Below are 84,423 nucleotides of genomic sequence, written 5' to 3'. Positions count from 1 at the left end.
CGGTTACATTCCGAACCCGGAAGCTAAGCCTTACAGCGCCGATGGTACTGCAGGGGGGACCCTGTGGGAGAGTAGGACGCCGCCGAACAATTCTTGTGAAGAACCCCCGGCCGGGGAGACCTGGCCGGGGGTTCTTCGCGTTTCCGGGACTCCGGGAGAGACCTATTCGTCCGCCTCGGAACCGGCACCGGACCCGGAGTCGGACTCGGATTCCGTCCCCGGCTGAGGCTTCTCGGTGGGAGCCTGCCCCTGGGCCTGGGCCGGCTGCTGGGCGTCGGGCTGCGGCACCTGAGACGCCTGGGGTGTCTGGGGCGCTTGGGGAGCCTGCGAGGCCTGGCCCGACGCCTGGTCCGAGGGCCGGTCCGTCGCCTGGACCTGGTCGGCGGGCGCCGCCGCGGCCTCCGCCGTTCCCCAGGCCGGCCGGCTGAGCGACTTGTCCGCGCTGTTGGTGAGGCGGGCGACGCCCGTACCGTCCGGCCGCATGCTGTAGAGGTCGGCGCCCGCGCCCGCGGGCGCCCGGGTGAAGACGATGGACTGCCCGTCGGGGGAGAAGGCCGCCGGGCCGTAGAAGACGTCCGAGGGTGCGGGGGTGAGGGCGCCGATGGCGCTGCCGTCGGGGTGGACGGTGTAGATGCCGCCGCCGGGGGCGTTCTCGGGGCCGGCCGGGTAGGTGGTGAAGACGATCTGGGTGCCGTCGGGGGACCAGTCCGCGCGGTCGCCGGCGCGCAGTTCCCAGGGCGTGAGCTGGCGCAGCCCGGTGCCGTCCGCGCTGACGACGTAGATGGCGCGGCTGTTGGCCGGCTGCCCGGTGGCGCTGGTGCGGTAGTCGAAGGTGAGCTGCTTGCCGTCGGGGGACCAGCTGGGGTTGCTGACCGCCCCGGAGTAGGGCTTGTCGTTGGTGAGGAAGGTGAGTCGCTGGACGTCGGTGCCCTCGGGGCTCATCAGGTAGAGGTCGGAGTACTGGATCTGACGGCTGCCGGACGGGTCCAGGGCACCCCAGGAGCGGCTGAAGGCCACCTGTTTGCCGTCCGGGGAGTAGGCGGGGGCGCGTTCGTCCTCGTTGGCGCAGTCGGCGGTGCCGCTCTCGCAGAGCTGGTTGATCTGGTGCTCGGGGCCGCCGGCGGTGGGGACGGTCCAGAGCCGGGCGCTGCCGCTCTGGGGGTCGGTGCGGTCGAAGGCGATGGTGGTGCCGTCGGGGGACCAGTCCGGGCGGTCGTCGAGGGCGCCGGCCGGCGGTCGGGTGACCTGGTGCTGGCCGGTGCCGTCGGGGACGAGGGTGACGATCGCGGTGCTGGAGTGGGAGGCGTCGATGTAGGCGCGGCTGACGATCAGCCCGTTGTGCACGGTGGCCGCGGGGGTACCGACGGCCGCGCCGACCACGCCGGGAGTCGAGGCGGGTGTCTCGGGCGCGGCGCTCGGGGCCTCGGGCCGGATCTCCGAGAGCGGGATCTCGCCGGGTTCGGCCCCGCAGCCGGTGAGCAGGGTGCCCAGGAGCAGCAGGCCCGCACCGGCCCTCGCGCGGGTGCGGGCCCTGCCCGTGGGTGACTGCCCTGTACCGGTGGTGATCCGTGCCATCTCCGCCTCCGAGCCTCTCGACCGCTCCGACGTGACCCCCGCCGCGGATTCAGGACGAAGGCCCCTGGAAGGAGCTGTCACTGTGTCAGACCGGGGGCACCGGCGGTCCGGCGACACGCGACGGACCGTGCGCGCTCGGCCGCACGGAGTAGGCGGAGCAGAGAGGACGGGGAAGAGGGGGGAGCAGGAGGGGGCCGGGGTCAGCCCCGGGCGGCGCGGCGCTCGGCCTTGGCCAGGGCCTCCGCCTCGTCCTCGGCCTCGGCGACCTCCAGGGTGGGCGCGGTGCCGCCGAGCTGGGCGGGCAGCCACCAGGTGTCGTCCGGGCCGGAGGGCTTGCCGGGGTACTCGCGCTGGGCCTGGTCGAGCATCTCGCTCATGGCCGCGCGCAGCCGCCGGGTCACCATCACGGGCTTGTCGTTCGGTCCGAGGTGAATCGGTTCGCCGATCATGATGGTCACCGGGACGTGCCGCTTGGTGAGGGTCTTCGGCCGGCCCTTGGTCCACAGCTGCTGGGTGCCCCAGAGCACGACGGGCAGCAGCGGGGTACCGGAGTCGGCGGCCATCCGGGCGGCGCCGGTCTTGAACTTCTTGAGCATGAAGGAGCGGCTGATGGTCGCTTCGGGGAACACCCCGACGACCTCGCCGGCCTTGAGGGCGCGCACGGCGGCCTCGTACGCGGGCTGTCCGTCGGTGCGGTCCACCGGGATGTGCTTCATGCCGCGCATCAGCGGGCCGGAGATCCGGTGCTTGAAGACGTCGTCCTTGGCCATGAAGCGGGTCTTGCGCTTCCCGCCGCGGTACGCGCCGAGGCCCGCGAACAGGAAGTCCAGGTAGCTGATGTGGTTGCTGACCAGTACCGCTCCCCCCCTGGCGGGGATGTGTTCGGCGCCCACGATCTTGATCCGCACGTCGAGCGCGCGGAAGGCGGTGAGTGCGGCGCCGATCACCGGCGGGTACACGAACTCTGCCACGGTCAGTCCTGACTTCCACGGGCCGGAGCCCGGTTCGGCGGGTACCCGCTCCGTTGCGCGGGCGGTGCCGACCGGAGTACGACACTCCGCGGCGGTCACGGGTGATTCAGGGAGATGATCCCCCGAACGAGTGCCTGCTGTCACCTGAGGCGTGCGGTCAAGTGAATATTGGCGATGTGATCTCCGTGATGAATTCAGGCGGGAACTTTTCGCCCGCCCGCCTCAGACGCCCGCGGTGAGTCGGCCCTGGGCGCGCCGGACCAGGGGGTAGAGCTCGCAGCCCACGCAGTAGCCGAACGCCGCGTTGACGAACGCGGCGGTGAGGGCGGTCGAGGCGCCCAGGATGCCGAGCCACGTGACGTCGGTGCCGTAGCCGAGCGTGCCGACCGCGGCGAACACCAGCACGACGCCCTGGTCGAAGCGGAGCCTCCGCTCGTCGGCGGTCGCGTCGGGCGGGGCGAGCCGGGGGAGCAGGAGCTCTTGGAACAGCCGGACGTACGGGGCCAGGCGCAGGCCGCCGAACGCGCCGAGGGCGCAGACGAGGGTCTGGCCGGCCAGCAGGGGGAGGCTTCCGGTGCGCAGGACGACGGCCAGGACGGCCGCGGTGAGTGCTGCGGCGAAGCGGGGGCCGCGGGGATCGGTCTGCAACGGGGCTCCGGGGGGTCGCGGCGGGCGGCGGCTGTGGGCTGCGGCGGGGCGGCGGTGCCCCCGTCAGGGCCGTCGGCGGACGGCGGTCCTGGCCGGGTCGGTGACGCGGCAGCGGACCGGCGGCGTCGGGCGTCGGGCGGAGTCCATCGGCCGATCGTACGTGGCCGAGCGTTGGCGGTCGACCGGGTTTCCGGCGCCGCGGACGCTGCCGCAGACTGGAGGGACGGCCCGGGTGGCGGAGTGCGTCGTGGCGCCCCGACGGTGGCCGGTTCCGGCCCGTCGGGGGCCGGGGTCGACGGGAGGACGAGGGTGGGCACCGAGGACCGGGCGGAGGCCGTACGGCTGTCGGAGGCGGAGCTGGGCGGGCCGCTGGGGGCGCGGGCGACGCTGGTGCAGTTCTCGACGGCGTTCTGCCAGCCCTGCCGGGCCACCCGGCGGGTGCTGTCCGAGGTGGCCGGGATGGTCGAGGGCGTCGGGCACGTCGAGGTGGACGCCGAGGAGCGGTTGGAGCTGGTCCGCCGGCTGGACGTCCGGCGGACGCCGACCGTCCTGGTGCTGGACGGCGAGGGCCGGGTGGTGCGCCGGGCGGCGGGGCAGCCGCGCAGGGTGGACGTGATCGCCGCGCTCGGGCACGTGGTGTGAGCAATCCGGCGGCGGGTGTTCCGCCCCGTCGGGTGGAGGAGACCCCGCGCTGGGGCAGGATGGGCACGGGCGGCGGGAGCGGCCGCACGGCATAAGCTACTGGCCAGTAGTGACCACTGCACTACCGGCGAGTATGCTGCCAGGAAGTTCCGGACCGGCACGGGAATCCGCTGCCCGGAGCGGGTGCGTGCCGTGTTCGCGCCCGCTTGCACCGCCGCAGCCGCCGGACGAGACCAGTACAGGAGACAAGGCCGTGAGCTTGAGGATCGTTGTCTGTGTGAAGTACGTGCCGGACGCGACGGGGGACCGTCGTTTCTCGGACGACCACACCACCGACCGGGAGGGTGTGGACGGCCTCCTGTCGGAGCTGGACGAGTACGGCGTGGAGCAGGCGCTGCGGATCGCGGAGGCGAACGAGGGTGCCGAGGTGACGGTGCTGACGGTGGGGCCGGACGACGCGAAGGACGCGTTGCGCAAGGCGCTGTCGATGGGTGCGGACAAGGCCGTGCACGTGAACGACGAGGACATCCACGGTTCGGATGTGATCGGGACGTCGGCGGTGCTGGCGAAGGCGCTGGAGCGGACCGGGTTCGACCTGGTGATCGGTGGTATGGCGTCGACGGACGGGACGATGGGGGTGCTGCCGGCGCTGCTGGCGGAGCGTCTGGGGGTGCCGCAGGTGACGCTGCTGTCGGAGGTGTCGGTCGAGGGCGGTGTGGTGCGGGGCCGTCGGGACGGTGACGCGGCGACGGAGCTGGTCGAGGCGGAGCTGCCGGCGGTGGTGTCGGTGACGGACCAGTCGGGTGAGGCCCGGTACCCGTCGTTCAAGGGGATCATGGCGGCGAAGAAGAAGCCGGTGCAGTCGCTGGACCTGGACGACCTGGGGATCGGGGCGGACGAGGTCGGTCTGGCGGGTTCGTGGACGGCGGTGGAGTCGGTGGCGGCGCGTCCGGCGCGGACCGCGGGCACGGTCGTCAAGGACGAGGGCGAGGGCGGCAAGGCGCTCGCGGGCTTCCTCGCCGACCAGAAGTTCATCTAGTCCCACCCCGTTCGCGCACCCAACGATCGATCAGGAGCAACGAATCATGGCTGAGATCCTGGTTCTGGTGGACCACGCCGACGGTGCGGTCCGCAAGCCGGCCCTGGAGCTGCTGACCCTGGCCCGCCGCATCGGCGAGCCGTCCGCCGTCGTCCTCGGCGCCGGTGAGGCGGCGGCCGGCATCGCGGCGAAGGCCGGCGAGTACGGCGCGGCGAAGGTGTACGTCGCGGACGGCGCCGAGTTCGCCGACCGGCTGGTCGTCCCGAAGGTGGACGCGCTGGCGCAGATCGCCAAGGCCAACGACGTGGCCGCGGTGCTGGTGACGTCCTCGGGCGAGGGCAAGGAGGTCGCCGCCCGGGTCGCGCTGCGGATCGGCTCCGGCATCATCACCGACGCCGTCGACCTGGAGGCCGGCGACGGCGGCCCGGTCGCCACCCAGTCGGTGTTCGCCGCGTCCTTCCAGGTGAAGTCCAAGGTCACCAAGGGCGCGCCGGTCATCACCGTCAAGCCGAACGCCGTCGCCCCGGAGGCCGCCCCGGCCGCCGGCGCGGTGGAGAACGTGGCCGTGGAGTTCACCGGCAACGCCGCGAGGGTGACCTCGCGCACCCCGCGCGTCTCCTCGGGCCGTCCCGAGCTGACCGAGGCCGCGATCGTGGTCTCCGGCGGCCGCGGGGTCGGTGCCGCCGAGGGCTTCGGCGTGGTCGAGGAGCTCGCGGACGCGCTCGGCGCGGCCGTCGGCGCCTCGCGCGCCGCCGTGGACGCCGGCTGGTACCCGCACAGCAGCCAGGTCGGCCAGACCGGCAAGCAGGTGTCCCCGCAGCTCTACATCGCGGCGGGCATCTCGGGCGCCATCCAGCACCGGGCCGGCATGCAGACCTCGAAGACCATCGTGGCCGTCAACAAGGATGCGGAGGCCCCGATCTTCGAGCTGGTCGACTACGGCGTGGTGGGCGACCTCTTCCAGGTGCTGCCGCAGCTCACCGCCGAGGTGAAGGCCCGCAAGGCCTGAGCCAAGCCTGAGCCAACCCGAGCCGGCCTGAGCCAAGCCTGGTCCGGGCCGGGACGACAGTGGAGGGCGTGGCGCCGAGTGGTACTCGGTGCCACGCCTTCCGGCGTTCCCGCGCGCCCTCCCCGGGGCGCGGCGGGCGGGACGGCGGCCCGTAGAGTCGGCGCCGAGGCGTGCCGCGGAGGCGGACGCGCGGGGCGAGCGCGCGGCGCACGGGCGCGGCGCGGTGGCACGGAACGAGGCGAGGACGGTGGCATGGCACTGCTGACGGCACTTCAGGGCGGTTTCGGCGACGGGGCGGACGCGCTGCGGATCGACGGGCGCACGCTCTCCCGGGAGGAGCTGCTGGGCGCGGCGACCGCCGTCGCCGACCGGGTGGCCGGCGCCCCGGCGCTCGCCGTGCTCGCCCGGCCCACCGTCGAGACCGTCACCGCCGTGGTGGGCGGCCTGCTGGCGGGCGTCCCGGTGGTGCCGCTGCCGCCCGACTCGGGGCCCAAGGAGCGCGAGCACATCCTGCGCGACTCGGGCGCGGCGCTGCTCGCGCACGCCGTCGGGGAGGTCCTTCCGCCGGACACCTCGGTGCCGGGGCTGCCGGTCGACCCGGCGCGGCGCTCCGCCACCACCCACGCCGAACCGGCCGCCGGGGCGACCGGCTTCGTGCTCTACACCTCGGGCACCACCGGCGCGCCCAAGGGCGTGGTGATCCGGCGCGAGGCGGTCGCCGCCGACCTGGACGCCCTCGCCGCCGCCTGGCAGTGGACCGCCGGGGACACCCTGGTGCACGGCCTGCCGCTGTTCCACGTGCACGGGCTGCTGCTCGGGGTGCTCGGCGCCCTGCGCACCGGCAGCCGGCTGGTGCACACCGGGCGGCCCACCCCGGAGGGGTACGCGACCGCGGGCGGCACCCTGTACTTCGGGGTGCCCACGGTCTGGTCCCGCCTGGCGGCGGACCCGCAGGCGGCGGCCCGGCTCGCCCCGGCCCGGCTGCTGGTCTCCGGCAGCGCGCCGCTGCCCGTCCCGGTGTTCGGGAAGCTGGCGGCGCTCACCGGGCACGCCCCGATCGAGCGGTACGGGATGACCGAGTCGCTGATCACCGTCAGCACCCGGGCGGACGGCGAGCGGCGCCCCGGCAGCGTCGGGCTGCCGGTGGACGGGGTCAGCACCCGGCTGGTCGGCGAGGACGGCGCGCCGGTGCCCGCCGACGGGGAGAGCGTCGGCGAGCTCCAGGTCTGCGGCCCGACGCTGTTCAGCGGCTACCTCAACCGGCCGGACGCGGACGCCGAGGCGTGGACGGCGGACGGCTGGTTCCGCACCGGCGACGTGGCGGTGATCGGGGCGGACGGCTTCCACCGGATCGTCGGCCGCGCCTCGGTGGACCTGATCAAGAGCGGCGGCTACCGGATCGGCGCCGGCGAGGTGGAGGCGGCGCTGCGCGACCACCCGTCCGTCGCCGACGCGGCCGTGGTCGGGGTGCCGGACGAGGACCTCGGACAGGCGATCGTCGCGTACGTCATCGCGGACGGCGCCGTGACGGGGGACCAGCTGACGGCCTTCGTGGCGGAGCGGCTCTCGGTGCACAAGCGGCCGCGCCGGGTCGTCCTGGTGCCCGAACTGCCCAGGAACGCCCTGGGGAAGGTGCTGAAGAAGCAGCTGCTGGCGGAGGCCGGCGGCCGCTGAGGAACGGGCTCCGGACGCCCCCTCGGGTGACGGGCGTTCACCCTGATGCGCCGTCGGCGCTCACCGCCCGTGACCCTTCCATTGGCGCACTCCACTGCGCGCGGTGAGCGGACGCGTGCATAACGTGACACGCAGGCAGAACCGAATACCCGCACGACACGCCGCGGCTTCCGGTCGCAGGACCGGAAGCCGCGGCGTGCCGGACGGGGGCTCCGCCGCCAAGCACGGCCAGTCCTGGCCGGCCACAGCATCCGTTGCAGTCCGCAGCGGTCCGCAGCAGTGAAGGAAGTCAGCACGATGACCACCGTCAACACCGGCGCGCCGGAGGCCGCCGCCGAACCGACCGGGCAGCAGGACGCTGCCGCCGTCCGACCCGCCCGCCCGTCCCGCACCGCGCGGCTCCGTCGGGGGATAGGCATGGTGGCCGTGATCGCGACCGGCGCCGGCGTGATCGGCCTGGGCACCGGCGTCAGCCCCGCGGCCGCCGAGCCCGCCCCGGCGCACGCCGGGTGGGACGGCTCCCGGTACTGGTTCAAGAACAGCCAGGGGCAGTGGCGCTGGACCTCGCACTACGGCGTGTACGCGGCCCGGACCGGCGGGGGCTCGCCCTCCGCGGCCAAGGCCACCAGGTCCTCAGGGGGGATCACCGAGGGCTGGGACGGCTCGCGCTACTGGTTCCGCAACAGCAAGGGCGAATGGCGCTGGACCTCCCACTACGACGTCTACCTCGACCGCACCGGGCGCGGCTCCTCCTCGGACCAGGCGGGCCCGGGTTACTCCGACGACTCCGTCGCCGAGGACCGGGACGTCGAGACCGCCGTGCAGTTCGCGCTCGCCCAGCTGGGCGTGCCCTTCCGCCACGGCGGCAACGGGCCGGACGGCTACGACTGCTCGGGCCTGGTGCAGCAGTCCTTCCGACGCGGCGGGATCCAGCTGCCGCGGGTGGCGAACGACCAGTTCGCCGCGACGACGCCGATCAGGGCGAGCCAGCTGCGCCGCGGCGACCTGCTGTTCTGGGCGCCGGACGGGACGGCCCGGGGCATCCAGCACGTGGCGATCTACCTGGGTGACAACCGGTACGTCGAGGCCGCGCGCCCCGGCACCAACGTCCGGGTCTCGGGGATCAGCAGCGGCTACTACCCGACGTTCATGGGCCGCCCGTAGCAGGCCGTCCTGCGCCCGTCGGGGTGCCGGGCCGGCCCGGCACCCCGACGGGTGTTCCGCGTGCCGGGGGGCGTTCGGCCTGCCGGGCGGGCCGGGTGCTCCGACGCCGGGTCAGAGGTCGGCCGGGCGGGGCAGCGCGCCGCGGGCGCCGAGGCCGGTGACGGCGAACGCCCCGGCGGCGACGGCGGTGGCGGCCGCGTCCGGCAGCCCGGCGCCGCCGGCCAGTGCGGCGGCGAGGGCGCCGCAGAAGACGTCGCCGGCGCCGGTGGTGTCGACCACCCGGACGGCCGGGGCGGGCAGCCGGACCGGTGGTCCGTCCACGACGACCAGCGCGCCCGCGCCGCCGAGGGTGACCACGGCGCCCTCGCCGCGCGCGGCCAGCGCCAGGGCGGCCTCGTGGACGTCGGCGGCGCCGGTGAGCTGGCGGGCCTCGACGGCGTTCGCGACGACCAGCGGGCGGCGTCCGGTCGCTCCCGGCTCCGGGAGGGGGCCCGCGGGGGCGGTGTTGTGGAGCCAGCGGGTGCCGCCCGAGGGGCCGGCGGCGGGCAGCGCGGCGGCGGTCGCCCGGATGCACTCCGCCGGGACCTCGTTGCTGGTCAGGACCACGTCGACGGGGAGCAGCCGGAGCCGGGCGAGTGCGGCCGTGACCTCCTGCGGGGTGAGCCGGGCATTGGCGCCGGGCAGGACGACGATGCTGTTCTCACCGGCCGGGTCGACCATGACGACCGCCTGGCCGGTGGGTGCGTCCGGGTGGGTGAGCACGGCGCCCGTCTCGACCTGAGCGCCCCTCAGGTCGGCACAGGCCGCCTCGCCCTCCGCGTCCCGCCCGACCTTGGCGACCAGGTGCGTCGCTGCCCCCATCCGGGCTGCCGCCACCGCCTGGTTGGCGCCCTTGCCGCCGAAGCCCCGGGTGGCGGCGGTGGCGAGGACGGTCTCGCCGGGGGAGGGGAGCACGGGGCAGCGGAGGATGCGGTCGGTGTTGACCGAGCCGATGACGACGACCCGGCCGGCGGGGAGCAGCTTCATCGTTCCTCTGTACGCGGCGGGGCGTGGACGGCGCAAGGAGGCGGGCGGAGGCGGTCGGGCGCAGGGTGGGTTCGATCCGGACCGGGGGCGCGCGGAGGGGGCGCAGGGGCGTACAAGAGGGGGCGCGCAAAGCGTGCGAGCGGGGCGTGCACGGCAGGTCGACCCACCGGGCGCCCGGTGTCCCCGCGGTGGTGCGGAGGTGCCGTCGCGAAGTAGACCGATCTGCATATTTCCGTAGGCGGGTGGCTGACCTGGGCACATGCCGCTGTCACGGGGCAGGGCCGGGGCGCGCGGGCGGGCGCGTCGGGGAGGCATGGGGAGCGGTGCGGCGCGGGTACCACCACGGGTGGCGCTGGTTCGACCAACGGGGGCGCTGCCCGGTGCGAACGGTACCGGGGGAAGTCGAGGGCAGGGGACGTTGTGATCGTCTGGGTCAATGGCACATTCGGGGCGGGCAAGACGAGCGCCTGCCGCGAGCTGGTGGAACTGCTGCCCGGGAGCGTGCTCTTCGATCCCGAGCTGGTGGGCTTCGGCCTGCGCCGGATGCTCCCGGCCGACCGGCTGGCGACGGTGTCCGACTTCCAGGACCTGGCGGCCTGGCGCCGGCTAGTCCCCGAGACGGCGGCGGCGCTGCTCGGCGAGGTCGGGGGCCCGCTGGTGGTCCCGATGACGCTGCTGCGGGAGGACTACCGGGACGAGATCTTCGGCGGCCTGGCCTCGCACGGGATCACGGTGCACCACGTCGTCCTGGACCCTGAAGAAACGATCCTGCGCGACCGGATTGCCCGCCGCGAGGAGTGCCCGGGCGATCCGGAGGGCAGCGAGCGGGTCCGCACCTGGTGCCTCGAACACCTGCCCCGCTACCGCGCCGCCCGCCGCTGGCTGGTCGGGGACGCCCGGATGATCGACACCGGCGAGCTCACCCCCCGGGAGACCGCGCACCGGATCGCCGAACTCGTCCGGGTCGGCGCCGCCCGCTGCCCGATCGTGCAGAGCCCGGACCCGACCGGGGACACCGTGGCCTCCGCCGTCCTCTTCTTCGACGAGGAGGACCGGGTCCTGCTGGTCGACCCGGTCTACAAGCCCGACTGGGACTTCCCCGGCGGCGTCGTCGAACGCGGCGAGGCCCCCACCGACGCCGCCCTGCGCGAGACCGCCGAGGAGCTGGGCCTGCGCCTGGACCCGTCCGTGCTGCGCCTGCTCGCCGTCGACTGGGAGCCGCGCACCGGCCCGCGCCGCGGCGGACTGCGGCTGGTGTACGACGGCGGCCTGCTGGACGCGGAGGGCCGGCAGAACCTGCTGCTCCAGCAGGAGGAACTGCGCGGCTGTCGCTTCGTCACCCTGGACGAGGCCGGGGAGCTGCTGCCCCCGGGGCGCTACCGGCGGCTGGCGGCGGCGCTGGACGCGCGGCGCAGCGGCGAGCTGCGGTACCTGGAGGCGGGGAGCCGGGTGGCCGTCGGGCTGGCGAGTACGGCGGACGCGGCGTAGCGCCCGTCGGCGGGGCCCGGGCCGGGGCGCGGTGCGCCGCGCCGCTGTCCGCGGAGGAGGATGGGGGCATGCCGTTCACCCTGAGCCACCCCGCCGCCGTCCTGCCCCTGCTGCGTGCCGCCGGGGCGCGCGGGCCGCTGGTGGCGTCGGCGCTGGTCGCCGGCTCGATGGCGCCGGACGTGCCGTTCTTCGCCGAGTCCCTGCTGCCCGGGGTGTACGGCCACGGCGGGCTGACGCACCGCTGGTGGGCGGTGCCGACGCTGGACGTGGCGATCGCCGGTGCGCTGGTGGGCGGCTGGCACGGGCTGCTGCGCGCCCCGGTGGTGGCGCTGCTGCCCGAGCGCTGGGCGGGCGGCGCCGAGGCCCTGACCGCCCGGCGGTCCGGCGGCGCGCGCGGGGCCGCGGGCGCCGGTACGGGCGCCGCGGCGCCCGGTCGGGCGGCCGGTGGGACGCTCGCCGGGGCCGCCTGGTTCGCGGCCTCGGCGGCGCTCGGCGCGGCCACCCACGTCGGCTGGGACGCCTTCACCCACGGTGGCCGGCTGGGGACGCGGCTGCTGCCCGTACTGGACCGGCCGGTGGTCGGGGTCCCGCTGTACGAGGTGGTGCAGTACGGCAGCTCGGCGCTCGCCCTGGCGCTCCTGGGCGGCTGGGCGGCGCGCGCGGTGCGGGCGGCGCAGCCGGTGCGGCCGGCCGTGCGGCTGGCGCCCCGGGCCCGGCGGGCGGCCGTCGCGGTGCTGGGCGCGGCGACGGCCGCCGGGGTGCTGCACCGGCTGAGCCCGTTGCGGCGGAACCCGGTGCCGGAGGTCTGCTTCGGCGCCGGGGCCGGGCTCGCGGCGGGTGCGGTCGGGTACGCGGTGGTGCTGGCGGCCGCCCGCCGGTTGCGCGGCGGGCGGCCGGACGCCCGCCGGGAGACCCGTCGGGACGCCGTGGCGACGGTCCGTCAGGCGGAGCGCAGCTCCGCGTAGCGGCGCAGGAACAGCGCCTCGGTGAGGGCCATCTTCTCCAGCTCCCGCGGGTCGACGCTCTCGTTGACGGCGTGGATCTGGGTGGTCGGGTCCTCGACGCCGATCAGCACGATCTCGGCGTGCGGGTAGAGCGTGCGCAGCGTGTTGCAGAGGGGGATCGAGCCGCCCTCGCCGGAGGAGACCATCGCGGTGCCGAAGGCCTCGGCCATCGCCTCGCCCATCGCCTCGTACGCCGGGCCGCTGGTGTCGGCGCGGAACGGCGAGCCGTTGCCCTGGCGCTCGACGGTGAGCCGGGCGCCGAGCGGGACCCGGGCCTCCAGGTGGGCGACCAGGGCGTCCTGGGCGGCGGCCGCGTCGGTGCCCGGCGCGACGCGCAGGCTGATCAGGGCCCGGGCGGTGGCCTGGACGGAGGAGGTGGCGCCGACCACCGGCGGGGCGTCGATGCCGAGGACGGTGACGGCCGGGCGGGCCCAGAGGCGGTCCGCGATGGTGCCGGTGCCGGTCAGGGCGACGCCGTCGAGCACCTTGGCGTCGGCGCGGAACTGCTCCTCCGGGTACTGCACGCCGCTCCAGGTCTGGTCGGCGGCCAGACCGGCCACCGCGACGTCGCCGTTCTCGTCGTGCAGCGAGGCCAGCATCCGGACCAGCGACTGGAGCGCGTCCGGGGCGGCGCCGCCGAAGGCCCCGGAGTGCAGGTTGCCGGCCAGCGTGGTGACGGTGGCCTCGACGATCGTCATGCCGCGCAGCGAGGTGGTCACGGTGGGCAGGCCGGGGGCGAAGTTGCCGGTGTCGCCGATGACGATGGCGTCGGCGGCGAGCAGCTCGGGGTGGGCCTCGGCGTAGCGCTCCAGGCCGCCGGTGCCCTGCTCCTCGGAGCCCTCGACGATGATCTTCAGGCTGACCGGGTAGGCGTCGCCGTGGACCTGGCGCAGCGCCCGCAGCGCCGTCAGGTGCATCAGGATGTTGCCCTTGCAGTCGGCCGCGCCGCGCCCGTACCAGCGGCCGTCGCGCTCGGTCAGCTCGAAGGCGGGGCTCAGCCAGGCGGCCTCGTCCAGCGGGGGCTGGACGTCGTAGTGCGAGTAGAGCAGGACGGTCGGCGCGCCCTCGGGTCCGGGCAGCTCGCCGTAGACGGACCGGGTGCCGTCCGGGGTGTCCAGCAGCCGGATGCCGGTCAGCCCCTCGGCGGCGAAGGCGTCGGCGACCCAGCGGGCGGCCTTCTCGCACTCCTCGACCGGGAACTGGCGCGGGTCGGCGACCGACGGGAAGGCGACCAGCTCGGCGAGGTCGGTGCGGGCACGGTCCATCAGGGACCGGACGGCGTCGGCCAGGGGCTGTGACATCGGGGCTCCGGGGTGACGGTCCGCCCTCGGGTGGCGGGCGGAGGAGGCGGGCTGCGGTACCGCCGATCATAGGCTGAACGGAACGGAGGGTTCCGGGGGTGTGCCGCGGACCGGGGGCGGCGCGCTCGTCCGGCCGGGCCGGACGCATAGGATTGCTCGTCGTGACTGACTCCGGAAGCTCCGATTCCCGTAGCCCGCTCGACAGCACGGTCGAGGGCGGTCCGATCGACGACGCGGCCGCGCCGCCGGACGGCGTCTGGGACGTCGTGGTGGTCGGCGCCGGACCGGCCGGCTCCTCGGCCGCGCACGCCGCGGCGGCCCAGGGCCGCCGGGTGCTGCTGCTCGACAAGGCCGAGCACCCCCGCTACAAGACCTGCGGCGGCGGCATCATCGGCCCCTCCCGGGACAGCCTGCCGCCGGGTTTCCGGCTGCCGCTGCAGGACCGGGTGCACGCCGTCACCTTCGCCTACGACGGCCGGTTCACCCGCACCCGGCGCTCCAAGCGGATGCTGTTCGGCCTGGTCAACCGGGACGAGTTCGACCTGCGCCTGGTGCAGGCGGCCAAGCAGGCCGGGGCGGTGCTGGTCACCGGAGTGGCCGTCACCGGCGTCGAGCAGCGCGGCGGCGAGCACCGCACGGCCCTGGTGACGGCCGCCGACGGGCGGACCTTCGAGGCCCGGGCCGTGGTCGGCGCGGACGGCAGCGCGAGCCGGATCGGCCGGCACGTCGGCGTCACCTTCGACCAGATCGACCTCGGCCTGGAGGCGGAGATCCCGGTGCCGGCGCAGGTCGCCGCCGACTGGGCGGGCCGGATCCACCTCGACTGGGGCCCGCTGCCCGGCAGTTACGGCTGGGTGTTCCCGAAGACCGAGACCAGCAGCCTGACCGTCGGCGTCATCTCGGCGCGCGGCGACGGCGAGCGGACCAAGCAGTACCTCGCCGACTACATCCGCCGGCTGGGCCTGTCCGGGTTCGCCCCCCGGGTCGAGTCGGGGCACCTGACCCGCTGCCGGGCCGAGGACTCGCCGCTCTCCCGCGGCCGGGTGCTGGTCGCCGGGGACGCGGCCGGGCTGCTGGAGCCGTGGACCCGCGAGGGCATCTCGTACGCGCTGCGCTCCGGACGGCTGGCCGGCGAGTGGGCGGTGAAGGTCGCCGAGGCGGGCGACGCGACGGCGGTGCGGCGCGAGGCGCTGAACTACGCGTTCGCGGTCAAGGCCGGGCTCGGCGTGGAGATGCGCGCGGGCAAGCAGCTGCTGGGCGCCTTCGAGCGGCGGCCGTACCTGTTCCACGCGGCGGTCAGCCTGGTGCCGGCGGCCTGGCGGGCCTTCGCCGGGACCACCCAGGGGCGGACCTCCTTCGCCCAGGTGCTGCGGCAGAACCGGGCCGCGCGGCGGCTGACGGCGATGGTGTCGCGGTAGCTGCTCCGGCGCGTGGCGCGTTCGGCGCGGTGCGGGGCCGGCGCCCCTCCCGGTGCGGGAGGGGCGCCGGCCCCGGTGTCGTCCGGGGGCCGGCCGGGTGCCCGGGTGTCGCCCGGTGCTACTTGAGCCCGGTGTCCAGTGCGGTCATCAGGGTGCCGGACGGGGTGTCGCCGGACATCTCCCAGATCATGCCGCCGAGCAGGTTCTTCGACTTGAGGTAGGCGGTCTTCTGCGAGATCGACCAGGCGTCGTCGAAGGACCACCACTGCCCGCCGGCGCCCGTGTAGCCCCACGTCGCAACGGACTTGGGGTCGTGGTAGACCGTGAGCCCGGAGAGGCTGGTGATCAGGTTGTGGTACCCGCGGGTGCCGGCCTCGTCGCTGAACTGGCCCGGTGCGGCGCCGTTCGCAGACTGCCAGGCGCCGTTCGCGCCGCCGTCCGCGACGCTCTGCCAGCCGCGTCCGTAGAACGGGAAGCCGATGGTCAGCTTGCGCGGGTTGACCCCGGCGCCCAGGTACGTCTGGACGGCCGTGTCGATGCTGAAGTGGGTGGGGTAGGGGTCGTTCGCGTCCTGGTAGAGGTTGGAGGCGTGGCCGGTGCGGTTCGGCTCCCAGGAGTTGTCGCTGCCCGAGCCGTGGAAGTCGTAGCCCTGGACGTTGGCGATGTCCAGAGAGGTGAAGATCTTCGAGAGGTCCCAGCCGGCGGCGACCTTCGCCGGGTCGGCCGGGGTGAAGGCGGTGAGCAGCTTGTGGGAGCCGCCCAGGGCGTCCAACTGCTTGCGGAACTCGGCCAGCAGCAGGGTCAGGTTGCCCTTGTCGGCGGCGCTCCAGTGGTTGCCGGGGTGGCCGTCGCCGGAGCCGGGCCACTCCCAGTCGATGTCGAAGCCGTCGAAGATCCCGGCCGCCACGCCGTCGCCGCCGGCGCCGTTGTAGGCGGGCAGGTTGCCCTTGATCCAGGTGTCGACGCAGGACTTGACGAACTTCTGGCGGGACGCGTCGGTGGCGGCGACGTCCGAGAAGTACTTGGAGTAGGTCCAGCCGCCGAGCGACACGACCACCTTCAGCTTCGGGTACTTGGCCTTGAGCTTCTTCAACTGGTTGAGGTTGCCGCGGAGTTTGCCCCAGCCGTCGTCGGCCACCCCGTCCACCGACTGGTCGGCGCTCATCGCCCGGCCGTAGTCCGCGTCGGCGTCACCGGCACCGGTGCCCTGGTCCGGGTCCTCCGGGTTGCCGGTGGTGCCCTTGGTGACGCCCGCCTGGCAGGTCAGGTTGACCGGATCGATGTTCTCGAAGGCGTAGTTGATGACGTCCAGCTTGGCGGCGGCGCCCGAGGTGTCCAGGTTCTTGACGAAGTACTGGCGGCCGTAGATGCCCCACTGGACGAAGTAGCCGACCCGCGCGTACTTCCCGGCGCCGACCAGGTCCGCGGTGGTCACCGGGAGCGGGGCGGAGGCGGGCGAGGCGTTGTCGGCGGCGTCCCGGGCCTTCACGGTGAAGGTGTAGGCGGTGGACGGCGAGAGGCTGCCGACGGTCGTGCCGAGCGTGCTGCCGGTGACCGTGGCTACCAGGGCGCCGCCCTGGTAGACGTCGTACGCGGCGACCCGGACGTTGTCGGTGGCGGCGTTCCAGGCGAGCGTCACGTCGGTCGAACCGACCGCCGTGGCCCGCAGGCCGCTCGGCGCGGTGGGCGGCGAGGTGTCGGTGGACGGGTCGAAGGTGGACGCGGTGACGCCCGCGCTGAGCGGGCCGGTGTTGCCGCGGCTGTCCTTGGCGCGGACGGTCAGGGTGTACGAGGTGGCCGGGGTGAGGCCGGTGACCAGCGCGCTGGTGGACGGGCTGGAGGCGAGTACGGTGGCGCCGCTCAGCACGTCGTAGCCGACGACCGGGAAGTCCCCGCCGGTGGCGGCCGGCCAGCTCAGCGCCAGCGTGTGCGCGGTGGACTCGGTGACGGTCGGGGTGCCCGGCGCGGACGGCGGGACGTCCGCGGTGCCGTCGCACTTGTCGCCGTTGATGCGGCAGTTGAGCGGCGTGGAGACCGGGCCGTTGCCGACGAACCAGAAGCTGTACGGCTCGGTGGTGGCGTGGGCGTTGACGGTGGAGTTGTAGAACGCCGCGGTGGCGGTGACGTGCCGGCCGTTGACGGTCGCGGTCCCGTTGTAGCTGTTGCCGATGGTGACGCCGGTCGGGAGGTCGAACTCCAGGGTCCAGCCGCTCACCGCGGTCGCGTTGTCGTTGTGGACGATGTAGGTGCCCTGCCACCAGGAGCCGTTGTCGGCCGTGGTGAAGGTGGCGGTGAGCTTCCCGGCGGCGTTCGCCGGGGCGGCCAGCGCGGTGAGCGCGGCGAGGGGGAGGAGCAGGGCGGAGAGCAGCGCCAGCAGTCTGCTGCGCACGCGCGGGCGCCCGGCCCGGGATCGAGCGGACATGGTTCTCCCTGTGGCTGTGGGGGTTGAACAGGGGGACGTAGAACCTTGGTTGATCCGTGTGCGATCGATGCCTGTGCCGTGGGGAGGCAAGGCATGGGAACTGTAGGAGGACTGGACCAATGCGTCAACAGGTCTGTACCACTGGGGAGTTGTTCCCGGTGTTCCCCGCTGCTCCCCGCTGCTCCCCGCTGCTCTGCGCTGCTTCCCGCTGCTGCTCCCCGCCGCTCCCGCGTGTGCGTGCTACTCCCGGACGACCGCCAGCGCCTCGATCTCGATCAGCACGTCGGGCCGGAACAGCGCGGCCACCTGCACGGCGGAGGAGGCGGGCGGCGGAACATCGCCCAGGTACTCGTCGCGGATCTCGCGGATGACGGGGAGGTCGGCGATGTCGGTCACGAAGTAGGTGAACTTCACGACGTCCCCGAAGCCGGCCCCGGCGGCGGCCAGGCAGCGACGCAGGTTCTCGAAGACCTGCCGGGCCTGGGCCTTCGGGTCCCCCGCGCCGACCAGGTCCCGGTTCTCGTCGAGGGCGACCTGGCCGGACACCTGGACCAGTCGGCCGCTTGCGGTGACGACCTGGGTGTAGCCGGTGCCGGGCGCGACTCCGGGCGGCTCGGTGATGTGGGTGAGGTGAGAGGTGGTCATGGGACGGATCCTGATCCATGATCCGTCGGGTCTGCAAGCCCGGCTCGGCCTCGGCCTCGGGGGCGGCCCCGGGTTCGGCCTTGGGTGCGGCCCTGGTCGGCCTTGGTGTGGCTTCGGTTTCGGTTTCGGGTTCGGCCACGACCCGGTCCGGGGCCCGCTCCGGTTCGCTCTGGCCGAGGGGCGGGTGGGCGTGCCAGAGTCGTCCGGGCGTCGTCCGGGGACCTCCCGGGCCGCACCCGCAGTCCGACCCACCCTCAGCCGGAAAGCAGGACCGCCGATGACCAGCGCAGAGCCCCTCGTCCGCGTCAGCACCGCCGACGCCGTCACCACGCTCACCCTCGACTCGCCGCACAACCGCAACGCGCTCTCCACCCGGCTGATGGCCGAGCTGCACGCCGGACTGGCGTCGGCCGCGGCCGACCCGGAGGTCCGCGCGGTCGTGCTCGGGCACACCGGCAAGGTGTTCTGCGCGGGCGCGGACCTCTCCGAGGCGACCGGCGCGGACCCGACGGTGGGCCCGCGCGGGCTGGTCGAGCTCCAGCGGGCGATCGTGGACTGCGCCAAGCCGGTGATCGCCGTCGTCGACGGGCACGCCCGGGCCGGCGGCCTCGGACTCATCGGTGCGGCGGACCTCGCCGTCGCCGGACCGGCCTCGACCTTCGCCTTCACCGAGGTGCGGCTCGGTCTCGCGCCCGCCGTCATCTCGCTGCCGCTGCGCCCGAAGCTGGACCCGCGGGCGGCCTCCCGCTACTACCTCACCGGCGAGGTCTTCGACGCCGCCGAGGCCGCTCGGATCGGGCTGGTCACCAGCGCCGCCGACTCCGCCGAGTCCACCGGCGTGGTGCTGAAGGGCCTGCTGGACGCGCTGCGCCTGGGCTCCCCGCAGGGCCTGGCGGAATCGAAGCGACTGGCCAACGCCGAGGTCGTGCGCTCCTTCGAGCGGGACGCGGACGAGCTGGTGGAGCTGTCGGCGCGGCTCTTCGGGTCGGCGGAGGCGCAGGAGGGGATGCGCTCCTTCCTGGAGAAGCGGCCCGCGCGCTGGGTGCGCTGACGGCTGGCCCCGGGCCGGCCTGCGCTGCGCCGCGCCCGGGGTACAAGCAGTCGCGATCGCCTGGGGAACGGCCGTCGCGAGATCAGATCGCGGCGGCCCGCCAGAGGTCGAGCAGGCCCTCGTCGCCGACCGCCCGGACCTTCCCGGCCGGCCCGGCGGGTAGCCGGTTCCACAGCAGCAGGTAGAGCTCCTCGGCGGGGCCGGAGAGGGTCAGGTCGGCCGGCTCGGGGCCCTCGCCGGCGGTGACGGCCGGCGGCTCCCGGGTGATGGTCAGGTGCCAGGAGCCGGCGCCGTCGGTGGCCCGGACCCGGAGGGTGCGCGGCCGGTCGCTGCGCAGCTTGGACCGGCTGCCGGCCATGAGGCCGCGCAGCAGCTCGTCGATGCCGTCGAGGGCGAGCGCGGTGTCCACGACCGGGCCGGGCGCGCCGGCCGCCGCGTCCGCGTCGTGGCGGTGGACGGCGGTCTCGTGGGCCTGGCGCCGGGCCCAGAACGCCAGCGGGCTGGGCGCGGGCAGGAAGGTCCAGCACTGCACGTCGGCGGGTGCCGAGCTGAGCACGTCCACCAGGGCGCCGTGGCCCTCGCGGTACCAGTCGAGCAGGCCGGCGTCGGAGGGCTTCGGCCCGATGGCGGCCTCCGCGTCGGCGCCGTCCAGCGGTGCCCGCAGGCCCCGGGAGGGGAAGGCGGCGGCCCAGCGGTGGACGGACCCGACGTGCCGCAGCAGGTCCGCCAGCCGCCACCCCGGGCAGGTCGGTACGGGGGCGGACAGGCCGGTGCGGGCCGCGGCCTCGGCGAGTCGGGTGCCCTCGCGGCGCAGGGCGTCGATGTGCTCGGTGGTCTCCATGGGACGGAGTCTTCCACCGTGGCCCGCCGCCGACCGCGGGTTTCGGACGTTCCTTCGAGCGGCTCCCGGTGGACGGGCGGATGCTACGGGTCGGTAACGTGAGCGCATGCCGATAAACCGTTCCCTCGTCTCAGCCGTCCGGACCGGTGGTCGCCGTGCCGCCGGACGCCTCGTCCACCGGGGGTGGCGCTGGGTGCAGCGGACCGGCGCGGTCACCAACCGCAACCCCGGTCCGTACCGGTTCGGCGAGCTGGGGGACGGCACGACGCTCAGCTTCCCGCTCGGTGCGGTGTTCAACGAGCGGTGGATCACCATCGGGCCGTTCTCGATCATCGGCGAGCGGGTCACCGTCAGCGCCGGGTTCCTGCCCGGGCTCGACCTCGGGCCGGAGCCGATCGTGCGGATCGGGGGCGGCTGCGTGATCGGCCGGGACAGCCACATCGTCGGCCACCAGTCGATCGTCATCGGCGACGACGTGTGGACCGGGCCGGGCGTGTACATCAGCGACCAGGCGCACGAGTACCGGGACACCGAGCTGCCGATCGGCAAGCAGTGGCCGCGCAACGAACCGGTGGAGATCGGCGCGGGCAGCTGGATCGGTACCGGGGCGGTGATCCTGCCGGGGGCGCGGATCGGCCGCAACGTGGTGGTCGCGGCGGGCGCCGTGGTGCGCGGCGAGGTGCCCGACCACAGCGTGGTCGCCGGGGCCCCGGCGAAGGTGGTGCGCCGCTGGACCGAGGAGCAGGGCTGGCAGCCGCCGCTGCGCCACGACGCTCCGCAGCCGGTGCCGGACGGCGTGACCGCGGAGCAGCTGCGTGCCCTGGTCGGCTGGGACCTGCGGCTGCCGGGGGAGCGGGACTGACTTCGCGCCCCGGGGGCGGGGTGCCTTCCGCCGGCCGGGGCCCTCGGGGTGAACTACCCGGTGAGGGAGGCCTGTTCGGCCGTCCGGGCGGCGATGGCGGCGGTGATCCGCGGGACGTCGGCGGGGCGAGCCGGATCCAGGCCGGTCAGCGCGGCGATCCGGCGCAGCCGGTAGTCGACGGTGTTCGGGTGCAGGTGCAGGGCGCTCGCGGTGTGCCGACGGTTCAGACCTCCGGCCAGGTGGGTCTGGAGGGTGATGAGCAACTCCCCGGCGTCGTCGAGCGGTTCGAGCAGCGCGGCGAGCCGGGCGCGGGCCCGGCTGGGCCGGGTGAGCTGGTACTCCAGCAGGATGTCGTCCAGCCGGTGGAGCCCCGGTGCCCGGCCGAAGGCCCGTGCCACGTCCAGGACTTCGCAGGCGAGCGCGGCCGCACCGGGCACCTCGGCAGGGGCGGCCGAGGCGGCGCCGGCCAGGGCAGGCGCACCGGCCGCCCGGGCGGCCGCGGCGAGGGTGGCGGCGAGCAGCGGCCAGGGCGCCTCCTCGGCGTCGGCCTCGCCCGGGGCGGGTGACGCCCCGAACGGGACGAGCACCAGGCCGCCGGTGGGAGTGAGCGCGGAGAGCGCCGACTGCCTGGTGCGGTGGTCGAGTTCGGCCTCGAAGCGGCGGAGCTTGCGGAGGGCGGCGATGCCCCGGTCGACACCGGGCGAGTGCTCGTCGGGGTGGTCGGCGAGGGACAGGCAGAGCACGGCGTACCCGGTGGGCAATCGGAGCCCGGCGCGGTCGGCGGCCTCCTCGGCCGGGGCGCCCGCGAGCAGGGCGCCGAGCAGGGAGTGCCGGGCCGGGCCCCGTCGGCCGACGGCGGGGTGCCGGCCGTCCAGGTAGCCCGCCCCGGCGGCGGTGGCGGCCTGGCGGAGCTGTTCGAGCAGCAGGCGGTTGAGGGTGAGCAGGGCGGCGGCGTCGCCGCCCCGGGCGTGCCGGGTGGCGAACTCCCAGCAGACCTCCAGGCCGAGGTGGTGGGCGAGCAGGACCGCGTCCAGCGGCAGGCCCTCCTCGGCGCGTCGGGCGGCGGACTCCCGGACGGCGGTGAACTCCTCGGCAGGGGTGGGGAGTCCGGTCCGCACGGTGTGGGCGAGTGCACGGATGCGGCACTCGATGTCCCGGGTCAGTTCGCCGGTGAGCTGCTCGCGCGGCAGCCGGCGGTAGACCGGGACCCGTTCCAGCAGGGCGGCGACCACGGCCTCGGCCAGCTCCCGTGCGCCGCCGAGGAGTCGTTGGTCGGCCGGGATCCCGCCGATCACCGGGACGCGCCAGCCGGGCGCCCGGTCGGCGGTGTGCGGGGGTGTGCAGTGGGGTGCGTTGTGACCGGTCACAGAGAACACCGTCCAGGTCTGGGGAACGCCCAAGGGCCGGGCCGGAGGGGCGACCGCATGATGGATCCCTCGGGTTACCTGTTGGTAACAAACTTCCGCTGTGGAGGCAACGGTTGAGAACCCCACTTCTCCGCTTCCCCCCGACTCCGGCTCGCGGCAGGGCCGGTGGCGCGCTGGGCGCACTGCTGCTGGCGGGGGCGCTGCTGGTCGGCGCGACGGCCGCGCCGGCGCGTGCCGCCGGGCCGGCGTCGGCCGCGTCGGTCGCGTCGGCCGTCTCGGCTGACTCGGTTGGTACGGCTGCTTCGGCTGCTTCGGCTGCCGAACTGCCGCCGGACGGTGACACGGTGGCCTCGCCGCCCGGCGCCAACGACTGGGCCTGCCGCCCGAGTGCGGCGCGCCCCGACCCGGTGGTCCTGGTGCACGGGACCTTCGCCAACCGGTACGAGAACTGGTTGGCGCTCTCCCCGCTGCTGAAGAGCCTCGGCTACTGCGTCTTCGCCCTCGACTACGGGACCGTCCCCGGGGTCACCTCCAGCGGCAGCGGCCTGCTGCTGCCGATCGGCGGCCTCAAGCCCGTACCGGAGTCGGCGGCCCAACTCGACCGGTTCGTGGACCTGGTGCGGACCGCGACCGGCGCCGCCAAGGTCGACATCGTCGGGCACTCGCAGGGCGGCATGCTGCCCAACTACTACCTCAAGTTCCTCGGCGGAGGGCCCAAGGTCGGCGCACTGGTCGGGCTGGCGCCCTCCAACCACGGGACGACGCTGGACGGGATCGTGAACTTGGCGCCGTACTTCCCGGGGGTCGCGGACCTGATCTACACGGTCTGCCAGGCCTGCCGGGACCAGGCGGTGGGCTCCGACTTCAACAGGCTGATGGCCTCGCGGCCGGACACCGTGCCGGGCGTGCGGTACACCGTGGTCTCGACGGTCCTCGACGAGGTCGTCACCCCGTGGCGGACCCAGTTCCTGAGCGGCCCGGACGTGGACAACCAGGTCGTGCAGGAGCACTGCCCGGTCTCGCTGGTGGAGCACGTCGGGATCGCGTTCTCACCGACGGCGCTGCACCTGGTGACCAACGCGCTGGACCCGGCGCACGCCACGCCCGTGCTCTGCGGGTGAGGCGGGAGCGCCGGCCGGTGGCCCGCGTGCGGGCCGTCAGCGCGTGGTGCGGAAGGTGCGGAAGGTGACGACGGCGGTGGTGCCGTTCGGGTGCAGCGCGTACGTGCCCGGGGCGTCGAGCAACGCGGCGTCGTAGCGGGCGAGTTCGGCGTCGTGGGCGCTGTCGCTGTCGCCGTCGGCGGTGGCGGTGGCGGCGGTGCCGGAGAGGCAGACCAGGAGGACGGTGTGCCCGTCCGGCACGCCGACGGTGGTGTCCGTGGTGGCCAGGTCGACCGCGGCCTCGACCCGCCCGCGACGCGTCATCACGTTGAAGTCCACCACCGGGCCGGCCAGCAGGCGGCAGTCGGTGGTGGCGTCGCCGGAGAAGGCGAACGGCCGGAAGGGCGCGTCGACCAGCTGCTCGGCGCCGTCGACGGTGAGTGCCATGCCGGCGCCCTCGACCAGGGTGATCACCCGGTCGATCCCGGGGAAGGGGGAGAACGGCCCGGCCGAGGCGACGTCCGCGAGGCTGACCCGCCAGTCGAAGGCGTCCAGTCCGGCCCCGGCCGGGAATCCGGCGACCTCCCTGGTCACCCCGCCCCCGTTGAGCCACGCCGTCGCCGGACGCTCGCTCGCCCGCAGTACCCGGAAGCGTTCGCTGGTCGTCATGGCCCTGCATCCTGTCACATGCGAGATGACGGCTGACGGGGCACAGCCGACAGATCACAGCTGACAGATTTCAGAATCTGTTATCTGTCATCCGTCAGCTGTGATCTGTTCGCCGAAAGCTGTCGCCCGTCAGCCGTCAGCCGTCAGCCGTCACCGTTCCTCCGTCGTCTGCCGCCCCACCGACAACGGCAGGAGCGCCGCCACGGTGGCCGCGAGCGCGACCGTGGTGAGGGCCAGCGGCAGCCCGGCCGCGTCGGCGAGGAAGCCGATCACCACCGGGCCGATCAGCATCCCCCCGTAGCCGAGCGAGGAGGCGAGCGCGACGCCCTGTGGCCCGCCCGCCGCGCCGGCCCGGGCGATGGCGAGCGGGAAGAGGTTGGCCAGGCCCAGCCCGACCAGCACGAACCCGCAGATTGCCACCGGCACCACCGGCGCCAGGGCGGCGACCAGCATCCCGCCCGCCGCCGTCAGCCCGCCGAGCAGCATCAGCCGGGTCTGTCCGAGCCTGATGGACAGCCAGGTGCCGCCGACCCGCCCGCCCGCCATTGCGAACGCGTACGCGCCGTACCCCGTGGAGGCCACTACGGAGCTCGCCCGGACGTCGTCGGTGAGGTGGAGCGTGGCCCAGTCGGCGACGGCGCCCTCGCCGTACGCGGTGCAGAGCGCCGTGAGGCCGAGCAGCAGGACGAGCAGTCGGGTGCGGTTGCGGGCCACCGTGCCTGCGTCCGCCCTCGCGCTGCCGGACGCCCCCGCGCCGCCGGATGCCCCCGCCGCGTGCCCGGTGCTCCCGGGCACGACCGCTGTCGCCGCCGGGCTGCGCAGCAGGACGACGCCCGCGCCGACGGTGACGGCCATGCCCAGCGCCGCGCTGAGCGTGAGCGCCCACCCGGTGCTCAGCGGGCCGGCGAGCAGTCCGCTGACGCCGGTGCCGGCCAGCCCGCCGAAGCTGTACCCGGCGTGGAAGCTCGGCATCACGGGCCGCCGCAGCTGTGCGACCAGGTCGACGGCCGCGCTGTTCATCGCGACGTTGGCCCCGCCGTACCCCGCCCCGAACAGCAGCAGCACCCCGCCGAGCGCGGTGACCGAGTGGGCGTGCGCGGGCAGCAGTACGGCGAGGCTGAGCAGGACGAGCGAGCCGACGGTCACCGGGCGCGAGCCGTACCGCAGGCAGAGGCGCGCGACCAGCGGCATGGTGAGGACGGCCCCGAAGGACAGGCAGAGCAGGGCGAGCCCGAGGGCGCTGTGCGAGGCGCTGACCTGGCTGCGGACGTCCGGGATGCGGACGACCCAGGCGGCGAAGAGGAAGCCGTCGACGGCGAAGAACGCGGTGAGGGCGACACGTGCGGGGCCCCAGGGGCTGTCGGTCACCGGGGGTGTGCTGCGAGACTGGGAGGAGGGGTGGACCGGCCGGGTGCGGGAACCGATTTTGTTTCGAAGCGACACAAAGTCACAATAGGGGCGTGCAGCTCTCACCATCAAGCCCGAGGCCCGGTACCGGGAACGACTCCGACGCGCAGCGCGACAACCACCGCCGCGCGGCTCCCGACCGCGGGCGGACGCTGCTCGGCCCCGCGCTCGCCCTGATCCACACCGGCCAGACGCCGACCCGCTCGGCGCTCACCCGCGCCCTGGACGTCACCCGGGCCACGGCCGGCGCGGTCACCGCCGAGCTGGAGGCGCTCGGCCTGATCACCGTCGACTCGCGCCCGGCCGGCGGCGGCCGCGGCCGCCCGTCGCACCGGCTCGCGATCGACCCGCACGGCCCGGTCGTGGTCGCCGGGCAGATCCACGCCGACGGACTGAGCGTCACCCTGGCCGGCCTCGGCGGACTGCTCGACCCGCCCGTCCACCTGCCGCTGCCGGCCGCCACCGACCCGGTCCGGATGCTGCGCGCCGTCGCCGTGGCCGGAGCCGAGCTCGCCCGCGCGACCGACCGCCGCTGCCTGGGCGCCGCGCTCGCGCTGCCCAACCCGGTCACCGAGCCGGACGGCACCGCGCTCGCCGCACTGCACTTCGCCTGGCCCAGCGGCACTCCCGTCGCCGACCTGTACGACGTCGAGGTCGGACGCGCCGACCACGGACCGAGGGCGCTGCGCCCGCTGCCCACCGCGATCGCCAACGACGCCAACCTGGCCGCGCTCGCCGAGTACCGCCACGGTGCCGGCCGCGGCGCCCGCCACCTGCTCTTCGTCACCTCCGGCCACCGCGGGGTCGGTGGCGCGCTGGTCATCGACGGGCACCTGCACACCGGCAGCGCCGGCCTCGCCCTGGAGGTCGGCCACCTCACCGTGGACCCGCAGGGCCGCCCCTGCGTCTGCGGCAACCGGGGCTGCCTGAACTCCGAGACCGACCCCGACGCGCTGTTCGCCGCCGCCGGGCTCACTCCGGAGCCGGGCCGCCCGCTGCTCGACCAGGCGCGCGAGCTGTGCCAGGCGGCCGCCACGGACGGCCGGGCGCGGGCGGCGGTGGAGCACGTCATCGACCGGCTCGGCCTCGGACTGGCGGGCGTCGCCAACATCCTCAACCCGGACCGGGTGGTCCTCAGCGGGTTGCACCTCGACCTGCTGGAGGCCGCGCCGGACCGGCTGCGGTCGGTGGTCGCCGAGCGCAGCCTGTGGGGGCGCAGCGGCCGGGTGCCGATCGTCGGCGCGGAGCTGGCGCACGGCGCGCTCGCGGGTGCGGCCGAGCTGGGCTGGGGGCCGTACCTGGCGGACCCGCAGTCGGTGCCGGTGCTGCCCTGAGGGGCGAGCGCGCCGGTGCTGCCCCGACCGCCGATAAGCGGAAGCTGGCCCTCTGAAAATCGTGACTTATCGTGCCCCCCATACACTCGTAGTGATCAGCGGGGGCCAGCCACGAGGAGACAGCGACCATGAGCACCCAGCCCGGCATCGAGCCGACCGCGGATGTCGACCGCTCCGACCGGGAGTACCGCGCCTGGCTCAAGGAGGCGGTGCGCAAGGTCCAGGCCGACGCCAACCGCTCCGCCGACACCCACCTGCTGCGCTTCCCGCTGCCCGCGCGGTGGGGGATCGACCTCTACCTCAAGGACGAGTCCACCCACCCGACCGGCTCGCTCAAGCACCGCCTGGCCCGCTCGCTCTTCCTCTACGGGCTCTGCAACGGCTGGATCCGGCCCGGCAAGCCGGTGATCGAGGCCTCCAGCGGCTCCACCGCCGTCTCCGAGGCGTACTTCGCCCAGCTCGTCGGGGTGCCGTTCATCGCCGTGATGGCCAAGAGCACCAGCCAGGCCAAGATCGACCTGATCCGCTTCCACGGCGGCGAGTGCCACCTCGTCGAGCGCCCGGACGAGGTGTACGAGGCCTCCGCCCGGCTCGCCGAGGAGACCGGCGGGCACTACATGGACCAGTTCACCTACGCTGAGCGGGCCACCGACTGGCGGGGCAACAACAACATCGCCGAATCGGTCTTCGCCCAGCTGCGCCTGGAGCCGCACCCCGAGCCCGCCTGGATCGTGGCCACCGCCGGGACCGGCGGCACCTCGGCCACCATCGCCCGGTACGTGCACTACATGCAGTTCGACACCAGGATCTGCGTCGCGGACCCGGAGAACTCGTGCTTCTTCGACGGCTGGGTGCGCCACGACCCGGGGGCCCTCTGCGAGAGCGGTTCGCGGATCGAGGGCATCGGGCGGCCGCGGATGGAGCCGAGCTTCGTCCCCGGGGCGATCGACCGGATGATGAAGGTGCCGGACGCCGCGTCGATCGCCGCCGTACGGGTGCTGGAGCAGGTGCTCGGCAAGAAGGCGGGGGCCTCCACCGGGACGGGCCTGTGGAGCGCGCTGCGGATCGTCGCCGAGATGCGGGAGGCCGGGCGGACGGGCAGCGTGGTCGGCCTGATCTGCGATCCCGGGGACCGCTACCTGGACAAGTACTACTCGGACGACTGGCTGGCGGGCGAGCGGATCGACATCGCGCCCTACCGGGCGGCGTTGGAGTCCTTCCTGGCCGGCGGCGCCTGGACGGGCTGAGCGGCCCGGCCGGGGCCGGTCACGCAGACCGGACCGGCCCGGCCGAGTCCGGAAGCGGCAGGCGGGTCCCCGCCGGGATGCTACGGGAGCGGCGGCAGGTCGGCCGGGACGAGCAGCTGGAGCTCCTCGGTGGACGGGTCCGTGAGGTGGGCGATCCGTACCGCGTGCCGCTCGACCATCGTCTCGAAGACCTGCCGCGCGGTGCGCCCGTTGCCGAAGCCGGGGCCGCGCTCCAGCCCGCCGAAGTGCTCCAGCAGCGCCTCCTCCGTCTCCTCGGCGAGCGCGTACTCGTGCTCGGCGCACTGGGCGCGGGCGATCTCCAGCAGCTCGTCCGCCGTGTAGTCGGGGAACCCGATGGTGCGTGAGAAGCGCGAGGAGACACCGGGGTTGGCGGAGAGGAAGCGCTCCATCTCGGCGGTGTAGCCCGCCACGATGACGACCACCTCGTCCCGGTGGTCCTCCATCAGCTTGACCAGGGTGTCGATCGCCTCGCGCCCGAAGTCCCGCGCCCCGTCCTCGGGCGCGAGCGCGTACGCCTCGTCGATGAAGAGCACCCCGCCGCGCGCCCGGTCGAAGGCGGCCGCGGTGCGGATCGCGGTGGAGCCGATGTGCTCGCCGACCAGGTCCACCCGGGCCACCTCGACCAGGTGTCCGCGCTGGAGCACCCCGAGCGAGGCGAGGATCTCGCCGTAGAGCCGGGCGACGGTGGTCTTGCCGGTGCCCGGTGCGCCGGTGAAGACCAGGTGCCGGCGCAGTGAGGGCGCCTTGAGCCCGGCCTGACGGCGGCGCCGGCCGACCGAGATCAGGTCGATCAGCGTGCGCACCTCCTGCTTCACGGTGGCCAGCCCGACCAGTGCGTCCAGCTCGGCGAGCGCCTCCTCGGCCGGCCGGCAGTCCGGGATCGGCGCGATCGCCCCCGAGCCGGACGCGGCCGGCGCCGGTACCGGGACCGCGGCCAGTCGGGCCGTCCGCGGTGCCGGTACGTCGGCGCCCCCGAAGCCCCCCGACCCGCCCCCGAAGCCCCCCGACCCGGCCCCGAAGCCTCCCGACCCGGCCCCGCCGCCCGGCGTGCCGGGAGCGGCCGGCACCGGGGCGGCCCCGACGTCGTCCGAGGTGCACCCCTCGGCGACCGGCCCCGGTTCGGAGAACTCGAACCCGGCCCGCTGGTTGTGCTCGGCCCGGCACCGGGTGAGCTGGGTCCGGCAGCCGTCGATGATGTGGAAGCCGAAGCCCTTGCCCTGGGAGACCCGGCAGTCCTCGAAGGTGCCCCGCCCCTGCGCCGAGACGTACACCCCGGCGTCCGTGCTGGCCCGTACGGTGCAGTCGCGCAGCACCGGGTCGGCGCCCTTGGTGACGATCACGCCGGTGGCCACGTCGGAGATCTCGCAGTCGGTGAGCAGGCCGCCGCTGCCGTGGTCGCGGAACCAGAGCCCGGTGCCCGCCTCCTGCACCCGGCAGGAGGCCAGCGAGACGGTGGCCCCGCCGCTGACCGAGACCGCCGAGCTGCGGATCCGGCTGAACGAGCAGCCCTCGGCGGTGGCCGCGGAGTCGCGGTCGAGGACGAACAGGGCGTCCGGCAGGTCGTGCAGCGAGCAGTCGGTGAGCGTCAGCCGGGCGCCGTCGCTGACCCACAGCGCCGGGTACTCGCCGGTCGAGCCGTGGATCTGAGAGGACTCGGCGACGGCTTCGGTGCCCTGGTCCCAGACCGACAGGGCGCCGCGCCCGAAGTCCCGGACGGTGCTGTGCGCCAGGCTCAGCCGGGCGCGTCCGCGCAGGTCGGCGCCGTTCTCCGGGAGGTCGTGCACCCGGCAGCCGGTGAGCACCAGCTCGGCCTCGCCGTCCAGGGTCAGGCCGTTGCCGGTGACCCGGTGGATCTCGCAGTCGACCAGCCGCCCGCCCGCCTGCGCCTCGGCCTGCACGCCGCTGCCGCGGATCTCGTAGATCTCGCAGCCGGTCAGCTCGGCCGCGCTGCCGGGGTCCGAGAGCAGGACGCCGGCGCCGGAGGCGTGGTGGACGCGGCAGCGGTCCAGGGCCGCGGTGGCGCCGCCGAGGACGGCCAGTCCGGCCTGGCCGGCGGCGGCGACCTCGCAGTCCTCGAAGGCGGCGGCGGTGTCCGCGCCGCGCAGCCGCAGCCCGAGCCCGCCCGGGTTGGCGACCACGCAGCCGCGCAGGGTCGGCCGGGCGCCGCCGGTGACCTCGATCCCGGTGGCCGAGCGGGTCTCGACCCGGCAGCCGCTGAAGGCGGGGGCCGCCTCCGGCCCGGTGACCAGCACGGCCGCGGTGGTGCTGTCGCCGCCCTCGAACACCAGGTCGCGCACGGTGGCGGCAGAGGTCACGGTGAGCGCCACCCCGGAAGGCGGGTCGATCCGGACCGTCCCGGGGCCCTGGGCCGGGACGATCGTCACCGGCTTGTCCAGCAGCACGTTCTCCCGGAAGGTGCCCGGCCGGACGGTCACGGTGTCGCCCGGTTCGGCGGCGGCGAGGGCTTCCGTGAGCGTGTCGTACTCGCCCGCGCGGCGACGCCAGCGGGATGCGCTGTCCTGGGTGACCCGGACCCTGTGCTCAGCCATGACGGTCTGCGTCCCCACCTTCGTCGAGCCGGCGATCAACGGGCCGAACGCGCGGGGATGCGCGGGCCGCCCGCCCACCGTAGCGCGCCCACGTGGGTGGTCCGGCCGCCCGCGGTCGCGCGGACACCGGTAGCACTCAGCGCCGCCACAGGTTCCGACCACTGGTTTCAACGAGCGCACACAGCGGTGGTTCCGTCCGGGACGCGCCGGTTCGGGAGTGCGGCCCGCGTTCGGCGCCGGGCGGCGGGGCGGCGCGCCCTGCCGTCCGGTCGGTGCGGTCGGTGCGGTCGGCGGGAAGCGCCCTTCCTCCGCTGCGCTCAGCGCCCGTCGGCGGGCCAGTGCGCCCCGGCTTCGAGCACCTCGACCTCGTCGCCCAGGCGCAGCGTGCCGAGCGCGTCGCCCTCCACGCCGGCCGGCCGCTCGGGAATCAGGTTCTGCCCGAACGCGGCCTTGCGCAGCAGCCGGTGGTGCCGGGCCAGCGTGCGCAGCGGCTCCTTGCCGCGCCGCTCGCCGGTCTCCTGGTCGGTGGTGGTGACCACGCAGCGGCCGCAGGGCTTGACCACCCTGAAGGTCACCGAGCCGATCCGGATCCGGCTCCAGGTGTCCTCGGCCCACGGCTCGGTGCCGCCGACCACCGCGTTCGGGCGGAAGCGCTCCATCGGCAGGGCCTCGTGGCCCTCCGGGTGCTCGGCGGCGATCAGCTCGTTGAGCCGGTCCAGGGAGGCGGTGGTGGTGAGCAGCAGCGGGAAGCCGTCGGCCATCGAGACCCTGTCCCCGGGGCCGCCGTACTCGGGGTCGACCGGCCGGGCCCGCGGGTCGTCCAGGTGCACCAGGCGGTAGTCGCCGAGGTGTTCGGCGATCCACTCGTGCGCGTCCTTGGCGGCCTCCGCGGCCCGGAAGCGGGTGCCCCAGACCTCGACGTCGGCGAGCGGGGCACCGGCCGTGACGGCGGGGGCGGGCACCTCGATCCGGGAGCCGCCGGGGGCGGTGAGGGTGAGGACGCCGTCCGGCAGCAGCCCGGCCCGGATCTGTCCGAGCGCCGGGTCCTCCCGCTGGCTGACGAAGCGTCCGGTCGGGTCGGCGAGCATCCAGCGGCGGTCTCCGGCCAGGCCCCAGGGGTGGACCACGGCGGTGTCCGGGCTCAGGCGGTACATCGACTTGACGGGGTAGACGTGGAGTCCGGTGAGCTGCATTCCCCCATCCTGCCAGCCCCGCCGCGGCCGACCGCGAAGGCCCCCGGCCCCCGGCGGCCGGCCACCGGCTACGGCGCCCGGACCGTCCCTGCCACCACCCTCCGGAGCGCCCCGGAATCCGCCCCGGATGCGCACGGACCGCCCGGGACGCCGTGGGGGGCGTTCCGGGCGGTCCGTGGATGACCCGTTTCTCCGTTCGCCCGGCGTACGGGGGGCGCCGGGTGGTGCTCAGGTGGTGCGGGTGCGGGCCGCGTGGGGGACGGCCTCGGGGTGCCAGCGGTCAGTAGCCCTGGCCCTGCTGCTGGTAGCCGCCCTGGAACTGGCCGGACTCGCCGTACGGGCCCGGGCGTTGCGGCTGCATCGGGCGGACCGGCGCGACCGGCGCCATCGCCGGGCGCAGCTGGGCGCCGCCGAAGGACTGGTCGCCGCCCTGGCCCTGGAGGCCGGGCCCGCCGGCGCTCTGGCCGCCGAACGACGGCTGGCCGCCGAAGCCCTGCGGGGTGCCGGGCTGGCCCTGGCCGAAACCGTTCGGGCCGCCGGCCGGCTGCGCGCCGAAGGTCTGCTGGCCGCCCTGGGCGCCGATGAAGGTGTTCTGGCCGCCGAAGCTCTGGCCGCCGGTCGGCTGGTAGCCGCTGTTCGAGGCCGGGGTGAAGGCCGGGGCGCCGGGCTGCGGCCGCTGGTACGGCTGGGGGGCGCCGTAGCCGGGGACGGGCGGCTGGGGGGCGGCGTACGCCGGCGCGGGCTGCGCGGGGATGTACGCCGTGGAGGGGCCGGCGGAGGGGCCGCTGCTCGGGCCGGGGCCCAGGGCGAGGCGGGCGGGCGGCAGCGCGGGGAGGTTGCTGCCGGCATTCTCGTACCCGTTGCCGTAGCGGTTCTCGTAGGACGGGCCGAGGCCGGATCCGTAACCGGACGACAGGGCCGGCGGCAGGGCGGCCGGCACGTTGATGGGCGCGATCTGGGGGACGCCGCGCTCAGCCACGAGGCTGTCGTAGATCGGCGTGCCGGAGGAGTAGGACGGAGAGGGGTAGCCGACTCCGTCGTAGGAGCGGGGCGAGGTCATGGGCCATACGGTAAGCCCACAACGCGCCTGCTGAGGAGAGCGGGAGGGGGAGCAGTTCGAGTGTTTACACAGTCTTCGCTCGCACAAAGGTTTCGAAAGTAGGAAAGACGGACATTCCGGCGTCCGGTTCCGGACAACCTTGGCAGCCCGTCAGTGCTCGAACGGCGACCGGACGGAGGCCTCGGTAGGCCTTGGGGTGACCGGCCGGTGGACGGTCGGGGGCCCTGCGGAGAAACTTTTCCCGGACGGGGCGTGCGCGGGCGCATTCGAGCCCCCGCCGAGAGGCCGACGGGGGCTCGTGAATGTTTCGGGAATAAAATTCCCGTCAGGTCTTCGTCAGGTCTCCCGGCGGTCCGTTCAGGCCCGCGACCTGCGCCATCGGCCCGCGGCCGGGCCAGGCGAGGTGTGTCGCCGGGGTGGCGCCGGCGTCAGTGCGACTGGAGCGCCTGGGCCTGCGCGGGCAGGGCCGGCTTGCCGACCTCGGAGGTGCAGAACGAACACCGGGTCGCGGCGGCCGGGATGGAGCTCAGGCACTCCGGGCAGTCGACCTTCGCGGCCGGCGCGGGCTTGGCCGATTCGAAGCGGGCCTGGAGCTTGCCGACCGGCAGCACCACGGCGAAGTAGATCACGGCGGCGGTCAGCACGAAGCCGATGACCGCGTTGACGAAGAGGCCGTACGGGAACCGCGCGCCGGCCACCTCGAAGGTCTTCTGGGAGAAGTCGCCGACGGCGCCGGACGCGACGCCGACCAGCGGGGTGAGGAAGGCACTGACGAACCCGGTGACGACCGCGGTGAAGGCCGCGCCGATCACGATGCCGACCGCGAGGTCCACCACGTTTCCGCGCAGCAGGAAGCTGCGGAATCCCTTGAACACCGGGTGACTCCAAATCCATACGGGGGAGGGGGAGATGGGGGCGGCACGGCGGGTGCCGCCCCCGGCCGGACATCCTGCCGAGCGGGCCCGGCCGAGGTCCAACCGCGTTCACCCGAACCGGGTAACGGCCGGGCCGCCCGCCGTCCGTCGGCCGGGCCGGGCAGGAGCCCTCCGCGTACCGGCCTTTCGCCGGTCGAACGGCCGACCGGGCAGTCGGTCGGGTCGGCCGGACGCCGGCCCCAACTGCGCTGCGGTACCGCGCATGTGACACCGGCACGCACCCGGCCCGGACGGCGCCGACCCGGCGCGACGGGGTGGACCGGAGCGCGGCAGGGGGCGAGGCGGGGCGCACGGCGGTCGTATCCGGCGCACGACGGCGGCCTCGTGGCGCACATCCGGTGTACACGTGCGGGCGGATGGGCCACCACCAGGTTGCGCGAAGGGGATGTACCGGGCGGAGCGCTGTGCCAAGGTCGGTCCATGCCCGACCATTTGTCGGCCGATCCGGCCGGAAGCCGTCCGCGTGTCCTGCACCTGATCAGCGACTCGCGCCGTGGCGGCGCACAGAACTTCGCCCGTGACCTCCACCGGGAACTGAGTCGTCGGGGGCAGTCCTCCGCGCTGTGCGCCCTCGCACCGCACCCGGCCGTCCACTCCGGCCCGGTCGAGGCGGACCGGCACCCCGCGGGCCGGCGTCCCGGACCCGTGAGGCAGGACGCCGGGAGCCCGGACGCCGCGAGCCCGGACGCCGTGAGCCCGGACGCCGGGTCCGGGAACCGGGCCGCCGCCGACTGCTCCGCCGCCTCCGAGCTGCGCGCCGCCGCCGTACTGGGCCCCGGGCGGCTGCACCCGAGCACCCTGCGGGCGCTGCGCTCCGCCGCCCGCACCGCCGACGTGGTGCTCGCCCACGGCTCGGACACCCTGGCCGCCTGCGCGCTCGCCCTGGCCGGGACCCCCACCCCCTTCGTCTACGTGTCGGTCGGCCACCCGCGCTACTGGACCGCCAGCCGGTGGCGCCGGGTGCGCGGGGGTGCGCTGATGCACCGGGCGGCCGCCGTCACCACCCTCACCGACGAGGCGCGCGCCGTCCTGGAGGAGCAGTTCCGGCTCCCCGAGGGCAAGGTGCACGTGATCCCCAACTCTCGTGCGGCCGAGAGCTATCCGCCCGCCGACGGCCGGGACGACCGGCGCGCCGCCCGGCACGCGCTGGGCCTGCCGGCCGACGTGCTGCTGGTCGCCTGGATCGGGGCGATAGCCCCGGAGAAGCGGCTCGACCTGGCCCTCGACGTGCTCGACCGGCTGCCCGACGTCCGGCTCGCCGTCGCCGGGGACGGGCCGCTGCGCGAGACACTGGCCCGCCACCCGGCCGCCGCCCGCGCCCACTTCCTCGGTCCGCTGCCCGACCCGGCCCCGCTCTACCGCGCCGCCGACGCGCTGCTGCTGACGAGCGACAGCGAAGGCGTGCCCGGCGCGCTGATCGAGGCGGCGCTGGCCGGCGTACCGGCCGTGGCCACCGACGTCGGCTGGGTGCGCGAGGTCGTCCGGGACGGGGCGACCGGCGCGCTGGTCGCCCCGGGGGACCCGCTCGCCCTCGCCGAGGCACTGGGCAAGGTGCTCGCGGTCAACCGGGCGGGCCTCGGCGCGGCGGCCCGGGCGCACGCGCTGGAGCACTTCGAGCTGGGAGCGGTGGTGGACGCCTGGCAGCAACTCGTCGACGGGGTGTGGACGTCGGGCGCGCAGGCGGCCCGCTGACGGGGTTCGCCGGGGCCCGCCGCAGGGGACGGCCGGCTTCACCCCCTCGGGTGACCGGACCTGCCCGCGGGTGCGGCCCGGCTACGCCTTCCGGGGGAATCCGGCGCGGCCCGTGCGCAGCAACCGGCCGGTAGCGGAACGTCGTCAGCACACTGCCCCGTGTGAAGAACTCGAAGTCGCTGCTGCGGTCCACCGTCCTGCTCGCCGTCGCCGCCGGGATCGCCGCGTCCCCCGTCCAGGCCGGCGCGGTGAGCCACCATCAAACCCCATCCGAGGGGGCGCAGTTCGTCAAGCTCGACCACCCGCAACCGGTCCGCGAGAGCTCCCGCACCGAGGCGGTCGAGTTCTTCTGGTACGACTGCGGCCACTCCCAGGCGCTCGAACGGCCCCTGGAGGCCTGGGCGGAACGGCACCGTGCCGACGTCGCGCTGCGCCGCATCCCGGCCATCTGGCCCGGCAGCCGGGAGGAGGCCGTGCAGCGCGGCCACGCCCGGATGTACTACGCGCTGGAGCGCCTCGGCCTGGTGGAACGCCTCCAGGCCACCGTCTTCCGCGCCGTGCACAACGAGGGCGTCGACCTCACCACCGAGGCCACCGCCACCGACTGGGCGGCGCGCCAGGGCGTCGATGCCAAGGCGTTCGGCCGGGCCTACCGCTCCTCTGCGGTGACGCGGTCCGTCGACGAGGCCGCCGCGGCCTTCACCCGCTACGGCATCACCGAGCTGCCGACGGTCGTCGTCCAGGGCGAGTACCGCACCTCGCCGACCCAGGCCGGCGGCGTCGAGGCGATGCCCGGGGTACTCGACCGCCTGGTGGAGCAGGAGCGCACGCACCACCGCTGAGGCGGCGCAACCGGCCCTCGCGGGGCCCGGATCGGCTCGCCCACGGTCCCGGTCCGGCAGGAGGACGGGGCGGGGGCGGGGCAGGGGACGGGCGAGCCGACGCCCCGCCCCCGTCCTTCCGCCGCCGCACGGAGTCCCGGTTCAGTCCCGGCGCAGCAGGTACGTGACGAAGCCGAGCGTCCCCCGGTAGCCGTGCAGCCACCCCGTACGGTGCCGGTCCGCGGCCTCCCGGGCGGCCGTCGCGTCCGGGTGCTCCGGGTGGTCCAGGGCCCAGGCGGCCAGCGAGCCCGTCCAGGAGAACTCGTAGTCGTCCCACTCCTGTTCGGTGCTGACGTGCCCGAACACCGGCGTCCAGCCGTCCGCGAGGACCCGGTCGGTGGTCGTCGCCAGATCCGCGAAGTCCTCCCGCGCCGCACCCAGCCCGTCCAGGGCCGCCGGGGACGGCTCGCGCTGCCAGAAGCCCTCGCCGACCAGCAACCGGCCGCCCAGGGCGAGGAGTTCGCGGGCCGCGGCGAGCGTCGGCAGCAGCCCGTCGAAGGCATGGGTGGCGCCGACGCAGAGCACCAGGTCGAAGGGCTCCTTCGCGGTGAACTCCCGGGCGTCCAGGTGGTGCAGGCCGATCCGGCGGACGACGCCGAGCACCGTCGCCGTCTCCCGGGCCCGGGTCAGTGCCGCCGCGTCCAGGTCCACGCCCAGCCCCCGCCAGCCCGGGCCCGCGGTCAGCACCCGGAGCAGCCAGGCGCCCTCGCCGCAGCCGAGGTCCAGTGCCCGGCCCTGATCCGTCCCGGCCATGGCACGGTCCAGCAGCCGGGCCACCGACTCGTCCGCCAGCGGGGCCGCGATCGGGTGGTGGGCGTGGGCGAGGCGGGAGGTCTGCTGACGGTCCATCCGAGCAGTATGGATCGGCGCCGGGCGGCGCGCAGGGGGTTTCTCAGGCCCGGGTGTAGGTCCGCCCCTTCCACGCCGCACCCCGGCCGCGCCAGTGCTGCACCGCCGAGTCCACCGTCATCAGCAGGTACAGCGACGCGGTGAACGGCAGCAGCGCCGCGGCCGCGACCGGCTGACCGTAGTACCGGACCATCGGCAGGTAGGTGCCCGCCATCAGCAGCCACGCGGCCCCGCCCGCCGCCGCCACCGCCGGTGCACCCGCCGCCAGGCCGGCCACCGTCGCCACCGGCGGCACCAGGTACACCAGCGCCAGCCCCAGCACCGTCCCGAGCAGCAGCAGCGGCGAGTGCCCCAGCTGGGCGTACGCGCTGCGCGACACCATCCGCCACAGCTGCTCCAGCCGTGGGTACGGGCGCACGCTGTCGACCTCGCCGGCCAGGCCCAGCCAGGTCCGACCGCCGGTCGACTTCACCGCCCGGGCCAGCGACACGTCATCGATCACCGCGCCCCGGATCGCCGCCACTCCGCCCGCCCGCTCCAGCGCCTCGCGCCGCACCAGTGAGCAGCCGCCGGCCGCGGCCGCGGTGCGGGCGCCCGGACGGTTGCTCCGGCGGAACGGGTACAGCTGGGCGAAGAAGTACACGAAGGCCGGCACGATCAGCCGCTCCCAGCCGGTCTCCACGCGCAGCCGGGCCATCTGCGACACCAGGTCCAGGCGGTTGCTCTCGGCGGCGGACACCAGCTCGGCCAGCGAATCCGGGCCGTGCGCGATGTCGGCGTCCGTCAGCAGCAGGTACTCGGCGTCCGGGCCGGCCAGCTCCACGCCGTGCCGCAGCGCCCACAGCTTGCCGGTCCAGCCCGGCGGCAGCGGGGGAGGGGTGGTGACGGTCAGGTCCAGCCCGTCGATCGTCCGCAGCTCCGCCGCCAGCGCGCCGGTGCCGTCCGAACTGTGGTCGTCCACCACGATCACCCGGGCCCGCCCCGGGTACTTCTGCGCGAGCAGCGTCGGCAGGCTGACCGGGAGCACCGGGGCCTCGTCCCGGGCCGGCACCACGATCGCGGCCTGCGGCCAGCGGACCGGCGGACGACGCGGCGGCAGCCGGACGTCGGTGCGCCAGAACGCGCCGTGGCACAGGGCCAGCCAGAGCCAGACCAGCAGGGAGAACGCGGCGATCCACAGCAGGACGGTCACCTCGGCAGTCTGCCGCAGAACGGGGCCGGGCGGGGGGATCGACTAAAGTCTTGAGCTGTGAAGATCGCACTGATGGACTCCGGAATCGGCCTGCTGGCCGCCGCCGCCGCCCTTCGGAAGCTGCGCCCGGACGTGGATCTGGTGCTCTCTTCCAACCCGGCCTCGATGCCGTGGGGGCCCCGTACGCCGGAAGAGGTCACCGAGCTGGCCCTGGGCTGCTCGCTGGCCGCCGCCGCGCTCGGGCCCGACGCGCTGGTGATCGCCTGCAACACCGCCTCCGTCCACGCGCTCGCCGCCCTGCGAACCGAGCTGGAGCCCGGGCTGCCGGTGGTCGGCACCGTCCCGGCGATCAAGCCCGCCGCGGCGCAGGGCGGCCGGGTCGCCATCTGGGCCACCCCGGCCACCACCGGCAGCGCCTACCAGCGCGGGCTGATCCGGGACTTCGGCGGGTCGGCGGACATCACCGAGGTCGCCTGCCCGGGGCTGGCGGACGCGGTCGAGCACGGCGACGACGAGGCCATCACGGCCGCCATCGCGGACGCGGCGGCCCGAACGCCGGCGGGCACGGACGCCATCGTGCTGGGTTGCACCCACTACGAGCTGGTCGAGGAGCGCATCCGCGCGGCCGTGGCCCCGAACGCCGCTCCGGGGCTCGTGCTGCACGGCTCCGCCGACGCCGTGGCCGCCCAGGCCCTGCGCCGGGTCGCCGACCCCACCCGCACGGGCAACGGCACCCTCACCGTCCTCCACGCCGGCGCCCCCGCCCACCTCCCCCCGGCCGCCGCCCTCTACCCCCAGGGCAACGCCCTCGCCACCCTCATCGGCTGAGCCCGTCCCGGCCCTTCGGCTCCTCGCCTCTCCGCGCATAGACCCGCCCATGCGGCTTCCCGCTGCTGGCGCTGGCGTGCACAGGAAGTCGGCCCCGCCGACTTCTCGCGCAGGAGCTCTGGGCAAGCAGGGCGGTCGGGGCGGACTCTACGCGCATAGATTCGTCCTCTCCATGGCCCTGGGCGCCGACGTGCACAGGAAGTCGGCCCCGCCGACTTCTCGCGCAACAGGCCCAGCAAATGGGCGACGCTCGCACTCCGGTGGCCCTCGCTGGCGCGGGCGCGCAGAGGAAGTCGGCCCCGCCGACTTCTCGCGCAAAGCTTGCTGTGGCCTAGGGACCGGCAGGCTCCGGGTGGCCGCTTCCGGCTGGAGGCTGTAGGTCTCCGCGTGCACGGAGTGGGCGACCCTCGCTTCTCTGGCGCGGGCGTGCGCAGGAAGTCGGCCTGGCCGACTTCTCGTGCAGGGGTGCGTGGGGCTGGGGTGGCCTCTTCGGGCTCGGCCCCGGCCGGCGTCGTGGGCGCGCAGCACCCGTAGCGGGCGGGCTGCGGGGGTGGGTAGCGCGCAGGAAGTCGGCCTGGCCGACTTCTCGTGCAGAGGGGGTGCGTGCGTTGGCGGCGCCCGTTGCCTGGCCCGCCGCGCGCAGGAAGTCGGGCCCGCCGACTTCTTGCGCGGCAGGTATGGCGGGCGATGGCACCCTGGGGCATCTATGCGCATGGACATGCGTACCAAGCCGGGCTGCGCCGGCGCTGATTCCGGGGCGGGAACCGCACGGGAAGTCGGCGAGGCCGACTTTTCGTGCAGGGGGCCGGGCGCTGCTTCCGGGCAGGAATTTCCGGAGGCGTTCCCCCCGCTTGATCGGGGTGCGCCGGAAATCGATTCGGACGCTGCGCGGGAAGTCGGCCGGTCCGACTTCCCGCGCAGCGCCGCCCCGCTCAGGCGACGGCCTGGCGGCGCCAGCGGCGGTAGGCGGGCTCCAGGCCCGACAGGATGGTGTCGAAGCGGCGGGTGCTGGTGGTGGAGTCGACCTGGAGGCGGCTGATCTGGAGGGGATGGGAGGGGAGCCGGGGGCCCAGGCGGTGGTCGGAGAGGAAGCCGAGGCGGTAGCCGAGCTCCTGGAGGACGGCTTCGGCGCGGACGTCGTGGCCGCCGTCCGGATAGGCGAAGGCGATCGGAGGCTCCCCCAGCCAGCGGGTGAGGGCCTCGTGGGCGCCGGTGATCTCGGCGCGCACGGTGTCGTCGTCGCAGCGCCCCAGGCAGGGGTGCCCCTGGGTGTGGTTGCCGATCGCGACGCCGCCGTCCCGCAGGGCCAGCAGGTCGGCCGGGGTCAGCTGCTCCTGGCGGGGCGGCCGGCGGTCGGCGCTGACCCGCAGCTCGTGCAGGCTGCGCCGGCGGTCCGGGTCCGGCATCGCCTTGAGCCGCCGGAGCAGCTGGGACGGGTGTCCGCAGTCGAGCGACCGGGCCCGGCCCCCGTGCCGGGCGAGGAAGTCGGCCTCGTGCCACCAGAACGGCCGCTCGGTGCCGATGAGCTCCGAGATGACGAACGCGGTGGCCGGAATGCCCCGGGCGTCGAGGGCCGGCAGGGCGTGGGTGACCACGCTCCGGTCGGCGTCGTCGAAGGTGACCAGGACGCTCCGGGGCGGCAGCGGCCGCCGCTCGGTCACGGCCTGGAGGACGGCGTCGAGCGAGACGGGCGTGGCGAGCCGCCGGAGCCGGTCGAGCTGGGCGCCGAAGGACCGGTGGTCCGTCACCCCGTGGTACGCGAGCACGGCGAGCCGCTGTGCGGCCATGGCCCGGAACAGCGGCTGGACGGGGGCGAACCGCAGCCATTCGCCCCGGGCGTCCTGCCGGTCGGTGTCGACGGTCGCCCGGTGACGGCCCCCGCCGTCCCGGTGCGCCCCGTACCGGTGCTCGTCGTGCCGGTGCCCGCCGTACGGACGGCCGGTGGGCCGTCCGACGGGCAGGGCCACCGGCACGGGTAGCGTGCGCACGGCGGGTGCGGGCCGGGCGCGGGCCATGGAGATCGATGTACTGGACTGGGACTGCGGCACGGTTCCCCCTCGTTCGCCGAGCGGCGTGGCGGTACCGCCGGAGGACGGAGCCCGGCCTCCGACTCCAGGGGCGGCGGCTCCGCTCCTGGATATTCCTGTTCTCGGTGGGGGGTTCACACCCGTCCCTCGAACGGCTCCTGGATCACTCAATGCCATTGAGACCGCTGCACCGGACGGATGGTTGTACCGGGGGGACGAGGATTTTTCGTGGACTGATTGTGGAGCCGGAATGCCCGCGCTTACACCCCGGGCACGCGTCGCAGCGGTCTCGGCGGGCCGCTGACCAGCCGGTATCCCATGGTCGCGCAGCGTGTTCGAATCTTCACTCCCTGCGGGCTGCCCACCGCCCCGCCCCGGGGTACCTTGGGCTCATGGCAGATGCGGACCGTGACCCCTTCCACCTCCACGGGGCCTCCCGGATGGCTCGCGCGTGCAGCGGCGGCGCCCTGGTCACCCACCAGCTCCCGCTGACCGTGGTCGGCCTGGCCTGCCTGGCACTCGGCATCGTGGTGGCCGTGTTCGTGCCGGACAGTGACGGGCCGGCGTGGGCGATGGCGGTGGCAGGCTGCCTGGCCGCCGGGGTCCTGCTGCTCGGCCGGATCGCCTTCGGCGTGTTCCGCGACCGCCGGCGCGCCGTGCTCTGACGGTGCCCCGGTCGGCGTACCGGCCGGACGGTCGGCGGGTTCCGTCCGGGTGTTGCCCCCACCCGTAACGTCGACCGTTCTCGGAATTCTGAAACGGCTGATCGAGCGGAATTGGTCAGGCCGACTGAATATCGTCCAGTCTGACAATCTTGGACCCACTTCTTTCACCATTTCCGGACGACGGCTCCATCCCGCCCCTACCGTGATGGTGTTCTTCCGGCTCGACGTGCGGTGGAGGGGGAGGGATGGCCGGTAGACCGGACCGCACCGTGGCCGCTTCATGAGGCGCGCCGCGGACCTCGCCCTCGCCGCCCTGGCCGCGGTCGTCGCCCTGCCGCTGGCGCTGCTGATAGCCGTCCTGCTGCGCTGGACCACCGGCGGCCCGGTCCTCCAACGGCAGGTCCGCACCGGCCGGTACGGCCGCGAGTTCCAGGTCCTTCGCTTCCGGGCCGGCGGGGACGGCCGGCTCGCCTCCCTGCTGCGCCGCACCGGCCTGGAGGAGCTGCCCCGGCTCTGGAACGTGGCGCGCGGCGAGATGGGGGTGGTCGGGCCCCGGCCGGCCGACCCCGACCAGGTGGGGCGCTACTCCCGCCGGGAGCGCGGCCGGCTCGCGGTCCGGCCCGGCCTCACCGGCTGGGCCCAGCTGCACGCCGTGCGCCGCGCCCGGACGTCCCGCCCGCTGAGCGGCCCCGAGTGGGCCGAGCTCGACCTCTGGTACGTCGAGCACCGCTCGCTCGGGCTCGACCTGCGCATCCTCGGCCTCACCGTGCTCGCCCTGCTGCGACCCGACTCCGGCGGCGGGCCCGACGCCGGCCGCACGCCCGGCGTCGGCCCGGAGCCGCCCCGCTAGGCTGCCGCCCATGGCCATTCCCTCCTTCCTCGCCGAACTCCGCACCGTCGTCGGAACCCGCCCGCTCTGGCTGAGCGCCGTCGTCGCCGTCGTGCTGGACGACCGCGGCCGGGTGCTGCTCGCCCGCCGGGCCGACGACGGCCGGTGGGCGCCGGTCGGCGGCATCCTCGACCCCGGCGAGCAGCCCGCCGACGGCGTGGTGCGCGAGTGCGAGGAGGAGACGGGGGTGGTGGTCGTCCCGGAGCTGCTGGCCTCCGTCACGGTCTCGCCGCAGGTCACCTACCCGAACGGTGATGTGACGCAGTACCTGGTCCTGACCTTCCGCTGCCGCGCCGTCGGCGGCGAGGCCCGGGTGAACGACGACGAGTCGCTGGACGTCGGCTGGTTCGGGCTGGACGAGCTGCCGCCGATGGTCGAGGCCGAGCACGAGCGGCTGCGCCACGCCCTGGAGTGCGAGGGGCCGGCGGTCTTCACCTGGGAGGGCGTGGAGCGCCGCTGACCCCTGACGCGGCCCCGCTTGCCGGGCCCCGGGCCCGGAACCGCTCAGCCCTTGTGCTGCCGGTAGGCCTCCTCCGCCGCGTCCAGCACCGCGGCCAGGTCCCCGCCGGCCGTGGCGGTCGCGACCGCGGCCACCGCGCCCTCGACGAACGGGGCGTCGGCGAACCGGACCGGGAACGGCAGCCCGTGCTCGTCCGCCTCGGACAGCAGCGCCCGGACGGTGCCGACCGCGCCGCCCAGGTCGGCGAGCACCACCACGCCGTGGCCCTGGTCCACCCGGCGGGTCGCGGCGGCGACCAGGACGGCGCTGAGGCCCGGCCCGTCCGACGGGTCCCCGCCGGTCGCCGCGACCGGAGCGGGGGAGTCGGATCCGGTCAGCTCGAGCGCGAGCGCGCGTACGGCGGTGGCCAGTTCCAGGCTGTGGGAGACCAGGACGATCCCGACCCGCCCGTGCGTGGCGGGCCGGGCGGGCGTCGGCCGGGGCAACGCGGTGGGCGAGGGGGGCGTACGGGGTGCCGGGGGGTGGGCCGAGGGGGCGTCGGAGATGGGGATGACGTCGGCGCGGGTGCCGTCCCGGCGGCTCATCGGCTGCTCCCTTGGGCGGGTGGGGTGGACGGGGTGGACGGGACGGGCGGGCCGTACGGGCGGAGCGTGCGGCCGGACGGGACGGGACGGGAGCGGCCGGACGGCGCCCTGGCAGCACTCTGGCAGCTGCCCGCCGCCCCCGCCGGTCGGGACACGCCTCAACCCGTCCTCCGGCCGCCCCCGTCCCCACCCGGAGGAGCCCGCCCGGAGCCCGCCAGGAGCCCGGCAGCGATCGGGCGGGAGCCCCGCCAGGAGCCCGCCGGACCCCGGGCGCGGTGCGGGCGGGGTCCCGCAGCCTCGTCAACCCGCTGACCGGGGCCGGGCGGTGTGGCTAGGCTGGCCCCGGAACGCCGTCGGGAGGAGATCGGTCAGTGGGATCCAACAGCGGGACGGACACGGAGACGGGTGTGGCACAGCCGGAGCTGGCGCCGAACGGGAAGCCCAAGGTGGACTTCACCGGGGCGGAGTGGCTGTGCAGCAGCCAGGGCGTCGGGGACGTGCAGATCGCCTTCGTGGACGGTTACATCGGCATGCGGGACGGCCGCCAGGAGGACGGCCCGGTCCTGGTCTTCACGCCGGCCGAGTGGCGGGCCTTCGTGCTCGGTGCCCGGGACGGCGAGTTCGACCTCACCTGAGGCTCGCCGGGCCCCGCCGACGCGGGAGCGGACCCCCTGGGAGGGGGTCCGCTCCGTAGGCGACCCTTCGGGTCCGAACATCACAACTGATGATCTATTGAGCGTGCCCCGTCAGAATTTCTGTTGACTGTTAGACAAACGCAGCTCAGAGTAAGAGCACGGGCAGACGCCGTGCCCACCGCCCCCACGCGGCCAGACACGGCGCCTGCTGTGCGGCCCGGCTGTACAGCCAGGCCATCCTCCCAGTCATCCCCTGCGCACCGGGGTGCGTCGGCCGGTCCCGGCCCCGCGAAGGGGCCGGCAGTCGCCGGGAGGTGTGGTGCCGAAGCCGAGAGCGACTCGGATGACGGCACCGGTGCTCGGGACCCGCACGCCCCCACGCGGCGGCGTCCCGAGCAGATCCACGGGAGCGACGGGCCGGGGCCCCGCGGATCTGGCTTGTGATGCATGGAACTGTTGGCTTGTGTGTTTGTGCGGTGTGCGACGACGAAGCTGGGTGCTCGGCGGTTCGGCACGACGGAGTGCACGGTGAGGGAAACGCGTGTAGGGCCGCGTTGCGACATGCCGTCCCCCCGGAGGGTGAAACCCAGAACGGCTGTCGTGCAGAACCGAACGTAGCCCGGACGGTTGCTCAGAGTCAACATTGGTCTCTGAGCGTCGATCTCCCGAGGGTCCCCCGGCGGGGCCCGACCCACCTCGCGAGCGGTGTGTGCCGGACACGTACGATGTTCCCATGTCTTTTCTCCGCCGTCGCTCCGGACAGCCCGCCGGCCCGGACTTCGACGTGCTCGCGATGGACCCGGGCGACTGGCCCGGTGACTTCGGTGCGGCCATGATGACCGGCCCGGACGGCTCCTGCCAGGGAATCTTCCTGCGCTACGACCTGTTCGGCGGCAGAGGTCCGGCGATGTTCATCGGCAACCTCCCCGAGGGGTCGCCCGCCCGGGAGACCGGCGACGAGGTGCCCTTCGAGGTGCGGCAGCTGCTCGCGGCGCTGGAGAACGACGAGCCGGTCGAGTTCGTCTCGGCCGAGGACTTCCCGGTGATGCTCGGGGACGACCTGCTCATCGTGAAGAAGGTCAAGGTCAGCGAGGAGCGGGTGTTCTGCTCCCAGTTCGGCCGCAGCGACGGCGTCCTGGTCACCGTGGCCTCCTGGGACCGACCGATTTCGGACGACCTGTACCAGCTGCTGAAGCCGCTCCCCGCGGACATGTTCCAGCAGGGCTGATCCCGTCGGGCGCGGGCGGCGCCGCCCGGTGGCCGGACGCTGCTTGACGGTATCGATCAACGGTTCGTACAGTCGCGAACATGCCGTGCCGTCTTCCGCTGCTGACCCGTCGCAGGCATCTGGACCTGCGGCGCACCGCCAGCGCGGCGTGTCCGGGCCGCTGAGGGGGATTCCCGTCCCCCGACGGCGACACCGGGGGCGGTCGTGCCGGCCTCCGGGGCCGCCGTTCGCCACCGCGCGCCCGTCCGGCGTGCCGCCCGCACCTGTCGAGCCCACGCTGCCGCCCGGAGGCACCGCACCATGACGACCCGCGCCGCCAACCGTTCGACCGCCGATCGTCCGTCCGAGGAGCACGCGCCCGGCGGCCGGTCCGTCCGGGACCGCTCCCCCGGGAAGGCATCCGCCGGGAACCCCGCCTCAGGGGGCGCCCCGGCCGGGCGCCGTTCCCGGACCGCCGCTCCTTCGGCGGGTTCCGGCCCGTCGGTTTCCGGCCATCTCGAATCCACCGGTCCCGAATCCACCGATCCTGAGCCCACCGGCTCGACGTCCACCAGTGCGGCGCCCGACCGGCGCGCCGTCGAGGCCGCCCTCGCCGGACTGCCCCGGGTGGTCGACCTGCTGGCCGCCCGGGCCGAGGAGCACGACCGCGACGCGACCTTCCCGTACCAGGGGATCGAGGCCGTCCACGAGGCCGGACTGCTCACCCTCACCGTCTCCGAACGGTACGGCGGGCCGGGCGGAACGCTCGCCGACACCGTCCGGGTGCTGTCCCGACTCGGCCGCGGCGACGCCTCGGTGGCCGTGGTCACCGCCTGCACCCTGCTCCGGCACGCCGAGCAGGCCCGCCGGGCCGACTGGCCGACGGCCGGCTACCGACGGCTGCTCACCGAGTCCCGGCGCGGCCCGGTACTGGTCAACACGCTGCGGGCGGAGCCCGGCGCCGGGCCGGGGGAGCTGCCCGGGACGGTCGCCCGACGGGACGGCGAGGGCTGGCTGCTGACGGGCCGCAAGACGTACTGCACCGGAGCCGAGGCGCTCGCCTGGATGGCCGTCACGGCGCGGACCGACGAGGAGGAGCCGAGGGTCGGCACCTTCCTGGTCCGCGGCGAGAGCGAGGGCCTGGAGATCGATCCGACCTGGGACCAGCTCGGGCTGCGGGCCAGCGCCAGCCACGACGTCGTGCTGGACGCCGTCCGGGTGCCCGGCGAGCTCGTGCTCGGCCTGACGAACGGTCGCCGGACGGCCCGTCAGGACGCCGACGCCGAGGCCGCGCTCTCCCGGGCCTGGCACGACCTGGCGCTCTCCGCGGTGGCGATCGGGGTCGCCCGGGCCGCCGAGGCCTGGCTGATCCGCTTCCTCAACCAGCGGACCCCGGCCAACCTGACCGAGCCGCTCGGCACCCTGCCCCGCTACCGGACGGCCCTCGGCGAGATCGAGGCCCAGCTGGTCGGGGCCGAGGAACTGGTCGAGGGCTTGGCCCCCCGGGTGGACCGGGGCGAGCCGGAGGCCGTCGCCCGGACCGGCCCGGCCCAGCTGCTGGCCACCCGGGCCGCGACGGCGGCGGTCCAGCAGGCCGTCGCCCTGACCGGCAACCCCGGCCTGAGCCGGCGCCACCCGCTGGAGCGCTACCTGCGGGACGTGCTCAGCAGCCGGGTGCACCTGGCCCCGGAGGAGAACGTCCTGGAGGCCGTCGGCCGGGCCGCCCTGGAGCGGGGCGCCCGGCCGTAGGGCCCGTCCTGCGGGGTGCCCGCGGCTCAGCGGGTCCCGACCGCGGCACGGACGGCGCGGCGGGCGAGCGCCGCGTCGTCGTACAGCCGGCGGATCATGATCCGCTGCTCCTCGCCGGCGCCCGGCACGTCGTACAGCCGGATCTCCCGCATCAGCACCAGCACCAGGTTCACCAGGAAGGCGTCCCGGGCCATCGTGCCGCCGCTCTGGGCGAGTTGGCTGATCTGCCGGCGGGCCGCGGTGTCCCCGGACAGCACGCTCCAGAGCACCGCCAGGTCGTAGCCGGGCAGGTACCACCCGGCCTGCTCCCAGTCGACCAGGACCGGGCCGGACGGCGCCAGCAGCATGTTGCTGAGCAGGGCGTCGCCGTGGCAGAGCTGGAGCGGGGTGTGGCCGAGGCCGTGCAGCAGGCCGCGCAGGTCGCCGGCGTCCCGGTCGGTGAGCTGGCCCACCGAGTGGTAGCGGGCGATCTCCAACTGGTAGTCCAGGCGCGGCTGGAAGACGTCCGTCGGAGGCCGCCACAGGTTCAGCGTGCGGACCGCGGTGAGCAGCGCCCGCACCTCGCCCGGGGTGGGCGCGTTGACCGGGTGGCGCTCGCGGGCCGCCGGGCGCCCCGGGACGCGCTCCATGACCAGCACGCACCGGTCGTGGTCGGCCGCCACCAGGCGCGGCAGCCGTACCGGCGGACGGTGCCGGACGAAGGCCCGGTAGACCGCCACCTCGTGGTGGAAGTCGGCCACCAGCTGCTCGAAGTACTCACTCCGCACCGCCTGCGGCGCCAGGCACTTGGCGACCACCGGAGCCCGCCCGATGGTGCCCGCCACCAGGATGTGGCGGCTGCCCTCGCGCAGGACCTGGCGCGGGGTGAACGCGGGACATATCCGCGCGACACTGGCGAGCGCCGCCCGGACCGCCGGGGTCTGGAGCGCCGACGGATCGATCCGCTCCGGGCCGCCGCCGGGGTGGCCGGGCCGCCGGGCGCGCAGCACCTGGCCGTCGGCCTGGCGGGCCAGCGGCATCCGGCCGCCGGCCGGTGCGGCGGTCTCGGGGCCGCGCAGCCCCGGCGCGGTGCGTCCGGCGGGGCCCAGCGCGGTGCGGCCGCTCGGGACGACCCGGGTGTCCGTGGCCCGCCCCTCGGCGCCGCGCGCGGCCGAAGGCCGGCTCGCCGGGGGCACCGCCCTGGGGCCGGTGCGGCCGACGGCTGCGGTGGGGGGGCGCAGCGCGGGGCGGGTCGCGGTGGGCGTGGGGGTCGTCGCTGAGGAGTACATGGGCTGAGGGAGGTCCCTTCGGGTCCGTCTGCGGGTGCTGCCCCGCGGGGGCGGGGGTGGGCCGGTGCCGTGTGCTTCCTGGCGTGACGGCGGCCCTGCGGGTGGTGCGGTCGTGGTCCTGCGGCGGTGCGTCCTGCGGGCGGTGCGGCGGGTGGTGCGCGGGCGCCGGGCACGGACGCGGGGCCGGAACCCCTGGTCGGCGGTGTACCGGCCGTCCGCACCCTGGGGAATGCGGTCGACCGGCCTGCCGTGGCCGTGCCCGGCGCTCCCGCGCCACCCGGCCGCGCCACCCCCTCGGGTGAGGACCGGGAGCGCCCCGTGCCACGGTCGGGGGACTGCCCCGACGCTGGTGGGACGCCGCCCGACCCGGGGGGCGAGGTGGCGCACCCCTACAACACACCCCTCGGGCACTGGCTTAGTAGTCTGGCGGGCCCTGGCGAACGGTGGCGAATGCTCGCCCGGCACTTGCCGGAGCCTCTAGCCTCGGATCAGCCGAGGAACCTGGGGGCTTCGTTGAGCAGGGAACCCAACACCCGACTGGCCGACCTGTTCGTCCTGACCGGATGGTCGAAGGGCGAGCTCGCGCGGCTGGTCAACCGTCGGGGTGCCGCGATGGGGCAGCTGCAGCTGTCCACCGACACGTCGAGGGTACGGCGTTGGATCGAGCAGGGGGAGGTCCCGCGCGATCCGGTGCCGAGGGTGCTGGCGGCCGTGTTCACGGAGCGGCTCGGCCGTGTCGTCACCACTGAGGACCTCGGTCTGGAACGACACCGGCCCACCAGGTCCGGAGCGGAAGCGTCCGCAGCAGTGCCATGGTCGCCGGATCGAACAGCCGCGGTCCTCACCGAGTTCACGGGAATGGACCTCATGCTGAACCGACGTGGATTGGTGGGCGCGGGAGCCGCGCTCACGGCCGGGGCGGTCATCGCCGACTCGCTGAAGGGCTGGCTGGGCGGGGACGCCGTCGCGTACGCGGCCGCCGTCCCCGGGCCGCGGCAGGTGGCCACCGGGGGCGGAGCGCACCCGGTGGCGGACGCGTACGACGCGGGCCCGGTGGGGCTCGACGAGGTGGAGTCGCTGGAGCACTCGGTGCAGGTGTTCCGGGCCTGGGACGCGGCCCGCGGGGGCGGGTTGCAGCGCAAGGCCGTGGTCGGCCAACTGAACGAGGTCGGCGGCCTGTTGACGCACCGGCACGCGCCCGACGTGGAGCGGCGGCTGTGGCTGGTGGCGGCCAACCTGGCGGTGCTGGCGGGCTGGATGTCGCACGACGTGGGCCTGGAGCCCACCGCCCAGAAGTACTTCATGATGGCGGCCGACGCGGCCAAGGAGGCCGGCGACCGGCCGCGGGCCGGCGAGGCGATCTCGCGGGCCGCGCGGCAGATGGTGCACCTGGGCCGGGCCGACGACGCGCTCGACCTGATGGCGGCGGCGAAGGCGACCGGCGGGCGGCCGATGCCCAGGACCCGCGCCATGCTCAACACCGTCGAGGCCTGGGCGCACGCCTCGGTCGGGCACTCCCAGGACGCCTACCGGCTGCTCGGGGAGGCGGAGGAGCTGTTCGCCGAGGAGGCCACGGAGCCGCCGCCCTCGTGGATGCAGGTGTTCGACGAGGCCGAACTGCGCGGCATGCAGGCCCTGGTGCTGCGCACGCTGTCCGAGCACGACCTGCGGGCGGCCCCCGAGGCCCGCCGGCACGCGGAGCGGGTGATCACCCTGCGGGAGGGGACGGGGCAGCTGCGCTCGGCGCTGTTCGACCGGATCACCCTGGCCTCGGTGCACCTGATCACCGGGGAGCCGGACGCGGCGCGGTTCCAGGCCGAGACGGTGCTGAGCCTGATCGGCCAGAACTCCTCGCACCGGACCTGGGACCGGCTGCGCGAGATGTACCGGCTGACCGCGCAGTACCGGGGGCTGTCGTCGGTGGACGAGCTGCGGGAGGCGCTGGGGCGGGCACTGCGGGCGGCGGACGCCAAGAACCGGCGCCGGCTGGTCTGACGGGGCGCCGTGCTTCGGCGCCGACCCGGGCCCGGGTCGGACTCGGCCCGGCCGGGCGCGGGGGCCGGCCCCCGCGCGCGCCCGTGATCGGGTGGGCCCGGACCGGCTGGGCTCACGACCGGCTGGGCTCGGATCGTGCCGGGCTTTCGGATCAGAGCGGCGGGGCCGGGCGGAGGAGCACGCGCAGGGCGACGACGCTGCCGTCCGTGCCGAGGACGGGCTCGCCCGCGCACTCGACGCCGTCGTAGCGTCCGTCCGGCCTGCGGACCCGCAGGGTGCCGGCGGCGCACCGGCCGTGCACCAGGGCGTCGGTCATCATCCGCCGCAGCAGCGGCCGGTCCGACTCGGGGAGGCGGTGGGGCAGCCGGTCGAGGCTGAGCGGGCCGTGTTCCGGCTCGCAGCGGAGGAGGAGGTAGGCCTCCGGGCTCCAGTGGATCCCGTCGGTCAGCAGGTCCCACTCGGCGGAGCCGGTCAGGCCGTCGTCGAGCTGCCGGGGGTCGCCGCCGTCGCGGAGGCGGGGGCCGGACGGCTCCTGCGCCGTGCCGTCCACTCGGCCGCCCGTTCCGCCGTCGGCCCGGCCGCCGTCGCCGTCGACGGCCGGGCCGAGGCCGCACCGGGAGCCGACCGGAGCGCCCCCGCCCGTGGGGGCGCCGTCCTCGGCGGCGGCGCCCGGCGGGCGGGGGGCGCCTGAGGGCTTGTTCATGACGGACCCATCGCTCGGGAGCGGGCCGCCGTGGGGGCGGGCCGCTCGGACGGTGATCGGACAGTGAGAAGACTGTCGCACAGCGTCGTCACCCCTGCGGGCGATTTGGACAGAACGCAGGCAAAATTCCTCTGGCATATGCCACTGTGGCCGGAGCCGTCGTCGCCCTGTGTGCGGACGGGGTCCCGAGGCGGTAACCTTCGGTGATTCCGGCGCCCGGGCGCCCACCGCAGTACCGACCAGAGACCCCGGCGACGGAAATCCCGTTGCCACTACGACCGCCGCAACGGATGCTGACCTCATGTTCGAGCCAGTGATAGCACCCAGTGCCAGCCTCCTAGGCCTCCTCCAGCGAGGCCGCGGTGACGGGCAGCTCCACGCGCTGGCCGCCGACCGTGCCGAGGCCATCGCCGCGCTGGAGGAGTGCGTCACCAGGGACCCGCGAGCCGACTGGCAGGTCGAGAGTCGCTCCCTGTACTACGCGCGCATCTACATGGACCTGGAGGCCCCCCTCGACGGCATCGAGGACCACCTCCACTCCGCCGAGGACCTGGTCACCGACGACGAGAGCCGCACCGGCCTCGCCCTCTCCGTCCTCGGCCACCTCGCCGCGTACGGCCGGCGCGACGCGCTGCTGATGCTGCGCGAGTACGCCGCCACCGGCGCCAACTGGGCCTGGGCCCTGGACGAGCTCGCGCTGCGCGACGACGACCGCGGCCTGCTGCTGCTCGGCACCGCCGTGCTGGACCGCTTCGCGCCGGGCCCCGAGGGCGACGCCGAGCTGCGCGAGTTCATCCGCAACGCGTACGAGCCCCGGCCCTGGCGGCTGTGGGCGGCCTACCACCCCAGAGTGGCCGCGGCCAGCGAGCAGTCCCCCTTCGACCTGTGGCAGCGCCAGGTCAACCGCAGCGGGGTCACCCCCGGCTGGTCCACCGCCGACGTGCTGGCCTGGGCCGACCAGGGCGAGCTCGGCGGCCTCGGCGCCGGCGCCTTCCTCGGCCGGCCCGACGCCCGCCCGGAGCCCGCGCGCGACACCGGCTCGCCGTCCGGCCCCGACGCGGTGGACCGCCGTGCCGCCGCCGCCGCCCGCTGCCTGACCGCCGTGGTCCGCCCGGAGGACCGCCCGCTGCTGCTGGAAACGGCCCGCGACGGCCTGCCCGGCGCCCGCAGAGCCGCCCTGCGGTACCTGGTCGACCACCGCGATCCGGCCGCCGTCGAGCTGATCGAGGCCGCCGCCGCGGACGTGGACGACCGGATCGTCCGGGCCGCCCTGGAACTGCTCGGCCGGATGCGCGGCCCGGAGGTGCTGGCGCAGGCGCGCCGCTGGGCCGACCCGGCCAGCGGCGGCGCCGACAGCGCGCTCGGCGAGGCCGCCGTCCAGCTGCTGGCCGACGCGGGGGAGCCGGCCGACGCGCCGCTGGTGGTGGCCGGGCTGCGCCGCTGGGTCTCCGTGCGCGGGGTCGGCGGGACGGGGCTCGGGTCGCTGGTCGACGGTGCGGGGCGGCTCGCCGCCGCCGACGCCGTACCGGTCCTGCGCCACATCTACGGGGAGGCTGCCTCCTCGGACCTGCGCGGACGCGCCGCCCGGGCGCTGGCCGCGACCGACGTGCACTTTCCCGAGGGGCCCGCCGTCGAGTGCCTCTGGGACTGCGAGGAGTCCACACGTGAGCTCGCCGCGCGCCATGTCGCCACCACGGGTGACGCGCGTGTGCTGGAGCGGTTGCGCCGGCTCGCCGCCGACCCGGCCGAGGAGGCCGAGGTCCACGCCGCCGTCCGCGGCCGGCTGACCGCCCGGGAGTCCGGCAGGTAGGTCCCCGACGTCCAGTGGGCCGGGACACCGTGTCGGTGTCCCGGCCCACTCGTCTCCGCGGGTGCCCGGTCCGGACCTGCGGCCCGGAACCTGGAACGCGGTTCTACTTCACCGCGCCCGCGTCCGGCGCCAGCACGCCGCCGACGACCAGTCCGATGATCAGGACGCCGAGCAGGACCCGGTAGACCACGAAGGGCATGAAGCTGTTGTTCGAGATGTACTTCAGGAACCAGGCGATCGCCGCGTAGCCCACCGCGAAGGCGATCACGGTGGCCAGGATGGTCGGCCCCCAGGCCGGGGCGGGGCCCTCGCCGATCTTGAACAGCTCCAGCGCCCCGGAGGCGAGCACCGCCGGAATGGCCAGCAGGAACGAGTAGCGGGCCGCGGCCTCCCGGCTGTAGCCGAGCAGCAGGCCCGCGCTGATCGTGCCGCCCGAGCGGGACACGCCCGGGATCAGCGCCAGCGCCTGGGCGAGGCCGTAGGCGCCCGCGTGCGGCAGCGTGAGGTCGGTGATCGGCCGGGCGTGGCGGACGGCCCGGGTGCGGTCGGCGAAGGCCAGGACCAGGCCGAAGACGATCAGCGTGGTGCCGATGATCCGCAGGTCGCGCAGGTGGGTCTCGATGGTGTCCTGGAACAGCTTGCCCAGGATGCCGATCGGCAGGGTGCCGATGATCACGAACCAGCCCATCCGGGCGTCCGGGTCCGAGCGCAGCGCCGGCCGGAACAGGGAGAGCACCCAGGTCCTGATGATCGAGGCGATGTCCTTGCGGAAGTAGATCAGCACCGCCGTCTCGGTGCCGAGCTGGGTCACGGCGGTGAAGGCCGCGCCGGGGTCGTCCCAGCCGAGCAGGGCCGAGAAGACCCGCAGGTGGGCGCTGGAGGAGATCGGCAGGAACTCGGTGAGCCCCTGGATCAGGCCGAGGACGGCCCCGTGGAACCATTCGATCACCGGGCACCCGCCGGGGATATCCGTCGGGCGAGGGGCAGGGGCGGCATGGGCGGGTCCTTGCGGGTCGGAAGGCGTGCGGAGCCGCCGTGACCCGCCCGGCCCGCGGGCCGCGCGCGAGCCCGGCGCGCGGCTGATGGTACGGGGTGAAGGTAACGGTTCTTTGTTCACCCTTTGTTCGGGCTTTGCGCACAGGCCTCCTCGCCGCCCCGTGCCCGGCGCGGCCCCGCGGACAGGCCCCTAGAGCACCGGCCGAGCCCGGACCCAGGTGCGGTCCGCCGTCAGGTAGCGCTCCACCACCAGGTCGGCCTCCGCGAGCGCCTGTTCGAACGCCGCGGTGGTGAGCGGGCGGGAGAGGAAGGTCTGCGTCCAGGTGCCGTCCGGGAAGACGTACTCGAAGTGGACGGAGTGGACGCCGTCGCCGAGCGGGGTGTCCGAGACCAGCCGGGCCCGCGCGTCCGGGCCGATCACGCTCTCCCGCGGCACGTTCCGGTGCCAGTCCTCGCCCTCGCGCTGCACCAGTACGCAGCCGTCCTCGGTGACGTGCCGGCGGCAGGTCTCCAGCAGGCCCCGGCGGACCGCCACGTCCCCGGCGTGGACCAGGAAGGAGGCGAGCAGGACGACGTCGAAGCGCTCGTCGAGCTCCAGCGCCTCGATCGGGCTGCGCACCGTGCGGATTCCCGGGCGGACCCGGGCCAGCATCTCGGCGGACTCGTCCACGGCCGTCACGGTGAAGCCGCGGTCGGTCAGCGGATGCGTCATCCGGCCGACGCCGCAGCCGAGTTCGAGGATGCGCGCGCCGGGCGGTATCGCCGCCTCGATCACGTCCGGGGCGTCGCCCACGGGGAGACGGCTCCACACCTCGACGGCGCAGCCGTCCGGGGTGATCGCGCCCGCGCCGGTTCCGTCGTAGCCCTTGCGTCGTTCGTCTGCCATGCCGCTCATCGGAGCACGGTCGGGCGCACGGGGGAAGAGGGCGCCGGAAGGCGATTGCTGGATACCCCATGGGGGTATATGTTCGACGAGCGAGAAGCGATGAAGTGACGGAGGCGGCGCCGAGGAGGCGCCCTGGCGAGGAGGAGGGCGACATGGCGCACCCTGCGCGGCGGCACGAGGAGCACGGACGACCCGGGCGCGGGCACGGGCACGCGGACCAGGGCGACGCGGCCCATGCCGGGCACCACCAGGCCCACGGTGGCGGCGGCACGGGCTGGCGGCCGGCGGTGCAGGCGACGCTGCACTGCCTCACCGGCTGCGCCGTCGGCGAGATCCTCGGGATGGTGCTCGGCACCGCCCTCGGCCTGCACAACGGGGCGACGGTGGTGCTCTCGATCGTCCTGGCCTTCGCCTTCGGCTACGCGCTGACCATGCGCGGCGTGCTGGCGGCCGGCCTGGAGGTGGGTGCGGCGGTCAGGGTCGCACTGGCCGCCGACACCGTCTCGATCCTGGTGATGGAGCTGATCGACAACACCGTGATGGTCGCCGTGCCGGGGGCGATGGACGCCGGCCTCGGCGACCTGCTGTTCTGGGCGTCGCTGGCGGGGTCGCTCGCCCTGGCGTTCCTGCTGACCGTCCCGGTGAACCGGTGGATGATCGGCCGGGGGCGCGGCCACGCCGTGGTGCACGCCCACCACCGGCGCTGATCCCGCGCCTCCGGAGCACCGGGCGCTCTCGCCTGCGGCCCGGGGGGCCCCCGGGGGGGGGGGGGGGGGGGGCGGGGGGGCGGGGGGGGGCGGGGGGGGCGGGGCGGGGGGGGGGGGGGGGCGGCGGCCCCCCGCGGGGGCGGCCGTTTCCCCCCCGCCGCGGGGCGGCGGGCGGGTGGCCGGGGGGCCCCCCCCCCGGGGGGGGGGGGCGGGCCCGGGGCCGCGGCGCGTCCGGGGCGGACGATCGGCGCGTCCGGGGGTGGCCGGTCAGCGTGCGCCGCCGTCCTCCAGGGCGGCCAGGGTCGCGCGCAGCCAGGCGAGTTCGGCCTCGGTGGTCGCGCGGGCGACCAGCAGCAGGCCGCGCCGGAACGGGTCGGCGAACTCCTCGGCCCCGACCGGGCGGTCGCCCTCGTAGAAGAAGCTGGCCGGCTCGGCGAGGAAGGCCAGTCGGCGGCGGAGCACGGCGGCCTGGGCGGCGGGGTCGGCGAGGTGGCGCAGGAAGGCGAGCACGGTGAACCAGCGGTTCTCGTCGCTGACGTCGAGCGGTTCGGGCTCGCGCAGCCGGTCGAGCAGTGCGGCGCGGCCGGCCTCGGTGAGGTGCAGGGTGTGCCGGGGTGCGGCGGCGCTGCCCGGCTCGGTCTCGCGGACCAGCAGGCCGTCGGCCTCCAGGCGCTTGATCGCGGGGTAGAGCGTGCCGTCGCTGATCGGGCGCACGTGCCCGGTGAGTGCGGCGAGGTGGCGGCGCAGCTCGTAGCCGTGCAGGGGGCGGTCGTACAGGAACCCGAGGATGGCGAGCTTCAGCATGGGGCCACTCTCCCAGATCCCTCCCTCGGCGGGGCGGTATATCGCTACCGTGATACCTCGAATCCGAGGTATGGTCCCTTTCCGTCGGTCGGCCTCCAGGAAGCCGGCCCCGGGAAGAGGAGCGAGTGAGCATGCGCGAGGCCCCCGTCACCCCGAACGGCGACCGGATCCGCTGGGTCGAGCTGCCCGGCGCCGAGCCGGCCCGGCTCTACCTGCACGGGCTCGGCGCCACCTCCCCGGCCTACTTCGCGGCCGCCGCCGCCCACCCGCTGCTGGCCGGTCGGCGCTCGCTGCTGCTGGACCTGCTCGGCTTCGGCCTCAGCGACCGGCCGGCGGACTTCGGCTACACGCTGGAGGAGCACGCGGACGCCGTCGCGGCGGCGGTCGCGGCCGCCGGGCCGGAGCGGGTCGAGGTGGTCGGCCACAGCATGGGCGGGGCGGTCGCGATCGTGCTCGCCCGGCGGCACCCGCGGCTGGTCGAGCGGCTGCTCCTGGTGGACGCCAACCTGGACCGGATCGAACCCGACCGGCGTCGCACCGGCAGCAGCGGCATCGCGGCCTACACCGAGGAGGAGTTCCTGGCCGGGGGGCGGGCGGAAGTCGCCGAGCGGGTCGGCCCGTTCTGGTGGTCCACCATGCGGCTGGCCGGGCCGGAGGCGCTCCACCGCAGCGCCCGTCACCTCGCCAGGGGGACCGAGCCGAGCATGCGCGAGCTGCTGACCGGCCTCGACCTCCCGCGCACCTTCCTCCACCCGGCGGCGGACGGCGAGCCGTCCGGCACCGACGGGCTCCGCGCGGCCGGCGTGCGGGTGGTCGCGGTGCCGGACTGCGGGCACAGCATCATGCTGGACAACCCGGAGGGCTTCGCGGCCGCCGCGGCGGAGGCGCTCGGGCGGCGGTGAGCGGGCGGGGGCGGGCTACGGCGGGGGCCGCTCGACGGTCTGGGGGCCCCAGCCCGTCCGCGCGGCGCCCCTGGAGGCTTCTTCGGCGCCGAGGGGCAGTGCCAGGGGCGGCAGGGCTTCCCGCTCCGGCGGGTGAGTCTCCGGGCCGGCCCGGTGCTGCCCGGGCGCGGGCCGCGGGCGCTGCGGCCGTGCGAAAGCTCCGGCTGGGGGCGAGGAGACGGCCGGTGGCCAGGGTCGGGGCTTCCGTGGCGCCAGAGGCGTGCCTCGCCCGGCCGACCTCCCGTTCCAGTGGGCGAGTTGCTCCACCGACCGCCTGCTGCCCGGGGGCGCACGGCGGCACCATGCCGGCCTGCTTCCGGGCGGCGGCCGGGAGCGGGGCGGGGCGACGACCCCGAGCCGCCGTTCGGCCACCCGGGGCGGGGCTGCCGCCGGGTCGACCCGGTGCCGTCGGGTGTCCGGGCGGCGAGTCGGCGGCGGTTCCGGACGTCCGCCTGGGCCTGAGGCCGCGCTCCGGCCCACCGTGCTTTCGCCGAGCGGCTGTCGGGCTTCGCGCCCGGGCTCCGCGGAGCGCTCAGTGCCCGCGCAGGACCACGAAGCGCACCGGGGTCCCCGGTCGGGCCTGCGCGGCGGCCGCGAGGTCGGCGGGCGGCACGACGCCGACCACCGGGTAGCCGCCGGTCGTCGGGTGGTCGGCCAGGAACACCACCGGCTGCCCGTCCGGCGGGATCTGCACCGCCCCCAACACCATGCCCTCGCTGGGGAGTTCGCCGTCACGGGCGCGTGCCACCGGCGGCCCCTCGGTGCGCAGCCCGACCCGGTTGCCGGCGGGGGAGACGAGGTACCGGTCGCGGCCGAGGCGCTCCACCGCCTCCGGGGTGAACCAGTCGGCGCGCGGCCCCAGCCGCAACCGCAGCACCAGCTCGGTGGGGGGAGCGGGCAGCGGCACCAGCGCGGGCCGGGCACGGTACGGCGGCGGGTCGCCCACCGGTAGCCGGTCCCCGGCGGCGAGCGGGGCCGGGCCGAGCCCGGAGAGCAGGTCAGCCGACCGGCTGCCGAGCACCGGCGGGACGGTGATCCCGCCCGCCACCGCCAGGTAGCCGCGCACCCCGGCCGTCGCCGCCCCCACCTCGATCAGCGCGCCGGCCGGTACCGCGACCGCCGCGCCCCACGCGGCCGGGCGGCCGTCCACCCGGACGGGCGAGGGCGCGCCGGTGACGGCGACCAGCACCGCCCCGCCGGCCCGCAGCGCGACCCCGCCGAGCGTGGTCTCCAGCCCGGCCGCCCCCGGCCCGTTGCCGACCAGCCGGTTGGCCGCCCGCAGCGCGGGCTCGTCCAGCGCCCCGGCCCGGGGCACCCCGAGGTGGGCCACCCCGCGCCGCCCGAGGTCCTGGACCGTGGTCAGCGGGCCCGGGCGCTCCACCACCAGCTCGTTCAACTCCGCCTCCCCTCAGGCGCGTTCCACCGTGAACCGGACCCGGACGCCCGGGGCCAGCAGGGCCGGGGGCTCCCGGTCGGCGTCCCACAGGGCGAGCGCCGTGCGGCCGACCAACTGCCAGCCGCCGGGGGAGGGGTGGGGGTAGACGCCGGTGTACGGGCCGGCCAGGGCGACCGAGCCGGCCGGGACGGAGCTGCGCGGGGTGCCCCGGCGCGGCACCTCGTACCGCTCCGGGAGACCGGTGAGGTAGCCGAAGCCCGGGGCGAAGCCGCAGAACGCGACGACGTACTCGGGCTCGGTGTGGATCCGGACGGCGGCCTCCTCGGACACCCCCCACAGCGCGGCGACCTCGGCCAGGTCGGCGCCGTCGTACACGGTGGGGACCCGGACCAGCGCCCCGCGCGCCGCCCCGGCCGCCGGGGGCCGGGCGGTGCGCAGCAGCGCCGCCACCGCGTCGACGTCCGCGACGCCGTCCAGCAGCAGGGTGCGCGCGGCCGGCACCAGTTCCTCCACCGGGCCGAGCGCCCCCGCCTCCCGGCGCTCGCTCAGCCAGCCGTACAGCGCGGCCACCTCGGCCGTTCCGGGCAGCTCGACCAGCAGGGCCCGCTCGCCGACCCGCCGCACCGCCCCCGGCGTCACGTGAAGGCCTCCACCCGGACGCCGGCGGAGGCCAGGGCGCCGCGGATGCGCCAGGCGAGCTGGGCGGCGCCGGGGGTGTCGCCGTGGACGCAGAGCGAACGGGCCTCGACGGGGATCCGTTCGCCCCCGGCCGCCTCCACCGTGCCGTCCCGGGCGATGCCGACGGCGCGGGTGATCACCGACTCGGGGTCGTGCACCACCGCGTCCGGCTCCCGGCGCGGCACGAGGGTGCCGGTGCGGGTGTACGCGCGGTCGGCGAAGGCCTCGGCGACCACCGGGAGCCCGACGCCCTCGGCCACCTCCAGCAGCAGCGAGCCGGGCAGGCCCAGCACGGGCAGCGGGCCGTCGCAGACCGCGCCCGCCCGCAGGACGCCGGCCACCACGGCCTCGGCCTGCTCGGAGTCGCCGACCACCCGGTTGTAGAGGGCGCCGTGCGGCTTGACGTAGGAGACCCTGGACCCGGCCGCGCGGGCGAACACCTGGAGGGCGCCGATCTGGTAGGCGATCTCGTCGGCGAGCTCCTCCGGGGGCACGTCCATCGCGCGGCGGCCGAATCCGGCCAGGTCGCGGTAGGAGACCTGGGCACCGATCCGGACGCCGCGCTCGGCGGCCAGCGCGCAGACCCGGCGCATCGTCGACGGGTCCCCGGCGTGGAACCCGCAGGCGACGTTGGCGCTGGTCACCACGGACAGCAGCGCCTCGTCGTCGGTCAGGGTCCAGCGCCCGAACCCCTCACCGAGGTCCGCATTGAGATCGATCACCGCATCGGCCACGCCCGTCCGCCTCCCAGCAGCTGTTGAGCCAGATGGTAGGGCCTGCGGATGAAGGCCGTTGCCCGTGACCCGCACGGACCGCGCGCGTTCAGCCGGTGGTCGCCGGTCCCCGGTAGCGGTGCTCCAACGGGCGCAGCGCCCGCAGCACGACCAGCAGCGGGACGACGCCGAAGACCCCGAACGACATGTCGACGAATCGCCACGCCAGCGGTATCCCCCGCAGCGGCCCGCAGATCAGCGCCAGCGGGACGACGGCCCCGCAGGCGAGCACCGCCCAGCGGATCACCCAGATGTTGCGGACCGGGTCCTTGAGCGGCCCCCAGAAGGCGGCGGCGATCACCAGGTGGGCGAAGGCCAGCCAGTCGGTGCCGTAGGCCAGGAAGGGGTAGCGGGCGTTGGTCTCGACGAGGCCGGTGTGGGCCCGTCGGAGCCATGCCGTGGCGGCGGGGAGGTGCTCGGCCAGCGGGGCGGCCGGGCCGGTGGCGAGGTCGACCAGCCAGCGGGTCTCGGTCTCCAGGGGGAAGGCGGTGAGGCCGCTGAGCACCAGGCCGACCAGGAAGAGCCGCAGCCACCGTCGGACCTTGCGAAGGATGACCGTCGGGTCGTCGTCCATCTCGCCCACCTCCGTGCCGAGCACGCCGAACTGCGGGCGGGCCGTGTCCCGCCTGCGCGGAACCGACTCTAGACCGATATTTTGAACATGTTCAACTCGCTGTCCGCGGCGGGCCGGGACGCAGCGGTGCCCGGGCTGCGCGGAACCCGGGCACCGCTGCGGGGCGGGGCGGCCGTCAGGCCGTGTAGGTGTACGCCGCCGGCGCGCTCGTCCCGCCCGCCGTGGTGACGGTGACGTCCACCGGCCCCGGGCCGGCGGCTGCCGGGGCCGTGGCGGTGCAGGCGGACGGACCGCAGGAGACGTGGGTGGCCGGCACCCCGCCGAAGGCCACCGACCCGTACGTCAGGTCGCTGCCGGACAGGTACACCCGGGTGCCGCCGGCGGCCGGGCCGGAGGCGGGGGACAGGCCGCTGACCACCGGTGCGGCCGGGGCCGGCGGCGGGGCGCCGGTGTAGTCGAAGGCGCCCGGCGCCACGGCCGTGCCGCCGGGCGTCACCACGCTGACCGGGGCGCTGCCCGTGCCGCCCGGGGTGGTCACCGTGCAGGCGGTGTCGGTGCAGCGGCCGGGGGCCGGGACGCCGCCGACCAGCACCATGCCGTCGGCCAGGCCGCTGCCGCTGACGGTCACCGCGGTGCCGCCGGTGCCCGGGCCGGTGGCGGTGTCGAGGCCGGTGACGGCGGGGGCGGGGCGGACCGCCGCCGGCGGCCGGCTCCCGCTGCCGAGGTCGTAGCCGGCGACGTGCCCGGTCGGGTCGGTGTCGTTCGGGTTGGCGACGGTCGCGGTGATCACGCCGACGACCGGCACGCCGGGCGTGGTGGCCAGGTTGAGCTTCATGAAGTTGTAGCTCCCGACCGGCCGGGTGGCGGTGAACACGGCCTCCAGGTGGCGGTGGTCGGGGGAGAGGGCGGTGGTGAAGGTGTAGTCCTGCGGCGTGGGGAAGAACATCGCACCGTCGGTGGTGACGCCGGGCGGCAGGTCGAGGGTGATGTGCGTCGGCCCGGTCAGGTCCGCGGTGCCGGACACGGTCCAGCCCACCGACATGGTGCCGGTGGTGAAGAACCCGCCGGGGTAGTTCCCGTTCTGGGACACGGTCACGTGCTGGGCGGAGGCCGCCGGGGTGCCGGCCGGAGCGGCAGTGGCGGTCGCGGCGGGGGCGAGGACGGCGCCGGCGGCGAGGGTGGTCACGGACAGCGCGGTGGCGAGGCCCGCTGTGGCCAGTCGGGTGATCATGGGTCGATCATCACCGAACCGACGCGCCGCCCCCACGGTTTTCTCGAATGCCGGTTCGGGAATGGCGGAATCCCGTCGAAACCGTGTTCCCGACCCACCGCCCGCACCGCCGCCCACCTGCCGCCGCACCCGCCCGCAAGGTCCGTTTCGGTCGATGTCGGTGCGAACCTCTAATCTTGTCCCCCGTGACCGCCATCGCAGACCCGTCCACCGAGCCCGGCCTCCGCCCGCCCGCCGTCCCGGCCGCCGCGCGCCCCGCGCCCGGTCCCGCCGCCGACGAGGGCCTGGCCCGCCGGCTCAAGGCGCTGGCCTGCACCGCCCCGCTGCACGACCTGGACAACCGCAAGGTCAACCTGGCCGGCGAGTACGGCGGCTACGCGATGGCCGAGGTCGGCCTCGCCGCGATCGACCTGGTCACCCTGCACATGGACTTCGACACCGGCGCCGACCGCGAGATAGTGCTCGCCCGGATGCTGCCCCGGGTCGCCGCCCAGGCCGTCGGCCGCCCCGCCGCCGAGCACGAGCGGGTCGCCCGCTGGGTGCTGGAGTCGCTGATCAACGTCGGCAGCGTGGACCGCGGCTTCCGCGCCGTCTACGGCACCTTCGGCGCGGACGGCGCGTACGTCCGCCGCGACTACGACTTCAAGCTGATCGAGGAGGTGCCCGGCCCCGACGGCGGCGTCTACCTGCGCACCACCGACGAGGCGGTCAACGTCCTGGTCGGCGCGCTCGACACCGACGTCACTTCGGCCCAGATCGCCGCCGAGGTCAAGCTGGAGGTGCTGATCCGCCGCGGCCGCCTGGCCGACGCACAGCTCGCCGCCGAGCAGGCCCGCTACCGCACCGTCCAGTACGCCGAGACGCTGCGCCGGGCCCTGGACGCCACCCGCCGCAACGTCCGCGCCGTCGACTGGATGCGCGCCGTCCCCGACCTCATCGAGGAGGCGCTGGACCACATCGCGGACCGCTACCGGCACGAGAACGCCATTCTCACCAACATCCGCAAGGCCCGCGACGAGGCCGAGGAGCCGGAGCACAAGCGCCGCGCCGCCGAGCTGGTCGACATCGTCAAGGACTGCATCCGCCGCCACACCCAGCTCCAGACCCGCCTGCTGGAGGCCGGCCCGCTGTTCCGCGCCGAGCAGGACCGGCAGGCCTTCGCGGCCCCCGGCGCCCGCAGCGGCATCGACCTCTACGGGCAGCTGCTCGCCCCCGTGCTGCGGCTGCCGATAGAACAGGCCGTCCGCCCCACCGGCGCGTTCTTCGCCCGCGGCGCCGGACTGCGCACCCCGGTCTCGGTCCGGGTCGCCGACCTCGTCGACCTGCTGCTCACCCCGCCGGTCGAGCGCGAGCACCTCGGCGCCGAGCTCCCCGACCCGGACCTGGTCGCCACCCCGGACGACAGCCGCTTCTCCGAGGCCCAGCTGGAGGCCGCGATGCTGCTGCTCGACCTGCCCCCGGACGCCCCCCGCCGGCTCTCCGGCCTGCTCGCGGACGCCCGCAAGCAGGACCCGGACCTCCCGTACCTGGTCGCCCTGCTCGCCGTGCACGCCGCCAGCCCGCCGGTCGGCACCGCCTACCGCCAGGGCGAGGAGCGGCTGCTGTTCGCCGTGGACGACGGCACCCCGCTGCGCGACCGGGAGTTCGGCGGCGCCGACCTGATCGTCGGCAGCGCCCTGCTCGACGCGGCCGGCATGGCCGCCGACCGCAAGGACGCCGGCTGACCGGCCGGGCGCACCCCGCCGAGCCGGGACCGACCTTGACGAACCGTAACCACCGCACCACCCCCGAGGAGCACCGCCCGTGACGACCCACCACGACACGTCCTGGGCGGCCGACACCGAGCCCGCGGCCCCGGCGCCGATCACCCCGGCCGACGTCGCGGACGCCGCCCGCCTGGTCTCCTTCGGCCTCCAGGCCAAGCTGCTGCCCGCCCGCGACGCCGAGTACGCCGAACTGGTGCGCCGCCACCGCGAGGACCCGCCGTTCGCCCGGCTCGCCGACGCCATCGCCACCGGCATGGGCCTGGTCGTCCTGGAGGTCTCCCCGCGGGCCGGCATGGCCGTGGCCGCCGCCGAGGACTCGCTGTTCGCGGTCCGGATGGGCGACTACTCGCGCCGCGCCGCCTCGGAGTCCACCGACCGCTTCCTGCACGGCCTCGCCCACCTGGCCGTCGCCGCGATGGCCTTCCCGCGCCCCGAGGACCTCGCCGACGACGGCTACCTCGGCCGGATCACCGTCAACGGCGTCGACTCCTTCGTCCGCCAGGCCTGCCGCCGCCTGGAGGAGCAGGCCGACGCCGAGGGCGCCAACACCGACCCGGCCTCCGACGCCCCCGGGCTGGAGGCCGCCTGGCGGGTGTGGGCCCGGCGCACCGCCACCGGCGCCACCAAGGACGCCCGCCGGCTCTCCGGCTCCACCATCGGCATCGTCGCCAAGGCCGTGCTGTTCCTCGTCGACTCCGGCTTCCTGCAGAAGGTCTCCGACGACTCCGGCGGCACCTACCGCACCACCGCCCGCTACCAGCTCCAGGTGCGCGACCTCGCGGGCAGCGCGGCCATGGCCGAACTGCTCGACCTCGGCATCGTCCCGGTCTCCGACGGCACCGCCAGCCTGCTGCCGCCGGACACCGGCGACGAACTGGTCGCCGACGCGGGGCTGCCGTTCCACTCGCTCTGAGCCCCCGAGCCCGGCGCCCGGAGCCCACCCGCTCCGGGCCCACCGGGCCGGCCGCGGTCCACCCGCCCCGCGCCGGCCCGCCGCCCACCCTCACGCCCGCAAGCCACGGAGAACCGCCGCACATGTACGAGCTCAACCGGGTCCGCCTCTACTCGATCGGACCGGCCGGCGCCCGCTACGCCGACACGGTGCTCGACCTGCGCGGCGTCGGCGAGCCGGTCGCCGACCCGGCCCCGCAGCAGATCGGCCTGTTCGGCGAGGACGCCGACGGCCCGGTCCGCCGTCCCGCCCCGGCCGGCGTGCTCTTCCTGGAGAACGGCGGCGGCAAGTCCGTCCTGCTCAAGCTGATCTTCTCGGTCATGCTCCCCGGCCACCGCAACACCCTCGGCGGCGCCAGCTCCGGCGTGCTGCGCAAGTTCCTGCTCGCCGACGACTGCGGCCACGTCGCCCTGGAGTGGCAGCACACCGTCACCGGCGAACTGATCGTGGTCGGCAAGGTCAGCGAGTGGCGCGGCCGCCAGGTCTCCTCCGACCCGCGCAAGTTCGCCGAGACCTGGTACTCCTTCCGCCCCGGCCCCGGACTGACCCTCGACTCGCTGCCGGTCGCCGAACGGGTCAGCCTGGCCGGCGACCAGAAGGCCCGCGGCCGCCGCCGCACCATGAAGGGCTTCCGCGACGCCCTCACCGAGGCCGGCAAGGCCCACCCGCACCTCGACCTGGTCTTCGAGGACGGCCACGACCGCTGGACCGAGCACCTCGGCGAACTCGGCCTCGACCCCGAACTCTTCCGCTATCAGCGCGAGATGAACGCCGACGAGGGCGAGGCGGCCGGCCTCTTCGCGGTCAAGCACGACAGCGACTTCACCGACCTCCTGCTGCGCGCCGTCACCGACACCCGGGACACCGACGGCCTCGCCGACCTCGTGCACGGCTTCGCCGCCAAGCTCGGCCGCCGCGCCGAACTCACCGCCGAACGCGACTTCACCGCGGGCTCGTTGGAGCTGCTGGAGCGCATCGCCGAAGCCACCACCGCCCGCGAGGCCGTCCGCGAGGCCCACCGCACCGCCGAGCGCCGCACCCGCCGCCTGGCCCACGCCCTCGCCTCCCGCGCCACCGCCGAACGCGACCGCGCCCAGGACCTCGCCATCGAGGTCGCCGCCGCCGCGGGCGCCGTCACCGCGGCCGAGGCCGACCGCACCCGGCACAGCCTGATCACCGACGAACTCACCTACCGGCACGCCACGTTGAGCCTCACCGCGGCCACCGCCGAGGCCGCCGCGCTGCGCCGCGAACTCATCGACGCCCGCACCCTGCACTCCGCCTGGCAGGCCGCCGAGGCCGTCCTGCGCCAGCGCGCCGCCGCCGACCGGGTCGCCCGGGTCGCCGCCGCCATCCGCGAGGCCGAGCTCGACGCCGCCCCCGCCCTGGCCGCCCGCGCCCGCGCCGCGACCGCCCTGGCCCGCGCCCTGGAGGCCGCCGCCGCGGCCGCCGAGGCCCGCGCCGACACCGAGGAGGAGCGCGCGGGCGAACTCCAGCAGGACGGCGGCAAGGCGCAGACCGACGCCACCGAGGCCGCCACCGCCGCCCAGAAGGCCCGCAGCGAGGCCGAGCACCTGCGCCAGCGCCTCGCCGAGGTCGAGCAGGAGACCGAGGCCGCCGTCGCGGCCGGCTTCATCGACGCCGACGGCGACGTGGACCCGGCCCGCGCCGCGCTGCACGCCGCCGACGTCGAGAAGTCCGCCTCCGCCGCGCTCGCCCAGGCCCGTACGGCCGCCGAGTCCGCCGCCGTCCGGCTGCGCGAGGCCGCCGCCGCCACCTCGCGCGCCGAACTCGCCGCCGAACGGGCCGGCGACGCCCGCAAGGACGCCGCCCGCGCCCTCGCCGCCGAGCAGCGCACCGCCGCCCTGCTCGCCACCGAGGAGCGCCTCGCCGACCTGCTCTCCCTGACGCCGTACCAGGAGGGGGCCGAGGAGGACGCCGGCTTCCTCACCCCCGCCGTGCTCGACCGCAACGCCGAGTACCTGCGGGAACTGCTCGACGAGTCCATCGCCACCGCCGAACGCACCCTCTTCGAGCTGCGCACCGCGGCCGCCGACGACTCCCGCATCCTCGCCGCCCTCGGCGACGGCGGCCTGCTGCCGCCCGGCCCGGACGTGCTCGCCACCGTCGAGTACCTCGCCGAGCACGGCATCCCGGCCCTGCCCGGCTGGCGCTACCTCGCCCAGTCCGTCGACCCGGCCGACCACGAGGCGATCCTCGCCGCCCGCCCCGAGCTGGTCGACGGCGTCGTCGTCACCGACCCGTCCTCGCTGGAGCGCGCCCGCGAGGCCCTGCAGGCCGCCGCCCTGCTGCCGCGCTCCACCGTGGCCGTCGGCGCCGCCGCCTCGCTGATCGCCCCGATCACCGACGAGCCCGCCTTCTTCCTCGTCCCGCCGAACCCGGCCATGCACGACGAGTCCGCCGCCGACGGCGAGCGCCGTGAGCTGCGCGCCCGGGCGAGCGCCCGCGAGGAGCACATCCGCGAACTGGCCGGCCGCCTCGGCGCCGACCGCGCCCTCGCCGCCCGCCTCGCCTCCTGGCACGCCAGCTGCCCGCCCGGCACCCTCGCCGAACTCGCCGCCGCCGCCGAGGCCGCCCGCGAGCACGCCGAGCAGGCCGCCGCCGCCCTGGCCACCCTGCGCGCCGACCACGACGAGGCCGAGACCGACCACGCCGCGGCCGCCGCCGCCCACGAGGAGCACCGCGAGGCCGCCCAGCGCGCCCGCCGCCGCGCCGACGCCCTCTCCGGCCTCGCCTTCCGGCTGCGCGAACGCGGCACCTGGGCCCGCCGCCAGCGCGAACTCGCCGAGGACGCCGCCGAGTGCGACCGCCGCCAGGCGCTGTGCGCCGAGCGCGCCCGCACCTGCGACGAGGACCGCCGCGCCGCCCAGCGCGCCGCGGACGACGCCCGCCGCACCGCCCGCGCGCTGCGCGCCGAACGCGCCGAGATCCCCGCCGCCGAGCAGGCCGACGAGCCCGCCGACGCGGCCCCCGCCGCCCTGCCCGCCCTGCGCGAGGCCTACCGCGCCGCCTCCCAGCTGTACGAGAAGGTCGGCGTCGGCGCCGACCTGCGCGCCGAACAGGCCCGCGCCGAGGGCGACGAGGCCGCGGCCGCGGCCGAACTCGACCGCCTCACCAACAAGGTGCGCACCCGCGCCGAGGAGCTCCTCGGCAGCCCCGACGGCGCCGACGGCCCGGCCCGCCAGGCCGCCGCCGCCCGCGCCGAGGAACTGGTCGCCACCATCGAGGCCCGCTCCGCCGCGGCCAGCGAGCAGCTCGGCCGCCTGCGCGGCGAGGCCGAACGCTCGGCCCCCGCCGACGGCGAGGCGCACACCGAGCTGCCCGAGGACCTCGTCCCCACCGACCCGGAGCACGCCCAGGCCCTGCTGCGCACCGCCACCAGCCGCCTGGCCGAGCGCCGCGAGGCCCTGGACGCCGCCCGCACCGCCCACGCCGACCTCCAGCGCACCTTCGACACCGCCCAGGCCTCCGCCGCCGACTTCGACGAGCTGGCCGGCCAGCTGCGCGACGGCCTGCGCGACCACCAGGAGGACCCGGACGACCCGGTCGAGCCGTACCTGGGCTCGCTCGCCGACGCCCGCACCGGCGCGGCCGAGGCCCGCCGCTCGCTGCGCACCGCCGCCGGCGAGCTGTCCTCCTCCGAACTCGCCGTCCGCGACGCCGCCGACGCCCTCGTCCGGCACGCCAACGCGGCCCGCTACGAGGCCGTCCGCACCCCCGCCCGCCAGCAGATCCGCGAGCTGCCCGCCTCCGCGCTGCCCGAGCACGCCGCCGCCTGGGCCGCCGCCTTCGCGCCCCGGCTGCGGGTGCTCACCGACGAGCTCGCCCAGTTGGAGAAGAACCGCGGCTCGATCGTGGACCGGCTGCGCGGCCTGGTCGAGTCCTCGCTCACCACCCTGCGCGCCGCCCAGCGGCTGTCCCGGCTGCCCGAGGGCCTGGGGGAGTGGTCCGGCCAGGAGTTCCTCCGGATCCGCTTCGAGGACCCGGACCACGCCACCCTGGTCGAGCGCCTGGGCGAGGTCATCGACGAGGCCACCCGCGCCGCCGTCAGGAAGAACAGCGACCTGCGCCGCGACGGCATGTCGCTGCTGCTGCGCGGGGTCGCCGCCGCGATCGGCCCCAAGGGCGTCAGTGTCGAGATCCTCAAGCCGGACGCGGTGCTGCGCGCCGAGCGGGTCGGCGTCGGCCAGATGTCCGACGTGTTCTCCGGCGGCCAGCTGCTCACCGCGGCCATCGCGTTGTACTGCACGATGGCCGCGCTGCGCGCCAACGACCGCGGCCAGTCCCAGCTGCGGCACGCCGGCACGCTGTTCCTGGACAACCCGATCGGCCGCGCCAACGCCACCTACCTGCTGGAGCTCCAGCGGGCGGTGGCCGACGCACTCGGCGTCCAGCTGATCTACACCACCGGCCTGTTCGACACCACCGCGCTCGCCGAGTTCCCGCTGGTGATCCGGCTGCGCAACGACGCCGACCTGCGGGCCGGCCTCAAGTACATCTCGGTCGAGGAGCACCTGCGCCCGGGCCTGCCCGCCGCCCCGGACCCGGACGGCCCGGCCATCCACGGCGAGATCACCGCCACCAGGATGTTCAAGCGTCCTGCGGAGGTGCCGGCCCAGGGCTGAACTCGTTAGCGTGGCACCCATGCTGACGATCGCTCACCTCAGTGACATCCACCTCGGCCAGGTCCACCGTGGGGACGGCGGCAAGCGGGCCCGGCGGCGGGCCGAGCAGGTGATGGCGTACCTCGACGCCCTGCCCGGCCCGCTGGACGCGGTGCTGGTCACCGGCGACCTCGCCGACCACGGCCTGCCCCAGGAGTACCGGCAGGCCGTGGAGGTGCTGTCCTCCCGGCACCCGGTGCTCACCTGCCCGGGCAACCACGACGCCCGGGCGCCCTACCGGGAGGTGCTGCTGGGGGAGGCGCCGGGGGAGGGGCCGGTCAACCGGCTGCACCGGCTGCCCGGCGCCGACGTGCTGATGCTCGACTCCTCGATACCCGGGCGGCACGACGGCCTGCTGGACGACCGGACGCTGGACTGGCTGGAGGCACAACTCGCCGAGGGCCGTGCCGAGTTGCCCGCGCTGGTGGCCTTCCACCACCCGCCGGTGGAACTGCACCTGCCGAAGGTCGACGCGATCCGGCAGTCCGGCGGGGTGCGGCTGGCCCGGGTGCTGCGCCGCCACCCCCGGGTCGCCGCCCTGTTCTGCGGCCACGCCCACACTTCCGCGGCCGGCACCTTCGCCGGCCTGCCGCTGCTGGTCTCGCCCGGCGTGGTCTCCACCGTCACGCTGCCCTGTGAGGGCGGGCCCGGCATCTCCTTCGACCACCCGCCGATGCTGGCCTTCCACGTGCTGGACGGGGAGCGCCGGCTCACCAGCCACTACCGGGCGCTGCCGCTCCGGGACTGACCGCCCGCGGACTCACGGGTGGTGGGGCCGCACCCGGGCCTGGCGCGGCTGCTGCTGCGGGGGCTGGTACGGCGGCTGGTACGGAGCCTGGTGGCGCGGCGGGTACGGAGCCTGCTGCGGCCGGGCCTGCGGCGGCTGGGGCCCGGGCCCGTACGCCTGCGGCCGGGGCTGCGGCTGGGGCGCCTCGTACGGCTGCCGGTACACCGAGGGCTGCCCGGACCGGGGGAGCGGCCGGGCGGCCGGCGGCCCGGCGGGCGCCCGGCTGCCGGCCATCGGATGGGCGGCGCCCGGTGCCCGCATCCGCTGGGCCGCGACCTGGCGGGAGATCAGGATCTCCAGCAGGCACCACATGGTCCCGAACACCCCGAGCCCCATCGCCAGCAGCGCGGGGGTCAGCAGCCAACTGCCCGCGTACGAGGCCAGGGTCGCGACCACGACGCCCACCAGGGTGAAGGACAGGCAGAGCACGGCCCGGACTGCGGCGGCGCGCACCTCGTCGGGCAGGCGGCGACGGCGGCGTGGCACGGACATCGAGCGACCCCCAGGCGCGTGACGCGTGTTCGGCGGAGCAGGTGAAGCATACGGAACGGGCGCACACGAAACGCGCTCCTCCGGCACACTCTGCCCCACCGAACCAGGACCATGCGTCCGAATCCGCCGAACTGCCGCCAAACCGTGTCATCAGGGAGGGCCGCGGCCCCGGCGGCCTCAGTCCAGCTGGAGGTCGAGCTCCTCCAAGGCACCGGTCACGATCGTCCGCATCGCCTGCTCGGCGTGGACGGCGTCCTTGGCGCAGATCGCCTCCGCGACCTCGCGGTGCAGCCGGATCGCGTACGGCTCCGGCTGATGGGGCATCAGGTGGTACTCGGTGCGGCCGGTGAGTACGGCGGCGACGGTGCCCCCGAGGTGGGCGAACATCTCGTTGCCGGAGGCGCGCAGCACCAGGGAGTGGAAGGCGATGTCGTGCCTGAGGAAGGCGGTCAGGTCGGCGGCCCGCGCGGTGACCGTCAGATCCACGGCCAGTGAGCTGAGTTCGCGCCGGTCGTCGTCGCTCGCGTGGGTGGCGGCGAGCGCGGCCGCGGCCGGTTCGACGGCCACCCGCAGCGAGCCGAGCGAGCGCAGCTGGGCGGGCCGGTCCGCGCCGGCCAGGCGCCAGCGGATCACCATCGGGTCGAAGACGTCCCAGAGCGACTTCGGCTGCACGGTGATCCCGACCCGTCGCCGGGAGGCCACCATGCGCATCCCCTCCAGGATCCGCACCGCCTCCCGGACCACCGTCCGGGAGACCCCGAACCGGTGCTCCAGCTCCTCGCCGCGCAGCACCGCCCCCTCGGGGACCTCCCCCGACGCGATCGCCGGCCCGAGCTCGTCGAGCAGCCGCCCGGTCAGTCCCTGGATCTCCATCCGACCAGCCTAGACGCCCGCCCCGCGAGCGTCCGAAGCACCCTGCGACCCAGACCACACCGCAAAAGTATGACGATTTGGTTTCCGCCACTTGAATACGTCATATCTTTGAGGCGATAGTGGCGGCCAGGAAACGAAGGAGCACCACCCATGGCTCTCAGCGTCGAGAACCACGACCTTCCGAAGACCCCCCTCACCGTCGTGGTGATGGGCGTCTCGGGCGTCGGCAAGACCACCCTGGCCCGCCTGCTGGCCGACCGCCTCGCCCTCCCCTTCGCGGAGGCGGACGACTTCCACCCGGCGGAGAACATCGCCAAGATGTCCGCCGGCACCCCGCTGGACGACCAGGACCGCGCCCCCTGGCTGCGCGCCATCGGCGCCTGGCTGAAGGAGCGGGCCGAGGCCGGCACCGGCGGTGTGGTCACCTGTTCGGCGCTGAAGCACCGCTACCGCGACACCCTGCGCGCTGCCTGCCCGGGCGCCTTCTTCCTGCACCTCAGCGGTGGCCACGAGCTGGTCGAGGACCGGCTCAACCACCGCACCGGCCACTTCATGCCGTCGTCGCTGCTCGACTCCCAGTACGCCGCCCTGGAACCGCTGGCGGCGGACGAGCGCGGCGGCGTCCTGGACGTCGGCCCGTCCCCCGAAGAACTCGTCGAGATGGCCGTGGCGCTGCTGCGGCCCGTCAATGGAGACCTCGCGTGAGCATTGCCCCCACTCTGCTGGCGGCCGCCCCACCGGCCCTGCCGCACACCAGCAGCGACTCCCAGCTGCTGATCGCGGTGCTGCTCAGCATCGGTGCGATCGTCGTACTGATCACCAAGCTGAAGCTGCACCCGTTCCTCGCCCTCACGCTCGGCTCCGGTCTGCTGGCCGCCGTCGCGGGTGCCCCCTTCGACAAGCTGCTCAGCAGCTTCTCCACGGGCTTCGGCTCCACCGTCGCCAGCGTCGGTCTGCTGATCGGCCTCGGTGCGATGCTCGGCAAGCTGCTCGCCGACTCCGGTGGCGCCAACATCATCGCCGACACCGTCCTGTCCCGCACCGGCAACAGGGCGCTGCCCTGGGCGATGGCGCTGATCGCGGCGGTGCTCGGTCTGCCGCTGTTCTTCGAGGTCGGCGTCGTCCTGCTGATCCCGATCGTGCTGCTGGTCGCCCGCCGCGGCAACGTCCCGCTGATGCGGGTCGGCATCCCGGCGCTGGCGGGCCTGTCGGTGCTGCACGGCCTGGTGCCCCCGCACCCGGGCCCGCTGGTCGCCGTCGACGCGCTGAAGGCCGACCTCGGCATCACCCTGGCGCTCGGCCTGCTGATCGCCGTCCCGACCCTGGTCATCGCCGGCCCGCTGTTCGCGCGGCTCGCCGAGCGCTGGGTCGGCCCGCTGGAGATCCCGGCCGCCACCGCCCCCGAGGAGACGGCCAAGCACGACCGCACCCCCTCCTTCGGGGCGGTGATGGCCACCATCCTGCTGCCCGTCGTGCTGATGCTCGGCAAGGCGCTGGCGGACGTGGTGATCGACAACCCGAAGGCGCTGGGCCAGCGGGTGTTCGACTTCGTGGGCTCCCCGCTGATCGCGCTGCTCGCCGCGACCCTCCTCGGCATGGCGACCCTCGGCAAGGCGGCCGGCTTCGACCGGGCCCGGATCTCCGACACCGTCGGCAAGTCCCTCGGGCCGATCGCCGGCATCGTGTTCATCGTCGGCGCGGGCGGCGGCTTCAAGCAGACCCTGATCGACGTGGGCGTCGGCAACGCGGTCAGCGAGTGGTCCGGCAAGTGGCACATCTCCGCGCTGCTGCTGGGCTGGCTGATCGCCGTGCTGATCCGCCTGGCCACCGGCTCGGCGACGGTCGCCACCATCACCGCGGCCGGCATCGTCTCCCCGCTCGCGGCGAACATGTCCTCGACCCACGCGGCCCTGCTGGTGCTCGCGATCGGCGCGGGCTCGCTGTTCCTGTCGCACGTCAACGACGCCGGCTTCTGGCTGGTGAAGGAGTACTTCGGGATGAGCGTCGGGCAGACGCTGAAGTCCTGGTCGGTGATGGAGACGGTGATCTCGGTGGTCGCCATCGCCCTGATCATGCCGCTCAGCCTGATCGTCTAGCGCCCTGAGCGCGACGCCGAGGGGCGGCACCCGTGACCGTACGGGTGCCGCCCCTCGGCGTTTCCGGCAGCCCGGCCGGTACGCCCGTCCGTACCCGCCGCGGGCCCCGGCGGTGCGGCGCTCCCTCCCGGGCCGCCAGGACCGCCGTCGCGCCGCCCGTACGGCGTTCGCACCCGGGCGCCCGTACCGAGCAGCCCCCCGAGGCGGGACGCGGGCCCCGCGGTGCGCGAAACGGCGGGCGGGCGCCCGGGGGACTCCCGGACGCCCGCCCGCCGTCGGCGGTGTGGCCGCTCCGCGCGCTGCGCGAGGCTGTGCCTACTTGTTTCCGCGCTGCGCGAGGCTGTGCCTACTTGTTTCCGCGCTTCGCGAGGAAGGCCTCGACCTCGGCCTTGACCTCCGGCGTGTCCAGCCCCCGCACGGTCATCGTGGTGCGGCGGCGCAGCACGTCGTCCGCGGTGTACGCCCACTCGTTGTCCGCCGCGTACGCGACCTGCGCCCAGACGTCCGGGCCGTCCTCGTGGATCGGCCGGCCGAGCTCCGGGTTCTCGTCGATCATGCGGGCGATGTCGAAGGACAGCGTGCCGTAGTGGCTGGCCAGGTGCTTGGCCACCAGCGGCTCCATCCGGGAGCCCGGCTCGCGGTCGATCAGCAGGCGGTGCGCCACCGCGTTCGGCGCGCCGACGCCCGGCAGCGGGACGGTCGGGGCGATCGGCGACATGTCCTCGCCGAGGCTGGTGCCGGGCACGTGGGCCAGCTTCTCCAGCACGGTGCGGCCGATGTGCCGGTAGGTGGTCCACTTGCCGCCGGAGACCGACAGCATGCCGCCGCGGCCCTCGGTGACGACCGTCTCGCGCTTGGCGGCGGCGGTGTCGCCCGGGCCGCCGGGCAGCACCCGCAGGCCGGCGAAGGAGTAGGTGATCAGGTCGCGGTCGAGGTGCTCGTCGCGGATCGCGTGCGCGGCCTCGCCCATGATCTGGTCGATGTCCGCGTCCGTGGCCCGGACGTCCTTCGGGTCGCCGGTGTACTCCTCGTCGGTGGTGCCGAGCAGGACGTGGTCCTCCCACGGGATGGCGAAGGAGACGCGGTACTTGTCGATCGGGATGGTCAGCGCGGCGCGCCACGGCGAGCGGCGCTTGACGACCACGTGGGCGCCCTTGGAGAGGCGGATCGACGGCGCGGCGCCGGCGTCCTCCATCTTGCGCAGGTGGTCCACCCACGGGCCGGTGGCGTTCAGCACCAGGCGGGCGTCGATGCCGAACTCGCTGCCGTCCAGGCGGTCGCGGATCTCGGCGCCGGTGACCCGGCCGCCGGTGAAGCGCAGCCCGGTGACCTCGGCGTGGTTGAGCACGACGGCGCCGGCGTCGACGGCGGCGCGCACGGTCATCACGGCGACGCGCGAGTCGTTCATCTGGTGGTCGCCGTAGACGGCCACCGAGCGCAGGCCCTCGGTGCGCAGCGCGGGCACCTGCTGGGCGGCGTGGGCGGCGGTGGAGACCCGGCCCATGCCGTCGCGGAAGGCGGACAGCGCCGAGTACAGGAAGACGCCGGCGCCGAGCTTGGCGGCGCCGTGCGGGCCGCCCTTGTAGACCGGGACGAAGAAGGTCAGCGGGTTGACCAGGTGCGGGGCCACGTCGGTGGAGAGCGCGCGACGCTCCTTGTGGTTCTCCGCGACCAGCTTGACGGCGCCGGTCTGCAGGTAGCGCAGACCGCCGTGGACGAGCTTGGAGGAGGCGCTGGAGGTGGCGCCGGCGAAGTCGCCGGCGTCGACCATGGCGACCTTCAGGCCGGCCTGGGACGCGGTCCAGGCGACGGCGGTGCCGAGGATGCCGCCTCCGATCACCAGCAGGTCGTAGGTGGCCTTGCCGAGCAGTTCACGGGTCTCGGCGCGGGAAGCGGTGCGGCCGGCGGTGCGCTCGGCGCCCAGGGTCGGGATGGTTGCCATGGTGGTTGTGTACGGCGCGCGGGTCGGGCGGCGCCGTTACTCCTCTCGGGTGCGGTGCGGTCCCTGCGGGAGGGCCCGGTCGGCCCGGTGCGGCGGGCCGGTGAAACAGGTGTCACCCGCTGCCGGAACAGCGGGTGGCCGACCGGGGCACGGGGCCCCGACCGGCTTGTCGGTCAGTTGTTCTCTTCCTCCTCCACCCAGCCCATGGTGCGCTCCACGGCCTTGAGCCACTTCTTGTACTCGCGCTCCCGGGTGGCCTCGTCCATGCGCGGGGTCCACTCGGCGGCGCGGTGCCAGTTGGCCCGCAGGGTGTCGAGGTCGTTCCAGAAGCCGACGGCGAGTCCGGCCGCGTAGGCGGCGCCGAGGGCGGTGGTCTCGGCCACGTAGGGGCGCTCGACCGGGGCGTCCAGGACGTCGGCGATGTTCTGCATGAGCAGGTTGTTGCTGGTCATGCCGCCGTCGACCTTGAGGGCGGTGAGCTCGACCCCGGAGTCCTTCTGCATGGCGTCGACGACCTCGCGGGTCTGCCAGGCGGTGGCCTCCAGGACGGCCCGGGCCAGGTGGCCCTTGGTGACGTACCGGGTCAGACCGGCGATCACACCGCGGGCGTCGGAGCGCCAGTACGGGGCGAACAGGCCGGAGAAGGCCGGGACGAAGTAGGCACCGCCGTTGTCCTCGACGGTGTTGGCGAGGGTCTCGATCTCGGCGGCGGTGGAGATGATGCCGAGCTGGTCGCGCAGCCACTGGACGAGCGAGCCGGTGACGGCGATCGAGCCCTCCAGGGCGTACACCGGGGCCTGGTCGCCGATCCGGTAGCCGACGGTGGTCAGCAGACCGTGGTACGAGTTGACGACCTTCTCGCCGGTGTTCAGCAGGAGGAAGGTGCCGGTGCCGTAGGTGGACTTGGCCTCGCCCTCGTCGAAGCAGGTCTGGCCGAACAGTGCGGCCTGCTGGTCGCCGAGCGCGGAGGCGACCGGGACGCCGGCCAGGTCGCCGACGGCCTCGCCGTACACCTCGGCGGAGGAGCGGATCTCCGGCAGGACGGCCATCGGCACGCCCATCGACTCGGCGATCTTGTCGTCCCACTGGAGGGTGCGCAGGTTCATCAGCATGGTGCGGCTGGCGTTGGTGACGTCCGTGACGTGCTTGCCGCCGTCGACACCGCCGGTGAGGTTCCAGATCACCCAGGTGTCCATGGTGCCGAACAGGATGTCGCCGGCCTCGGCGCGCTCGCGCAGGCCCTCGACGTTGTCCAGCAGCCAGCGGATCTTCGGGCCCGCGAAGTAGCTGGCCAGGGGGAGGCCGGTCTCGCGGCGGAAGCGGTCCTGGCCGACGTTGCGGCCGAGCTCGCGGCAGAGCGCCTCCGTGCGGGTGTCCTGCCAGACCAGCGCGTTGTGCACCGGCTCGCCGGTGTTCCGGTCCCACAGGACGGTGGTCTCGCGCTGGTTGGTGATGCCGATCGCGCGGATGTCGTCCTTGGTCAGGCCGGCCTTCTCCAGCGCGCCGCGGACGACCGACTGCACCCGGGTCCAGATCTCGGCGGCGTCGTGCTCGACGTAGCCGGGCTGGGGGAAGATCTGCCGGTGCTCCTGCTGGTCGACGGCGACGATCCGGCCGTCGGCGCCGAAGATGATGCAGCGGCTGGAGGTGGTGCCCTGGTCGATCGCGGCGATGTAGTTACCGGTGGAGGTCATGGGGAGGGTCCTCGGCTCGGGTTCGGGGGATACGGGGTGGGTGGGCCTGACGCGTCCGTTCGGTCAGTCCCCGTGGGTGGCGGGGGCGAACCCGTCCGCTAGAAAACGGCGTTGTAGACGCCGCCGGCCGCGAGGCCGCCCAGGATCGGGCCGACGACCGGGATCCAGGCGTACGACCAGTCGGAGCTGCCCTTGTTCGGGATCGGCAGCAGGGCGTGGGCGATGCGCGGGCCGAGGTCACGGGCCGGGTTGATCGCGTAGCCGGTCGGGCCGCCCAGCGAGAGGCCGATGCCGACGACGGTGAAGGCGACCATCAGGGTGCTGGTGCCGGACTGGGTGAGGCCCGCGTTGGTGCCGATGGTGAGGATCGCGAAGCAGAGCACGAAGGTGCCGATGACCTCGGTGATCACGTTCTGGAGCGGGTTCCGGATCTCCGGGCCGGTCGAGAAGATGCCGAGGGTGGGCTCCTGGTTCGCGTTGAACTGGCCCAGGTAGGCGGCCCAGACCAGGACGGCACCGATGATCGCGCCGAGCAGCTGGGAGCCGAGGTAGAGCGGCACCTGGCCCCACTCGCCGCTCTTGACCGCGAGCGCGACGGTGACGGCCGGGTTCAGGTGGGCACCGGACTTCGGGGCCGACATGTAGGCGGCGATGAGGACCGCGAATCCCCAGCCGAAGGTGATCGCCAGCCAGCCGGCGTTGACGGCCTTCGACTTCTTGAGGGTCACGGCGGCGCAGACGCCACCGCCGAGGAGTATCAGGGCGGCGGTGCCGAGGGTTTCGCCGACGAAGACGTCGCCGTTGGAGAACGCGGACACAAAGACTCCCTTGTCCATATGGCCCGGAGGGTGAGTGGGGGCAGGCGGCCGGTCGATCGCTGTGCGGGTGAGCGCACTGTGGGAGTGATCTCTCCGGCCATCGTTCGACAATGTCGACCGTCATGCGGAAGCTTCCTCCCCAGGTCGGCCCCGCGTCAAGGCGGGGTTACGGAGCTGTGACCTCACCTCGCCGGGTCCGTCGACGTTACCGAGCGGAGCGCCCCGAACCGGGACAAAACGCCAGAGGCGCGGACAGGCCTCTCGCCCGTCCGCGCCTCAGAGTGACGAATCGACGGCCCTCCGCGAGCCCTCCGTGGACCGGTGCTCAGAACCGCCCGGCGCCCAGGTCGCGGGAGATCGCCCGCGCCGCGCTGCGCACCGAGGCCACCAGCGAGGGCTTCACGAAGCCGTCCTCGCAGACCCGCTCGACCGCCCCGCTGATGCACACCGCGCCCACCGGGTTGCGCCGCCGGTCCTGGATCAGCGCGCCGATCGAGGCCACGCCCTCCCAGGTCTCCTCGATCGAGTCCGCCCAGCCGCGCTCCCGGACCAGTGCGCACTCGGCGTCCACGTCGGCCGCCCCGGTCAGCGTCCGCACGGTGTAGGACTCGTACGGGCCCTCGCCCAACTCCCCGCGGGCGACGGGGTCGTAGGCCATCAGCACCTTGCCCATCGCGGTGCTGTGCAGCGGCTGCATCGAGCCCACCTCCAGCACTTGCCGGGTGTCGTCCGGCCGGAACACGTGGTGCACGATCAGCACGCCCTGCTGGTGCAGCACCCCCAGGTAGACCGTCTCCCCGGCCGCCCGGGCCAGGTCGTCCGCCCACACCAGCGCCCGCGCCCGCAGCTCGTGCACGTCCAGGTAGCTCTGCCCCAGCCGCAGCAGCTCGGCGCCCAGCTGGTACTTGCCGGTCTCCGGGTCCTGCTCGACGAAGCCCTCCTGCTGGAGCGTGCGCAGGATGCCGTGCGCGGTGCCCTTGGCCAGGTCCAACGCGGTCGCGACCTCGGAAAGGCCCAGCCGGCGTTCGCCGCCGGCCAGCAGGCGCATGATCGCGGCGGCCCGGGAGAGCGACTGGATCGGGCCGGGCATGGGTACCTCCGCTGACAGGCGGTCGACAATGTCGACCGAAGTGGTGACGGGACGAGTCTGCCAGGCCGCCCCGACTCCGTGCACCTTCCCCCCGGGTAACCCGCCCTCCGCCCTCCGTTCACGCGCCTCGCGCGCCCCGCCCCGCGGCCGGTGCGCCCCGCGGGGCCGGGCGCTCAGCCCGCCGCCCCCGCGCGCTGCGCCCGCAGCACCGTCATCTCCGCCGCCAGCGCCGCGATCCCGTCCGTCCCGACCCGGCAGCAGCCGCCCACCAGCCGGGCGCCGTCCGCCAGCCAGCCGCCCACCCGGGCCGAACGGAAGGTCGGGCCGCCGCGCCAGTCCCGGCGGTCCGCGTCCCAGCTCTCCCCGCTGTTCGGATAGACCACCACCGGCTTCCCGGTCACCTCGGCGGCCACCGCCACCGCCCGGTCGGCGTCCTGCGGCGTACAGCAGTTCACGCCCACCGCGACCACCTCGTCCACACCGGCCGCGAGCGCGAAGGCCTCCGCCAGCGGCTGCCCCGCCCTGGTCCGGTCGCCCTCGACGCTGTACGACAGCCAGGCCGGCACCCCCAGCCCGCGCACCAGTGCCAGCAGCGCCCGCGCCTCGTCCGCGTCCGGCACCGTCTCCAGCGCCAGCACGTCGGGCCGGGCCGCCGCCAGCACCTCCAGCCGCGGCCGGTGGAAGTCCGCCAGCTCCGCGACGCTCAGCCCGTACCGGCCCCGGTACTCCGAACCGTCCGCCAGCACCGCCCCGTACGGGCCCACCGAGGCCGCCACCCAGCGCCGCCGCCCGCCCGGCTCCGCCCGCGCCGCCTCCCGGGCCAGCGCCACGCTGCTCGCCAGCAGCCGCGCGGCCTGCGCCCGGCCGACGCCCCGGCGGGCGAAGCCCTCGAAGCTCGCCTGGTAGCTCGCGGTTATCGCGACGTCCGCGCCCGCCGCGAAGTACGCCCGGTGCGCCGCCACCACCGCCTGCGGGTCGTCCGCCAGCAGCCGCGCCGACCACAGCGCGTCCGAGAGGTCGTGCCCGTCCGCCGCCAACTGGTTCGACAGCCCGCCGTCGAGCACCAGCGGACCGGCGGCCAGCGCGGCGGCGAAGTCCGGCGGGGGAGCAGTGGGCATGACGGCCTCCTCGGCAGAGTTCCTGGTCACAGCCTAGAGGGGAGGCCGCCGGGCGAGCAGGAAAACCATTTGCCGCAGAGGAACGCGATCGCTACGTTGTGCTCATCCCGAGAAGAACGAGTACCGGCGCGGCAGCCCCGCGGTCCCGGCCGCCACGGACACGGAGAGGAGCCCGGCGATGGCAGCGGACGAGCAGCCGCACCCCACCGGGCCCGCAGCCGAGGCCCAGTGGCTCGCCGCGTACGACCCGCGCGCCTACACCCCCGTCGCCGTCACCGTGGACGTCGTCGCCCTGACCCTGCGCCACGGCGCCCTGCACGTCCTGCTCGTCGAACGCGGCGCCCCGCCCCAGCAGGGCCGCTGGGCCCTGCCCGGCGGCTTCCTGCGCGCCGGCGAGGAGGGCCCCGACGAGGCCGCCGTCCGCGAGCTCGCCGAGGAGACGGGCCTCCAGGGCGCCTCCGGGGCCGAGGACAGGCTCTGCCGCCTCCACCTCGAACAGCTCGGCACGTACGGCGCCCCCGAGCGGGACCCACGGATGCACGTCGTCTCCGTCGCCTACCTCGCCTTCGCCCCCGACCTGCCCGACCCCCGGGCCGGGACGGACGCCGCGGCCGCCGCCTGGCACCCCGTCTCCGACCTGGACCTCCGGCCCTGCGGCCGGTCCCGAGCCGCCGGTGCGCCCGCCGACACCCACGGGGGTGGCGTCGACGGGCGCGCCGGCCCCGGCCCGCTCGCGCTGGCCTTCGACCACGCCCGGATCCTCGCCGACGGCCTCGACCGGGTGCGCGCCAAGCTCGAGTACAGCCCGCTGGCCACCGCCTTCCTGCCGGACGGCTTCACCATCCCCGAGCTGCGCGCCGTCTACGAGGCCGTCTGGGGCGAGAAGCTCCACCCCGGCAACTTCCACCGCAAGGTGCTGTCCGTGCCCGGCTTCGTCGAGGGCACCGGCACCACCACCGAGCGCGGCGGCGCCCGCGGCGGCCCGCGCGCCCGCACCTACCGCGCCGGCGGCGCCCGCCTGCTGCACCCCGCCCTGCTCCGCCCCACCCGCGAGGGCCCGGCCGAGGCCGCCGGCCCGCCCTGAGGGCCCGTCGCCCCCGGCCGCCCCGCAGCCCGACCGGGCTACCATCCGGCCATGACCACTGACGAAGCGACGACCACCGACGAGGCGCCCCGAACCGCCCACCGGCCCTTCTCGCACTGCCACTTCTGCGGCACGCCCTACCCGCCCGACACCCTCGCCTGGCCCCGCACCTGCCCCGGCTGCGCCGAGATCAGCTACCGCAACCCGCTGCCCGTCGCGGTCACCGTCCTGCCCGTCACCCGCCCCGACGCCGACCCCGCGCTGGTCGTCATCCGCCGCACCATCGAACCCGGCTACGGCGAACTCGCCTTCCCCGGCGGCTACATGGACTACGGCGAGAGCTGGCAGCAGGCCTGCGTGCGCGAACTCCAGGAGGAGACCGGCATCACCGCAGACCCGGCCGACGTCACCCTGATCCACACCTCCTCCGACCCGGCCGGCCGCTTCGTGATGCTCTGCGGGCTGCTCCCGGCCCGCCCGCTCGCCGACCTCCCGCCCTCGCTCCCCACCGACGAGACCGACGGCTGGCTGCTCGCCACCGCCGAGACCCCGCTGGTCTGGGACTTCCACAACGGCGTCCTGCGCCGCTGGTTCAACGGCGAGTTCACCCCCCGCTGACCCCGCTCCCGCCCCACCGGCCGACCCTGGCGCGGCGGGCGATCACATGGCATGGTCTGCACCGACAGCCCAACCGGACGGGTCTGCCACGAGCCTCCCGTCCCCTCCACCGGCCGGGAGACCACCACCGTGAGCACCCCACCGCAGGACCAGCCGCTCTGGCGCCCCAACCCCGCCCGCGCCGCCGCCACCCCCCTCGTGGCCTTCCAGGCCTGGGCCGCCGAACACCACGGCGCCCCGGCCGCCCCGCTCGCCCCGGCCGCCGACGACCGGCAGGCCGCCGAGCGCTACGCCGCCCTGCACGCCTGGTCCACCGAGGACCTCGACCGGTTCTGGACCGCGGTCACCCAGTGGTTCGACGTCCGCTTCAGCCAGGCCCCCGACGCCGTCCTCGCCGACCCCCGGATGCCCGACGCCGTCCTCGCCGACGGCACCCGGACCGGCTCGCAGTGGTTCCCCGGCGCCCGCCTCAACTACGCCGAACACGTCCTGCGCCACTCCGAGGACCCGGCCAACGCCGACCGGCCCGCCATCCTCCACGCCGACGAGACGGGCGGCGCCCCGGCCGCCACCACCTGGGCCGAGCTGCGCCGCCAGGTCCTCGCCCTCGCCACGGCCCTGCGCGCCCAGGGCGTCGGCCCCCACGACCGGGTCGCCGCCTACCTGCCCAACATCCCGCAGGCCGTCGTCGCGCTCCTCGCCACCAACGCCGTCGGCGCCGTCTGGACCTCCTGCGCCCCCGACTTCGGCGCCCGCAGCGTCCTCGACCGCTTCCAGCAGCTCGAACCGGACGTCCTGATCGCCGTCGACGGCTACCACTACGGCGGCAAGGCCCACGACCGCACCGAGGTCGTCGCCGAGCTGCGCCGCGAACTGCCCTCGCTGCGCACCGTCGTCCACGTCCCGCTGCTCGGCGGCCCGGCCCCCGAAGGCGCCCTCGCCTGGGACGACCTGGTCTCCGGCCCGGCCGACGCGGCCGACGGCACGGCCGGGTTCGCCCAGCTCCCGTTCGACCACCCGCTCTGGGTGCTCTACTCCTCCGGCACCACCGGACTGCCCAAGCCGATCGTCCAGAGCCAGGGCGGCATCCTGGTCGAGCACCTCAAGCAGGTCGGCCTCCATCTCGGCCTCGGCCCGCAGGACCGGTTCTTCTGGTTCACCTCGACCGGCTGGATGATGTGGAACTTCCTGGTCGCCGGCCTGCTGGTCGGCTCCACGATCGTCACCTACGACGGCAGCCCCGGCCACCCCGACCCCGGCGCCCTCTGGACGGTCGCCGCCCGCACCGGTACCACCGTCTTCGGCACCTCCGCCGCCTACATCGGCGCCGGCCGCAAGGCCGGGCTCCACCCCGGCCGCGACCTCGACCTCTCCGCCGTCCGCTGCATCGGCACCACCGGCTCCCCGCTCCCGCCCGACGGCTTCCGCTGGATCTACGAGGAGGTCAGCCGGGACGTCTGGCTCGCCTCCGTCAGCGGCGGCACCGACGTCTGCTCCTGCTTCGTCGGCGGCGTCCCGACCCTCCCGGTCCACGTCGGCGAGATCCAGGCCCCCTGCCTCGGCGCCGCCGTCGAGTCCTGGGACGTCCAGGGCCACCCGCACACCGACACCGTCGGCGAGCTCGTCGTCACCAAGCCCCTCCCGTCCATGCCCACGGGCTTCTGGAACGACGAGGACGGCACCCGCTTCCACGACAGCTACTTCGACATGTACCCCGGCGTCTGGCGCCACGGCGACTGGATCACCGTCACCTCCCGGGGCACCGTCGTCATCCACGGCCGCTCCGACTCCACCCTCAACCGCCAGGGCGTGCGGATGGGCTCCTCGGACATCTACGAGGTCGTCGAACGCCTCCCGGAGATCGCCGAGTCCCTGGTCATCGGCCTGGAGGAGCCCGACGGCGGCTACTGGATGCCGCTGTTCGTCGTGCTCGCCCCCGGCGCCGAGCTGACCGACGAGCTGACCGGCCGCATCCGCACCGCGCTGCGCACCGAGCTGTCCCCGCGCCACGTGCCCGACGAGGTGATCGCCGTCCGCGGCCTGCCGCACACCCTCACCGGCAAGCGGATCGAGGTCCCGGTCAAGCGCATCCTCTCCGGCACCCCGCTGGAGCAGGCCGTCAACCCCGGCTCCGTGGACCGGATCGAGCACCTGCGCTTCTTCGAGCAGCTCCGCCTCGACCGCCGGGCCTGACCGCCCCCGGGCACGGGGGGGGGGGGGGGGCCCCCCCCCGGCGGGGGGGGGGGCCCGCCCCGGGGGGGGGGGCGAACACCCCACCACCAAAATGGAGGCCGGGCCCCCCCCCACCCCAGCGGCCGGAGGCGCC

At 75.2% G+C, this 84,423-nt stretch carries 72 protein-coding genes and 1 rRNA gene; 37 read left to right on the top strand and 36 right to left on the bottom strand.

The window, feature by feature from the left end; translation table 11 throughout:
- A 5S ribosomal RNA gene (gene rrf / locus ACH5AR_RS31240) occupies positions 1-88 on the top strand; the annotation flags it as partial.
- Positions 89-162: 74 nt separating this feature from the next.
- Here the strand turns inward: rrf and ACH5AR_RS31235 are convergent.
- From ACH5AR_RS31235 to ACH5AR_RS31225, 3 genes are all read right to left on the bottom strand, one after another.
- A complete protein-coding gene (locus ACH5AR_RS31235; RefSeq protein WP_396304890.1) occupies positions 163-1,575 on the bottom strand; it encodes a TolB family protein in 1,413 nt (470 codons plus the stop codon).
- Between the two features lie 200 nt (positions 1,576-1,775).
- Positions 1,776-2,546: a lysophospholipid acyltransferase family protein gene (locus ACH5AR_RS31230; protein WP_396304889.1), complete on the bottom strand. Its 771-nt coding sequence runs from the start codon at positions 2,544-2,546 to the stop codon at positions 1,776-1,778.
- A gap of 222 nt (positions 2,547-2,768) precedes the next feature.
- The gene (locus ACH5AR_RS31225) at positions 2,769-3,194 is read right to left on the bottom strand and encodes a DUF4395 domain-containing protein (RefSeq protein WP_396304888.1); all 426 of its coding nucleotides are present in this window, start codon (positions 3,192-3,194) and stop codon (positions 2,769-2,771) included.
- A 309-nt stretch (positions 3,195-3,503) separates the two neighbouring features.
- On the opposite strand from ACH5AR_RS31225, the gene ACH5AR_RS31220 reads away from it, so the two are divergent.
- The 5 genes from ACH5AR_RS31220 to ACH5AR_RS31200 all read left to right on the top strand — a co-directional run bounded on the left by ACH5AR_RS31220 (position 3,504) and on the right by ACH5AR_RS31200 (position 8,722).
- Positions 3,504-3,836, top strand: coding sequence for a thioredoxin family protein (locus ACH5AR_RS31220; protein ID WP_396304887.1), 333 nt, complete (start codon positions 3,504-3,506; stop codon positions 3,834-3,836).
- A gap of 253 nt (positions 3,837-4,089) precedes the next feature.
- Positions 4,090-4,875: an electron transfer flavoprotein subunit beta/FixA family protein gene (locus tag ACH5AR_RS31215; RefSeq protein WP_396304886.1), complete on the top strand. Its 786-nt coding sequence runs from the start codon at positions 4,090-4,092 to the stop codon at positions 4,873-4,875.
- 46 nt (positions 4,876-4,921) lie between these two features.
- Positions 4,922-5,884, top strand: coding sequence for an electron transfer flavoprotein subunit alpha/FixB family protein (locus ACH5AR_RS31210; RefSeq protein WP_396304885.1), 963 nt, complete (start codon positions 4,922-4,924; stop codon positions 5,882-5,884).
- Between the two features lie 252 nt (positions 5,885-6,136).
- Positions 6,137-7,558: an acyl-CoA synthetase gene (locus tag ACH5AR_RS31205; protein WP_396304884.1), complete on the top strand. Its 1,422-nt coding sequence runs from the start codon at positions 6,137-6,139 to the stop codon at positions 7,556-7,558.
- Positions 7,559-7,855: 297 nt separating this feature from the next.
- Positions 7,856-8,722: a C40 family peptidase gene (locus tag ACH5AR_RS31200; RefSeq protein WP_396304883.1), complete on the top strand. Its 867-nt coding sequence runs from the start codon at positions 7,856-7,858 to the stop codon at positions 8,720-8,722.
- Positions 8,723-8,833: 111 nt separating this feature from the next.
- Here ACH5AR_RS31200 and ACH5AR_RS31195 read toward each other — a convergent pair whose 3' ends face one another.
- Positions 8,834-9,748 carry a PfkB family carbohydrate kinase gene (locus tag ACH5AR_RS31195; protein ID WP_396304882.1) on the bottom strand — a complete coding sequence of 305 codons (915 nt, stop codon included), beginning with the start codon at positions 9,746-9,748 and terminating at the stop codon, positions 8,834-8,836.
- A gap of 420 nt (positions 9,749-10,168) precedes the next feature.
- On the opposite strand from ACH5AR_RS31195, the gene ACH5AR_RS31190 reads away from it, so the two are divergent.
- Positions 10,169-11,236: an NUDIX domain-containing protein gene (locus ACH5AR_RS31190; RefSeq protein ID WP_396304881.1), complete on the top strand. Its 1,068-nt coding sequence runs from the start codon at positions 10,169-10,171 to the stop codon at positions 11,234-11,236.
- 68 nt (positions 11,237-11,304) lie between these two features.
- On the top strand, positions 11,305-12,201 hold the full coding sequence (locus ACH5AR_RS31185) for a DUF4184 family protein (RefSeq protein ID WP_396304880.1): 897 nt from the start codon (positions 11,305-11,307) through the stop codon (positions 12,199-12,201).
- Here ACH5AR_RS31185 and ACH5AR_RS31180 read toward each other — a convergent pair.
- Positions 12,177-13,541, bottom strand: coding sequence for a dipeptidase (locus tag ACH5AR_RS31180; protein ID WP_396304879.1), 1,365 nt, complete (start codon positions 13,539-13,541; stop codon positions 12,177-12,179). The genes ACH5AR_RS31185 and ACH5AR_RS31180 overlap by 25 nt on opposite strands.
- A 224-nt stretch (positions 13,542-13,765) precedes the next feature.
- On the opposite strand from ACH5AR_RS31180, the gene ACH5AR_RS31175 reads away from it, so the two are divergent.
- Positions 13,766-14,959 (top strand): geranylgeranyl reductase family protein, encoded by a 1,194-nt coding sequence (locus ACH5AR_RS31175; RefSeq protein WP_396304897.1) that lies wholly within the window; start codon positions 13,766-13,768, stop codon positions 14,957-14,959.
- A gap of 118 nt (positions 14,960-15,077) precedes the next feature.
- Here ACH5AR_RS31175 and ACH5AR_RS31170 read toward each other — a convergent pair whose 3' ends face one another.
- Positions 15,078-17,381, bottom strand: coding sequence for a glycosyl hydrolase family 18 protein (locus ACH5AR_RS31170; protein WP_396304878.1), 2,304 nt, complete (start codon positions 17,379-17,381; stop codon positions 15,078-15,080).
- A 240-nt stretch (positions 17,382-17,621) separates the two neighbouring features.
- Positions 17,622-18,026: a RidA family protein gene (locus ACH5AR_RS31165; RefSeq protein ID WP_396304877.1), complete on the bottom strand. Its 405-nt coding sequence runs from the start codon at positions 18,024-18,026 to the stop codon at positions 17,622-17,624.
- 277 nt (positions 18,027-18,303) lie between these two features.
- Between ACH5AR_RS31165 and ACH5AR_RS31160 the strand changes: the two genes are divergently transcribed.
- A complete protein-coding gene (locus ACH5AR_RS31160; RefSeq protein WP_396304876.1) occupies positions 18,304-19,077 on the top strand; it encodes an enoyl-CoA hydratase family protein in 774 nt (257 codons plus the stop codon).
- 82 nt (positions 19,078-19,159) lie between these two features.
- On the opposite strand, the gene ACH5AR_RS31155 is transcribed toward ACH5AR_RS31160, so the two are convergent.
- Positions 19,160-19,918 (bottom strand): maleylpyruvate isomerase family mycothiol-dependent enzyme, encoded by a 759-nt coding sequence (locus ACH5AR_RS31155; RefSeq protein WP_396304875.1) that lies wholly within the window; start codon positions 19,916-19,918, stop codon positions 19,160-19,162.
- A 106-nt stretch (positions 19,919-20,024) separates the two neighbouring features.
- On the opposite strand from ACH5AR_RS31155, the gene ACH5AR_RS31150 reads away from it, so the two are divergent.
- The gene (locus ACH5AR_RS31150; RefSeq protein ID WP_396304874.1) at positions 20,025-20,780 is read left to right on the top strand and encodes a DapH/DapD/GlmU-related protein; all 756 of its coding nucleotides are present in this window, start codon (positions 20,025-20,027) and stop codon (positions 20,778-20,780) included.
- Between the two features lie 53 nt (positions 20,781-20,833).
- On the opposite strand, the gene ACH5AR_RS31145 is transcribed toward ACH5AR_RS31150, so the two are convergent.
- Positions 20,834-22,147 (bottom strand): PucR family transcriptional regulator, encoded by a 1,314-nt coding sequence (locus ACH5AR_RS31145; protein WP_396304873.1) that lies wholly within the window; start codon positions 22,145-22,147, stop codon positions 20,834-20,836.
- A 203-nt stretch (positions 22,148-22,350) separates the two neighbouring features.
- Here ACH5AR_RS31145 and ACH5AR_RS31140 point away from each other — a divergent pair, with 203 nt between their 5' ends.
- Complete coding sequence (locus ACH5AR_RS31140; RefSeq protein ID WP_396304896.1) at positions 22,351-23,268, top strand: esterase/lipase family protein; 918 nt, start codon at positions 22,351-22,353, stop codon at positions 23,266-23,268.
- 36 nt (positions 23,269-23,304) lie between these two features.
- Here the strand turns inward: ACH5AR_RS31140 and ACH5AR_RS31135 are convergent, their stop codons facing one another.
- Together ACH5AR_RS31135 and ACH5AR_RS31130 are read right to left on the bottom strand one after the other, a co-directional pair.
- Positions 23,305-23,916, bottom strand: a complete 612-nt coding sequence (locus ACH5AR_RS31135) for a HutD family protein (protein WP_396304872.1) — start codon at positions 23,914-23,916, stop codon at positions 23,305-23,307.
- Between the two features lie 150 nt (positions 23,917-24,066).
- The gene (locus tag ACH5AR_RS31130) at positions 24,067-25,392 is read right to left on the bottom strand and encodes an MFS transporter (RefSeq protein ID WP_396304871.1); all 1,326 of its coding nucleotides are present in this window, start codon (positions 25,390-25,392) and stop codon (positions 24,067-24,069) included.
- Between ACH5AR_RS31130 and ACH5AR_RS31125 the strand changes: the two genes are divergently transcribed.
- Both ACH5AR_RS31125 and ACH5AR_RS31120 read left to right on the top strand, forming a co-directional pair.
- A complete protein-coding gene (locus ACH5AR_RS31125) occupies positions 25,377-26,657 on the top strand; it encodes an ROK family protein (RefSeq protein ID WP_396304870.1) in 1,281 nt (426 codons plus the stop codon). The genes ACH5AR_RS31130 and ACH5AR_RS31125 overlap by 16 nt on opposite strands.
- Before the next feature lie 128 nt (positions 26,658-26,785).
- Entirely contained in the window at positions 26,786-27,904 is a 1,119-nt protein-coding gene (locus tag ACH5AR_RS31120) for a PLP-dependent cysteine synthase family protein (RefSeq protein ID WP_396304869.1), read from the top strand.
- Positions 27,905-27,984: 80 nt separating this feature from the next.
- On the opposite strand, the gene ACH5AR_RS31115 is transcribed toward ACH5AR_RS31120, so the two are convergent.
- From ACH5AR_RS31115 to mscL, 4 genes are all read right to left on the bottom strand, one after another.
- On the bottom strand, positions 27,985-30,474 hold the full coding sequence (locus ACH5AR_RS31115; RefSeq protein WP_396304868.1) for a right-handed parallel beta-helix repeat-containing protein: 2,490 nt from the start codon (positions 30,472-30,474) through the stop codon (positions 27,985-27,987).
- Positions 30,475-30,791: 317 nt separating this feature from the next.
- The gene (locus ACH5AR_RS31110) at positions 30,792-31,667 is read right to left on the bottom strand and encodes an MOSC domain-containing protein (protein WP_396304867.1); all 876 of its coding nucleotides are present in this window, start codon (positions 31,665-31,667) and stop codon (positions 30,792-30,794) included.
- Positions 31,668-31,947: 280 nt separating this feature from the next.
- On the bottom strand, positions 31,948-32,727 hold the full coding sequence (locus tag ACH5AR_RS31105) for a DUF6643 family protein (RefSeq protein ID WP_396304866.1): 780 nt from the start codon (positions 32,725-32,727) through the stop codon (positions 31,948-31,950).
- A 428-nt stretch (positions 32,728-33,155) separates the two neighbouring features.
- Positions 33,156-33,602: a large conductance mechanosensitive channel protein MscL gene (mscL, locus tag ACH5AR_RS31100; RefSeq protein ID WP_396304865.1), complete on the bottom strand. Its 447-nt coding sequence runs from the start codon at positions 33,600-33,602 to the stop codon at positions 33,156-33,158.
- Positions 33,603-34,352: 750 nt separating this feature from the next.
- Between mscL and ACH5AR_RS31095 the strand changes: the two genes are divergently transcribed.
- A complete protein-coding gene (locus ACH5AR_RS31095; RefSeq protein ID WP_396304864.1) occupies positions 34,353-35,354 on the top strand; it encodes a glycosyltransferase in 1,002 nt (333 codons plus the stop codon).
- Between the two features lie 161 nt (positions 35,355-35,515).
- Positions 35,516-36,196, top strand: coding sequence for a thiol:disulfide interchange protein DsbA/DsbL (locus tag ACH5AR_RS31090; RefSeq protein WP_396304863.1), 681 nt, complete (start codon positions 35,516-35,518; stop codon positions 36,194-36,196).
- A gap of 141 nt (positions 36,197-36,337) precedes the next feature.
- Here ACH5AR_RS31090 and ACH5AR_RS31085 read toward each other — a convergent pair whose 3' ends face one another.
- Positions 36,338-37,084, bottom strand: a complete 747-nt coding sequence (locus ACH5AR_RS31085) for an SAM-dependent methyltransferase (protein WP_396304862.1) — start codon at positions 37,082-37,084, stop codon at positions 36,338-36,340.
- Between the two features lie 43 nt (positions 37,085-37,127).
- A complete protein-coding gene (locus ACH5AR_RS31080; RefSeq protein WP_396304895.1) occupies positions 37,128-38,267 on the bottom strand; it encodes a glycosyltransferase in 1,140 nt (379 codons plus the stop codon).
- A gap of 66 nt (positions 38,268-38,333) precedes the next feature.
- On the opposite strand from ACH5AR_RS31080, the gene ACH5AR_RS31075 reads away from it, so the two are divergent.
- Positions 38,334-39,104, top strand: a complete 771-nt coding sequence (locus tag ACH5AR_RS31075) for a glutamate racemase (RefSeq protein ID WP_396304861.1) — start codon at positions 38,334-38,336, stop codon at positions 39,102-39,104.
- A gap of 932 nt (positions 39,105-40,036) precedes the next feature.
- On the opposite strand, the gene ACH5AR_RS31070 is transcribed toward ACH5AR_RS31075, so the two are convergent.
- Positions 40,037-41,152, bottom strand: a complete 1,116-nt coding sequence (locus tag ACH5AR_RS31070) for a polysaccharide deacetylase family protein (RefSeq protein WP_396304860.1) — start codon at positions 41,150-41,152, stop codon at positions 40,037-40,039.
- 371 nt (positions 41,153-41,523) lie between these two features.
- Between ACH5AR_RS31070 and ACH5AR_RS31065 the strand changes: the two genes are divergently transcribed.
- From ACH5AR_RS31065 to ACH5AR_RS31055, 3 genes are all read left to right on the top strand, one after another.
- Positions 41,524-41,796 carry a hypothetical protein gene (locus ACH5AR_RS31065; RefSeq protein WP_396304859.1) on the top strand — a complete coding sequence of 91 codons (273 nt, stop codon included), beginning with the start codon at positions 41,524-41,526 and terminating at the stop codon, positions 41,794-41,796.
- 280 nt (positions 41,797-42,076) lie between these two features.
- Complete coding sequence (locus ACH5AR_RS31060; RefSeq protein WP_396304858.1) at positions 42,077-42,646, top strand: sugar transferase; 570 nt, start codon at positions 42,077-42,079, stop codon at positions 42,644-42,646.
- Positions 42,647-42,656: 10 nt separating this feature from the next.
- The gene (locus tag ACH5AR_RS31055; protein ID WP_396304857.1) at positions 42,657-43,145 is read left to right on the top strand and encodes an NUDIX hydrolase; all 489 of its coding nucleotides are present in this window, start codon (positions 42,657-42,659) and stop codon (positions 43,143-43,145) included.
- 44 nt (positions 43,146-43,189) lie between these two features.
- On the opposite strand, the gene ACH5AR_RS31050 is transcribed toward ACH5AR_RS31055, so the two are convergent.
- Positions 43,190-43,729, bottom strand: a complete 540-nt coding sequence (locus tag ACH5AR_RS31050; protein ID WP_396304856.1) for a PTS-dependent dihydroxyacetone kinase phosphotransferase subunit DhaM — start codon at positions 43,727-43,729, stop codon at positions 43,190-43,192.
- Positions 43,730-44,136: 407 nt separating this feature from the next.
- On the opposite strand from ACH5AR_RS31050, the gene ACH5AR_RS31045 reads away from it, so the two are divergent.
- The 4 genes from ACH5AR_RS31045 to ACH5AR_RS31030 all read left to right on the top strand — a co-directional run bounded on the left by ACH5AR_RS31045 (position 44,137) and on the right by ACH5AR_RS31030 (position 47,320).
- Entirely contained in the window at positions 44,137-44,364 is a 228-nt protein-coding gene (locus tag ACH5AR_RS31045) for a DUF397 domain-containing protein (protein WP_396304855.1), read from the top strand.
- A 733-nt stretch (positions 44,365-45,097) separates the two neighbouring features.
- Entirely contained in the window at positions 45,098-45,592 is a 495-nt protein-coding gene (locus ACH5AR_RS31040; RefSeq protein WP_396304854.1) for a hypothetical protein, read from the top strand.
- Between the two features lie 80 nt (positions 45,593-45,672).
- Positions 45,673-45,756 (top strand): putative leader peptide, encoded by an 84-nt coding sequence (locus tag ACH5AR_RS31035; RefSeq protein WP_350526312.1) that lies wholly within the window; start codon positions 45,673-45,675, stop codon positions 45,754-45,756.
- 442 nt (positions 45,757-46,198) lie between these two features.
- Positions 46,199-47,320: an acyl-CoA dehydrogenase family protein gene (locus tag ACH5AR_RS31030; protein ID WP_396304853.1), complete on the top strand. Its 1,122-nt coding sequence runs from the start codon at positions 46,199-46,201 to the stop codon at positions 47,318-47,320.
- Between the two features lie 26 nt (positions 47,321-47,346).
- Here the strand turns inward: ACH5AR_RS31030 and ACH5AR_RS31025 are convergent, their stop codons facing one another.
- Entirely contained in the window at positions 47,347-48,339 is a 993-nt protein-coding gene (locus ACH5AR_RS31025) for an aminoglycoside phosphotransferase family protein (protein ID WP_396304894.1), read from the bottom strand.
- A 762-nt stretch (positions 48,340-49,101) separates the two neighbouring features.
- Here ACH5AR_RS31025 and ACH5AR_RS31020 point away from each other — a divergent pair.
- Positions 49,102-50,583, top strand: a complete 1,482-nt coding sequence (locus ACH5AR_RS31020) for a hypothetical protein (protein ID WP_396304852.1) — start codon at positions 49,102-49,104, stop codon at positions 50,581-50,583.
- Positions 50,584-50,734: 151 nt separating this feature from the next.
- Here the strand turns inward: ACH5AR_RS31020 and ACH5AR_RS31015 are convergent, their stop codons facing one another.
- A complete protein-coding gene (locus ACH5AR_RS31015; protein ID WP_396304851.1) occupies positions 50,735-51,286 on the bottom strand; it encodes a hypothetical protein in 552 nt (183 codons plus the stop codon).
- A gap of 301 nt (positions 51,287-51,587) precedes the next feature.
- Here ACH5AR_RS31015 and ACH5AR_RS31010 point away from each other — a divergent pair, with 301 nt between their 5' ends.
- Entirely contained in the window at positions 51,588-53,096 is a 1,509-nt protein-coding gene (locus ACH5AR_RS31010; protein WP_396304850.1) for a HEAT repeat domain-containing protein, read from the top strand.
- Between the two features lie 103 nt (positions 53,097-53,199).
- Here ACH5AR_RS31010 and ACH5AR_RS31005 read toward each other — a convergent pair whose 3' ends face one another.
- Together ACH5AR_RS31005 and ACH5AR_RS31000 are read right to left on the bottom strand one after the other, a co-directional pair.
- Positions 53,200-54,042, bottom strand: a complete 843-nt coding sequence (locus ACH5AR_RS31005) for an undecaprenyl-diphosphate phosphatase (protein ID WP_396304893.1) — start codon at positions 54,040-54,042, stop codon at positions 53,200-53,202.
- Between the two features lie 240 nt (positions 54,043-54,282).
- On the bottom strand, positions 54,283-54,978 hold the full coding sequence (locus ACH5AR_RS31000) for a class I SAM-dependent methyltransferase (protein ID WP_396304849.1): 696 nt from the start codon (positions 54,976-54,978) through the stop codon (positions 54,283-54,285).
- A 152-nt stretch (positions 54,979-55,130) separates the two neighbouring features.
- Here ACH5AR_RS31000 and ACH5AR_RS30995 point away from each other — a divergent pair, with 152 nt between their 5' ends.
- Complete coding sequence (locus ACH5AR_RS30995) at positions 55,131-55,685, top strand: DUF4396 domain-containing protein (protein ID WP_396304848.1); 555 nt, start codon at positions 55,131-55,133, stop codon at positions 55,683-55,685.
- Positions 55,686-55,952: 267 nt separating this feature from the next.
- Here the strand turns inward: ACH5AR_RS30995 and ACH5AR_RS30990 are convergent, their stop codons facing one another.
- Entirely contained in the window at positions 55,953-56,489 is a 537-nt protein-coding gene (locus tag ACH5AR_RS30990; protein WP_396304847.1) for a PadR family transcriptional regulator, read from the bottom strand.
- A 131-nt stretch (positions 56,490-56,620) separates the two neighbouring features.
- Between ACH5AR_RS30990 and ACH5AR_RS30985 the strand changes: the two genes are divergently transcribed.
- Positions 56,621-57,391, top strand: coding sequence for an alpha/beta fold hydrolase (locus ACH5AR_RS30985; RefSeq protein ID WP_396304846.1), 771 nt, complete (start codon positions 56,621-56,623; stop codon positions 57,389-57,391).
- Between the two features lie 571 nt (positions 57,392-57,962).
- On the opposite strand, the gene ACH5AR_RS30980 is transcribed toward ACH5AR_RS30985, so the two are convergent.
- The 5 genes from ACH5AR_RS30980 to ACH5AR_RS30960 all read right to left on the bottom strand — a co-directional run bounded on the left by ACH5AR_RS30980 (position 57,963) and on the right by ACH5AR_RS30960 (position 62,082).
- The gene (locus ACH5AR_RS30980) at positions 57,963-58,826 is read right to left on the bottom strand and encodes a biotin-dependent carboxyltransferase family protein (protein ID WP_396304845.1); all 864 of its coding nucleotides are present in this window, start codon (positions 58,824-58,826) and stop codon (positions 57,963-57,965) included.
- A gap of 12 nt (positions 58,827-58,838) precedes the next feature.
- Positions 58,839-59,465 (bottom strand): 5-oxoprolinase subunit PxpB, encoded by a 627-nt coding sequence (gene pxpB / locus ACH5AR_RS30975; RefSeq protein ID WP_396304844.1) that lies wholly within the window; start codon positions 59,463-59,465, stop codon positions 58,839-58,841.
- A complete protein-coding gene (locus ACH5AR_RS30970) occupies positions 59,462-60,226 on the bottom strand; it encodes a LamB/YcsF family protein (RefSeq protein WP_396304892.1) in 765 nt (254 codons plus the stop codon). Before ACH5AR_RS30970 ends, pxpB begins: the two co-directional genes overlap by 4 nt.
- A 100-nt stretch (positions 60,227-60,326) precedes the next feature.
- On the bottom strand, positions 60,327-60,851 hold the full coding sequence (locus tag ACH5AR_RS30965) for a hypothetical protein (protein ID WP_396304843.1): 525 nt from the start codon (positions 60,849-60,851) through the stop codon (positions 60,327-60,329).
- Between the two features lie 175 nt (positions 60,852-61,026).
- Positions 61,027-62,082 (bottom strand): IPT/TIG domain-containing protein, encoded by a 1,056-nt coding sequence (locus ACH5AR_RS30960; protein ID WP_396304842.1) that lies wholly within the window; start codon positions 62,080-62,082, stop codon positions 61,027-61,029.
- A gap of 185 nt (positions 62,083-62,267) precedes the next feature.
- On the opposite strand from ACH5AR_RS30960, the gene ACH5AR_RS30955 reads away from it, so the two are divergent.
- The 4 genes from ACH5AR_RS30955 (at position 62,268) to ACH5AR_RS30940 (ending at position 70,233) form a co-directional block, all read left to right on the top strand.
- Positions 62,268-63,806 carry a hypothetical protein gene (locus ACH5AR_RS30955; RefSeq protein WP_396304841.1) on the top strand — a complete coding sequence of 513 codons (1,539 nt, stop codon included), beginning with the start codon at positions 62,268-62,270 and terminating at the stop codon, positions 63,804-63,806.
- Positions 63,807-63,885: 79 nt separating this feature from the next.
- Positions 63,886-64,761: a hypothetical protein gene (locus tag ACH5AR_RS30950; protein ID WP_396304840.1), complete on the top strand. Its 876-nt coding sequence runs from the start codon at positions 63,886-63,888 to the stop codon at positions 64,759-64,761.
- A 122-nt stretch (positions 64,762-64,883) separates the two neighbouring features.
- Positions 64,884-69,446, top strand: coding sequence for a hypothetical protein (locus ACH5AR_RS30945; protein WP_396304839.1), 4,563 nt, complete (start codon positions 64,884-64,886; stop codon positions 69,444-69,446).
- 19 nt (positions 69,447-69,465) lie between these two features.
- The gene (locus tag ACH5AR_RS30940; RefSeq protein WP_396304838.1) at positions 69,466-70,233 is read left to right on the top strand and encodes a metallophosphoesterase; all 768 of its coding nucleotides are present in this window, start codon (positions 69,466-69,468) and stop codon (positions 70,231-70,233) included.
- Positions 70,234-70,245: 12 nt separating this feature from the next.
- Here the strand turns inward: ACH5AR_RS30940 and ACH5AR_RS30935 are convergent, their stop codons facing one another.
- On the bottom strand, positions 70,246-70,764 hold the full coding sequence (locus tag ACH5AR_RS30935) for a hypothetical protein (protein ID WP_396304837.1): 519 nt from the start codon (positions 70,762-70,764) through the stop codon (positions 70,246-70,248).
- 177 nt (positions 70,765-70,941) lie between these two features.
- Positions 70,942-71,637 (bottom strand): FadR/GntR family transcriptional regulator, encoded by a 696-nt coding sequence (locus ACH5AR_RS30930; protein ID WP_396304836.1) that lies wholly within the window; start codon positions 71,635-71,637, stop codon positions 70,942-70,944.
- A 150-nt stretch (positions 71,638-71,787) separates the two neighbouring features.
- Between ACH5AR_RS30930 and ACH5AR_RS30925 the strand changes: the two genes are divergently transcribed.
- Together ACH5AR_RS30925 and ACH5AR_RS30920 are read left to right on the top strand one after the other, a co-directional pair.
- Entirely contained in the window at positions 71,788-72,342 is a 555-nt protein-coding gene (locus ACH5AR_RS30925; protein ID WP_396304835.1) for a gluconokinase, read from the top strand.
- 2 nt (positions 72,343-72,344) lie between these two features.
- Positions 72,345-73,733 (top strand): GntP family permease, encoded by a 1,389-nt coding sequence (locus ACH5AR_RS30920; RefSeq protein ID WP_396304891.1) that lies wholly within the window; start codon positions 72,345-72,347, stop codon positions 73,731-73,733.
- Between the two features lie 346 nt (positions 73,734-74,079).
- Here the strand turns inward: ACH5AR_RS30920 and ACH5AR_RS30915 are convergent, their stop codons facing one another.
- From ACH5AR_RS30915 to mmuM, 5 genes are all read right to left on the bottom strand, one after another.
- Positions 74,080-75,675, bottom strand: a complete 1,596-nt coding sequence (locus ACH5AR_RS30915; protein ID WP_396304834.1) for an FAD-dependent oxidoreductase — start codon at positions 75,673-75,675, stop codon at positions 74,080-74,082.
- Between the two features lie 173 nt (positions 75,676-75,848).
- Positions 75,849-77,369 (bottom strand): glycerol kinase GlpK, encoded by a 1,521-nt coding sequence (glpK, locus tag ACH5AR_RS30910; protein WP_396304833.1) that lies wholly within the window; start codon positions 77,367-77,369, stop codon positions 75,849-75,851.
- Between the two features lie 98 nt (positions 77,370-77,467).
- Positions 77,468-78,187: an MIP/aquaporin family protein gene (locus ACH5AR_RS30905; protein ID WP_396304832.1), complete on the bottom strand. Its 720-nt coding sequence runs from the start codon at positions 78,185-78,187 to the stop codon at positions 77,468-77,470.
- Positions 78,188-78,512: 325 nt separating this feature from the next.
- The gene (locus ACH5AR_RS30900) at positions 78,513-79,277 is read right to left on the bottom strand and encodes an IclR family transcriptional regulator (RefSeq protein WP_396304831.1); all 765 of its coding nucleotides are present in this window, start codon (positions 79,275-79,277) and stop codon (positions 78,513-78,515) included.
- A gap of 173 nt (positions 79,278-79,450) precedes the next feature.
- A complete protein-coding gene (gene mmuM / locus ACH5AR_RS30895; RefSeq protein WP_396304830.1) occupies positions 79,451-80,395 on the bottom strand; it encodes a homocysteine S-methyltransferase in 945 nt (314 codons plus the stop codon).
- A gap of 178 nt (positions 80,396-80,573) precedes the next feature.
- Here mmuM and ACH5AR_RS30890 point away from each other — a divergent pair, with 178 nt between their 5' ends.
- The 3 genes from ACH5AR_RS30890 to ACH5AR_RS30880 are packed head-to-tail and all read left to right on the top strand — an operon-like array spanning position 80,574 to position 84,290.
- The gene (locus ACH5AR_RS30890; RefSeq protein ID WP_396304829.1) at positions 80,574-81,479 is read left to right on the top strand and encodes an NUDIX hydrolase; all 906 of its coding nucleotides are present in this window, start codon (positions 80,574-80,576) and stop codon (positions 81,477-81,479) included.
- A 51-nt stretch (positions 81,480-81,530) separates the two neighbouring features.
- A complete protein-coding gene (locus ACH5AR_RS30885; protein ID WP_396304828.1) occupies positions 81,531-82,097 on the top strand; it encodes an NUDIX domain-containing protein in 567 nt (188 codons plus the stop codon).
- A gap of 51 nt (positions 82,098-82,148) precedes the next feature.
- Positions 82,149-84,290 (top strand): acetoacetate--CoA ligase, encoded by a 2,142-nt coding sequence (locus ACH5AR_RS30880; RefSeq protein WP_396304827.1) that lies wholly within the window; start codon positions 82,149-82,151, stop codon positions 84,288-84,290.
- Positions 84,291-84,423 lie beyond the last annotated feature (133 nt).

It is taken from the genome of Kitasatospora sp. NPDC018619, assembly GCF_044391605.1.
Taxonomy (GTDB): domain Bacteria; phylum Actinomycetota; class Actinomycetes; order Streptomycetales; family Streptomycetaceae; genus Kitasatospora.
The sequence above is the reverse complement of the archived record's forward strand: the minus strand, read 5'-3'. Positions and strand labels throughout refer to the sequence as shown.

What these genes read in the sequence shown, in the direction of transcription:
- ACH5AR_RS31150 (WP_396304874.1), top strand. Translation starts at nt 20,025, where the DNA reads ATGCCGATAAACCGTTCCCTCGTCTCAGCCGTCCGGACCGGTGGTCGC.
- ACH5AR_RS30935 (WP_396304837.1), bottom strand. Translation starts at nt 70,764, where the DNA reads ATGTCCGTGCCACGCCGCCGTCGCCGCCTGCCCGACGAGGTGCGCGCC.
- ACH5AR_RS30945 (WP_396304839.1), top strand. Translation starts at nt 64,884, where the DNA reads ATGTACGAGCTCAACCGGGTCCGCCTCTACTCGATCGGACCGGCCGGC.
- ACH5AR_RS30965 (WP_396304843.1), bottom strand. Translation starts at nt 60,851, where the DNA reads ATGGACGACGACCCGACGGTCATCCTTCGCAAGGTCCGACGGTGGCTG.
- ACH5AR_RS31055 (WP_396304857.1), top strand. Translation starts at nt 42,657, where the DNA reads ATGGCCATTCCCTCCTTCCTCGCCGAACTCCGCACCGTCGTCGGAACC.
- ACH5AR_RS30930 (WP_396304836.1), bottom strand. Translation starts at nt 71,637, where the DNA reads ATGGAGATCCAGGGACTGACCGGGCGGCTGCTCGACGAGCTCGGGCCG.
- ACH5AR_RS30925 (WP_396304835.1), top strand. Translation starts at nt 71,788, where the DNA reads ATGGCTCTCAGCGTCGAGAACCACGACCTTCCGAAGACCCCCCTCACC.
- ACH5AR_RS30995 (WP_396304848.1), top strand. Translation starts at nt 55,131, where the DNA reads ATGGCGCACCCTGCGCGGCGGCACGAGGAGCACGGACGACCCGGGCGC.
- ACH5AR_RS31135 (WP_396304872.1), bottom strand. Translation starts at nt 23,916, where the DNA reads ATGACGACCAGCGAACGCTTCCGGGTACTGCGGGCGAGCGAGCGTCCG.
- ACH5AR_RS31235 (WP_396304890.1), bottom strand. Translation starts at nt 1,575, where the DNA reads ATGGCACGGATCACCACCGGTACAGGGCAGTCACCCACGGGCAGGGCC.
- ACH5AR_RS31120 (WP_396304869.1), top strand. Translation starts at nt 26,786, where the DNA reads ATGAGCACCCAGCCCGGCATCGAGCCGACCGCGGATGTCGACCGCTCC.
- ACH5AR_RS31155 (WP_396304875.1), bottom strand. Translation starts at nt 19,918, where the DNA reads ATGGAGACCACCGAGCACATCGACGCCCTGCGCCGCGAGGGCACCCGA.
- ACH5AR_RS31180 (WP_396304879.1), bottom strand. Translation starts at nt 13,541, where the DNA reads ATGTCACAGCCCCTGGCCGACGCCGTCCGGTCCCTGATGGACCGTGCC.
- ACH5AR_RS31205 (WP_396304884.1), top strand. Translation starts at nt 6,137, where the DNA reads ATGGCACTGCTGACGGCACTTCAGGGCGGTTTCGGCGACGGGGCGGAC.
- ACH5AR_RS31035 (WP_350526312.1), top strand. Translation starts at nt 45,673, where the DNA reads ATGCCGTGCCGTCTTCCGCTGCTGACCCGTCGCAGGCATCTGGACCTG.
- ACH5AR_RS31025 (WP_396304894.1), bottom strand. Translation starts at nt 48,339, where the DNA reads ATGCCGCTGGCCCGCCAGGCCGACGGCCAGGTGCTGCGCGCCCGGCGG.
- mmuM (WP_396304830.1), bottom strand. Translation starts at nt 80,395, where the DNA reads ATGCCCACTGCTCCCCCGCCGGACTTCGCCGCCGCGCTGGCCGCCGGT.
- ACH5AR_RS31165 (WP_396304877.1), bottom strand. Translation starts at nt 18,026, where the DNA reads ATGACCACCTCTCACCTCACCCACATCACCGAGCCGCCCGGAGTCGCG.
- ACH5AR_RS30990 (WP_396304847.1), bottom strand. Translation starts at nt 56,489, where the DNA reads ATGCTGAAGCTCGCCATCCTCGGGTTCCTGTACGACCGCCCCCTGCAC.
- ACH5AR_RS31060 (WP_396304858.1), top strand. Translation starts at nt 42,077, where the DNA reads ATGAGGCGCGCCGCGGACCTCGCCCTCGCCGCCCTGGCCGCGGTCGTC.
- ACH5AR_RS31170 (WP_396304878.1), bottom strand. Translation starts at nt 17,381, where the DNA reads ATGTCCGCTCGATCCCGGGCCGGGCGCCCGCGCGTGCGCAGCAGACTG.
- ACH5AR_RS30890 (WP_396304829.1), top strand. Translation starts at nt 80,574, where the DNA reads ATGGCAGCGGACGAGCAGCCGCACCCCACCGGGCCCGCAGCCGAGGCC.
- ACH5AR_RS31065 (WP_396304859.1), top strand. Translation starts at nt 41,524, where the DNA reads ATGGCAGATGCGGACCGTGACCCCTTCCACCTCCACGGGGCCTCCCGG.
- ACH5AR_RS31115 (WP_396304868.1), bottom strand. Translation starts at nt 30,474, where the DNA reads ATGGCTGAGCACAGGGTCCGGGTCACCCAGGACAGCGCATCCCGCTGG.
- ACH5AR_RS30885 (WP_396304828.1), top strand. Translation starts at nt 81,531, where the DNA reads ATGACCACTGACGAAGCGACGACCACCGACGAGGCGCCCCGAACCGCC.
- ACH5AR_RS30900 (WP_396304831.1), bottom strand. Translation starts at nt 79,277, where the DNA reads ATGCCCGGCCCGATCCAGTCGCTCTCCCGGGCCGCCGCGATCATGCGC.
- ACH5AR_RS31110 (WP_396304867.1), bottom strand. Translation starts at nt 31,667, where the DNA reads ATGCAGCTCACCGGACTCCACGTCTACCCCGTCAAGTCGATGTACCGC.
- ACH5AR_RS31210 (WP_396304885.1), top strand. Translation starts at nt 4,922, where the DNA reads ATGGCTGAGATCCTGGTTCTGGTGGACCACGCCGACGGTGCGGTCCGC.
- ACH5AR_RS31040 (WP_396304854.1), top strand. Translation starts at nt 45,098, where the DNA reads ATGTCTTTTCTCCGCCGTCGCTCCGGACAGCCCGCCGGCCCGGACTTC.
- ACH5AR_RS31000 (WP_396304849.1), bottom strand. Translation starts at nt 54,978, where the DNA reads ATGGCAGACGAACGACGCAAGGGCTACGACGGAACCGGCGCGGGCGCG.
- ACH5AR_RS31185 (WP_396304880.1), top strand. Translation starts at nt 11,305, where the DNA reads ATGCCGTTCACCCTGAGCCACCCCGCCGCCGTCCTGCCCCTGCTGCGT.
- ACH5AR_RS30940 (WP_396304838.1), top strand. Translation starts at nt 69,466, where the DNA reads ATGCTGACGATCGCTCACCTCAGTGACATCCACCTCGGCCAGGTCCAC.
- ACH5AR_RS31050 (WP_396304856.1), bottom strand. Translation starts at nt 43,729, where the DNA reads ATGAGCCGCCGGGACGGCACCCGCGCCGACGTCATCCCCATCTCCGAC.
- ACH5AR_RS31200 (WP_396304883.1), top strand. Translation starts at nt 7,856, where the DNA reads ATGACCACCGTCAACACCGGCGCGCCGGAGGCCGCCGCCGAACCGACC.
- ACH5AR_RS31195 (WP_396304882.1), bottom strand. Translation starts at nt 9,748, where the DNA reads ATGAAGCTGCTCCCCGCCGGCCGGGTCGTCGTCATCGGCTCGGTCAAC.
- ACH5AR_RS30880 (WP_396304827.1), top strand. Translation starts at nt 82,149, where the DNA reads ATGGTCTGCACCGACAGCCCAACCGGACGGGTCTGCCACGAGCCTCCC.
- ACH5AR_RS31130 (WP_396304871.1), bottom strand. Translation starts at nt 25,392, where the DNA reads ATGGTGAGAGCTGCACGCCCCTATTGTGACTTTGTGTCGCTTCGAAAC.
- ACH5AR_RS30960 (WP_396304842.1), bottom strand. Translation starts at nt 62,082, where the DNA reads ATGATCACCCGACTGGCCACAGCGGGCCTCGCCACCGCGCTGTCCGTG.
- ACH5AR_RS31105 (WP_396304866.1), bottom strand. Translation starts at nt 32,727, where the DNA reads ATGACCTCGCCCCGCTCCTACGACGGAGTCGGCTACCCCTCTCCGTCC.
- ACH5AR_RS30985 (WP_396304846.1), top strand. Translation starts at nt 56,621, where the DNA reads ATGCGCGAGGCCCCCGTCACCCCGAACGGCGACCGGATCCGCTGGGTC.
- ACH5AR_RS31160 (WP_396304876.1), top strand. Translation starts at nt 18,304, where the DNA reads ATGACCAGCGCAGAGCCCCTCGTCCGCGTCAGCACCGCCGACGCCGTC.
- ACH5AR_RS31085 (WP_396304862.1), bottom strand. Translation starts at nt 37,084, where the DNA reads ATGGACCGTCAGCAGACCTCCCGCCTCGCCCACGCCCACCACCCGATC.
- glpK (WP_396304833.1), bottom strand. Translation starts at nt 77,369, where the DNA reads ATGACCTCCACCGGTAACTACATCGCCGCGATCGACCAGGGCACCACC.
- ACH5AR_RS31010 (WP_396304850.1), top strand. Translation starts at nt 51,588, where the DNA reads ATGTTCGAGCCAGTGATAGCACCCAGTGCCAGCCTCCTAGGCCTCCTC.
- ACH5AR_RS30915 (WP_396304834.1), bottom strand. Translation starts at nt 75,675, where the DNA reads ATGGCAACCATCCCGACCCTGGGCGCCGAGCGCACCGCCGGCCGCACC.
- ACH5AR_RS31015 (WP_396304851.1), bottom strand. Translation starts at nt 51,286, where the DNA reads ATGAACAAGCCCTCAGGCGCCCCCCGCCCGCCGGGCGCCGCCGCCGAG.